Raw genomic sequence first — 111,880 nt, 5'->3', positions numbered from 1 at the left:
CTTTCGCGTGCGCGGCCTGCGCGATGCTGCCCGTGTCGGCCACGAGTTCCAGCAACGGCGCGACATCCGACAGGCTGGCCGCACGGCCTTCCGTGTCGCGTACGGTCAGATACGCGTCGCATTCGATCCGAATCAATTATGCACTCCGATTTCCTATTGCGACCGCCAAATCTTCCGCTTATCGTTGGTCAAAATCAATCAGAACGAAGTCGCGGTGCGCACTATATGAATCCCGAGCGCATATGAGACTTTGGAGGAGCACAACCGATGTCCCCGAATTCCCACGCGCCCGACGCGCTCGTCGAGCGCCATGCACGCGCCGGCCGGTCGCTCGTGGCGATCCTGCACGCGATCCAGGACGACGCAGGCTACGTGCCGCCGGGCTGCGTCGCGCCGCTCGCCAGGGCGCTCAACCTGTCGCGCGCGGAAGTGCACGGCGTACTGACTTACTACCACCACTTCCGCACCACACCGCCCGCCCGCGTGACGATCCAGATGTGCCGTGCCGAAGCGTGCCGCAGCATGGGCTGCGAAGCGCTGGCCGCGCATGCGGAAGCCCGCACGGGTTGCCGGTTCGACACGGCGCACGGCGATGTCGTGAACGCGCATGCGACCGGTGACGTCGCGCTCGAATCGGTGTACTGCCTCGGACTGTGTGCGCAATCGCCGTCGCTGACGGTCAACGGCGTGCTGCACGCAAAGGTCACGCCGGAGAAATTCGACGCGCTGCTTGCCGAGGCGGTCGCCCATACCCCGGAGGCCGCATGACGACCCGCATCTACGTTCCGCGCGACTCGTCCGCACTGGCACTCGGCGCCGACGCGCTCGCTGCCACCATCACGGCGGAAGCACAACGGCGCGGCGTCGCCGTCGAGCTGGTCCGCAACGGTTCGCGCGGGCTGCTGTGGCTCGAGCCGCTCGTCGAGGTCGGCACGGCCGCCGGCCGCGTCGGGTATGCAAACCTGTCGGCCGCCGACGTGCCGGCCCTGTTCGACGCAAACTGGCTCGACGGCGGCACGCATCCGAGCGGTGTCGGCCTCGTCGACGCATTGCCCTATCTCGCGCGCCAGCAACGCCTCACGTTCGCACGCATCGGCCTGACCGATCCGCTGTCGATCGACGACTACCTGCAATACGAGGGCCTCGCCGGCCTGAAGAACGCGCTCGCGCTCGACGGCGACGCCGCGTGCGAAACGCTGATCGAATCGGGGCTGCGCGGCCGCGGCGGTGCCGCGTTCCCGGCCGGCATCAAATGGCGCACGGTCCGGCAAGCCAGCGCCACGCAGAAATACATCGTCTGCAATGCAGACGAAGGGGATTCGGGCACCTTCTCCGACCGCCTGATCATGGAGTGCGACCCGTACTGCCTGATCGAGGGGATGATCATCGCGGGCGTCGCAACCGGCGCGACGGTCGGTTACATCTACGTGCGCAGCGAATACCCGCATGCAATCGCCACGCTCGAAGCCGCGATCGTCCGTGCACGCAAAGCCGGCTGGCTCGGCGAGCACGTGCTCGGCTCCGCGCATGCGTTCGAGCTGCACGTCGCCAAAGGCGCGGGCTCGTACGTGTGCGGCGAGGAAACGGCGCTGCTCGAATCGCTCGAAGGCAAGCGCGGCGTCGTGCGGGCGAAACCGCCGCTGCCCGCGCTCGCGGGCCTGTACGGCCAGCCGACCGTCATCAACAACGTGATCACGCTCGCGACGGCGCCCGTGATCTTCGCGCGCGGCGCCGCGTTCTATCGCGACTTCGGGATGGGCCGCTCACGCGGCACGCTGCCGTTCCAGCTCGCGGGCAACATCCGCCACGGCGGCCTCGTCGAGCTCGCGTTCGGCGTCACGCTGCGCGAGCTGCTGTTCGACTTCGGCGGCGGCACGGCAAGCGGCCGGCCCGCGCGCGCCGCCCAGGTCGGCGGCCCGCTCGGCACCTACCTGCCCGACCATCAGTGGGACGTGCCGCTCGACTACGAAGCGTACACGGCGATCGGCGCGGTCGTCGGGCACGGCGGCATCGTGCTCCACGACGATACGTCGAACCTCGCCGAGCTGGCCGAATACGCGATGAAGTTCTGCGCGATCGAGTCGTGCGGCAAGTGCACGCCGTGCCGGATCGGTTCGACACGTGGCGTCGAGACGATCGCGCGCATCCGCCACGGCGACACGTCGGAGCGGCAGGTCACGCTGCTGCGCGACCTGTGCGACACGATGCTGGCCGGTTCGCTGTGCGCAATGGGCGGCATGACACCCTATCCGGTGCTGTCCGCGCTCGACCATTTCCCCGAAGATTTCGGGCTCGCCGCCGGCAAGGATGCCGCGTCGGGTCCGGTCAAGGCTGCGGCCTGACCCAGAAGGAGCCCTGCATGTCCCTCGACACGAACAACGTCCGCCAAGGCGGCTGCGGCTCGGGCCAATGCGCGTGCAAGAGCGCCGCGCAAGCGCGTGCCCGCGACCCGTTCGACGATACCGACTACGGCACGCCGCAACGGCATGCCGATACCGACGTCACGCTCGAAATCGACGGCCAGCCGGTCACCGTGCCGGCCGGCACGTCGGTGATGCGCGCGGCGATCGAAGCCGGCGTCAACGTCCCGAAGCTCTGCGCAACCGATTCGCTCGAACCGTTCGGCTCGTGCCGGCTGTGCCTCGTCGAGATCGAAGGCCGGCGCGGTTATCCCGCCTCGTGCACGACGCCTGCCGAAGCGGGCATGAAGGTGCGCACGCAGTCGGACCGCCTGCAGTCGCTGCGTCGCAACGTGATGGAGCTGTACATCTCCGACCATCCGCTCGACTGCCTCACCTGCCCCGCCAACGGCGACTGCGAGTTGCAGGACATGGCGGGCGTCGTCGGGCTGCGCGAGGTGCGCTACGGCTTCGACGGCGCGAATCACCTGAAAGACCGCAAGGACGAGTCGAACCCGTACTTCACGTACGACCCGTCGAAGTGCATCGTCTGCAACCGCTGCGTGCGCGCCTGCGAGGAAACGCAAGGCACGTTCGCGCTGACGATCGCCGCACGCGGCTTCGAATCGCGCGTCGCCGCGGGCGAAAGCGAATCGTTCATGGCGTCGGAATGCGTATCGTGCGGCGCATGCGTCGCCGCCTGCCCGACCGCCACGCTGCAGGAAAAATCGGTCGTGCAACTCGGGCAGGCGGAACACTCCGTCGTCACGACCTGCGCGTACTGCGGCGTCGGCTGCTCGTTCAAGGCCGAAATGAAGGGCACGCAGGTCGTGCGCATGACGCCGTACAAGAACGGCCTCGCGAACGAAGGCCATGCGTGCGTGAAGGGACGCTTCGCGTGGGGCTACGCGACGCACAAGGACCGCATCACGAAGCCGATGATCCGCGAGAAGATCACCGACCCGTGGCGCGAAGTCAGCTGGGACGAAGCGCTCACCTACGCGGCAACGCAATTCCGCAAGCTGCAGCAGAAGTACGGCCGCGACTCGATCGGCGGCATCACGTCGTCGCGCTGCACGAACGAGGAAACCTACCTCGTGCAGAAACTGGTGCGCGCCGCATTCGGCAACAATAACGTCGACACCTGCGCACGCGTGTGCCACTCGCCGACGGGCTACGGCCTCAAGACGACGCTCGGCGAATCGGCCGGCACGCAGACGTTCGCGTCGGTCGGCCAGGCCGACGTGATCGTCGTGATGGGCGCGAACCCGACCGACGGGCACCCGGTGTTCGGCTCGCGGCTGAAGCGGCGCGTGCGCGAGGGTGCGAAGCTGATCGTGATCGACCCGCGCCGCATCGACGTCGTCGACGGCCCGCACGTGAAGGCCACCCACCACCTGCAGCTGCGCCCCGGCACCAACGTCGCGATCGTCAACGCACTCGCGCACGTGATCGTCACCGAGGGGCTCGTCGCCGACGCGTTCGTCGCCGAGCGCTGCGAGACACGCGCATTCGAGCAGTGGCGCGAATTCGTATCGCGTGCCGACAATTCGCCCGAGGCGACCGCCGACGTGACGGGCGTGCCGGCGGAACAGGTCCGTGAAGCCGCGCGCCTCTATGCGACGGGCGGCAATGCCGCGATCTACTACGGGCTGGGCGTGACCGAGCACGCGCAGGGCTCGACGACGGTGATGGGCATCGCGAACCTCGCGATGGCGACCGGCAACGTCGGCCGCGAAGGCGTCGGCGTCAATCCGCTGCGCGGCCAGAACAACGTGCAAGGCTCGTGCGACATGGGTTCGTTCCCGCACGAGCTGCCCGGCTACCGGCATATCAGCGACACGATCGTGCGCACGCAGTTCGAACAGGCGTGGTCGGCCACGCTGCAACCCGAACCGGGGCTGCGCATCCCGAACATGTTCGACGCGGCGCTCGACGGCAGCTTCAAGGGGCTCTACTGCCAGGGCGAGGACATCGTCCAGTCGGACCCGAATACGCAGCACGTCGCGGCCGCACTGTCGGCCATGGAATGCATCGTCGTGCAGGACATCTTCCTGAACGAGACCGCGAAGTACGCACACGTGCTGCTGCCCGGCTCGTCGTTCCTCGAGAAGGACGGCACGTTCACAAACGCGGAACGCCGCATCTCGCGCGTGCGCAAGGTAATGCCGCCGCTCGCGGGCTACGCGGACTGGGAAGTCACCCTGATGCTGTCGCGCGCGCTCGGCTACGAGATGGACTATGCGCATCCGTCGGAAATCATGGACGAGATCGCGCGACTCACGCCGACGTTCTCGGGCGTGTCGTACGCGAAGCTCGACGCGCTCGGCAGCATCCAGTGGCCGTGCAACGAGCACGCACCGGAAGGCACGCCGACGATGCACATCGACGCATTCGTGCGCGGCAAGGGCAAGTTCGTGATCACGCAGTTCATCGCGTCGCCGGAGAAGGTCACGCAGCGTTATCCGCTGATCCTGACGACGGGTCGCATCCTGTCGCAATACAACGTCGGCGCGCAGACGCGCCGCACCGAGAACGTCCGCTGGCACGAGGAGGATCGCCTCGAGATCCATCCGCACGACGCGCAGGATCGCGGGATCCGCAGCGGCGACTGGGTCGGCATCGAGTCGCGTGCGGGGCAGACGGTGCTGCGCGCGCTCGTGACCGAACGCATGCAGCCGGGTGTCGTCTATACGACGTTCCACTTCCCCGAATCGGGTGCGAACGTGATCACGACGGACAGCTCGGACTGGGCGACGAACTGCCCCGAGTACAAGGTGACGGCCGTCCAGGTGCTGCCCGTCGCGCAGCCGTCCGACTGGCAGCAGGCCTACGCGCGCTTCAACGCGGAGCAGCTCGATCTGCTCGAGCGCCGTGCGGCCGCGACCGCCGGCGTGACCACGGGCAAGTGAGGAAGCGATGGACAACGGACACCTGATCGACATGGCCAACCAGATCGGCGCATTCTTCGAATCGATGCCGGATCGCGACGAAGCGCTGGCCGGCATCGCCGACCATATCCGGCGCTTCTGGGAGCCGCGGATGCGCCGCGCGCTGCTCGCGGCGCTCGACGATCCGTCAAGCGAGGCCGCGCAACGCGCGGCGCCGATCGTGCGCGACGCGATCGCCGTACACCGCGCGTCCCTCGTGCCTGCCGCGGCAAAGGCCTGACCGCCCCGCTACGCGGGCCGCGACATGCCCGCGAACCAGCTTTCGCAGTGGCGCAGCAACGCATTCGCGTCGGTCGCCGTGCGCCCGCGCGCGGCCACGTAACCGTCGGGCCGGAGCAGGTAAAACGACGGCCGCGAGCGGCCGTATTCCTGCGCAAGCCCGGCATCCCCGCCTTCGGCATCGGTGACGCGCCAGACGCGCACCGCGTCCGGCATGATCCGTTCGAGCCCCTGCGCGAGCACCTGCGCATCGGCCTGTATCGGAGGCAACGCGCCGGCGTCGGCATCCGGCGGCTCTTCCAGCAGCAGCAACGTGAAACTCGCGGGATCGTGCAGGTCGTATAGCCGCGCCGTGCCGGGCGCCTGACCGAGCGGCCCGTCGACCACGCGCACGAACGCATCGGGTGCCCGCTCACCTGCGCGCGGCCCGCCGTCTAGCACGCGCTCCAGCGTGAGCGGGCTCTTCCGGTACTGCACGCCGAGCTCGCTGACCGTACGCCGCACGGCGTCGCGCATCGGCCCGAACGACGCCAGCAGCGGCACGACATGATCGCGCAGCAGCTTCATCGCGCCGCGCTCGGCTTCGACGACCTGCGTGACGAAACCGGTCTGTCGCAACACGTCGCGCTCGATCGGATGACGTTCCGCGTGATACGTGTCGAGAAGCCGCTCGGGTGTGCCCGCGCCGAGCACGCGCGCGAGCTTCCAGCCAAGATTGAACGCTTCCTGGATGCCGGTGTTCATGCCCTGCGCGCCGGCCGGACTGTGGACGTGCGCGGCGTCGCCCGCGAAGAACACGCGGCCGTGACGCAGCCGGTCGACCATCCGGCTGTGCAGATGAAAATAGGACGACCACACGAGATCGCTCGGCGATATCGACACACCGGCACGGGCACGCACGATCGCGTCGCATTCCGCGAGCGACGGGACCGGCGCATCGGACGACGCGTCGCTGCCGGGCGGCCGGTCGGCCACGAGCCGGTAACGGCCGCCGCCCATCGGAAACAGGCCGGCCATGCCCTCGGGCGTCGCGAACAGGTGGATCTCTTCGTCCGGCCAGTCGGGAATCGCCGCAAAATCGGCGAGCAGGAACGTCTGCTCGAACGCCTGCCCGGTGAAGCCCAGGCCGAGCAGATGCCTGACCGTGCTGTGCGCGCCGTCGGCGGCGATCAGGTACGACGGCGCGAACGATTCGTCGCGACCGTCGGCGCGACGGATCGACACGTCGAGCGACGCGCCGCCCGCATCGCATGCGGTCAGCGTCGCGCCGCGCTCGACCGTCACGCCGAGCCGGGCCAGATGCTCGGCGAGCAGGCGCTCGGTGACCGTCTGGTCGAGAAACAGCAGGTACGGATAGCGCGTGTGCAGCGGATCGAAATCGAGCCGCGCGATCACGCGGCCGTCGGCATGGAGCGCGGCCGCATGCGCACGATGGCCGAGCGCGAGAAACGGTTCGACCGCGCGATGCTGCTCCAGCAGTTCGAGCGTGCGCGCCTGGATGCCGATCGCGCGCGAATGCGGCGCGGGCGCGGTTAGCCGATCGATGATGCGCACCGGCACGCGGGCCCGCGCGAGGCTCATCGCCGCGGCAAGGCCGGTCGGCCCCGCGCCGACGATCAGCACGGGCCGGATATCGGGCAGTGTGTCAGCCATGAGAACCTCGATGACACGCGGATCCTGCAAGTCTACGCCGCTCCACGTGACGGGGCCATATGCCGATCGGCCGACGCGCGGCACCGCCGCGCGGTGTGGGAAAATACGCCCTTTCCGTCAGTTTTCGCGTCATGGATACCGCATTCGACCGGGCGTATGCCGCACACCGCGCGGGCCGCCTCGCCGAGGCCGAGCACGGCTATCGCAACGCGCTCGCCTCCAACCCCGCCAACGCCGACGCGCTGCATCTGTTCGGCGTGCTGCGGCACCAGCAGGGCCAGCACGCCGAGGCAGCCGACCTCGTCGGCCGCGCCGTCGCGCTGCGTCCGGACGATGCCGCGCTGCAGCTCAATCTCGGCAACGCGCTGAAGGCGCTCGGCCGGCTCGACGAAGCGGTCGACCGCTTTCGCAACGCGCTGACGCTCGCGCCCGAATTTCCGCTCGCGCACTACAACCTCGGCAACGCGTATGCGGCGCTGCAGCGCCACGACGATGCGATCGATGCATTCGGCCGCGCGCTGCGGCTCACGCCCGACGATGCATCGATCCACAACAATCTCGGCAACGCGCTGAACGCTCTGGGCCGCCACGACGACGCGCTCGCCGCGTTCCATCGCGCGCTCGAGTTGCGGCCGGGGCATGCGGGAGCGCACAACAACCTCGCGATGGCGCTGAACGCGATGGGCCGCGCCGACGACGCGATCGCGCACTTCCAGGCCGCGATCGCCGCGCAGCCGCGCTTCGTCGCCGCGCACTTCAATCTCGGCAACACGTTCGACGCGGTCGGCCGGCATGCCGAGGCCGCCGCCGCGTTCGAAGCCGCGCTCGCGCTGCATCCGCCGTTTCCGCTCGCGCTGTTCGGGCTCGCGAACGCACTCAGCGCGCAGGCGCGCCACCGCGACGCACTGCCCTTCTACGAGCGAGCGGTCGGTCTCGATCCGTCGTTCAGCCTGGCCTGGCTGAACCTCGGCAACGCGCATCACGCGCTCGGTGCGCACGAGATGGCGCTGCGCGCGTTCGACCAGGCGCTGCGCGTCGCCCCCGATCTCACGCTGGCAAAGCTGCACCGCGCGGTCACGCTGCTGACGCTCGGCGACTTCACGCGCGGCCTGCCCGCCTATGAAGCGCGCCACGACACGCCGGGCGCAACGCCGCTCGGCACGCTGCCGCGCTGGCAAGGCGAACCGATTGCGTCGCGCACGCTGCTGATCCGCGCGGAACAGGGCTTCGGCGACACGCTGCAGTTCGTCCGCTTCGTGCCGCTCGCTCGCGCGCGCTGCGCGCGCGTCGTGCTCGAAGTCCAGCCGGAACTCGTTACGCTGCTGGCGCCGGCGGCAGCGCGCTGGCGCGTGACCCTCGTCGCACAGGGCACCGCGAAACCGCCTGCCGCCGATGTCGCCTGTGCGCTGATGAGCTTGCCGTTCCTGCTCGGGCTTCAGGCGGAGGACATCGTCGCGGGCTCGCGCTACCTCGACGCCCCCGACGGCGCCGGCCGGCGCTTTCGCGGCTCGCTCGGCGGGCAGTCGAAGCGCAAGTTCGGCCTTGCATGGTCGGGGCGCCGGCAGGCGCAGGAAAACCGCTCGATGCCGTTCGACGCGCTCGCGCCGCTGCTCGCGCTGCCGGATATCGACTGGATCGTGCTGCAACCCGCGCTCGACGAGGACGAACGCGCGCGCGTCGACGCGCATCCGCGCGTGCATCGGCTCGACGGCCGGTTGAACGACTTTGCCGACACGGCCGCGCTGATCGGGCGGCTCGACGGCGTCGTCACGATCGATACCGCGGTCGCGCACCTCGCCGGCGCGCTCGGCAAGCCGCTGTGGGTCATGCTGCCGTTCGCGCCCGACTGGCGCTGGTTCACCGGCGACGACTGCCCGTGGTATCCGCAGGCCAGGCTCGCCCGCCAGCCCGCACCGGGGCAATGGCTCGACGTGGCGGCAGCAGTCGCCGGCATGCTGCGCGAAGCCTGAACGCGAACGAAAAAAGGGAGCGCCGTTCACCCGGGCTCCCTTTTTCCATGCGACGCGTGCGGCCGGCGCCGCGCGGCATGCGCTTGCCCGTCAGGCCGCCTTGTACTGGTTGCGAGCCTCGGGCGTGCGATACAGCACGAGTGTCGCGATCAGCCCGCAAATCGCGGCAACGCTCAGCCACAGCCCCGGTGCGGCCTTGTTGCCGGTCTGATGAATCAGCAGCGTCGAGATCGCGGGCGTGAAGCCGCCGATCGTCGTCGCCAGGCTGTATGCCAGCGAGAAACCGGCCGTGCGCACGTCGGCCGGCATCACTTCGGTCAGCGCGACGACCATTGCGCCGTTATACGACGCATACAGGAATGACAGCCACAGCTCGACCGCGAGCAGCCGCAGGAACGACGGATCGCCGACGAGCCACAGCACGGCCGGGTAAGCCGACAGCAGCGTCAGCACGGTGAACGCAATCAGCACCGGGCGGCGACCGATACGGTCGGACAACGCACCGGACAGCGGCAGCCACACGAGATTGGAAATCCCCACGCAGACGGTCACGACGAGCGCGTCGAGCGACGACAGGTGCAGCACTTCCTTGCCGAACGTCGGCGTATAGGCGGTGATCATGTAGAACGACACCGTCGTCATGATCACCATCCCCATGCCCGCCACCACGACGCCCCAGTTGTCGAGCATCGAACGCATGATCTCGCCCATCGTCGGACGATGACGCTTCGCGAGGAACTCGTCGGTCTCCTTCAGCGAACGCCGGATCAGGAACAGGAACGGCACGATCAGGCAGCCGATCAGGAACGGAATGCGCCAACCCCACGCGGTCATCTCCTCGGCCGGCAGCGCGCGGTTGAGCAGCACGCCGACGAGCGCGGCGAACACCACGGCCACCTGCTGGCTGCCCGACTGCCACGACGTATAGAACCCCTTGTGGCCCTTCGTCGCGATCTCCGACAGATAGACCGACACACCGCCGAGTTCGACGCCCGCCGAAAAGCCCTGCAGCAGCCGGCCGAGCAGCACGAGCACCGGCGCGAGCACGCCGATCGTCGCGTAGCCGGGTATCGCGGCCACCGTGAGCGTGCCGAGCGCCATCAGCCCGAGTGTCAGGATCAGCCCCTTGCGCCGGCCGTGGTGGTCGATGTACGCACCGAGCACGATCGCGCCGACCGGCCGCATCAGGAAGCCCGCGCCGAACACCGACAGCGACAGCATCAGCGACGCGAATGCGTTGCCGCTCGGGAAGTAGGTTTTCGCGATGGCCGACGCGTAATAGCCGTAGACCATGAAGTCGTACATTTCCAGGAAGTTGCCGCTGACGACCCGGAACACGGTGCGGAATTTCGATTCCTGCGTGATGGCGTGTGACGCTGTGGACATGTTTTTCTCGCTCAGCTCGGATGGCGCGAATCCGCGCCGCATGGATCCGACGACGCACGCGGCGCCGGGCCGGCGCGCACGGGCATCGCTGCCCGCCGGCGGCGCGCCGCGCGACGACGCGCGCACCGGCATGGTTCGCGCATCATGCCACGCCAACCCGACATTTGCCTTGTGCCGCCGCGACCGTCGCCATTGCCGTCGCGGCACGCTTCTCGTACGAATCGTCCCGAATCGGAAGCAAAAATCGGATTGATCTGATCGACCTGCTCTCGCCGCCTGACCACAATGTCACGATTAGCGACGACATTTCCGCGCCGCGGCCGGCACGGTTGCCCGTGTCGCACGGCGTACTGCCCTCATGACCCCATCGCCCCTCGTCCCCGTCGAAGGCGCACTCGCCCGCCCTCGCGTCACGCCGCTCGATATCGTTCCGTCGTTCGGCCGCGAATGGACCTTTCGCGGCGCCCCCGGTGCGCGGCCCGGCAGGCACTGTCTCGCCACGCTGACGACATCCTGCATCGACGTCGACCGGCCGCACAGCGCGTGCCGCTGGCAGCCACGGCCCGTGGCGATACCGACGCCGGTTTCGGCTGGCGCCCCGGTCGTGCCGGCTGCTGTTACCGGCACGCGCATCCGCCGCTCTCACGACCGGCGTGCGAGGTACGCGATCTGCTGGAGCATCGGCGCGCTCGGCATCATCGGCTGGTTGATCGCCGCATATGAACCGCCTGCGGGATTCGGGCCCACATACGCGATTCACGCGGCCGGTAGCGTGCCGGATCACGCTACGTCGTCGTCCGGCACCGTGCGGGTTGCGACGGTGCAGCCGGATACGTCGACGAGCGCGCCACCGCAGCGCACGATGGCCGCACCTGTCCCGACAACGGCCGAAGCGCCGCAGGTCATGCCCCCCGTCACGCTTCGTCCGGCATCGCTTCGTCCCGACGCAACGACCAACGTGCCGCCCACGGCATCGCCACTCCGTTCGAACGACAAACGCGGCGCAACGACGGCGGCACCGGCCCGGCCCGCGCCCCCGTCGCGGCTGGCCGCGCGCCCACCGGGCCGGAGCAGCACGGTTGCCTCACGCGCACATGATCAGTTCGCCCCCGCGTCGCCCGCAATCGCCGAACCACGCGACACGCTCGACGATCCGCTCACGCGGATCGCGATGGCAAGCGCGCTGCGCGCTACCCAGCCCACCCGCGCAACGCGCACGCCCGCCGTCGGTTTCGACTGGACGGCACAACTGTCCCACCGCCGCCTGACCGATACGCCGGACGCGTTCGCGCGCTGACGGCCGCGCCATGAAAAAACCCGGCGAAGCAAGCTTCGCCGGGTTTTGCCCGTCTCTCTCCGTCCGTCTGACGAATCGTTACTTGTGTGCCGGCAGCCCCGTCTCGGTCTGCTTCTCGAGTTGCCGCACCTGCTCCTGCAGATCACGCAACTGCATCTGCGCGGCCCGCTTCTCGACCTGCAGCGCCTGTGCCTGCTCCTGCGCCGAACGCTGCCGTTGCGCGACTTCGGCCTGCTGGCTACGCGCAACGCTCAGGTCGGCCTGCAACTGCTGCGCGCGGTTCGCCTGCAGCGCGATCACACGCTCGAGAAACGCTTTCTGCGCCTCCAGCTCGGTACGACGGATCTCGATATCGGCGAGTTGTATGGTCTGCTGAACGAAGTTCGCGTACACCATCTCCGCGCGGCTCTTCTCCTGCGACCGGATCACACGCCACAGGTGCTTGTCCTGGAACAGCGCGACGTAGTACGTCATCTCGCGCGGATCGAACATCAGGCTCGCACCGTAGCTGCCGTTGTACGTCGTGCGCATTTCGACGATCCGGCCATCGTGCAGCATCTGCGTCAGCTCGGCGACGTTGCCTTGCGCGGATGCATCCGTCGCCACCGCGGTGGACGCCACCGCGTCACCGCGCAGGCTCGTGACCGCCGGGCGCGTACCGGCGGCCGGCGCGGTCGCGTCGGCGGACCAGGCCGTGCCCGCTTGCGTGCAGGCAGCCAGCGCAACGATCCACGTTGCGCATCGTGCAGGGGAAAAATTTCGGAAAACCAACGTCGAACTCCGGCGAACGAATCGGAACTCGCGATTATCGTTCAAAACGAAACGGCCGCATCTCGAATTTATCGGGATGCGGCCGGCCTTCGTACGACGCGAAAAAAGTAGCTGGCTACAGGCGGGTTTCGCGCGCCGCGCGCAGGAATGCATCGAGCAGCGGCGTGCAGTCGAGCAGCTCCGAGCCGCCCGCGCGATGAAACTCGGGGTGCCACTGCACGCCGACGACGAACGGCGAACGCCGATGACGGATGCCTTCGATGATCCCGTCGCCCGCCGACACGGCCTCGATGTTCAGATCGCGGCCGAGATCGCGGATCGCCTGATGGTGAATCGAGTTGACGATCGCCTCGCTGCGCCCGGGAAACATGCTCGCGAGCGTCGACGAATCGGGAAAGCGGATCGCGTGTCGATGCTGGTCGTAATGCTCGCTCACGTGCGCATTCGCGGTCGGCACGTCGGTGGCGATGTCCTGGTACAGCGAGCCGCCGAACGCGACGTTGATCAGCTGGCAGCCGCGGCACACGCCGAGGACGGGTTTGCCGGATTCGACGAACTCGTGCAGCAGCTCGAGTTCGTACATGTCGCGCACGCGATCGCCCGGCCATTCGGGGCGGGCGTCGGACGCGGCGTAGGTTTGCGGCGACACGTCGGCGCCGCCCTGCAGCAGCAGCCCGTCGAGATGCTTCGCGTAGTCGCGCAGGCGGATGTTGCTCGGGTGAATCATGCCCTGGTGGCCGACGGTCGGAATCATGAACACGAGCACGTCGCGCGACATCACCCAGTGCGCGATCGATTCCTCGAGATACTGCAGCGTCTTGCCCCGCAGCCCCTTCGCACCCGGTTCCGGATGGAAGATCCGCGCCGACACGCCGATGCGCAGCGTGCGCTGCGTGATGCGCTGGCCGGCGCGATCGAACAGCCGGCGCGCGCGCGCGGCCACGATCCGGCCGAACACCGACCACGGCGTGTCGCTCTGCTTCAGGTAGGCCGGCGGCGCATTCTGCGCGCTCGCCGGCGGCGGCCGCGGCGTGTCGAAGTCGGGCTGCGCGCCGAACCCCGGCGGCGGCGCGCCATGCTTCGGCGGCGCGGCAACAGCGCCATCGACGGCGGCGCCCGTTGCACCGGGCGCACCCGGCTCGGACGCCGCCGTGACCGGCGACGTGCCGTCCGCGGCGACGTTCTGCGCGGCGGCCTGGGCTGCCGGCGCATCGGGCGCTTTCGCCGGATCGGTACGGGGGGAATCGGAAGAAACGGAGGAGGTGCCGGGCAGACCGGCCGGGGAAGGCGTGTTTTCGCTCATGACGATGGTCTGGTACGTCGCTCACGCGTATGGATAAACGAGGATTCATTATGCTTCAGCGCACGATCGCGCGGCAAACCTGCAACATCCTGTCGATATTGTTGCAAGTCGGCGGCAAACTGCGCCGGCAAGCGCCCCGTCCCTCGCGCCGGCAAGCCGGTGCACCGCCGCCGGTACTGGACACCAGTGATATATCACAATAATATCCAGGCATCGTCCACGCTTCCCGATCGCCCGCGCCATGATCGCGCCCCGTCCGGCCGCCGCGCCGCACCCCGCATGAATGCCCTGACCGACGTCACCCGCGACCGCCCCGCCGCACCGGTGGCCAGCCTCGCCGACCGCGCGTACGCACTCATCCAGCGCGACATCATCACGATGCGCCTGAAGCCCGGCGCCGCGCTCAACGAAGCCGACCTCGTCGCCCGCACCGGGATCGGCCGCACGCCGGTGCATCAGGCCGTGCATCGGCTCGTGCTCGAAGGGCTGCTGTCCGTGATGCCGCGCAAGGGATTGATGGTGCAGCCGCTGTCGCTCGACGACATCGTCGCGGTGATCGACGTGCGGCGCATCAACGAAGCGCACTGCGCGGAACTCGCCGCGCGCCACGCGACGCCCGACGATCTCGCGCGCCTGGCCGCGCTGCTCGACGAAGGACAGGCGTGCGTCGACACGCACGACGTCGAGGGCATGATGGAACTCGACCGCGCGTTCCACCAGTCGATTGCCGCAGCCGCGCGCAATGCGGTTCTCGCCGACATCCTGCGCGCGCTGCACGAACGTTCGCTGCGCTTCTGGTTCGTCACGCTGTCCGAACCCCACCATCTCGCCGACGTCCAGCACGAACATCGCGAACTGTTCGACCGGCTGTCCGCGCGCGACGCCGCCGGCGCACGCGCGGCCGTCGAAAACCATATCGACTCGTTCCGCTCCACGCTTCTTCAACATCTTCGCCCCTGAGCCGCCATGACCACTTTCACGCCCTTTCCCCCGCTCGCCCAGCTCGCCGCCGACCTCGCCGCCGGCCGGACCACGAGCCGCGCGCTCGTCGACACCGCGCTCGACCGGATCGCCGATCCGTCGGGCCAGGGTGCGGTCGTCTTCACCGAAGTCGATGCCGACAACGCGCGTGCGGCCGCCGACGCGCACGACCGGCTGCGCGCCGCGGGCACCGTGCTGTCGCCGCTCGCGGGCATTCCCGTGTCGGTCAAGGACCTGTTCGACGTCGCGGGCCAGGTGACGCGCGCGGGTTCGCGCGTGCTCGACGGCGCGCCGGCCGCGCGCACCGATGCGGTCGCCGTCGCTCGGCTCAAGCGGGCGGGCGCGGTGCTGGTCGGCCGCACCAACATGAGCGAGTTCGCGTTCTCGGGGCTCGGGCTGAATCCGCACTTCGGCCACCCGCGCTCGCCGTACCACCGCGACGTGCCGGGCGACGCACGGATTTCCGGCGGCTCGTCGTCCGGCGCGGCCGCGTCCGTCGCCGACGGGATGGCCGCCGTCGCGCTCGGCACCGACACGGGCGGCTCGATCCGCATTCCGGCCGCACTGTGCGGGCTGACGGGATTCAAGCCGACCGCGAGCCGGATCCCGACACAAGGCGGCGTACCGCTGTCGACGACGCTCGACTCGTTCGGCCCGATCGGCCTGACGGTCGCCTGCTGCGCGCTCGTCGACCGGATGCTCGCGGGCCTCGAACCGCACGTGCCGGCCGCCCGGCCTCTCGAGGGCGTACGGCTCGGCGTGCTGACGAACTACGTGACGGACGGTGTCGATGCCGACGTCGCGGCCGCGCTCGACGCCGCGCTCAAGCATCTCGAAGCCGCCGGCGCGATCGTCACGGAAGTGCGGTTCCCGGCGCTCGACCGGCTGCCGGACGTCAACCGCTTCGGCTTCTCGCCGATCGAGGCCTACGCATGGCATCGCCCGCTGCTCGCGCGGCACCGCGACCAGTACGATCCGCGCGTACTCACGCGCATCCTGAAGGGCGAACCCGCGAGCGCGGCCGACTATCTCGACCTGCTCGCCGCGCGCACGGCGATGCTCGACGAAGCCGCGCACACGGTCTGGGCGCGCTTCGATGCGCTCGTCGCGCCGACGGTGCCGGTCGTGCCGCCGCGCATCGCCGACCTCGAAACGGACGACGCCGCGTTCACGCGCACCAACGCGCTGATCCTGCGCAACCCGAGCGCGTTCAACTTCCTCGACGCGTGCGCGCTGTCGCTGCCCTGCCATCCGCGCGACGCGGCGCCGGTCGGCCTGATGCTCGCGGCCGCACCGCATCGCGACGACGCGCTGCTCGCGATCGGCCAGGCCGTCGAGGCCGTGCTCAATACGATCCGCTGAACGCAGCCAGCCGAGCGCCGGCGGACAGGACGCGCGGTGCGGCAGGTTGCCGCACGCGCGCTGTCAGTTTCGTGCCAGACCGTTCGCGCTAAAATCGCGCGATTGTTTTCCGGACCGACCCCACGAGGAACCCCGCCGACATGAACGACTACACGCTCGCAATCCGCCGCGAACGCCGCCTGCTGATGCTGCTCGGCTGGGTGTGCATCGCCCTGCTGGCCGGTGCGCTCTACCTGCAGTACGTGAAGAACGAAGACCCCTGCCCGCTGTGCATCATCCAGCGCTACTTCTTCTGCGCGATCGGGATCTTCGCGTTCCTGGCCGCCGGGATCCGCAACTGGCGCGGCATCTGGGTGCTCGAGCTGCTGATCGCGGTCGCCGCCGCCGGCGGCGTCGGCACGGCCGCCCGGCATCTGTCGATCCAGATGAATCCGGGCTTCAGCTGCGGCTTCGACACGTTGCAGCCGATCGTCGACAGCCTGCCGCCCGCGCAGTGGTTCCCCGGCATGTTCAAGGTCGCCGGGCTGTGCGAGACCGTCTACCCGCCGATCCTCGGCATCCTTCTGCCCGGCTGGGCCCTGATCGGCTTCGCCGCGATCCTGGTTGCCGTCGTCGCGAGCCTCTGGCGCCATCGCCGCAAGCTCGCGGCCTGACCGGCCGGTTTCGCACCGGCCCGCGCGCGGCCCGCTCACCCGGGCCGCACGCCGCCGGCCGGCAAGCCCGGCACCGGAGCACCCGCCGAACCGGCCCGGCCGGTCGCCCCTGACCGGCCGTACCTGGGCAGCCCCGCGTAAACACCTACTTCGCCGCCGCCCGGATAGCCGGGCGAACGCGCATCGCGCGACTTCCGCGCCCAGCCCCGCCACGCCTGCGTTTTGGCCCGATGTGCACGCATCGGCGCCCCGATCCCGAGCGGCGGGCCTATGATCGACATGATCGCCTCCTGATAGCCCGGATCAGCGCCCCGCGATGTTCCCGTCGCCGTGCGGTGCTATCTTCGGGACTGGATGGCGATCTACGTGCGCGAGGCCAGGCGGTCTCACCACCCCTGCGTAACGCGCGCCCGATCCGCAATGTCGACTGGATTCATCATGACAACGCAAACCATCCGCATCCGTCATCCTCATGGCGTCCGCGCATCCGGCGGTGCCGTCCGCGCGCACCGTCCCAGCACCGCCGCCGCACCGCATTCGCCGTGCGGCCGGCCCGCCCCGCTCCCGTCCGTCATCGTTGCCGCCACGCTCGCCAGCCCGCGCCGCGTGTCGTGCCGCGTTGTTTCGCGCGGGGTGTGCTGATGGAAGCCTGGCTCGGCGATCTGCAGCAACTGCTCGCGCACGGCGAAGCGGCCGTGCTCGTGACGGTCGCGCACACCGACGGTTCCGCCCCGCGCGAAGCCGGCACCAAGATGCTCGTCACGCGCGACACGGCCCGCCATACGATCGGCGGCGGTCATCTGGAATGGAAGGCGATCGAGATCGCGCGGCATCTGCTGAAGGACGGCGCGCATGTGCCGCACGCGCGCCGGCTCGAACGGCTCGCGCTCGGCCCGAGCCTCGGCCAGTGCTGCGGCGGCGCCGTGGTGCTCGCGTTCGAGCGGCTCGACGTCGGCGATCTCGGCTGGATCATGTCGATCGCGAAGCGTGTCGCGGCCGGCGCCGCGACCGTGCGTAGCGTATCATTCGGCCCCTCGCCGGGCGCGCCGCTGTTGAGCGAGCCCGAATCGGAAGCCGCGCGTGCCGACTGCCTGCTGTGGGAAACCGGCGGCGTGTCGCTGATGACCGAAACGATCGCGCCGTATGCGTTCCCCGTCGTGCTGTTCGGCGCCGGGCACATCGGCACCGCGCTCGTGAAGGTACTGGCGACGCTGCCGTGCCACGTGCGCTGGATCGACGGGCCCGACGCGGTGTTCCCGCCGGCCGACGCGCTCGCCGGCATCGGCAACCTCGCGATCGAGGCGGCCGCTGCCCCGGCCGACGCCGTCGACACGGCGCCGCCGCAGTCCTACTTCGTCGTGATGACGCACGACCACGCACTCGATTTCGTGCTGGCCGAGCGCATCCTGCGACGCGGCGACTATGCATACTTCGGGATGACCGGCTCGCACGCCAAGCGCGTGCAGTTCGATCATCGCCTCGCGGCGATCGGCATCGACCCGGCCCAGGTCGCGCGGATGCGCTGCCCGATCGGTGTCGAAGGCATCATCGACAAGGCACCCGAAGTGATCGCGATCTCGGTGGCTGCGCAATTGCTGCAGGCCGTCGAAGCGAACGCGGCCGCGCAGGCTTCCCCTACCTACTGACCGACCAAGAACGACGCCATGACCCCGACATTCAAGGACAAGATTGCCCGCGCGCCGAAAGCGGAGCTGCACATCCACATCGAAGGCTCGCTCGAGCCCGAGCTGATCTTCGCGCTCGCGCAGCGCAACGGCGTGAAGCTCGCATACGACTCGATCGACGCGTTGCGCGCCGCCTATGCGTTCACCGACCTGCAGTCGTTCCTCGACATCTATTACGCAGGCGCGAGCGTGCTGCTGACCGAGCAGGATTTCTACGACATGACGGCCGCGTACTGCGAACGCGCGCTCGCCGACAACGTCGTCCACACCGAACTGTTCTTCGATCCGCAAACGCACACCGAACGCGGCGTGCCGATCGAGACGGTAGTCGCGGGCATCGAGCGCGCACTCGCCGATTACGAGCAGCGCGGGCTGTCGAGCAAGCTGATTCTGTGCTTCCTGCGCCACCTGTCCGAAGAGGACGCGCTCGCGACGTTCGATTCCGCGCTGCCGCTGTTCGAGCGCTATCGTCATCGCCTGATCGGCGTGGGCCTCGATTCGTCCGAACTCGGCCATCCGCCGACGAAGTTCGCGCGCGTGTTCGACAAGGCACGCGCGCTCGGGCTGAAGCTCGTCGCACATGCCGGCGAGGAAGGCCCGCCCGCATACATCTACGAGGCGCTCGACGTGCTGAAGGTCGACCGGATCGACCACGGCGTGCGCAGCATCGAGGACGCGGCCCTGGTCGAGCGTCTCGCCAGGACGCGCACTGCACTGACCGTCTGCCCGCTGTCGAACCTCAAGCTGTGCGTGTTCGACGACATGGCGAAACACACGCTGAAGGCGCTGCTCGATCGCGGCGTCGCGGTGACGATCAACTCCGACGATCCGGCCTATTTCGGCGGCTACGTCAATGAAAACTACTTCGCGACGGCCGAAGGGCTGCAACTCACGGATGCCGAAGTCCATGCGGTGATCCGCAACGGCTTCGAAGCATCGTTCATCGAACCGGCGCAGCGCGACGCACTGTACGCGCGCCTCGACGCGTACTGGCAGGCCGCCTGACGGCCCGCATCGAGGAACGCCAGACAGATGAAACACGGCAACGGCATCCGCTTCGCAACCACCGGCCCGGCGTCGCGCCGGAACGGTCGCGTGCGTGCCCGCGCGGCGAGCGCGCCATTCGTCGTCGCCCGCCCGTGCTTGCCGTCGCGGTTTGCCGCTGCGGTCGCCGCTGCGGTCGCCGCCGCACCGGTCGCGAACGCAGCGGCTGCGAGGCCCGCCGGCAACCACTCGCCGGCGGCTTCGGCCGCCACGTCCGCCCGCGCAACCGCCTCCGGTCGTGCCGCATACAGCGTGCCGCTACCGCTCGCGAAGCGCCGTCCCGCCGCCCTCCGGCGTCGATCGCTTTCTTCTGTTCGCCTTACCTTGATGCAGGACCATTCGTCATGACGCAAACCGCTTTCCGTTCCCAGCTGCTGACTTTCAACGGCGACCCGGCGCAATCGAGCCAGGCCGCGAACTACGAGACCGACGGCCTCCTGATCGTCGACGACGGCAAAGTCGTCGCGGCCGGCCCGTACGCGCAGCTCGCCGCGACGCTCGCGCGCGACGCGATCGTCCATGACCTGCGCGACAAGCTGATCGTGCCCGGCTTCATCGACACGCACATCCACTATCCGCAGACGGACATGATCGCGTCGCCGGCACCGGGCCTGCTGCCGTGGCTGGACAAGTACACGTTCCCGACCGAGCGCCAGTTCGGCGATCCCGAGCATGCGCGCGAGGTGGCCGACTTCTTCGTCGACGAACTGCTCGCCTGCGGCACGACGAGCGCGCTCGTCTACTGCACGGTGCACAAGCAGTCGGCCGATGCGCTGTTCGCGGCGAGCGACGCACGCGACCTGCGGATGATCGCGGGCAAGGTGCTGATGGATCGCAACTGCCCCGAATTCCTGCGCGATACCGCGCAATCCGGTTACGACGACAGTGCCGAGCTGATCGGCCGCTGGCACGGCAAGGGCCGCCAGATGTACGCGCTCACGCCGCGTTTCGCGCCGACGTCGACCGAAGCGCAGCTCGAGGCGTGCGGCGAACTCGCGCGCCGCCATCCGGACGTGTTCGTACAGAGCCACGTCGCGGAGAACGTCGACGAGGTGAAATGGGTGGCCGAGCTGTTCCCCGGCCATCGCAGCTATCTCGACATCTACGACCGCTACGGGCTGCTGCGCCCGCGCGCGGTGTACGGCCACTGCATCCACCTCGACGACGAGGACCGCCGCCGGATGGCCGAGACGCGCACCGTCGTCGCGCACTGCCCGACGTCGAACTTCTTCCTCGGCAGCGGGCTGTTCGATTTCGACAAGGCCGGTGAATACGACGTGCCCGTCACGCTCGCGACCGACGTCGGCGGCGGCACGTCGTTCTCGATGCTGCAGACGATGAACGAAGCGCACAAGGTCGCGCGGCTGTCGGGCCACCACCTGACCGCGACCCGGATGTTCTGGCTCGCGACGGCCGGCGCCGCGCAGGCGCTCGACCTCGCCGACACGGTCGGCACGCTCAAGCCGCGCACCGAGGCCGACTTCGTCGTGCTCGATCCGCAGGCCACGCCGCTGCTCGCGCGCCGCACGAAGCGCGCGGATTCGCTCGAGGAACTGCTGTTCGCGTTCGCGCTGCTCGGCGACGACCGCGCGGTGTACCGCACCTATGCGGCCGGCAAACTCGTCCACGAGCGCGGGGCGGCGCGCCGCCCCGCCGCGTAACGGCGTTCCGGGGGGTGTCCCGGCAGGCGCGGGCGTCTGCCCTGCCCGCCTGCCCGCCTGCCGTACAGCCGTACAGCCGTACCGCCGTACAGCCGTACAGCCGTACAGCCGGAGCTTGCCGAGCGCCAGGCACCGCGCCGCTCGACCGCTTTCCCGCGCGCGACACGCCGTGCTAGAATTCGCCGCTCATTGGGGAGTAGCCGCTCCGCTCGATGTCCCGCGCCCCCGGCGCGCATCGTGACGGAGGCGTCCGTCAACAGACTTGGCCTTGCGGCCATGGCGGGCGCAGCCACCTAGGCCTGGCGAGACCGATGGTTCACAGTGCGCCGCATCAGGGCCCGGCGCGCCGTGGATCGTCGCTCGCACGCACAACACCGGCCCGTGGAACCCCATACGTGTCCCAAGCCTTCCTGATCTCCACCGGCGCCGTCGCCCTCGCTGAAATCGGCGACAAGACCCAATTGCTTTCCCTCGTCCTGGCCGCGCGCTATCGCAAGCCGGTGCCGATCATTCTCGGCGTGCTCGTCGCGACGCTCGTGAACCACGGTTTCGCCGGCGCGCTCGGCGAATGGCTCGGCGCGCTGGTCACGCCGTCGATCATGCGCTGGGCGCTCGCGTTCTCGTTCATCGCGATGGGGTTGTGGATCCTCGTGCCGGACAAGCTCGACGCCGACGAGGCCAATGCCAACCGTTCGCGGCTCGGCGTGTTCGGCGCGACCCTCGTCGCGTTCTTCCTCGCGGAAATGGGCGACAAGACGCAGATCGCGACCGTCGCGCTGGCCGCGCGCTTCCAGGACTACATCGGTGTCGTGGCCGGCACGACGTTCGGGATGATGCTCGCGAACGTGCCTGCGATCCTGCTCGGCGACCGCTTCGCGCACCGCCTCCCGACGAAGCTGGTGCACGGCATCGCGGCCGTGCTGTTCGTCGTGCTCGGCGCGCTGGCGCTGCTGGGCGTCGGGGTCTGACGGGGAAGAAAACGGCAGGCGCGGCCGGACGGCCGCGCCGAGGCTGATGCCGCGTTACTTGGCGGCGGCGCCCGAAGCGGGCGCAGCCGGCACCGCGCGCTCGTTGGCGGCCGGTGCCGCCGGGCCGCCGCGCTTGTCGACCGGCAGCCGGACCGAGCGGACCGCGCCGTTCGACAGCGGGAAATCGGCGAGCGCGCTGCGCGCGAGGAACGGCATCGCGTACAGCAGCGTGCCGTTGTCGCCGGTCGTGCGCGCGGACACGTTGTAGACCTCCTTGCCCGTCGCGCGCTCGGTGATGCGGATGCCGAGCGTGTAGTCGAACACCTGGTACGTCTGCGCGACATAACCGGCCGGCATCGGCCCCCAGGGCCCCCACGGGCCCCATGGCCCGCGCCGCCAGTACGGCCCCGGCCCGACGAACCACGGATCGTAATAGACGGGCTGCGGCACCGTCACGAGATCGCTGCCGACCGCATAGGTCAGCCCGACGAGATACCGCGCCTGCGCCTGCGGCACCTGCCGGAACGCATACGTGGACAGCTCGTTCGCGACGATCGGCTCGTAAGTCGACTGCTCGATGCTGTTCTTCTGCGCATCGGTGCGGGTGAACGCATAGGTGCGTGTCGCGTCGCTGCCGCTCCAGTCGGAGAAGGCCGTGACCTGGGTCGTCACGTAGCTGGTGCAGCCGGTCAGCAGCGCCACGCACAGCACCGCCGCCCAGCCCGCACCGCGTTGAATCCATTCGCGTTTCATGTTGATCCTCTTCGATCCGTCACCCGTTCGTCGCACCGCGCGAACCGTAACGGGATGCCGATAATACGCGGACTCCCGGAACCGGTAAAAAGTTCGCCCGGCACGCAGCCGCAAGCCTTTGTACAATGGCCCGGTTCGCCCGGCCCGTGCCACGGGCCCGTCCCCCACACCACCGATCTCGACGACCATGTCCGACAACGCTTCCTCCACCGTGATCCGCCGCGCCGACTACACGCCGCCGGCCTTTCTCATCGATACCGTTGCGCTCGAATTCGATCTCTCGCCGGCCCGTACGATCGTCAGGAATACGATGCGCGTGCGCCGCAACCCGGACGCCGCGCCCGCGCCGCACCTGGAGCTGATGGGCGAAGCGCTCGAATTCGTCGGCGCACGGCTGGACGGCGCGCCGCATGGCGCCGTGCGCGCGCACGAGCACGGGCTGACCGTCGAGAACGTCCCCGATGCATTCGAGCTGACGCTCGAAAGCGCATGCGCGCCCGACCAGAATACGACGCTGTCGGGTCTCTATGTATCGAGCGGCAACTTCTTCACGCAGTGCGAAGCCGAAGGCTTTCGCCGTATCACCTACTTCCTCGATCGCCCGGACGTCATGGCGTCGTACACGGTGACGCTGCGCGCCGACAAGGCCGCCTATCCGGTGCTGCTGTCGAACGGCAACCTCGTCGATTCCGGCGACCTGCCCGACGGCCGCCACTTCGCGAAGTGGGAAGACCCGTTCCGCAAGCCGAGCTACCTGTTCGCACTGGTCGCCGGCAAGCTCGTCGCGATCGAGGAGAAGATCACGACCGGCTCGGGCAAGGAAAAGCTGCTGCAGGTGTGGGTCGAGCCGGCCGATCTCGACAAGACGCGTCACGCGATGGATTCGCTGATCCATTCGATCCGCTGGGACGAAAAGCGCTTCGGCCTCGAGCTCGATCTCGACCGCTTCATGATCGTCGCGGTCGGCGACTTCAACATGGGCGCGATGGAAAACAAGGGGCTCAACATCTTCAACACGAAGTACGTGCTGGCGAACCCCGAGACCGCGACCGACACCGACTTCGCGAACATCGAGTCGGTGGTCGGCCACGAGTACTTCCACAACTGGACCGGCAACCGCGTGACCTGCCGCGACTGGTTCCAGCTGAGCCTGAAGGAAGGGCTGACGGTGTTCCGCGACCAGGAATTCTCGGCCGACATGGCCGCGGGCGATGCCATCGAATCGGCGGCCCGCGCGGTCAAGCGCATCGAGGACGTGCGGGTGCTGCGCCAGTTGCAGTTCGCCGAGGATGCCGGCCCGATGGCGCACCCGGTGCGCCCGGAGAGCTACGTCGAGATCAACAACTTCTACACGATGACCGTCTACGAGAAAGGCTCGGAAGTCGTGCGGATGTACCAGACGCTGTTCGGCCGCGACGGCTTCCGCAAGGGGATGGACCTGTATTTCAAGCGCCACGACGGGCACGCCGTGACCTGCGACGACTTCCGCCACGCGATGGCCGACGCGAACGGGCGTGACCTCGCGCAGTTCGAGCGCTGGTACAGCCAGGCCGGCACGCCGCGCGTGTCGGTGCGCACCGCGTACGACGCGGCCGCGCGTCGTTATACCGTCACGCTCGCGCAGGGCTACGGCGACGCGTCGCCGGCCGCGCGCGAAACGCAGCAAGGCCCGCTGCTGATCCCGTTCGCGATCGGCCTGATCGGCCGCGACGGCCGCGACCTGCCGCTGCGCCTCGACGGCGAAGCCGCCGCGGCGGGCACGACGCGCGTGCTCGACTTCACCGACACCGAACAGACCTTCACGTTCGTCGACGTGCCGGAACAACCGCTGCCGTCGCTGCTGCGCAACTTCTCGTCGCCGGTGATCGTCGAGTACGACTACAGCGACGACGACCTCGCGTTCCTGCTCGCGCACGACAGCGATCCGTTCAACCGCTGGGAAGCCGGCCAGCGCCTCGCGACGCGCGCGCTGCTGACGCTCGCCTCGCGTGCCGCCGCGAACGAGCCGCTCACGCTCGGCGAGAACTTCGTTGCCGCCTTCCGCCGCGTGCTGACCGACGCGACGCTGTCGCCCGCGTTCCGCGAACTCGCGCTGACGCTGCCGTCGGAAACCTACCTCGCCGACCAGATGGCTGAAGCCGATCCGGCCGCCGTGCATCGCGCGCGCCAGTTCGTGCGCCGCCAGCTCGCCACCGCACTGCGCGCCGACTGGCTCGCCGCATACGAGCAGCACCAGACGCCCGGCGCCTACGAACCGACGCCCGAGGCTTCCGGCCGCCGCGCGCTGAAGAATCTCTCGCTCGCGTATCTCGCCGAACTCGAGGATCCGGCCGATGCCGTGCGCCTCGCGACCGCGCAATACGACGCGGCGAACAACATGACCGATCGCGCGGCCGCACTCGGCGCGCTGCTGTCCGCCGCTGCCGCCGGCGCGAACGAACCGGCCGAGCACGCGCTCGACGATTTCTACCGCCGCTTCGAGAAGGAAGCGCTCGTGATCGACAAATGGTTCGCGATGCAGGCCGCCCAACGCGGTACGCCCGCGCAGCCGACGCTCGCGAAGGTTCGCAAGCTGCTCGCGCACCCCGCGTTCAACCTGAAGAATCCGAATCGCGCACGCTCGCTGATCTTCAGCTTCTGCGCGGCCAACCCCGCGCAATTCCACGCGGCGGACGGCTCGGGTTATGCATTCTGGGCCGAACAGGTGCTCGCGCTCGACGCGATCAACCCGCAGGTCGCGGCGCGCCTCGCCCGCTCGCTCGAACTGTGGCGCCGCTTCACGCCCGCGCTGCGCGACCGGATGCGCGAAGCGCTCGAGCAGGTCGCCGCCGGCGCGAAATCGCGCGACGTGCGCGAGATCGTCGAGAAGGCGCTCGCGTAACGCAATCCTCCGCATCGCTCACACGCGAAACAGCCGGTGCCGCCAGTGGCGGCACCGGCTTTTTATTGCGCGAATACTGCCGGCCCCGGACGCAGTCGCGGGGTCTGACCGCGCCCGCTGCATGGCGCGTCCCGCGCGTCGTCGCCGCCGGAAACCGGGCCGATCCGGCCGCCCGGCCATGTAACCGGACGAAAAAAGCCGGCGGCACGGGAGGCGCGACGGGTAAAATTGCGGCCATTCAAGGATTCTTTGGCCTTCTGGAGTCTGTCATGTCCATTGCCCGCCGCACCACGCTGTCGAAGTTCCTGATCGAACAGCAACGTGAGACCAACAACCTCCCTGCCGACCTGCGCCTGCTGATCGAAGTCGTCGCACGCGCGTGCAAGGCGATCAGCTACAACGTGTCGAAGGGCGCGCTCGGCGAGGCGCTCGGCACCGCCGGCAGCGAGAACGTCCAGGGCGAAGTGCAGAAGAAGCTCGACATCCTGTCGAACGAGATCCTGCTCGACGCGAACGAATGGGGCGGCAACCTCGCCGCGATGGCATCGGAAGAAATGGAAACCTTCTTCCCGATCCCGGCGAACTACCCGCGCGGCGAATACCTGCTCGTGTTCGACCCGCTCGACGGTTCGTCGAACATCGACGTGAACGTGTCGATCGGCACGATCTTCTCGGTGCTGCGCTGCCCGGACGGCAAGCAGGCAACCGAGGAATCGTTCCTTCAGCCGGGCACGCAGCAGGTCGCGGCCGGCTACGCCGTGTACGGCCCGCAGACGGTGTTCGTGCTGACGACCGGCAACGGCGTGAACTGCTTCACGCTCGACCGCGAAGTCGGCTCGTGGGTGCTCACGCAGAGCAACATGCAGATCCCGGCCGACACGCGCGAATACGCGATCAACGCATCGAACGCGCGCCACTGGTACGACCCGGTCAAGCGCTACGTCGACGAACTGAACGCCGGCAAGGACGGCCCGCGCGGCGACAACTTCAACATGCGCTGGATCGCCTCGATGGTCGCCGACGTGCACCGGATCCTGAACCGCGGCGGCATCTTCATGTACCCGGCCGACAAGCGCACGCCCGATCGTCCGGGCAAGCTGCGCCTGATGTACGAAGCGAACCCGATGTCCTTCATCGTCGAACAAGCGGGCGGCGCCGCGACGACGGGCACGCAGCGCATCATGGAAGTCCAGCCGACCGGCCTGCACCAGCGCGTGCCCGTGTTCCTTGGCTCGAAGAACGAAGTCGAGCGCGTGACCGGCTATCACGACGAAGCAAAATAATTGCACTGCAGCACTAGACGGAGGTGCGATGCGCAAGTACAATCGCGCCTCTTGATGTGGCCCTGACCGGTCGCATCACAGTGAAGTGAAAGCGGGAAGTCCGCCGGATCGAGGGTTTCGCGAAGCAGCGGCAGCAAGCTGAAAAAATTTCGCAAAACCTATTGCCAAGATCCCGGAAATCACCATATAATTTCATTTCTCTGCTGCCGGTGTAGCTCAGTTGGTAGAGCAGCGCATTCGTAATGCGAAGGTCGTAGGTTCGACTCCTATCTCCGGCACCAAGACACAAAGGCCTGACAAGCATCGCTTGTCAGGCCTTTTCTCTTTTCCGGCGCCGAAATCGTGCGCCCGCGGTCTCGCCTCACCCAGTCCGCTTGCGGGCATCCCCGGACTCCCGCATCACGCGCCGACGACTACAATCGCCGGACACTCCACCCTCGCCCCCTTCTTCATGCGCACCTGGCGTCTCGAGCGAGCGAATCTCGCCGCGCAGCTGGACGTGTCCCGCGCGACGCGCCTCGTCGCCGCGATCGGCGGCAACGAGCCGAACGCATTCGCGGCCGAAATCCTGAAGCTGTTCGACGACGCGCTGTCCATCACGCAGTGCACGATCTTCGCGTACGAGTTCGGCAATCGCCCGCGCACGATGTCGGTCGCCGATCATCGCGGAGGCCGCTACCTGCGCGACCTCGCCGACACCTACGCACGACATTTCTACGCACTCGACGGCAACCAGCAGATCGTGTCGACCGCCCATCGCGGCACACGCCGCCACGATCTGCTGCTGCACCAGCAGGCCGGCGACGAGATCGATCACGAAGCGTATCGTGCCGCGTGCTACCGCGGCCCCGACGTATCCGACCGGCTGGCGCTGCTGATGCAGCCCGGCGATGCAACGTGGCTGTCGATCAACCTGTACCGCGCGCATCGCAGCGGCGCATTCCAGCCGCGCGAGATCGCCGCGATCGAAGCGCTCGCGCCGCTGATCGCGCAGGCCGCAAGGCATCACTACGCGCTCGCCGGTGCGGCGCAGATCGGTATCCCGCAACGGATGCTCGCGCGACTGCGCCATGCATGCCCCGATTTGTCCAAGCGCGAGCTCGACGTGCTGCGTGGCGTACTCGACGGCCAGACCGCGCACGAGATCGGCGAGACGATCGGCGTGAAGGCATCGAGCGTCGTCACCTACCAGAAGCGCGCATACCGGCGCCTCGGCATCTCGAGCCAGCGCGAGCTGTTTGCGCTGTGCATGCAGCCGTGAAACGTCGCGGCCTGCGTTGAGCCCCTCGCTGTACCCGAATTGGGGACAACCGACGCACGACCGGCTTCCATACTGTCTCGACCTGTTGCGCGCATCTTTGCGTCGATGCGCGCACGTCGAACCGGACTCCCCTGGAAGCCAACGATGGATATCGACTTCAAGCCCTACCCGTTCGTCGCCGAGCGCCATCCCGCGCATCTGCCGGCCTGCGACGACGGTATCGATACGCACCGGCATCGCGTTGCGATCGTCGGTGGCGGCCCCGTCGGCCTGGCCGTCGCGCTCGGCCTCGCGAACCACGGCATCCGCAGCGTGCTGATCGAGGCCGACGACGCAGCCTGCCACGGCAGCCGCGCCATCTGCATCTCGCGGCGCAGCCTCGAGATCATCGAGCGGCTCGGTGCACTCGACGACTTCCTGCGCAAGGGGCTGCCGTGGACCGGCGGGCGCAGCTTCTACCGTCGCGACGAAGTGCTGCATTTCACGATGCCGCAGGACGAAAACCAGAAGCTGCCGCCGATGGTGAATCTCGCGCAGTATCACATCGAGCAGTTCCTGCTCGATGCCGCGCTGCGCCGCCGCGAACTCATCGAGATCCGCTGGCAGACGAGAGTCACCGGCGTGACCCCGCAACCGGACGGCGTGCGCCTCGACGTCGACACGCCGCTCGGCGGCTACGCACTCGACGCAGACCGGGTCGTCGCGTGCGACGGCGGGCGCAGCACGATGCGCGACGCGCTCGGCCTGTCGCTCCAGGGCACGAGCTACGAGGGCCGCTACGTGATCGTCGACATCGCGCTCGACAGCGACCGGCCGACCGAACGACTGGCGTACTTCGACCCGTCGTCGAATCCGGGCTCGACGGTGCTCGTTCACAAGCAGCCCGACAACGTGTGGCGGATCGACTATCAGTTGCGCGACGATGAGGATGCCGAAGCCGCCGTAAAACCGGAGAACGTGATCCCGCGCGTGCAGAACCTGCTCGACATGATGGGCGAGCGCGGCGACTGGTCGCCGATCTGGATCACGATCTACAAGGCGAACGCACTGACACTCGAACGCTATCGGCACGGGCGCGTGCTGTTCTGCGGCGACGCCGCGCACCTCGTGCCGATCTTCGGCGTGCGCGGCGCGAACTCGGGCATCGACGATGCCGACAACCTGGCATGGAAACTCGCGTACGTGACGCGCGGGCTCGCATCGGACACGTTGCTCGACAGCTACTCGGACGAACGCGTGTTCGCGACGCACGAGAACCTCCGCTACGGCACCAAGAGCACCGAGTTCATGGCGCCGCCGTCATTCGCGTTCGAACTGATGCGCAAGGCCGTGCTGTCGCTCGCGGTCCGCCATCCCGCACTGCGTTCGCTGATCAATCCGCGCCAGACGACGGCCATCGCGTATGCGACGTCGCCGCTCAACGCGGCCGAACGCGACACGTTTTCGGCCGGCCCCGCGCCCGGCACGGTGCTCGCCGAATGCCCGCTGATGCTGTACACGGCACACGGCAGCGACGTGCGCCGCGGCCATCTGACCGACCTCGTCGCTCCGCGCTTCACCGCGTTCTGCTTCACCGCGGACGGCGTGCCCGATGCGACGCTGGCCGATCTCGAACGCCGCCTGCAGGCTGCGCGGATGCCGTTCGCGCTCGTCACGCTCGCGCGGCATGCGGCACCACGGCAACCGGCCTGCGGCGGCCATGACGTCGACGGCCGGCTGTTCGACATGTACGGCGCGCGCGACGGTACCGTCTATCTCGTGCGTCCGGACGGTCACGTACTCGGCCGCTGGCACGACGCGCGCGCCGGCGACGTGGCCGCCGCACTCGAACGCGCACTCCATCCTTGCGCATCGACCGATCCTCAGGAGACCACATGATGACGGATACCGAACGCGACACCCTCTACACCGACCTGTGCCGCACGATGACGCGGATCGGTGAAGCCGATGCGTCGCTCTTTCTCGCCCGCTTCGCACTGCTGTCGATCGAGGCGATCGGCGACACCGCGACCGTCGCACGGCTGATTGCCGACGCAAGCGACGGCTTGCCCGCCGCGAACATGCAGGCTCCGACGCCCGGACGGTGACGCTCACGGCCGACCGGTTTCACCGGCGGCCATTCCTTACAGATTCATTTCGCCGCGCATCGCCCGTGCGCCAGCCTCGTCGTATGCAGACGAATTCCCTGGAAAATCCCGTTAAGGGTGCATAACATTACTTAACGATTCCGACCCGTCTATCGCGTTACATTGCGTGGGCGGCGCGGCGGGTCGCAATGCCGCCTTCATTCAGCTTGCGGCGACACAGCCGACGTCCGGTCATTCGATACAACACAAGGAGAGGATCACCATGACTCATGGCTTGATTATGTGGCTCATCATCGGCGCGATCGCCGGCTGGCTTGCCGGCTTGCTCGTCAAGGGCGGCGGCTTCGGGCTGATCGTCGACATCATCGTCGGGATCGTCGGCGCAGTGATCGGCGGCTGGCTCGCCGGGCTGCTCGGCATCAGCATCGGCAGCGGTTTCATCGGATCGGTGATCGTCGCGGTCGTCGGTGCGGTAATCCTGCTGTTCGTGATCCGGCTATTCAAGCGAGCGGCCTGACGCTTCTCTCCACGCGCCTTCGGGCGCGTTTTCGCATCAGGCCGGCGCGCGGCCCGTTCGCCGCGCGCCACTGGCCCGTTCAGCGCGTGACGCGCTGCAACCCGCCGTCGAGCACGTCGGCCGTCAGCAAACCGCTGCGCGCTTCGCGTGCGCCATCGCGCACGATCCAAACGGTGCGCGGCATCTCCCCTCTCCATCCCGCATCGAGCGCCGCGCGCAGCCGCTCGGGCATCGGCTCGGTGTTCGCGTACTACGCGACCTGCGGTGGCGGATTCATCTGCGCGAGTGCCCGGGAGATCGTCGGGCCGTTGTCGTCGTACACATCCATCGCGAGCTGCACGTCCCGACTCGTCGCGATCTTCGGGCGATTCTCGGCGCTCGTGCAGATCGGCTCCGGCATCGCGTCGACGGTGACAGGTGCGGACAACGTGCGGCCTGCGTCGTCGGAATGCGCGACGACGACATGCGCGCCTTCGACCCACGCGACCCACAGCCGGTGATGCGTGTCGAATGCCACCCCCGTCGCGAGCGGCTGCTTGTGCTGCGCGGGCGCGGCCTGCATGCTCATGTGCACGGCACGCGAATCGGCGGCCTTCGGCACGTCGTGGGTGTCGTGCGCACCGGCAGTCGACAGCAACGCGCACCACAACGCGCCGGCTGCCGCGAGCGACTTCACAGCGACCATTTCAGTTCTCCATAGAAAGTACGGCCCGGATATGGATGGAACACGTAGTAGCGGCGGTCCGTCAGGTTGTCGATGCCGACCGACGCGGTCCAGTGACGGTCGAAGCGGTAACGCGCCTTCAGGTCGACGATCGTGAACGAGCTCGTGCCGCCGTAGACGTCCGGGTTCACGTCGCTGTTGTCGAGCGTGTTGAACTGGCGGCCCGAATAGCGCACACCGACGCTCGCGAGCCAGTGTTCGTCGAAGCGATACGACGCGAGCAGGTTTGCACGCATGCGCGGAATACGCGGAAAGCGCGAGCCGACGTACGCGGGATTCGCGGCATCGGCGAGGATCTGCGCGTTGCTCGCCGACACGTTCGCGTCGAGACCGAGGCCGCGCAGCCCGACGTTCTCGCCGCTGAACGCGAGTTCGACACCGCGCACGCGCACGCGATCGACGTTCGAGATGTTGGTCACCGTCGTCGCACCCGACACAGTCGTCTGGGTGTAGATCGAATCGCGCAGATCGCTCTGGAACACGCTGGCACGCACGACGCCGACACCCACGTCGCGTTCGGCCGTGAAGTCCCAGTCGATCGCCTTTTCCGGCCGCAGGTTCGGGTTGTTGTTGACGATTGCGTTGTTCGAGATCGTGCCCTGGAACAGTTCGCCGACCGTCGGGTAACGCGTGCCCGTCGCGAACGACAGCCGGAAGCGCCAGACGTCGGTCGCATCCCATTGCAACGCGACTTTCGGCGACAGTGCATTCGCGCTGCGATCCGCGTAACCGAGCGTGCCGCTCGCGTTACCGAGCGCGCCGCCGTACGCATCCCAGCGTTCGTAGCGCAGCCCCAGCGTCGCGAGCCAGCCCGGTGCGAAGCGCCACGCATCCTGCCCGAACAGCGCCTGCGTGCGCGTGTCGCCCCGATAGGTGCTCGCGAGCGACGTGGTCGGCCCGGCCAGCCAGTCGGCCGTGTTGTACGTGACGTTGCGCAGGAAGTAGTTGTCGTAGTGATAGCCGAACGTGAACGTATGGCCCTTCACTTCCGGCGCCTCGGCCTTCAGGTCGAACGTGCGCCAGCCGGTACCGTCTCCCTGGAACAGCGTGCCTGCCCCGCCCTGCACGGTCGACGCCGAGCGCTGCACGTCGCGCGACACGTCGTACGCGGACACGACGCCCGACAGGCGCCAGCCTGAATCGAGCCGGCCGTTCAGCCCGAGCGCGTACAGCCAGTTCTCCTGGTCGCCGCGCTGCGGCGCGAACGCATTCGGCGCAACGGTCATGTTCCGGCCACCGATCGACACGTTGCCGCCGTAGACCGGATTGCCGGCCGCATCGCGCAGGAAGGTTTCGCCGTGCTGCCGGTAATGGTTCTCCCAATGCCCGAGCGTGAGCGTCGCGTCGACGTGGTCGGTGAACGCGTAGCCCATCCGGATCGTCTCGTTGAGCTGTTCGGTCCGCTCGATCGTCTGCGCGCCGACGATCGTCCGCGGCTTGCCGTTGGGCCCGATGTCGGTCGCGGCGCCGCTCACGGGCACGGCGGCGCCGAGCTTCGGGTTGTACACCGAATTGGGGCTCGCATATTGCATCGGCTGACCGTTGTTCTCGAGCCGGTCAAGCGACAGCGCGAACCAGAACCGCTCGACGCGGTTCGCGATCCGCGCGGTCTGGTGATTGCCGCCGAAGCTGTCCGCGAATCCGTAGCCGTCGTGGTAGCGCTGCGTAAAGAACTGGCTCGACAGCGACGCCTCGAGCTTTTCTGGCCGGCGCGTCGTGAGCAGCACGGTCGAGCCGATCGAGTTGCCCGGGTACAGCGCGGAAAACGGGCCATAGAGCACGTCGACGCGCGCGATATCGTCAGGCGGAATCAGCGACCAGCGCGGCGGGTACGCGTAGCTCGATCCGAGCAGGTTCGACAGCAGCACGCCGTCGGCGTAGACGAGCCCGCGCGCGCTCTGCAGTTCGTTGAAGTCGCGACCGGCGAACACGCTGTTGCGGTCGCCGATATAGCGCTTGCGGACCATCAGGTTCGGTGCGTACTTGAGCGCGTCCTCGGTGGTGACGTTGGTATGCGATTCGATCTGCTCGCGCGTGATCGATGTGACGACGGCCGGCGTATCCGGATCGAGCGGTTGCCGCTGCGCGGTCACGCTGACCGCGGTCAGCGTACTGCCGGCCGGCACCGGCGAAACGGTTGCGGCGGTGGATGCCGGCGCGACGGTATCGGCGGGACGCTCGACACCACGGCGGGCAGTGTCGACACGCGTATCGTCAGTTGAAGCCGCATGGGCGACAGGCCATGCGAACGCGGCCGCGCATGCGAGCGCGAGCCGCCCGCGCGACGGCCGCGCGGCGAAGGAGGAGGACATGAAGGGATTCCTGAAAACGTGATCGAACGCCGCCGGACACGAGCACGCGCACCGCGCACGGACGGCGCGGCACGCGGCCCGGCCGCGAGCGGCACGCGCGCCACCGGGGCGCGCGGACGACATCAATCAGATCGGAGCGTGTTCAGGCGGCGCGCGAGGCTGCGCGAGACGGATACCCTTGCCGGGGCAATCGGGAATGACGGGGGCTGCCGCGCGGTAGGCAAACGTCCGCACGAAACCCGGCAGCGCGGGCAGGCTCGTACCGAGCGCCACGTTCGCCGCGAAGCCGGGGCAGTACACGCAGTGCGGCACGCCGGCATGGTCGAACGACGGCGCATCGTGGTCGCCGCCGGCCTGCGCGAGCACGATCTGACGGGCACCCGCTGCACTGCACAACTCGAGGGTGAGCTCGCCGGAGCCGCTCGAGGCGAGACGCGCATAGCCGACGACGGGCGACAGTACGTTCAATACCAGCGCCAGCCATACGAGGCCGATCCATCGCGTCGTTCGTTTCATCGCGGTCCAGGAAAAAGTGCGCGCAAGTATAACAAGCGGCCCGATTGTTGCCGATTCCGCACGACTCGATAGTCGGCATCGCAGCGCGCGTCCGAGCGCATGTGCCGTTAATACAACAGAGACAAAATCTAACGATTCGCCACTGGCATAAATCCAAGCGCGAGGATGATAATCATCGAACCTGCTGGAGAAACGACCATGGACGAAAGACCAACTCGCATGCCACCGCCCGAGCAAGTGATGAGCCCGGATCCGGAACCCGTCGGCGTGGAATTCCTCGCCGAATTGCCCGACCACGTACGGGCATTCTTCGACGAGCAGCACAAGCTGTACTCGCCGAAGTGAACGCCTGTTCGGTTCTATAACCGCCACGTGTCGATCATCGCTATCGTGCGGTTCATCATTGCGCATCGCGCGCAACTCGCCTCGCACCCGGGCCGCAACAGCCTGACGGTGCCGGATCAGCTCGCCTGCTGATTCCTCTGTCGCGTCGCTACGCCGCGCGACTGTCTTCGTCTATCCTTCTGGTTTTCCACGTCCGGCCCGCCCGGCTCTCCCGATCGTTCCGATGAAGCAAGTCATTCGTGCCAGCGTCGCTGTCGCCGCGCTCGGCGTCGCCCTCTTTTCGTCCCCGCGCATCGCCGTTGCGGACGGCGACGACACCGCCCTCACCAATATCGTCGCGCTCGCGTCGCAGCGCCTCGCGCTCGCTGAGCCGGTGGCTCGATGGAAATGGGCAAATCACAAGGCAATCGAGGACCGGCCGCGCGAAGCGGCGCTGCTCGAATCGGTCGGGAAGCGCGCGGCACAGGCCGGCGTCGATCCCGCGTTCGCGCGGACGTTCTTCGAGGATCAGATCGCCGCGAGCAAGGATGTGCAGAACGCCCTGTTCGCAACCTGGCGCGCGACGCGGCCGCCGGAAGGCACGCCTCCCGATCTCGCGACCAGCACGCGCCCGGCGCTCGACCGGCTGACGCAGAAAATGCTCACGGGGCTCACGCAGGTCGCGCCGCTGCGCGATGCGCCTGATTGTCAGGCGCGGCTCGCGCGCAGCATCGCGAACTGGAAGACGCTCACGCGCTACGACTCCACGCAGACGCAGGCGCTCGACACCGCGCTGTCGCACGTCTGCTCGGCCGGCGGCGCAAGCGCGATCGGCTGATACGACGGTCGCGCCGGGTCAACCCGCCTGGCCCGCGGGCATGAACGCGGCGAGCGGAATCAGTTGCAGGCCGCGCGCGAGATGCGTCTGCAGCAGGCGGTGGGTGAAGGGTTCGAACGCGCCGGCCGCCCCGTCGGCCGCGAGCTGCGCGGCCGCGTCGAGCGATTCCGCGACGCCGAGATAGCGCCAGCCATCGATCACATGAAACAGGCGGCGCTCGCCGCTCGCCTCGAACGCCACGGCGCCTTCGAACGGCCAGGGTGCGTTGCCGACACGGGCCGTGTCGGCCGCAGGGCGCCGGTTGTACGACGGACGCAGCCCGGCGATCCATTGCGCTTCCGCGAGCATCGCCCCCAGTTCGTTACCCGTCTCGCGCCATTCAACGCGCCGCACCTGCTGCGCAAGCCGCATTTCCTTCGACGACCGACGCTCTCCCGTCAACAACGCGCGCAGCCGCTGCCGCACGCGTACGCTGCGGCCGACGTACAGTGGCGCGTCGCCCTCCCCGAACAGTGCGTACGCGCCGCACCCGGCCGGCGCGGTATCGAGCCAGGCTTCGGTCAGGTCGCCACCCAGACGGAAGTGGCGCGTCGTGCGCGCGATCTGATCGCGCAGCCGCTCGAGCGGCACGATGTCGTGCAACTGGCGCCAGAACTGCCACAGGAGATCGGCATCCGCCAGCGCCCGGTGGCGTGCTGCCGGCATGAGGCCGTGGCGCTCGATCAACGCGTCGAGCCCGTGCCGCGTTTCACGCGGGAACAGCGCACGCGACAGCCGCACCGTACACAGCACGTCGGGATTGAACGCGAACCCGGCGCGCTCGAATTCGGCCCGCAGGAAACCTCGGTCGAAGCTTGCGTTGTGCGCGACGAAAAGCTTGCCGTCGAGCCGCTCGAACAAGGCCGGCGCCAGCGATGCGAACGACGGCGCGTCGCGCACCATCTCGTCCGAAATACCCGTCAGTTGCTGGATGAACGGCGGAATCGACTGCCCTGGATTGACGAGCGTCGTCCACGTCGACACGCCGAGCGGGCCGATTTCGACCACGCCGATTTCGGTGATGCGATGTTCGGCGGGCGAGCCGCCCGTGGTTTCAAGGTCGACGAAAACGAGCGGCTGTTCGCTGGCCGGATCGGACGGACGGGGGAAATCGGACATGAAAAGACTGGGAAACGATGCTTCCGTGAGTATGCACCGGCATCCCTGTTCGCGGCCAGCCCGAACCGTATTGTTCCGTCCCCGGAAAATGAAAAGCCCCCGCCATGCGGGGGCCGGACGTGATCGGCAATGCGTGGCGCGTCAGACCGCCTGGATATTCGCTGCCTGCTTGCCTTTCGGCCCGACTTTCACGTCGAACGAAACACGCTGGTTTTCCTTCAGCGTCTTGAAGCCGTCCATCTTGATTTCGGAAAAGTGCGCAAACAAATCTTCACCACCATTGTCCGACGTAATAAAGCCGAAACCTTTAGCATCGTTAAACCATTTCACGATACCGGTATCCATGTCTTCGTTCCCCACTCGATTAGATCAAAAAAGCTATTTTTATAGCCGTTTCCCGAAATCCCGAAACATCGCGCCAGCAACTGCACCAGCACCAGCACGCCGCCCGAGGACGGAGTGCTCACTTTATAAATTGGACAATCCGGGTGCGTCAAGAAAATTTTTGATGATCGTTTTATCAAAATAGTGCTAATGCCATTGGAATCGGTACACCATCGCCCTTTATTAATTGATTCGAGTCAAAAACCTGTCAACATTACCGGGGCGAGAGTTCCAATAATCTCGACCCTGAAATTTCTACCGGGGACAAATCGCCTCGGTAAAATCCTCGGGTTTTTTCCGGGTTGCGGAAATGCGGGGACATTGCGATGCTCATCCAATGCCGGAAGGAAGGAGAAGGTCATGTGGCTGGACGGAATCAAGCGCTTCGCGAGCCGACTCGGGCGCGTACGCCGCAAGTCCCGCGCTCTGGCAGAGTCCGCGCGCGAAGCGCCGTGCGACACCGAGTTCGATACGACCTGGCACGGCGATCACTGGCAGAACCTGCTTGCATCGCCTCTCGATGCCCGTCACTACGTGATGGAAGACTGGACATACACGCCGCCCCCGAACGAAGCCGAGGAGGCCGCGCCTGCGGCCAAGCGCAAGCGGCGCTCGTACACGCAGTAGTGCGCTGCGGCGGGGCAAAAAAAAAGCGCGACTGGGAAGTCGCGCCGACAAAGGTTTGGAGATCTTTTCCGTCAACGAAAAAGTCTGCTTCGGAAAGCAGAGATCGCAGTATAGCGAGAGAACAACCTTTCATTATCCATGCTCCACACAAACCTCTATTGCCGATGTGTCAATAATCGCGCTATGACCGCCGTCGCCTGCCGCTGATTTCCTGTCGCGATCGCGCAACATCCGTTACGCAGTCCTGAGGGCCATTTTCTTTCGCTGCATCGCCGCAAACCCTTGCTGGACAACCGTTTGCACTAGCCCGACGATCTTTGCGGATTCCAAAATACATTATTGCTTAAAGCGCATCCCTCCCCCGCTGCGCGCACTCCTTACACTGCAGATGGCTTTTTGAAAACCGCACCGCCGCTCTGCCGGATCGGCCGCAGCGTCAAGCAAAACATGCCAGTCCGCGGCAGGTTCGATCGACATCATCCTGTTTGGAGACAGATCCATGAAAAAAACCCTGATCGTCACCGCGTTGTCGGGTGTATTCGTTACGGCAGCCCATGCCCAGAGCAGCGTCACGCTCTATGGCCTGATCGACGCCGGCATCACCTACACGAACAATCAGCACGGCCACAGCGCCTGGCAGGAAACGAGCGGTTCGGTCAACGGCAGCCGCTGGGGCCTGCGCGGCACCGAAGATCTCGGCGGCGGCATGAAAGCGATCTTCACGCTGGAAAATGGTTTCGGCATCAATAACGGCGCGCTGAAGCAGAACGGCCGCGAATTCGGCCGGCAAGCGTTTGTGGGCCTCGCACACGACAGCTACGGTTCGCTGACGCTGGGCCGGCAGTACGACAGCGTCGTCGACTATCTCGGGCCGCTGTCGCTGACCGGCACCCAGTACGGCGGCACGCAGTTCGCCCACCCGTTCGACAACGACAACCTGAACAACTCGTTCCGGATCAACAACTCGGTCAAATATCAGAGCGCGAACTACGGCGGCCTCAAGTTCGGTGCGTTGTACGGGTTCTCGAACTCGACGTCTTTCGCGAACAACCGCGCCTATAGCGGCGGCGTGTCGTACAGCTACCTGGGCTTCAACTTCGCCGCGGCCTACTTGCAGTTGAACAGCGACGTGAACGCGCTCGCGCAGGCAGCGACCGATCCGGGCGCGGTGACCGGCGACTGGACCTTCGCCTCGCGCGTGCAGCGCACCTGGGGCGCCGGCCTGAACTACGGGTTCGGCCCGGCCACGGTCGGCTTCGTGTTCACGCAGACGCGCCTCACCGGCATCCGTGCAATCAGCGCGGGGCAGTCCGGCGTGTCCGGTGGCATTACGGGCCTCGGCGGAACCGCGCGCTTCAGCAACTACGAACTCAACGGCCGCTACGCGCTGACTCCGGCGCTGTCGCTTGCCGGCTCCTACACGTACACGCAGGGCCGCCTGGCCGGCGACAAGCCGACCTGGCACCAGTTCAACCTGCAAGCCGACTATGCGCTGTCCAAGCGCACCGACGTCTACCTGCAGGGCGAGTTCCAGAAGGTCAACAACGACGGCCTCGACCTCGGCGCCAACATCAACGGGCTGGGCGCCGCGTCATCGACCAACAAGCAGATCGCGGTCACGGCCGGCATGCGCCATCGCTTCTGAGCGACCGGCACATCCGCTGCACGCCGGATGACGAAGCGCCCCGTCGGGGCGCTTTTTCTTTGCCGGACTGCGCCGGGTATCGCTCAGGCGTTGTCCCGCGGCGGGTAGCGAACGTCGAGCACGTCGATCGGCTGCGGGCCGGCCGGTGTCATCAGCATGACGGTATCGCCGATCTTCGCCTTGATCAGCGCACGCGCGACCGGGGAAATCCAGCTGACGCAGCCGCGATCCAGATCGACCTCGTCGATCCCGACGATCGTGATCGTATGATCCTCGCCGTCCGGCGTCTCGTAATCGACCGTTGCACCGAAAAACACCTGGTCGACATTCTCCTGCCGGCTCGCATCGACGACTTCGGCAAGATCGAGCCGCTTCGTCAGGAAGCGGATGCGGCGATCGATCTCGCGAAGCCGCCGCTTGCCGTAGATGTAATCGCCGTTTTCCGACCGGTCGCCGTTCGATGCGGCCCAGGACACGAGCCGCACGACCTCGGGACGCTCGACGTCGATCAGGTTCAGCAGTTCGTCCCTCAGCCGCTTGTGGCCGGCCGGCGTGATGTAGTTCTTCGCGCCCGCCGGAATCGCCGGCTGGGCCTGGTCGAGATCGTCGTCGTCGCCGTCCGACTCTTTGACAAACGCCTTGTTCATGATGCAGGTTCAACGTGGATGACTGATGCTCCAAGGGTACACGATGGGGGCCCCGGCAAGGCCGCGCAGAACAATTCGCGAATAAGGCTTCCCTTTTTATACAACCCTGCTATAATTTCGCTTCTGCGTGCGGCTGTAGCTCAGTTGGATAGAGTACTTGGCTACGAACCAAGGGGTCGTGGGTTCGAATCCTGCCAGCCGCGCCACTTTTTTCGAGGGCCTTCCGAACCGAAGGCCCTTTCAGTTCGAAGCAGTAGAAGTTTTGTTTTGCGTGCGGCTGTAGCTCAGTTGGATAGAGTACTTGGCTACGAACCAAGGGGTCGTGGGTTCGAATCCTGCCAGCCGCGCCACTTTTTTGGGGGCCTTCCCATCGCAGAAGGTTCCGACAGTCAAGCAGTACCGTTTTGCGTGCGGCTGTAGCTCAGTTGGATAGAGTACTTGGCTACGAACCAAGGGGTCGTGGGTTCGAATCCTGCCAGCCGCGCCACCTTAAAAGGGCTTTCCTCCGGGAAAGCCCTTTTTCTTTTCCGCCTCCCCTTCCCTTGCTTACGACACGGCCCGCTTACAGGCGCCCTTGTCCAGGCCACGCCGCACGTTCGCCCTTCGTGCCGCACTAATGAAAACGGCGGCCATATTGGCCGCCGTCGATCAATCGCCCGCTCGTGCTCCGGCAAGCGTCAATAATCCTGCCGCTCGCGCTCGATCCGCATGCCGCCGTCATGGCGCGCGTGCGCGCCGTCGTCGGTCGAACGCTCGCGCATGATCCGCATCACGTCCGGATTGGTCCGCACGCGCCGCATCACGTTCGCAAGATGCACGCGGTCGCTGACCTGGATCACGAAGCGCAGTACCGTCGATTCGTGCGTCAGATCCTCGTCCATCGCGATATGCACGATATTCGCGTCGGCCGACGTAATGTCCGCCGCCACGCGCGCAAAGATGCCCTTGGTGTTCTTCACGAGCGCCTTCACCGCGACATCGAACAGGCGGCCCGGCTGCGGCGCCCATTCGACGTCGATCCAGCGGCCCGGATCGCGGCGATGAATCCGCTGCGCCACGCGGCAATCGGTCGTATGAATCGCCATCCCCAGGCCGATGCCGATGTAGCCCATGATCGCGTCGCCCGGAATCGGCCGGCAGCACGCGGACAACTGCACGGACATCCCCTCGGTGCCGGTAATCACGACCGGCGGCGCATGGTGCGCGGGATGCCGCTCGGACTTCGGCAGATCGTCGTCCGCATCGCGGCCGCTCATCAACACCTCGATGCGCTTGGCCATCACTGCGGCAACGCGACGGCCGAGGCCGATGTCCGCGAAGATTTCCTGACGGCTCTTGTTGCCCGTCCACTGCACGAGCTTCTCCCACACCTCCGGCTCGACATCGGCCAGCGCGAGACCATAGCCCTTCAGGCTCTGGTCGACCAGCCGCTCGCCAAGCTGCACCGACTCGTTCAGGCGCATCGTCTTCAGGTAGTGACGGATCGCCGAGCGCGCCTTGCCGGTACGCACGAAGCCGAGCCATGCGGGGTTCGGCTTCGAATACGGCGCGGTGATCACCTCGACGATGTCGCCGCTCTTCAGCTCGGTGCGCAGTGGCAGCAGCTCGTTGTTGATCTTCACGGCCACGCACTGGTTGCCGAGATCGCTGTGGATCGAATACGCGAAATCGAGCGCCGTCGCGCCGCGCGGCAGCGCCATGATCTTCGACTTCGGCGTGAACACGTAGACCGCGTCGGGGAACAGGTCGATCTTCACGTGCTCGAGGAATTCGCTCGAATCGCCGGCTTCGCTCTGGATGTCGAGCAACGACTTCAGCCACTGGTGGGCACGCTTCTGCACGTCACTGAGATCGGCGCTGCCGTTCTTGTACAGCCAGTGCGCGGCGACCCCCGCCTCGGCAATCTCATGCATCTTGCGCGTGCGCACCTGGAACTCGATCGGCGCGCCGAACGGACCGACGAGCGTCGTGTGCAGCGACTGATAGCCGTTGATCTTCGGGATCGCGATGTAGTCCTTGAACTTGCCGGGCACGGGCTTGTACAGCGCGTGCAGCGCGCCGATGCACGTGTAGCAGTCGAGCGGGCTGTCGACGACGACGCGAAAACCGTACACGTCGAGCACCTGCGAGAACGACAGCTGCTTGTCGCGCATCTTGCGGTACACGCTGTAGATGGTCTTTTCGCGGCCGGTGATCTCGGCGTCGATCTTCGCGTCGGCCATCGCGCGCTGCGCGGCCTCGAGAATCTTGCTGATCACTTCGCGGCGGTTGCCGCGCGCAGCCTTGACGGCCTTCTCGAGTGTCGCGTAGCGATGCGGGTTGAAGTTCGCGAAGCTCATGTCCTGCAGCTCGCGATACGTGTTGTTCAACCCGAGGCGGTGCGCGATCGGCGCGTAGATATCGAGCGTCTCGCGCGCGACGCGGCGGCGCTTTTCCATCGGCACCGCGCCGAGCGTACGCATGTTGTGCAGGCGGTCGGCGAGCTTGACGAGGATGACGCGCACGTCGCGTGCCATCGCGAGCAGCATCTTGCGGAAGTTTTCCGCCTGCGCTTCCTCGCGACTGCGGAACTCCATCTTGTCGAGCTTCGACAGGCCGTCGACCAGTTCGGCGACCTTCGGGCCGAACCGTTCGGCCAGCTCGCTCTTGGTCACGCCCTGGTCTTCCATCACGTCGTGCAGGAGCGCTGCCATGACGGCCTGCGCGTCGAGCTTCCAGCCGGCACAGATTTCCGCGACGGCGACGGGATGGGTGATGTAGGGTTCGCCGCTCTGGCGATATTGACCGAGGTGGGCTTCGTCGCTGAAGTGGAACGCCGCCTTGACCTCTTTGATTTCTTCCGGGGCGAGATACTCGGCCAGCACGGCCGTCAGTTTCGCGATCGAAACGACGCCGTGCTTGCGCGGCTGCTCCGGTGTGGCGGTCGGCCCGAACAGATGCCGGAAGGACTGTTCGAGGACCGCGTCGATGTACTGGCGCGCAGGCGACTGGGCCGTGGCTTCGGTGGTCGAATCCGCGGAGGCGGACGATGGGGTGGTGCTCATATTCGCCTCCAGGTCGAGTCGTTGCGCGCGTGGATTACATGGCTGGAACGGGCCGGATGCGCGTTACACCGGCACCTTCTTCAGCATCTCGACGCCGACCTGGCCGGCAGCGATTTCGCGCAGCGCGACGACGGTCGGCTTGTCGCGGCTTTCGATCTTCGGCGTATGGCCTTGCGCGAGCTGCCGCGCGCGATAGGTGGCGGCGAGCGCCAGTTCGAAGCGATTCGGGATTTGCTTCAGGCAGTCTTCGACGGTAATGCGAGCCATGTTGGTAATTCCTTCTGAATATAGTCCTTATTCTACCTTATGTCCCTCGTCCCCCGCGTCATTCCGCGTGGGGCAGATGGATGCCGAGCTCGATGAACAGCTCCGTGTGTCGCGCGTACTGCGAAGCAAAGCGCAGACGCGTGGCCGCGACGATGCATTCGAGCTCCGCGAGCGCACGCTCGAAATTCTCGTTGATCACCACGTATTCCGCTTCCGACGCGTGCGCGATCTCGCTGCCGGCGGCGAGCAGGCGGCGCGTGATCACGTTCGGTTCGTCCTGGCCGCGCTTCTTCAGGCGGTCCTCGAGTGCGTCGAGCGACGGCGGCAGGATGAAGATGCCGACCGCGTTGCGGAACTGCTTCTTCACCTGCAGCGCGCCCTGCCAGTCGATCTCGAGCAGCACGTCGTGGCCGTTCTTCATCTGCTCTTCGATCCAGACGCGCGACGTGCCGTAGTAGTTGCCGTGCACTTCCGCGCTCTCGAGGAATTCATGCGCCGCGTGACGCGCGCGGAAATCCTCGACCGTCGTGAAGTGATAGTGCCGGCCGTCCTGCTCGCCCGGGCGCGGCTTGCGCGTCGTATACGAGATCGACAGGCAGATGTCGTTGTCCTTCGACAGCAGCGCATTCACGAGCGTCGACTTGCCGGCGCCCGACGGCGCGACGACCATGAACAGGTTGCCGGGATAGACGCCGCCGTGCAGCGAATGCGACGCGTGGACGTCGCGGGTGGATTCGGTCATGTTGCTGTTACTCCAGGTTTTGCACTTGCTCGCGCATCTGCTCGATCAACAGCTTGAGCGCCATCGATGCGTCGGCCAGTTCCTTCGCCGCCGCCTTCGAGCCGAGCGTGTTCGCTTCGCGATTCAGTTCCTGCATCATGAAGTCGAGACGCTTGCCGACGCGGCCGCCCTTCTCGATCACATGGCGCGTTTCGTTCAGGTGCGCGGTGAGACGCGACAGCTCTTCCGCGATGTCGATCCGGATCCCGTACATCGTCACTTCCTGACGAATGCGCTCCGCGGCTTCCTCGCGCGTGACGATCGTCGCGCCGCCTTCGGGCGCCGCGATGCCGAGCGCTTCCTGCAGCCGTTCGACGATCTTCTGCTGATGCTTCGCGATCAGCTCCGGCACGAGCGGCGTGATGCGCGCGACGATCGCTTCCATCTCGGTGACGTTCGACAGCAGCATCGTCGCCAGTTGCGCGCCTTCGCGCGAACGCACGACGACGAGCTCGCCGATCGCTTCCTTGCCGCACGCGAGCACCGCGTCGCGGATCGCTTCCGCCGACACGCCGCTTTCGGCGATCACGCCGGGCCAGCGCAGGATCTCGCCCGCACGCAGGCGGCCGACGCCCGGGAACGTGTCCAGCACCGAGCGCTCGAGCTCGGCGAGCTGGCCGAGCGCCGACTGGTTCAGCGCGCCGGCGCCGATGCTCTGCTCGCCGCGCTGCAGGTTGATGCGGATGTCGACCTTGCCGCGCGACAGCTTGTTCATCAGCATTTCGCGCAGCGCGGGTTCGCACGCGCGCACGTCGTCCGGCATCCGGAAATTCAGGTCGAGGAAGCGCGAGTTCACGGTGCGCAGTTCGACCGACACGCTGGTGCCGCCGTTACCGGTGGCCGTCGCGAGTTCGCGCGTCGCGCTCGCGTAGCCCGTCATGCTGTAGATCATGGTTCGTCTCGCCGTCTGGGTGCCCTCGCGGGCGGGGATATGTCGAGGCGCCCGGCGCATCGGAAAGCGCGGGGCGGGAAGCGCGCATTATCCCATTTTTGGGAACCACCCCGCCGGGCAAGCCCGCCGTTCGGCGCTAAAATCGGGGTTTCCTCTCGTTCCGCGATTCCCACATGACGTCCTCCGTTTCCCGCCCGAGCGGCCGCCGCGCCGACGAACTGCGCAAGGTCGCCCTCACGCGCCACTACACGAAACACGCCGAAGGCTCGGTGCTGGTCGAATTCGGCGACACCAAGGTGCTCTGCACCGCGAGCGTCTCCGAACGCGTGCCCGATTTCCTGCGCGACCGCGGGCAAGGCTGGCTGACCGCCGAATACGGCATGCTGCCGCGCGCGACGCACACGCGCAGCGACCGCGAAGCCGCACGCGGCAAGCAGACCGGCCGCACGCAGGAAATTCAGCGCCTGATCGGCCGCGCGCTGCGCGCCGTGTTCGACCTCGAGGCGCTCGGCCCGCGCACGATCCACATCGACTGCGACGTGATCCAGGCCGACGGCGGCACGCGCACGGCGAGCATCACCGGCGCGTTCGTCGCCGCACACGACGCCGTGTCGACGCTGATCGCGGCCGGCAAGCTCGCACGCTCGCCGATCACCGACCACGTCGCCGCGATCTCGGTCGGCGTGTACGAAGGCGCGCCCGTGCTCGACCTCGATTACGCGGAAGATTCGCGCTGCGACACCGACATGAACGTCGTGATGACCGGCGCCGGCGGCTTCGTAGAAGTCCAGGGCACGGCGGAAGGCGTGCCGTTCTCGCGCGCCGAGATGAACGCGCTGCTCGACCTCGCGCAAGGCGGAATCGCCGAACTTGTGCAGCTTCAGAAAGACGTGCTGGGCGCCTGACATGCCGGACGACCACACCATCGCGCCGCTGTCGCGCATCGTCCTCGCGTCGAACAACGCCGGCAAGCTGCGCGAATTCACCGCGCTGTTCTCGACGGTCGGCATCGAGATCGTCCCGCAGGGCGACCTCGCGGTGCCCGAGGCGGACGAGCCGTTCGGCACCTTCATCGAGAACGCGCTGACGAAGGCGCGTCACGCGTCGCGGCTCACCGGGCTGCCGGCGATCGCCGACGATTCGGGCCTGTGCGTGCGCGTGCTGCGCGGCGCGCCGGGCGTCTATTCGGCGCGCTATGCGCAGCGCGCGGGCCGCGACAAGGGCGATGCGGCGAACAACGCGTATCTCGTCGAGCAGCTGCGCGGCGTCGACGACCGGCGCGCATACTACTGCTGCGTGCTCGCGCTCGTGCGCCATGCGGACGACCCCGAGCCGCTGTTCGCCGAAGGGCGCTGGGCGGGCGAGATCGTCGATACCCCGCGCGGCGAGCACGGATTCGGCTATGACCCGTATTTCTATCTGCCGTCGCTCGGCGCGACGGCCGCCGAACTCGAACCAGCCGTGAAGAACACGCACAGCCACCGTGCGCTGGCGCTGAAGGCGCTGCTGGCGCGGCTCGCGGAGGAAGCATGAGCATGCCCGATACCCCTTCGCTGCGGGAGGTTGCATGAGCCAGGCCGCGGAAACCGGCGCACGCGTCGTCGCGACCTTCACGTCGCCCGGCCAGGTGCGGCTCACGTCGCTGCCGCCGCTCGCGCTGTACGTGCATTTCCCGTGGTGCGTGCGCAAGTGCCCGTACTGCGATTTCAACTCGCACGAGTGGAAAGGCGAACGGTTTCCGGAAACCGAATATCTCGACGCGCTGCGCGCCGATCTCGAGCAGGCGCTGCCGCTCGTGTGGGGCCGGCAGGTGCATACGGTGTTCATCGGCGGCGGCACGCCGAGCCTGCTGTCGGCCGCCGGCCTCGACCGGCTGCTGTCCGACGTGCGCGCGCTGCTGCCGCTCGACGCCGATGCCGAGATCACGCTCGAGGCGAATCCGGGCACGTTCGAGGCCGCGAAGTTCGCGCAGTTCCGCGCGAGCGGCGTGAACCGCCTGTCGGTCGGCATCCAGAGCTTCAACGAAACGCACCTGAAGGCGCTCGGCCGGATTCACGACACCGCGCAGGCGCGCGCGGCCGTCGAGATCGCCGCGAAGAACTTCGACAACTTCAACCTCGACCTGATGTTCGCGCTGCCGAACCAGACGCTCGACGAATGCCGTACCGACATCGAAACCGCACTGTCGTACGCGCCGCCGCATCTGTCGCTGTATCACCTGACGCTCGAGCCGAATACGCTGTTCGCGAAGTTCCCGCCGGTCGTCCCCGACGACGACGCGTCGGCCGACATGCAGGAATGGATTCACGCACGTACGGCCGAGGCCGGTTACGGGCGCTACGAAGTGTCTGCGTATGCGAAGCCGAATCATCAGTGCAAGCACAACCTGAACTACTGGCGTTTCGGCGACTATCTCGGGATCGGCGCGGGCGCGCACACGAAGCTGTCGTTCCCGAACCGGATCCTGCGGCAGGCACGCTACAAGCATCCGGCGACCTTCATCGAGCAGGCGATGGCCGGCACGGCCGTGCAGGAAGAGCGTGAAGTCGGCGCGCGCGACCTGCCGTTCGAGTTCATGCTGAACACGCTGCGGCTCGTCGAGGGCTTCCCCGTGCACAGCTTCGCCGAGCGCACCGGCCTGCCGATGAGCACGATCGAGCCGGCACTGCAGGAAGCGGAACGGCGCGGGCTGATCGCACGCGATTTCGCGCAGATCGCGCCGACGCCGCTCGGCCAGCGTTTCCTCAACGACCTGCAGGAATTGTTCCTGCGCGACGATTGAGGGCATGAAGATCGCGGCATTTCGGTTACAATGCCGCCTCGTGTGGAAGCGTGGCCGAGCGGTTTAAGGCACCGGTCTTGAAAACCGGCGACGGGAAACTGTCCGTGAGTTCGAATCTCACCGCTTCCGCCAGGAAGTTTGCCAAACCCCGTCCATTCAGCGAATGACGGGGTTTTTTGTTGGTTCCCGTACGGCTTTCCCCCACGTTCCGACGCATCCCGCCGGATGCCGTTACAATCCGGCGCTCCGATTCGCGAAACGGGAAACCCTCGTCATGAAGCCCCTCATCGTCTCGTCGCTCGTCGCCTTGCTCGCGGCCGTCAGCACGCACGCGGCAGCCGACACCGCGTCCGGCGGCGCCGCGCAAGCGTCGTGCGCGATCGCATACGTGTCCGGCGTCGGCGGCTCGCCGCGCGGCCTGAGCGAATACCTCGCGAGCCCGTCGCCGTACAACTACCTGAAAGACAACGACCTCCAGTGCAAGGTGGGTGACGACGGACGCACGTCGAACTGCACCGGCGTGACCTACCTGCGCAACGAACAGGTGAGCGTGTACGACGACTCCGATCCGGCGACGCTCACCGTCGTGGCACGCGTGGAGCTCGACCACGGCCAGAAATACCCGGTGATCATCGTCGTGCAGCGCAAGGACGCCCGCTGCAAACAATGATGCAGCGCCGCGCACGAACCCGTTCGTCGAAACGGCACGTGCGTTCGCGCCGGGCTCTCGCGCGGCATCCGAGCCACCGGCACGGGCAGCAGCCCGTCATCGCGCCGCAGCGCGCCGGAAGCCTCCCGGCCAGCCGCTCGATCACCTAGAATTCGATCAACACGGCGACACGACCGCCGCCGCGTACTCGATGCCGCGCGCGCCACCCCTGCGTGCGGTACACGGAGATCGCCATGACCGAACTGTCGATACCGACGGAACACGTCGATTACGAAGGCTTCGAGGTCCATGTCGTGCCGGCTGCCGTGCCCGGCAGCGACACGCGCTACACCTACACCGGCTACGTATGCCATCCCGGCGCGAATCCCGCGTTACCCGGCCACGCGGTACCGTTCCATGCGGACGGCGAGGAAAGCTTCGCAAGCCTCGATGAAGCCGTCCACGAAGCCGTGCATGTCGGCAAGAGCATCATCGACGGCACGCACCCCGACCTGTCGGTCCTGTCACTCGTCACGCACGGTTTCTGAACCGGGCGGCACGCGTCGCTGACGATTGCGCGGGCATCCGCCGCGGTGCAGCCCGCGGCAACCGATGCGCGCTGCCGAACCGTCGCCGAGCGCCTGCGCGCCGGTCGCGTTCCTCGCCTTGCTTTCAACCGTGCAACACGCGCACCGGGATACGCACGTGCAACAGCCGCGCGAGCGTGCCGTCACATGTCACGTCACATCGCGATACGCGGGCGCACGCTGCCTCGCCATCAGCGATCGCGACACCCGGCATCGCCCGTTATGTGTTTCTCCCGATGCCGGCTCGCGCCCGTGCGCCTATCATTTTTTTATAGTCACTTCTGGCTAGCCTCCCATGCGCCCCCTTTCCCGTTCGCGCGTCGACCGGCTGCGTGCAGTTGCACTGGCCGTCGTCGCCATGCTCGCGGCGTGCACGATCACGCCGCCTCCGTCGCTGCACTCGATCCTGACGATTCCGTCGATCACACGCAGTGGCAGCCTCGACCAATACCGCGTCGAAATCGCGCAGCGTGTCGCCGAACGCAATCCGTCCGACATGCTGCACGGCACGCCGCAGGCCATGCTCCGTTCGCTCGTCGTCGTGGCCTTCACCGTCGATGGCAGCGGCCGGCTCGTCAACGCGTCCGTCTATCGCAGCAACGGCGACAGCGAAGCGGAAGCGCTCGCGCTCGCGTCGCTGCGCCGCTCGGCACCGCTGCCGCCGCCACCGTCGCGGCTGCTCGACGGCAACGGCCGGCTCGAAATGATGGAAGGCTGGCTCTTCAACGACGACGGCCACTTCCAGCTGCAAAGCACCGCGTCGGCGCAGGCGCAATCGATCGACTGACCGGCCCGCCGCACCGCGATTGCCGGTGCGCGGCAGCGCTGGCTATAATTTTCCGCAATCGCGCGGCCATCACGCCGCGCGCGCGTTCGTGCGCCCCACCCGGCATGCGAGCCGACCACGCCGGCACCGGGCGGCGGCGACGTACCCGTCTCCATCGTCGACCGGCGGGTGACGTCCGCGCCACGGCGCGCGTCCACGCCGCTACCGCATCATCCGCTCGGCTGCCCCACGACAGGCGTCCGCCTGTCCGACCGCACGCCCAGCCGACCGCCCTAACGACAAAACGGAGACATCCATGTCCGCATCCCCACCGACCGTTGCACACGCAACCGGTTCGGCCGGCGCCGTCAGCCACCGGCGCATCGTGTTCGCGAGCTTCATCGGCACCGCGATCGAGTTCTACGATTTCTATGTGTACGCAACGGCTGCCGCGCTCGTCATCGGCCCCGTATTCTTTCCACACGGCTCCGCGACCGCACAGGCGCTGTCCGCATTCGTCACGTTCGGCATCGCATTCATCGCGCGCCCGATCGGCTCGTTCCTGTTCGGGCACTTCGGCGACCGCATCGGGCGCAAATCGACGCTCGTCGCGTCGCTGCTCGTGATGGGCGTATCCACCACCGCAATCGGCTTCGTGCCCGGCTACGACGCGATCGGCACGCTCGCGCCGGTGCTGCTGTGCGTGCTGCGCTTCGGCCAGGGGATCGGCCTCGGCGGCGAATGGGGCGGCGCCGCGCTGCTCGCGACCGAGCATGCGCCGCAGGGCAAGCGCGGCTGGTTCGGCATGTTCCCGCAGCTCGGGCCCTCGGTCGGCTTCCTGATGTCGAACGGCCTGTTCTTCGCGCTCGCGTTGTCGCTGTCGGACGAGCAGTTCCGCAGCTGGGGCTGGCGCATCCCGTTCCTGGTCAGCGCGGTGCTCGTCGCGCTCGGCCTGTACGTGCGACTCAAGATCACCGAAACGCCCGCGTTCCAGGCCGCGCTCGATCGCAACGAGCGCGTACGCGTGCCGGTCGCGACCCTCGTCACGCAACACTGGCAGCCGACGCTGCTCGGCGCGCTCGCGATGGTCGTCTGCTACACGCTGTTCTATATCTCGACGGTGTTTTCGCTGTCGTATGGCGTGTCGGCGCTGCATATTCCGCGCCAGAGCTTCCTCGGCCTGTTGTGTTTCGCGGTCGTGTTCATGGGACTCGCGACGCCGCTGTCCGCGTGGGCATCCGATCGCTTCGGCCGCAAACCGGTGCTGGTCGTGGGCGCGATCGCCGCGCTGCTGTCGGGTTTCGCGATGGAACCGCTGCTCGGCAGCGGCTCGATGCCGCTCGTCGCGCTGTTCCTGACGATCGAGCTGTTCCTGATGGGCGTGACGTTCGCGCCGATGGGCGCGCTGCTTCCGGAACTGTTCCCGACCAACGTCCGCTATACGGGCGCGGGGGTCGCGTACAACCTCGGCGGGATCCTCGGCGCGTCGATCGCGCCGTACATCGCGCAACTGCTGGCGGCGCGCGGCGGGCTGTCGTGGGTCGGCGGGTATGTATCGGTTGCGGCGGCCATCAGCCTGATCGGCGTGCTGCTGATGCGTGAAACGCGCGACGCGTCGCTCGTCTGAGTCTCCGGGGCGACCCGGGTTGTGCGGTGGCCGGCGCTGCCTATACTCGATCCTGGGTGCGCCGCCGCGCGCCCGGGATCCCGCCCCGATGGAGCCGCCGCCATGAACATCCGCCTCGGCAATGCCGATCTCGTCCTGATCCTCGCGCTTGCGCTCGGTGGCGCGCTCCTGCTCGCGCTGCGCTTCCGGCCGAAGACGTGGCGCGGCCTCGTGTTCGAGGCGCTGCTGGCGAACCTGGCGGCGATCGCCGCCGTCGTCACGGTCGAGGCGCTGCTCGCCTGAACCGGCCCGCCCCGCTTCGTCAGGCGGTCAGTCGCGCGCGCAGCGCGCCGTAGGCCGGGCAGACCGCACCGATCGCGTCCAGCGCCTCCCCGACCGACGGCACCGTGCCCGGCTCGCCGATGGACAGGGCATTCGGCGCGCCGCCGATCCCGCAATGGTGCCGCGACGTCGCAACGAAGATCATCACGGTCGGCCGCTGCAACGCGTGCGCCATGTGCACGAATCCCGTATCGACCCCCACCACGAGCGCAGCCCGGCCAAGCGCCGCGCCGAGTTCGCGCACCGTCATCGCGGGCAGCACGACCGCCCCCGGCGCGCGTGCGGCGATGTCCTGCGCGTCGTCGTGCTCGGCAGCCGATCCCCACGGCAGCAGCACGCGCACGCCGCGCGCCATCATCTGCGTGGCGAGCGCGGCCCAGTGATCGGCCGGCCATTTCTTGTCGGGGTTGGACGTCGCATGGAACAACAGCATGAACGGTGCGCCGTCGGTCACGGCCGTCGGCAGGTTCGCGTCCTGCGGCGGGACGATACCGTACGTGGCGATGCCCTCGGGCGCGTAACCGAGCGCCTCGCCCGCGCTCACGCGCATCCCGTGCCACGCATCGCAGTCCGGCCGCGGGCCGAAGCGATGCGAATACGCGAAGCGGGCGCCCGTTTCGCCGAGATCCTGCGTCTGGTAGCCGATGCGGCGCGCGGCGCGCGCCAGCACCGAAATGATCGCGCTCTTGTAGACGCCGTGCAGGTCGATCACCGCATCGTAGCGGTGCTCCCGCAGCGCGCCGATCGACGCCGAGATCGCCTTCAGGTCGCCGCGATTGCGCATCTTCTTGAAACGGCGCAGCGGCGCGCAAAGGACACGGCTGACGCCCGGATGCCAGCGCACGACCTCCGCGCACGATTCGTCCACCGCCCAGTCGACCGTTACGCCGGGAAAGGCGCGATGCAGATCCGCCACGACAGGCAGCGTCTGGACGACATCGCCGAGCGACGTCACTTTCACGATGAGGATGCGTTTCACGTTTGCGGGGAATAGCCAGCCATTTTGGGATGCTAACGACGGATACCCGCCGCGAACATTACTCTTGAATTACATTTGCAACGAAATGCTACAAGCTTGCGAAACCCTGTCGCCCACTGTGCGACCCCGGTTCCTTTTTATAATGTCTCCTTTGCCCGATGGCCCCGCCGATGCCACGCCCCGCTCTTGCCGCCCTTCCCGCCCTGTTTCCCGCCCTCACCCGTCGCTCGTTGAGAATCTGGCGCCAGTACGGCGTTTTCTGGCTCGGCGCGATTGTCGTCGGCCTCGCGGCCGTACTCTACGCGCGACTGATCGACTGGGGCTACGAAAGCTTCCGCACGATGCGCGATCACGCCGCGTGGCTGCCGCTGCTGCTGACGCCGGCAATCGCCGCCGTGTCGGTATGGATCACGCGCCGCTTCTTCCGCGGCGCCGAGGGCAGCGGCATCCCGCAGGTGATCGCGACGCTGCATGCGCGCCCGAGCGCGTTCGGCTCCCGGCTGCTGACGCTGCGCATCCTGTTCGGCAAGGTGCTGGTGTCGTTCCTCGGCATCCTGGGCGGCTTCACGATCGGCCGCGAAGGGCCGACCGTGCAGGTCGGCGCGGCGCTGATGTTCAACCTGCGGCGCTTCTACCCGCGCTCGAACGCGCAGATCGAACGCCAGTTGGTGCTCGCCGGCGCGGCGGCCGGGCTGTCGGCCGCGTTCAATACGCCGCTCGCCGGGATCGTATTCGCGATCGAGGAGCTGACGCGCAGCTTCTCCGCGCGCGCCAGCGGCGTGCTGATCACCGCGATCATACTCGCCGGCGTCGTCGCGCTCGGCCTGAACGGCAACTACACGTATTTCGGTACGATCGATGCCGGCCCCCATTTCCCGAAACTGCTGGCGCTCGCCGTGCTGGTCACCGCGATCGTGACCGGGATCGCGGGCGGGCTGTTCTGCTGGCTGCTGCTCAACACGGGGCGCTGGCTGCCCGCGCGATTGCTGGGCCTGTATCGCGAGCGGCCGATCGCGTTCGCCGCGCTGTGCGGCTTCGCGATCGCCGTCGTCGGCCTCGTATCGGGCGGCACGACCTTCGGCAGCGGCTATGCCGAAGCACGCGGCCTGCTCGACGGCAGCCAGCATCTGTCGGTGTTCTACCCGTTCCTGAAAATGGTGTCGATGGTCGCGTCGTACCTGCCGGGCATCCCCGGCGGGATCTTCGCCCCGTCGCTGTCGATCGGCGCAGGGTTCGGCAACCTGCTGCACGTCGTGTTCAGCAACATGAGCCTGCCGATGCTGATCGCGCTCGCGATGGTGGGCTACATGGCGGCCGTCACGCAGTCGCCGATCACGTCGTTCGTGATCGTGATGGAGATGATCAACGGTCACGCACTCGTGATTTCGCTGATGGCCACCGCGTTGGTGTCGAGCCGCGTATCGCGCTTCTTCGCGCCGCCGCTCTACGAGACGCTCGCGCTGCGCTATCTCGCGCCGCCCGTCGCGGCCGCGGAACCGGCCGCGGCAGCCGCAGCGAGCACGACGGTGGCAACCGGCGTCACCGAGCCGCAGGATGCGGCCGCCGCGCCCGCCGACCCGCTCGACACGCTGCGCGACGAAGGTGGTGAAGTGCCGCCCGCCACCGCACCGACCGAAGGCGCCACCGATGCGCCCGCGCCGCACGACGACGAGCCGGCCGCGGCCGGGACCAACGACGCGGCGCAGCCCGGCCCGCGCGACGCTCAGTAGATCACGACGGGTGCCGGCCGGTAGTACACGGGCCGCGCCGGCACGACGATGCACCCGGCCAGCGTGATCGCGACGAGCGCGATCGCGATTGCGGTTCTTTTCATCGCCCGCCTCCATCACGCCCAGTGGCCACGGGTCCAGAACCAGTTCGGACCGCGCTGGTCCCAATGGCCCGGCACCCATTGCATGCCGACGCGCTCGGCCTCCCAGTGGCCGCCGATCCACACGTAGCGGCCATGCTCCCAGTGCCAGTGCCCGCGATCCCACACATAGCCCACGCGCGCGGACGGCACGACCTCGTAGCGCACCGGCGGCGGCGCATTCGGCGCGACGATGACGACTTCCTCGGTGCGCACGGCGACCGGCTCGGCGACGACCACGCGGCCCTGCGGCGCGATCACGGGTGTGCCGACGAGAATCTCGTCCGCATGCGCGGCAAGCGGCGCGACGACGGCTGACAGGCTCGCGGCAAGCAGGGCGAGCGAAGCGATACGACGTTGAACAGTAGAGACAGCCATCACAACCTCCAGGTTGAACAAGTTACGCGAGCGTATTCGTTCAATGCGGGAGGAGCGATAACGGCCGACAGGCGCCGTGTTACGGCGTGCCCGAAAGTGCAACAGGGCGTAAGACGCGCGCGGCGGCGACTGCCGCCGTGCGGAGGGACACAGGAAGCACTCAGGCCTGCGGGATCTCGATCTTCACTTCGAGGACTTCGAGATCGTCCTGGCGCTCGAGGCTCACGCGGATGTCATCGTTCGAAATATGGACGTACTTCGAGATGACCGCGACCAGCTCCTTCTGCAGCGCCGGCAGGTAATCGGCCGGCGGGCGGCCGCCGACGCGCTCGTGCGCGATGATGAGCTGCAGGCGCTCCTTCGCGACCGATGCGGACTTCTTCTTCTCACCGAGGAGAAACGAAAGGATGGACATTGACGGCCTCCGTTACTTGCTGCCGAAGAGGCGCTGCAGCAGGCCCGGCTTCTGGTAATCGGTGAAGCGCAGCGGCTTGTCTTCACCGAGGAAGCGCGCGACGACGTCCTTGTACGCTTCCGCCACGTCGGTGCCGTCGATATGCACGGCCGGCAGGCCCTGGTTCGACGCATGCAGGACGGCTTCCGACTCGGGCACCACGCCGATCAGCTTGATGCGCAGGATCTCGCTGATGTCCTCGAGCGACAGCATCTCGCCTTCGCTGACGCGCTTCGGGCTGTAGCGCGTGATCAGCAGGTGCTCCTTGATCGGATCCTTGCCTTCGGTCGCACGCTTCGTCTTCGACGACAGGATGCCGAGAATGCGGTCGGAGTCGCGCACCGACGACACTTCCGGGTTCGTGACGATCAGCGCTTCATCCGCGAAGTACATCGCGTGCAGCGCGCCCGCCTCGATGCCGGCCGGCGAATCGCAGACGATGTATTCGAAGTCCATCGCGGCCAGGTCGTTCAGCACCTTCTCGACGCCTTCGCGCGTGAGCGCATCCTTGTCGCGCGTCTGCGACGCCGGCAGGATGAACAGGTTCTCGCACTTCTTGTCCTTGATCAGCGCCTGGTTCAGGTTCGCTTCGCCCTGGATCACGTTCACGAGGTCGTACACCACGCGGCGCTCGCAGCCCATGATGAGATCGAGGTTGCGCAGGCCGACGTCGAAGTCGATCACGGCCGTCTTGTGGCCGCGCAGCGCGAGACCGGACGCAAAGCTCGCGCTCGTCGTCGTCTTGCCCACGCCGCCCTTGCCCGAGGTCACCACGATGATTTTTGCCATTTACCCAATACCCTGTGTTCGTCAATGAGAGCCGATCGATCCGGAGCGCACCGCGTGTATTACGTCAGGCGCAGCGGTTCGATCATCAGTTTTTCCTCTTCGAGCCGGATCTGCACCGCTTTCCCCAGTACATCGGCGGGCAACGGGTTCTCGGTTGTCCGATAGATACCCGCGATCGAAATCAGTTCCGGCTCGAGACACGTGCAGAAAATGCGCGCGTCGTGATTGCCGTGCACGCCCGCGAGTGCGCGGCCGCGCAACGGCGCGTAGATGTGGATATTGCCTTCCGCGATGATCTCCGCGCCGTGACTGACCGGCGCGAGCACCACGAGGTCTCCTTTCGCGTAAATCTGCTGCCCCGAACGCAACGGCCGGTCGATCACGAGCGTCTGGCCGCCCGGCTGGTTCGACACCGGCACCGGCTCGGACGCCTGCTCGGGCGCCACCGCGGCTGCCGCAGCGACGACGGCCTCGGCGACCGGCGACGCTTCCGCGCCCTCGGCCGGTTTCGCGGCCGGCACGCGGCGATCGCGCGCCTCGAGCAACGGCAGGCCGGCTTCCCCCGCCCAGCCCTGCGTGGCCAGCGCCACGACACCCACCGGGCGCATCCGCACGTCGTTCAGCATCTGGCGGATGTCCGCCAGCGCGACGCGTTCGCCGTCCGCCAGGCGGCGGACGTCGATCGCGACGACATCGTCGGCGAAAAACTCGGGAGTCGCTTCGAAGCGCTTGACCAGTTCGGTACGCAACGCATCGAGATCGGTCGTCTTCACGGTGAACAGCAACGTATCGACCGATCCGCTGCGCAGCTCGAAGAATGGCGATTTTTTAAGCGACATGGACACTCTGCAAAAATTTTTTGCGTATTTTACAGGCGTCCACGCGCGCGGCCATTATTTTTGGGGAACCGGGTTGCGGCGCACCGGGCGGGCGCGCAACCGGAAAGCGGGCTGGCAAGCGGGCGACCGGACCTTCATCGCGCCGCGCGGCCCGCGTTCTGACGTCGCGTCAGTGTTTCACCTGCGAAACGTACAGCGATTTCATCGCGCCGGGCATCCGCGCGATCGGCGCGTGTTCGCCGGTGTTGCCGAAGCCCGCGCGCTCGTAGAAGCGGATCGCGTTGCGGTTCGCATCGGCAATCCACGCGTAGACGTCCTGGGCGCCGCGCTCGGCGAGCCAGGCGGTGGCCGTCTCCAGCAGCAGCACGCCGCCGCGCAGATGGCGCACCGCGTGCGCGACCCACAGCTCGCTGACGAACGCACGCCGATCGGGCGTATTGTCGAAATACGCGCCGATCATGCCGGCCGGATGGCCTTCGGTATACAGCAGGAAAGTCGTCGACTCGTCGGACACGGCGCGCAGCGCGGCGATCGCCGACGCTGCGTCCGTTTCGACGTTCAGCAATTCGGCCTCAGGCGCTTCGCCGGGCGCGTAGGGCTCGCGCAGCGATGCAGCGCGGAGTTCGCGATACACGCCGCCCTGGTCGGCAACGATACGACGAACGGTCAAGGTCGAACTCATGCAGGCACACCCTTCGGACAGCAAGCTACTAGCTTCAACCGAAAGCGGGGCATGAGTCAAATCGTAATTTTCAAATGGCAGCGCGAATCGAAAGGCGGCAGGCACTGCGGGCGGCCATGCGGCGCCCCCGTGTGCAGGTGCAGCATCGGCGCATCGATGCGGCAACCGGACGACCTCCGCGACGACTTCATTCGACACCTGGCGCCAGTCGCCTTGCGGCACGAGGCAGCCGCAGGTCGGGACCCTTGCATTTCATCATGAAAGGCGTAATGAACCGTAATATTGGTAACGTCGAAGCAAGCGACATGGGTCACCATCCCGCTCCGCATATTGCGACGCAACATTTGTTGCGAACCCGCAGCGTCGATGCCCGTCCTCGTCACGGCACGCCATCCGTCTGACAAACCTGCCGCCCGCGCGGGCCGATCCGGCCATTCCCGCATGTTTCAATCGGCGTGCGCGGGCCCTTCCCTGCCTGCGCCGCACGCGCGCCGCCGTTTGGAGCCGCACGCCTAGTGCCGGAGTTTGGCAAGCGTGCACATGGGTCGTATAACAGGCAGAACCGGACGACGATCCGGTTCAACCGCGCGTGCGTCGCGGGCCAACGAGAATTCGAACAACCATACAGGCGGCCGCCTTCGGGCCGGCCGGCAGGAGGGAGACAATGGCAATGACCGACGGATCGGCTTCGGGCTGGTCGGATGGCAAGCGTTACCTGTGGCTGCTCGGCGCGCTGACGATCACGCTGCCGATTCTCGCCGCCCAGCTCGCGCTGTCGACGGGCCTGCACGTGTTCTGGTGGTTCGGCCCGCTGTTCGCGTTCGGCGTGATCCCGATCCTCGACACACTGATCGGCGACGATCGCGACAATCCGCCCGAGGCCGTGGTGCCGCACCTCGAACGGGAGCGCTACTACCGGCTGATCGTCTATCTCGCGACCCTCGTCGAATACGTCGCGTTCTTCGCGTGCGTATGGATCGTCGGCACGCACGCGCTCGCCTGGTACGACTATGTCGGCTTCGCGCTGTCGCTCGGCGCCGCGACGGGCATCTCGATCAATACCGCGCATGAACTCGGGCACAAGACCGACCGCTTCGAGCGCTGGCTCGCGAAGATCACGCTCGCGCCGGTCGCATACGGCCATTTCTACGTCGAGCACAATCGCGGCCACCATGTACGTGTCGCGACGGCCGAGGATCCGGCGAGCGCGCGCTATGGCGAATCGTTCTGGGCCTTCCTGCCGCGCACCGTGACCGGCAGCATCCGCTCCGCGTGGCGGCTCGAGAAGGCCCGCCTCGAACGCCTCGGGCATTCGCCGTGGACCTGGCGCAACGAGGTGCTGCACGCATGGGCGATGACCGTCGTCGTGTGGGGCATCGCGATCGCGATGGCCGGCAAGGTCGTGATCCCGTTCCTCGTGATCCAGGCCGTCTACGGTGCGTCGCTGCTCGAAGTCGTGAACTACGTCGAGCACTACGGGCTCGGCCGCCGCAAGCTGCCGAACGGCCGCTACGAACGCTGCACGCCGCAGCATTCGTGGAACAGCAACCACGTCGTCACCAACCTGTTCCTGTACCAGTTGCAGCGGCACGCCGACCATCACGCGAATCCGACGCGCTCGTACCAGGCGCTGCGCCACTTCGACGATTCGCCGCAACTGCCGGCCGGCTACGCGACGATGATCCTGTTCGCGTACGTGCCGCCGCTCTGGTATCGCGTGATGAATCCGCGGGTGGTCGCGCACTACGGCGGCAACATGGCGCAATCGAACATCAAGCCGTCGATCCGCGCCCGGGTGCTCGCGCAATATCCGGCCACGGCTTGATCGCGTGGGCCGGGCCGCTGGTGGCTTGGCGCCGGCGCGTACCGCCGACAGCCGATGCCGCGCCGGCCCCCGGATTCGTTCGAGCCGGGCACGACGGCGCCCCCGTCACGCCATTTCCGGCAACCTGAACACGGCAACCGCATGCCGCAGCGCGCTCGCCTGCTCGGCGAGTGCCTGCGTCGCGGCCGATGCCTGCTCGACGAGCGCCGCGTTGCGCTGCGTCGCTTCGTCCATCTGCGTGACCGCGATGTTCACCTGCTGGATGCCGCCGCTCTGCTCCTGCGACGCGGACGAGATCTCGCCGACGATCGTCGTGACGCGCTGCACCGCGCCGACGATCTCGTGAATCGACTCGCCCGCCCGGCCGATCAGCACGGCGCCTTCGTCGACCCGCCGCGTCGACTGCTCGATGAGCCCCTTGATCTCCTTCGCGGCGGCGGCGCTGCGCTGCGCGAGCGTACGCACTTCCGCCGCGACGACCGCGAAGCCGCGCCCCTGCTCGCCCGCACGCGCCGCCTCGACCGCTGCGTTCAGCGCGAGGATGTTGGTCTGGAACGCAATGCCGTCGATCACCGCGATGATCTCGCCGACCTTCGCCGAGCTGTCGGCGATGCCGTTCATCGTGCCGACGGCATCCGACATCACGCCGCCGCCGGCCGCCGCGATCGTCGATGCGTCGCGCGCCAGCTGCGCCGCGTGCTGCGCGTGCTCGGCCGACTGACGGACGATGCCCGTGAGTTCGGTCATGCTGGCGGCCGTCTCCTCGAGCGACGCGGCCTGTGCCTCGGTACGCGCCGACAGATCATGATTGCCCGACGCGATCTGTGCGCTCGCCGTCGCGACGGCTTCGGCGTGCGTACGCACTTCGAGCACGACGCCCGACAGGCTCGCCTGCATCGTCCGCAACGCGCGCAGCAGGTCGGCGATCTCGTCGCGGCCGGCCGCGTCGACGTCGCGCGTCAGGTCGCCCTCGGCGACGGCCTGCGCGCATGCGACCGCGCGGTCGAGCGGACGCAGGATCGCGCGGCTGAACAGGAACGCACCGACCATCGCGACACCGAGCACGACCAGCATCAGCACGAGGCTCGCGACAGTGGCGTGCTGCGCATCGCGGCTCGCCTGCGCCGACACGGCGGCACTCTCGTCGGCAATCGACTTCGCGGCCCGCTCCAGCAGCACCGCGGGTTCGCGGTCGACGCCCGCCACGGCGGCATCGCCGGCCGACGGTTCGAAGCCGGCCGCCTTGAACGCGTCGAACCCGCGCCGGTAACCCTCGCCCATCGCCGTGTGCGCACGCATGAACTGCTCGACGAGCGAGCGGCTCTCGCCGGGCGGCAACTGATGAACGAGCTGCGCGGCGAGCGTATCGACCGTGTGCTCGCGCGTCTGGAACGCCTGCCAGTACTGGTCGAGCTTCGCGGGCTGCTTGCCGCGCAACAGCGTGTCTTTCCATTCCTGCACTTGCAGCTTGAACTGCACGAGCGTGGCCGACACGAGCCGTTCGTCGCCGACGTTCGTCTGCACGTCGTCGGCAAACGTATCGATCGATCGATTGAGAATATGGATGCCGTACAGCGCGCCGCCGAACATCAGCAGCAGCGCAACGGCAAATGCGAGGGGAATCTTGTAGCTCAGCTTCATGGGACCTTGGATCGACGGGAACGGTGCAGTCCGGCATGAGCGCCGGCCGCCCCGTGTTAACGGCGCAGCAAGCGCGGGCTTAAAGCTGAAGAAAGCGGCAAGGACAGGACGTGCACGCGCCGCCCCGATCCGGACAGGCTGGACTGCCGACGCTGCCCACTGCGCAGCAAGACGTATGGGACACGGTCGCTATCGCATCGGCACATTCCGATGCATCGACGGTCGATGCTGTTGCCGCCGCCACGCCTTGAGACACACGATTGGGCAAGCCCAAAACGAAAAACCCCTTGATCCTTCCGGATCAAGGGGCTTCGTATTTTGGCGGAGAGGGTGGGATTCGAACCCACGGTACGGGGAAACCGTACGCCTGATTTCGAGTCAGGTACATTCGACCACTCTGCCACCTCTCCTTCCTTGCTGCTTTACTGCATTTCGCGTTTGGTCGTTTCCGCGAAAGAAAAGATTATAGAACGATCTCTTCGAATCTCACAAGCCCTTTTTGCAAATTTTTTTGCGAGGGATTGAAGCGATCGCCGGAGCGCGACGTTACGACGCCTGTGCCGGCGCGTCGATACGCTCGATGCCGCCCATGTACGGACGCAGCACTTCCGGCACCGTGACCGAGCCGTCCGCGTTCTGGTAGTTCTCCAGCACAGCGACGAGCGTGCGGCCGACCGCAAGGCCCGAACCGTTGAGCGTATGCACGAGTTCCGGCTTGCCCTGCGCGTTGCGGAAACGCGCCTGCATCCGGCGCGCCTGGAACGCCTCGGTATTCGAGCAACTCGAGATCTCGCGATAGGTGTTCTGCGCAGGCAGCCACACTTCGAGGTCGAACGTCTTCGCGGCCGAGAAGCCCATGTCGCCCGTGCACAGCGTGATCACGCGGTACGGCAGGCCGAGCTTCTGCAGGATCGCTTCCGCATGGCCGACCATCTCGTCGAGCGCCGCGTATGACGCATCCGGCGCGACGACCTGCACCATCTCGACCTTGTCGAACTGGTGCTGGCGGATCATCCCGCGTGTGTCGCGGCCATACGAACCGGCTTCCGAGCGGAAGCACGGCGAATGCGCGGTCAGCTTGATCGGCAGCGCGGAGCCTTCGACGATCGACTCGCGCACGGTGTTCGTCAGCGAGATTTCCGACGTGGAGATCAGGTATTGCGTGACCTTGTTCTCCTCTCCGCCCTTCTCGACGCGGAACATGTCGTCCGCGAACTTCGGCAGCTGGCCCGTACCGTACAGGATCTCGGGGTTCACGATGTACGGCGTATAGGCTTCGGTGTAGCCGTGCTGCTGCGTGTGCGTGTCGATCATGAACTGCGCGAGCGCGCGGTGCAGGCGCGCGATCGAGCCGCGCAGCATCGTGAAGCGCGCGCCGGCGAGCTTTGCGCCGGTCTCGAAATCGAGGCCGAGCGGCGTGCCGACGTCGACGTGATCCTTCACCTCGAAGTCGAACTGGCGCGGCGTGCCCCAGCGGCGCACCTCGACGTTGTCGGCTTCGTCCTTGCCGACCGGCACGCTTTCATGCGCGACGTTCGGCATACCGAGCATCAGGTCGGACAGGCGCGCCTGGATGTCGCCGAGCTTGGCTTCCCCCGCCTTCATTTCGTCGCCGATCCCGCCGACCTCGGCCATCACGGCCGACGTGTCCTCGCCCTTCCCCTTCATCGCACCGATCTGCTTCGACAGGCTGTTGCGGCGCGCCTGGAGCTCTTCGGTGCGGGTCTGGATCGCGCGGCGTTCCGCTTCGAGGGCGGAGAACGCGGCGATGTCGAGGGTGTAGCCGCGATCGGCGAGGCGCTTCGCGACGCCGTCGAGGTCTTTGCGCAGCAACTGGATGTCGAGCATGGGAGGACTTGGAAAATCGTTGTGTAAGACGGGAATTCTAACGCACCGCAGGGCCGCCAAGGCACTGGACGGACGGACTATGCTGCAAACGGGCGATGACCGTGGCGCGACGGCCATGGCAGTATCGCGTTGCCGGCCCGCCCGTCGGCACCCGCGAAATCGCACGGCATCGAAGCGCCGCGGATCGCGAAACGCCCGCGCGGGCCCGCGGCGGCGCATCGAGCGAGGCGCCCGCCCCACGTCACAGCACCCAAGGAATCCGATGGCCATCGAACTGGACAAGGAAATACGCGACCGTGCGATCGCGTCACTGCAACGCTATTTCACAGAAAACATGGACGAGCCGATCGGCAATATCCAGGCCGGCGCGCTGCTGCACTTCTTCGTCGAGGAGATCGGCCCGGTGATCTACAACCTCGCGATCGCCGACGCGCAGTCGAGCCTGCACACGCGCATCGCCGAACTCGACATCGAATGCCATCAGGAACCGTTCGACTACTGGAAGAAGCAGCCGGCACGCAAGCGCTGACGCGAGCCACGACCACGCCGGCCGCCCCGGGCCGCGCCGTCAGTCCTTCTTGCCGGCTTCGCGATCGAGTTCGCGCAGCCACGCGAGCTTGTCGGCGATCTTCGATTCGAGCCCGCGCGGCACCGGCTTGTACCAGCGCGGTTCGCGCATCCCGTCCGGCAGGTACGTCTCGCCGGCCGCATACGCATTCGGCTCGTCGTGCGCGTAGCGATACGCGTGACCGTAGCCGAGTTCCTTCATCAGCCTGGTCGGCGCGTTACGCAGGTGCACGGGCACCTCGCGCGACTTGTCCTGCTTCACGAACGCCATCGCCTGGTTGAACGCGTTGTAACCCGCGTTGCTCTTCGCCGCGCACGCGAGATAGATCACCGCCTGCCCGAGCGCGAGCTCGCCTTCCGGCGAGCCGAGCCGCTCGTAGGTTTCGGCCGCGTCGTTCGCCACCTGCAGCGCGCGCGGGTCGGCCAGGCCGATGTCTTCCCACGCCATCCGCACGATCCGCCGCGCGAGGTACTTCGGATCCGCGCCGCCGTCGATCATCCGGCAGAACCAGTACAGCGCACCGTCCGGGCTCGAACCGCGCACCGACTTGTGCAGCGCCGAGATCTGGTCGTAGAAGTTGTCGCCGCCCTTGTCGAAGCGCCGCGCGTTCAGCGTCATCGCGCTGCTGACGAAATCGGCGTCGATCGTCGCGACGCCGGCCGACGTGGCCGCCGTCTGCGCCTGCTCGAGCAGGTTCAGGAAGCGCCGCGCGTCGCCGTCCGCATAACCGACCAGCGTATCGATCGCCTTGTCGTCGAACGCGAGGCCGTCGAGCGCGATTTCCTGAGCGCGCTTGAGCAACTGGCGCATTTCGTCGTCGTCCAGCGACTTCAGCACGTACACCTGCGCACGCGACAGCAACGCCGAATTGACCTCGAAGCTCGGGTTCTCGGTCGTGGCGCCGATGAAGGTCACGAGCCCCGACTCGACGAACGGCAGCAACGCGTCCTGCTGCCCCTTGTTGAAGCGGTGGATCTCGTCGACGAACAGGATCGTGTGGCGGCCGGTGCGGTTCAGCGTGTCCTTCGCCTGCTCCATCGACTCGCGGATGTCCTTCACGCCGCCGAGCACCGCGGACAGCGCGATGAACTCGCAGTCGAACGCGAGCGCGGTGAGCCGCGCGAGCGTCGTCTTGCCGACGCCGGGCGGCCCCCACAGGATCATCGAATGCGGCTTGCCCGATTCGAACGCGAGCCGCAGCGGCTTGCCTTCGCCCAGCAAATGCGTCTGGCCGATCACCTCGGCGAGCGTCTTCGGCCGCAGCGCCTCGGCGAGCGGGCGGCGCGGCTCGACTTGAAACAGATCGGACATGAACCCTCGCTCCACATCAAACGGTCGCGGCCGAACCGGCCGCCGGACCCGACATTATGACAGCCGCGCGACGGCACCGCCGTGCCTGCTGTGCGTGCCCGGTGCCCGCGCCCGGTGCCCGCGCCCGGTGCCCGCGCCCGAAAACAACACGGGCCTGCCGTCGCCGGCAGGCCCGTTGCGAAAAAGCGGCGCGCGGCGCCGGTCAGCCCGTAATCACGTCGGCGCCCTTCGGCACGACGAACTTGAACGTATCGCCCTTCAGCGGCGGATTCGTCTGGATGTTCGTAAACGTCAGCAGCGTGACGTTGCCGAACACGTCGTGCAGCTCCATCGCGGCGAGCGTGCCGTTGCGAAAGCCGATGCCGATCCGCTGGAACTGCGTATCCTGCGCCTTCGGCAGCATCTCGAGCCACTCGATGCCGCCCTTCTCGCCGGCATCGCGCAACGTGTAGCTCTTGTCGAGATCGTTGCTGCCGAACAGGATCGCGGCCGGGCTCGCGCCCAGCGCGCCGTTCAGCTTGCGCTCGGTCACCTGGTTCAGGTCGCGGTCATACACGTAGAGCTTCTCGCCGTCGGCCTGCAGCACCTGCTGGTACGGCTTCTGGTACGTCCAGATGAACTTGCCCGGGCGCGCGAACACGAACGTGCCGCTCGAATTGTCGGTGGGCTTCGGCACGGCCTGTGCGGCGCTCGCGCCCTTCGCCGGTGCCTTGACGATCTGCTGCGTGAAGTCGCCCTTCGCCGAACGCACCTGCGACACGAACGCCTTCAGTTGCTCGGTGCCGCCCGCGAACGCGTGCGTCGCCGCGAGCATCAGCGATGCGCCGGCGAGCGCCGCGCCGAGCCAGCGCCGCGTCGAACGAAGGGACATTGCGAACGAATGTTGCTGCATATTGCGGTTTTCTCCCTGGGTGGCCGGCGCCGCGAACGCCGCGGACTCATTCCGCGTCGCGCGCCGGCACAAGAATTTCGCGGTTGCCGCTCGACGACATCGCCGACACGAGCCCCGACTGCTCCATCTGCTCGAGCAGCCGCGCCGCGCGGTTATAGCCGATCCGCAGGTGCCGCTGCACGAGCGAGATCGACGCACGGCGGTTCTTGATGACGATCTCGACCGCCTGGTCGTACAGCGGATCAGACTCGCCGCCGCCTTCGCCGGTTCCCGCGCCGGCCGAGCCCTCGTCGCCGTCGGCGGTGCCGCCCTCGAGCAGCCCTTCGACGTAGTTCGGCTCGCCCTGCTCCTTGAGCTTCTCGACGACGCGGTGCACTTCGTCGTCGGCGACGAACGCGCCGTGCACGCGCACCGGCAGCCCGCTGCCCGGCGGCAGGTACAGCATGTCGCCCATCCCGAGCAGCGATTCGGCGCCCATCTGGTCGAGAATCGTGCGCGAGTCGATCTTCGACGACACCTGGAATGCGATCCGGGTCGGCACGTTCGCCTTGATGAGGCCCGTGATCACGTCGACCGACGGACGCTGCGTCGCGAGGATCAGGTGGATGCCGGCCGCGCGCGCCTTCTGCGCAATCCGTGCAATCAGTTCCTCGACCTTCTTGCCGACGACCATCATCAGGTCGGCCAGCTCGTCGATCACCACGACGATATTCGGCAGGCGGCCGAGCGGCTCGGGATCTTCCGGCGTCAGGCTGAACGGGTTCGGCAGCTTCTCCTCGCGCTTCGCGGCCTCGTCGATCTTGTTGTTGTAGCCCGCGAGGTTGCGCACGCCGAGCTTGCTCATCAGCTTGTAGCGGCGCTCCATCTCCGCGACCGTCCAGTTCAGCGCGTGGCCGGCCTGGCGCATGTCGGTGACGACCGGGCACAGCAGGTGCGGAATGCCTTCGTAGACGCTCATTTCGAGCATCTTCGGATCGATCAGGATCAGGCGCACCTGCTCGGCGGTCGCTTTATACAGCAGCGACAGGATCATCGCGTTGATCCCGACCGACTTGCCCGAGCCGGTCGTACCGGCGACCAGCAGGTGCGGCATCTTCGCGAGATCCGCGCACACCGGCTTGCCGCCGATGTCCTTGCCGAGGCTGAGCGTGAGCGCCGACGATGCGGCCGCGTACACCTCGGAACCGATGATCTCGGACAGGTGCACCGTCTGGCGGCGCTGGTTCGGCAGTTCGAGCGCCATGTAGTTCTTGCCGGGAATCGTCTCGACGACGCGGATCGACACGAGCGACAGCGAGCGCGCGAGATCCTTCGCGAGATTGACGATCTGGCTGCCCTTCACGCCGGTGGCCGGCTCGATCTCGTAGCGCGTGACGACCGGGCCCGGATACGCGGCCACGACGCTCGCCTCGACGCCGAAATCCTTCAGCTTCTTCTCGATCAGGCGCGACGTGAATTCGAGGGTATCGGCCGAAATCGCCTCCTGCGCCTTCGGCGCGGGGTCGAGCAGCGATACCGGCGGCAGCGTCGAATCGCCCGGCAGGTCGGTGAAGAGCGGCACCTGGCGCTCGCGCTCGACGCGCTCGGACTTCGCCGGCGTGACGACCGGCGGCACGATCGTCACGGGCTCGTGATCCTCGATGCGCACGCGTTCCTCTTCGACCTTGCCTTCGCGGCGCACGGCCGCGGCCTCGCCGAGCTTGCGGTCGCGCTCGGCCTCGCGGCGCAGCTTCGCGACATTGACGGCGGACAGGATCGCACCTCCGACGCGCTCGGCGACCGACAGCCACGAGAAGCGGAAATACAACGACAGGCCGATCGCGAGCAGGATCAGCAGCAGCAGCGTGCCGCCGGTGAAACCGAACGCGTGCGACATCGCGCCCGCCACGGCCTCGCCGATCACGCCGCCCGGCGCGCGCGGCAACTGCACCTTCAGCGACCACATGCGCAGCGCCTCGATGCCGTCGCACGCCAGCACGACGAGCACGAACGCGAAGATTTCGGTGAGCCAGCCGATCGGCCGCTCGGGTTCGTCCACGACCGCCTCGTGACGCGTGATGCGGCGGTAATTGACGGCGATGCGCCGCGCGAGCGGCACGATCAGCCAGTAGGCCGACAGGCCGAACAGCAGCAGGATGATGTCGGCCGTCCAGGCGCCGACGCGGCCGGCCCAGTTCGAGATGTGGTCCACCTGGGCGGCGTGCGTCCAGCTCGGATCGCGCCGGCTGTAGCTCAGCAGGGCCATCACCAGAAATGCGCAGAGCGCGACCTGGAGAATCCAGCGGATCTCCGTGAGGAGCTTCGACATCCGGTGCGGCAACGCCTGTGCCTGGGCGGAATAAGGAGCTTTTGCCATGAATCCGTATAAAGAGGACGGGCTGCGCGCCCGCCTGTCGTTCGATCCCGCATATTGTAAGCGCTGCACCGGGCCGCCAAGTGTAAATGACGGTTACATAACAGGGCCGGGGTACGGCCGGCGCGGCGCATGCTCTCCGCGGCAGCCCTTTCTGCCCTTTCATCCGGTGCACGGTCCGGCCGGCCGGCCGCAGCCGAGCCGCCCCGGGCGGGTGCCACGCCCCGCCCGCCCCGGATGCGCGACCGTTGCGCCGCGAGACACTATCGCCGCGATTGAAACTCTCGTTCGGCAACGCAGCAACGGGGCCTTTATAATGCGCGTCTGATACCCATCTATGACGGCATCCCGGTCAACCCGGATCGTACGGCGAGCCCTACCCCGCCCGCCGCAGCCGACTTTTACGGATTCGCACATGTCCACGCCCAAACACGCCAAAGTCCTGATTCTCGGTTCCGGCCCCGCCGGCTACACGGCTGCCGTCTACGCGGCACGTGCCAACCTGTCCCCGGTGCTGATCACCGGCATCGCGCAGGGCGGCCAGCTGATGACCACGACCGACGTCGAAAACTGGCCGGCAGACGCGAAAGGCGTGCAGGGTCCGGAGCTGATGGCGCGCTTCCTCGAGCACGCCGAGCGCTTCAACACCGAAATCGTGTTCGACCACATCCACACCGCGAAGCTGCACGAGCAGCCGATCCGCCTGATCGGCGACTCGGGCGAATACACGTGCGACTCGCTGATCATCGCGACCGGCGCGTCCGCGCAGTATCTCGGCCTGCCGTCCGAAGAACACTTCATGGGCAAGGGCGTGTCGGCCTGCGCGACCTGCGACGGCTTCTTCTATCGCGGCCAGGAAGTCGCGGTGATCGGCGGCGGCAACACGGCCGTCGAGGAAGCGCTCTACCTGACGGGCATCGCGAAGAAGGTCACGGTGATCCATCGCCGCGACAAGTTCCGCGCGGAGCCGATCCTGATCGACCGCCTGCTGGAAAAGGAAAAGGAAGGCGCCGTCGTGATCAAGTGGGATCACGTGCTCGATGAAGTGACCGGCGAGGATTCGGGCGTCACGGGCCTGCGCATCAAGAACGTGAAGACCGGTGCGACGGAAGACCTCAGCGTGCAGGGCGTGTTCGTCGCGATCGGCCACAAGCCGAACACCGACCTGTTCCAGGGCCAGCTCGAGATGAAGGACGGCTACATCCTGACGAAGAGCGGCCTGCACGGCAACGCGACGTCGACGAGCGTGCCGGGCGTGTTCGCCGCCGGCGACGTGCAGGACAACGTGTACCGCCAGGCAATCACCAGCGCGGGCACGGGCTGCATGGCCGCGCTCGACGCGCAGCGCTACCTCGAAAGCCTGCACGACAAGAAGTAAGCCGCGAGACCGCTCGCGCCGGGCGCTACAATGGCGTCCGCTGCCGCGAAGCGGGCTCGACCGGAAAGCCGCTGCCGCCGTGCAGCGGCTTTTTTTTGCCCGCGCGCCCGAACGCGCCTGCCCTGCGTACCGAATCATGGCGAAGAACCAGCCCCATCCGAGCGATCCCGCGAAGCGGCAGATCGCCGCCCGTCCCGCGAACCCCGCGTCCGTCGCGCCGGCGCCCGCGCCCGATCCCGCCGCATTGCGCGGCCAGGGGCTCGCGGGCCTCGGCGCGTTGCGCAAGTCGCTGCAAGGCGAAGCCGATCGCCGCGAACGCCAACGCGTCGAAACGGCCAAGGCCGAGCGCAAGGCGGAAGCCGACGCGAACCTGTTCCGCAACGAAATCGGCGCGATCCAGCCGCTCAATGCCCCACCGCGCGCGGCAGCCGGCCGCACGCCGCCCGATCCGGTGCCGAAGCAGACGCAGCGCGACGAGGAAGCCGTGCTGAACGCGACGCTGTCCGACGAATTCGATCCCGAGACGCTGCTCGACAGCGACGACTCGCTGTATTACCACCGCCCCGGCATCAGCCGCGACGTCGTGCGCAAGCTGAGGAGCGGCGCGTGGATCGTACAGGCGCAGATCGACCTGCACGGGATGCGGCGCGACGAGGCGCGCGACGCGCTCGCCGAATTCATCCGCGAAGCCGGCAAGAAGGGGCTGCGCTGCCTGCGCGTGATCCACGGCAAGGGGCTCGGCTCGATCGGCAAGGAACCCGTGCTGAAGGGCAAGGTGCGCGCGTGGCTCGTGCAGAAGGAGGAAGTGATCGCGTTCTGCGAGGCGCGCGGCCACGACGGCGGCGCCGGCGCGGTGCTGGTCCTGCTGCAGCCGTTCGCGGCACCCGCCGACCGGGGGCCGCGTGCCGCATCCTAGGCTGACGCTCGCGATCGCGATACTGGAGGCGATCGCCACGCTGGCCTTTGCGATCTCGGGCTTCATCGAGGCGCGCAAGAACCGTCTCGATTCGGTCGGCACGTTCGTCGTGGCGCTCGCCACCGCGTTCGGCGGCGGCACGCTGCGCGACATCCTGCTCGAGCGTCGGCCGTTCTACTGGGTCGTGCACGACGACTACGTGATCGCGATCTTCGTGCTCGCGCTGTTCGCGCCGTTCGTGCTGCGCATGCTGTCGCGGCTGTCGGCCGAGCGGCTACTGCTCGTCGCCGATGCGATCGGGCTCGGGATCTTCAGCATCTCGGGCACGGCGATCGCGCTCGATGCCGAGATGCCGCGCTTCATCGCGGTGATGATGGGCGTGATTACCGGCGTGGTCGGCGGGATCATCCGCGACGTGCTGTGCAACGACATCCCGCTGATCCTGCGCGATTCGCGGCCGTACGCGACCTGCGCGTTCGTCGGCTGCTGGTTCTACCTGCTGCTCGTGTGGCTGCAGTTCGATTCCGTGTACAGCGTGCTGCTCGCGACCGGATTCATCCTCGTCGCTCGGCTCGCGACCTTCAAGTTCGACGTGCGGCTGCCGCACTGAGCGCCGCCGCAACGCCGGACGCATCGCCAGAAACAAAAGGGGCCGCTCACGTCGAGACGGCCCCCTTCTTCATTCAGCGCGAACGCTGCGTCACGCGATCCGCTCTTCCGAAGCCGGATCGAACAGCACGGCCTTCGACACGTCGAACAGCAGCGACTGCGTCTGCCCCGGCTGCGGGTTCGCGGCCGGATGCACGCGGCTCACGATCCGCTTGCCGTTCACCTGCGCGAACACGTGCGTGTCCGGCCCGGTCGGCTCGGTCACGTCGACGCGCACGTCGATCGGCTGCAGCTTCGACGCCTCGCCGTGGTGCGCGTTGCGCGCATCGGTGATGCGCTCCGGACGCAGCCCGAGGATCACCTCGCGGCCGACGTGGCCGTTCATCCGCTTCGCGTCGAACGGCAGGTTCAGTGCGCTACGCGCGAGGCCCGTATCGATCTCGAGCGCGATCCCGCTGCCCTGCTCGACCAGCTTGCCGTTGATGAAGTTCATCGGCGGCGCGCCGATGAAGCCCGCGACGAACAGGTTCGACGGCGAATCGTAGATCTCCTGCGGCGCGCCGAACTGCTGGACCACGCCGTCCTTCATCACCGCGATCCGGTCGCCGAGCGTCATCGCCTCGATCTGGTCGTGCGTCACGTAGACGATCGTCGTGCCGAGGCGCTGGTGCAGCAGCTTGATTTCCGCGCGCATCTCGATGCGCAGCTTCGCGTCGAGGTTCGACAGCGGCTCGTCGAACAGGAACAGCGACGGATCGCGCGCGAGCGCGCGGCCCATCGCGACACGCTGGCGCTGGCCGCCGGACAGCTGGCCCGGCTTGCGGTCGAGCAGGTGCTGGATCTGCAGCATCTGCGACACGCGGTCGACGATCTGCTGCTGTTCGCTCTTCGGCACCTTGCGGATGTTCAGGCCGAACGAGATGTTCTCGCGCACCGTCATCGACGGGTACAGCGCGTAAGACTGGAACACCATCGCGATGTCGCGATCCTTCGGCGACAGGTCGTTGACGACCTTGCCGTCGATGCAGATCTCGCCGCTCGTGACCGTCTCGAGCCCGGCGATCATGTTGAGCAGCGTCGATTTCCCGCAGCCCGAACCGCCGACCAGGATCAGGAACTGTCCGTCCTCGATCTCGATGTCGACACCCTTCAGGACCGGCACCCCGTTCGGGTAGGTCTTGTACACGTCACGGATGGAAAGGCTTGCCATGCTGTGAATCCTCTGTCTCGTCTCGCGCGGCGCACTCCGGCGCCGCGTCGGGTTCGTTTCGATGCGCCGCGCGCGAGGCGCGGCCGGTTCGTCGTATCGGATGAAGCCGCGCTTACCCCTTCACCGCGCCCGCCGTCAGCCCGCGCACGAAATAGCGGCCGGCGACGATGTAGACGAGCAGCGTCGGCAGCGCGGCGATGATCGCGCCGGCCATGTCGACGTTGTATTCCTTCACGCCCGTCGACGTGTTGACGAGGTTGTTCAGCGCAACCGTGATCGGCATCGAATCGACGCCGGAGAACACGATCCCGAACAGGAAGTCGTTCCAGATCTGCGTGAACTGCCAGATCAGGCACACCATGAAGATCGGCAGCGACACCGGCAGCAGGATCTTCGTGAAGATCGTGAAGAAGCCGGCGCCGTCGATGCGCGCGGCCTTCACGAGTTCGGCCGGCACGCTCACGTAGAAGTTGCGGAAGAACATCGTCGTGAACGCGATCCCGTACACGACGTGCACGAACACGAGGCCCGGAATCGTGTTCGCGAGGCCCAGCATCCCCTGCAGGCGCGCCATCGGCAGCAGGATCACCTGGAACGGAATGAAGCAGCCGACCAGCATCATCGTGAACAGCGCGTCCGCGCCGCGAAAGCGCCAGTGCGTGAGCACGTAGCCGTTGAACGCGCCGATCAGCGACGAGATCAGCACGGCCGGGATCACCATCTCCAGCGAGTTCAGGAAGAACGGCTTCATCCCGTCGCAACGCACGCCGGTACACGCACCGCTCCACGCCTTCACCCACGGGTCGACGGTCCAGCTGGTGGGCGGCGTCAGCAGGTTGCCGGTGCGCAGCTGGTCGAGATCCTTGAACGACGTCGACAGCATCACGTAGATCGGGAACAGGAAATACAGCGCGAACAGGATCAGTGCCGCGTAGATCACTGCCCGGCTGATCGTCATCTTAGGCTGCATTGCGGGTGCTCCTCGATTCCATATACATCAGCGGCACCAGCACCGCGACCACGGTCGCGAGCATCATCACCGAGGATGCCGCGCCGAGCCCGAGCTGGCCGCGGTTGAACGAAAACGTGTACATGAACATGGCCGGCAGCGACGACGACGTGCCCGGCCCGCCCGCCGTCAGCGCGACGACGAGGTCGAAGGTCTTGATCGTGATGTGGCAGAGGATCAGCAGCACCGAGAAGAACACCGGGCGCATGCTCGGGATCACGATCTTGCGGTAGATGGTCGGCAGCGTCGCACCGTCCACCTGCGCGGCCTTGAAGATCTCGGCGTCGACGCCGCGCAGCCCCGCGAGGAACAGCGCCATCACGAAGCCGGTCGACTGCCACACGGCCGCGATCACCACGCAGAAGATCGCCTTGTCCGGATCGTCGAGCCAGCCGAACGAGAAGCTCGTCCAGCCCCAGTCGTGCATCACCTTCTCGAGGCCGAGGCCCGGGTTCAGGATCCACTGCCATGCGGTGCCCGTGACGATGAACGACAACGCCATCGGGTACAGGAAGATCGCGCGCAGCGCGCCTTCGTTGCGGATTCGCTGGTCGAGCAGGATCGCGAGGAACAGGCCGAGCCCCACGCAGATCGCGATGAACGGAATCCCGAACCAGCCGAGGTTCGCGGCGGAGGTCCACCACACGTCGTTCTGGAACAGGTCCGTGTAACGGCCGAAGCCGTCGAATTCGTAGTTGGGCAACAGCCGCGAGCGGGTCAGCGACAGATAGCCGGTAATCAGGATGAAGCCGTAGATGAACACCACGGCGATCGCGACGCTCGGCGCGAGCACGAGCTTCGGTATCCAGCGATCGGCGAAGGCCGACATCGGCGACGTACGCCGTGCGGCGGCAGCGCCGGATCCGTTTCCGCTAAGAGGGGCAGCCACTTGATTCGACTCCTGGAACGAGGGCGGCGCAGGCCGGGCCGGCGCCGGTACGGCACGGGCCCGCGGGCGAGCCCGTTTGCTGCACATGCAAAAACGCCCGGCCGATGAAGCGTTTCCGGCCGGGCGCCTGGCGCGCGTTACTTGACCTTCGCGGCCTTCGCGAGCGCGGCGACCGCGCTCTTCGAATCCTGCTGCGAGTTCATGAACTTCGTCACGACGTCGGTGATCGCGCCGGCGGTCGCGTCGCTTTGCGCCATGCCGTGCGCGAGCGACGGCACGAAGCCGCCCGACTTGATCGCGGTCTGCTCGTCGGCGTACGACTTCTTCGCGCAATCGTCGAACTTGTCCATCTTCACGCCGAGACGCACGGGCACCGAGCCCTTCAGCAGGCTGAACTGCTCCTGGAAGTCCGGCGTCATGATCGTCTTCGCGAGTGCGAGCTGGCCCGGCGTCGCGTTCTTCTCGCCCTTCTGCTGGAAGAACACGAACGAGTCGACGTTGAACGTGTACGAATTCGCGGTGCCCGGCACCGGCGCGCAGACGTAGTCCTTGCCCGCCTTCTTGCCGGCGTTCTCGAACTCGCCCTTCGCCCAGTCGCCCATGAACTGCATGCCGGCCTTGCCGTTGATGACCATCGCGGTCGCGAGGTTCCAGTCGCGGCCGTTACGGCCGGTATCGAAGTAACCCTGGATCTTGCGCACCGTGTCGAACACGGACAGCATCTGCGGCGACGTCAGCGTCGCCTGGTCGAGGTCGACCAGCGCCTTCTTGTAGAACGCCGGGCCCTGCGACAGCACGACGTCTTCCCACAGCGTCAGGTCCTGCCACGGCTGGCCGCCCATCGCGACCGGCTGGATACCCGCGGCCTTCAGCTTGTCGGCCACCGCGAAGAATTCAGGCCAGGTGGTCGGCACCTTCGCGCCGACCTTGTCGAGCGCGGCCTTGTTGATGTACAGCCAGTTCACGCGGTGCACCGAGAACGGCGCCGCGACGGTATGGCCCTTGTACTTGATGATCTTGTCGATTTCCGGCGGCAGGTTCTGCTTCCAGTCGCCGGCAGCGGAATCGATGTTGACGAGCACGCCCTGGTCGGCCCAGTCCTGGATCAGCGGGCCCTTGATCTGCGCGGCCGACGGTGCGTCGCCGCTGATCACCTTGGTCTTCAGCGCGGTCATCGCCGCTGCGCCCGCGCCGCCCGCGACCGCGAAGTCCTTCCACACGTAGCCCTGCTTTTGCAGGTCGTCCTTCAACACGCCGACGGCCTTCGACTCGCCGCCCGAGGTCCACCAGTGCAGCACCGTTACATTCTCGGCTGCCTGCGCCGCCACGGCGCCAGCCATCAGGCCTGCGGCGCAGAGCGCGCCCATGATCGAGCGAACTTTCATTACTTATCTCCTCCAGACTGAATCAACTCGTGAGGTTCCCTGACCGGGAACCGGCTTCTTGATAAACGACGGGGAAATCGAGCCGCGGGACGCATGCAGCGTACGGGGCCGATGACCGGCCGGGCTCTTACAGAAAGCGTGAATCGAGATTCAACGGCGTGTCTCCTCTTTGTGTTTCTGGCCCGCCGCGATGCTGCGGCGCGAGCCCGGGGCTAACGGCGCGCGGACGATGCGCGCCGTCAATGTCCGATAACATTCGGCACAAGGCGTTCCCGAAGGCGAAGCTCGCGCGGTTCATCGACCGCACTTCTTTTTTTCTTCACCCAGGTGCTACCCCTTGCGGCGGATTGTAGTTAAACTACAATTCAGTGTCAAAAATATTTTTATCGCACTACGGATCGCTTCCCAGCACCCCCAACACGGCGGAGACACATGCATACCGATTCCAGCTTTACCTTCGTACTTTTCGGCGGCACCGGCGATCTGTCGATGCGCAAGATCCTGCCCGCGCTGTTCGAAGCGCACCGTGCGAACATGCTGGCGGAGAGCGGCCGGATCGTCGCCGTGGCGCGTCACGAATCGGATCGTGCGGGTTATCTCGAGTGGGTCGACACGCACGTGAAACCGCACGCGGAGAAAGCCGCCGGCAAGGCGCTCGACGAAACCGCGTGGAAGTCCTTCCTCGATCGCATCGAGTACGTGAAGCTCGACCTCGGCCGTGCGGAAGACTACGTCGTGCTGCGCGACGCGATCGCATCGCTGCCCGGCATCCGCGTGTTCTATCTCGCGACGGGCCCGTCGCTGTTCGTGCCGATCTGCAAGGCGCTCGCGTCGGTCGGCCTGAACGAAGGCTCGCGCATCGTGCTCGAGAAGCCGCTCGGCTACGACCTGAAGTCGTCGAATGCGATCAACGACGCGGTCGGCGAGATCTTCGCGGAAGGCCAGATCTACCGGATCGACCACTACCTCGGCAAGGAGCCGGTACAGAACCTGCTCGCGCTACGCTTCGGCAATGCGCTGTTCGAGCCGCTGTGGCGCCGCGAATGGGTCGAGAGCATCCAGATCACGATCGCCGAGGAACTCGGCGTCGAGGCACGCGGCGATTTCTACGACAATACGGGCGCGCTGCGCGACATGGTGCAGAACCACCTGCTGCAGCTGCTGTCGATCGTCGCGATGGAGCCGCCGCATTCGATGGATTCGGATTCGGTGCGCGACGAGAAGCTGCGCGTGCTGCGCGCGCTGAAGCCGATCGATCCGCGCGACATCGGCAAGGTGGCCGTGCGCGGCCAGTATCATGCGGGCGTGATCAAGGGCGCGCAGGTGCCCGCCTACGCGACCGAGCCGGGCGTGAAACCCGACAGCCAGACCGAAACCTTCGTCGCGCTGAAGGTCGAGATCGAGAACTGGCGCTGGGCCGGCGTGCCGTTCTTCCTGCGCACCGGCAAGCGTCTGGCCGACCGCGTCGCGGAGATCGTCGTCAACTTCCGCCCGGTGCCGCACTCGGCGCTGGGGCCGACCGCGCTGCGCCCCGGTGCGAACCGTCTCGTGATCCGGCTGCAGCCGAACGAGACGATTCGCCTGTACTGCCTCGCGAAGCAGCCGGGCGAAGGGATGAACCTCGCGAGCGTGCACCTCGACCTCGCGTTCGACCAGTTCTTCAAGGAAGGGCAGATGGAGGCGTACCAGCGCCTGCTGCTCGACGTGATCAACGGCCGGCTCGCGCTGTTCGTGCGTCGCGACGAACAGGAAGCCGCCTGGCAGTGGGTCGAGCCGATCCTGAACGAATGGGCACGCACGCTGAAACCGCCGAAGCCGTATGCGGCGGGTACATGGGGGCCGGCCGCGTCGAGCGCGATGCTCGCGCAGCACGACACCTGCTGGCTCGAAGAAGAGAACTGATGTAAACGTCACCGCGCACGTCTTCGTACGCGGTGACGTGCCCCAAGATTCGTACGATTTGAACAGACAAAGCAGTCCGGAGGAGATGTGATCGAGATCCACGCTTTCGACACCCAGGAAGCGCAAAGCGAAGCGCTCGCGCGCGCCGTCGGCGATGCGCTGCGCGCCGCGCTCGCCGGCCCCGCGCGCCCGACGCTCGCCGTGTCCGGCGGCACCAGCCCGCGCCCGTTCCTGCACACGCTGTCGCACGCGGCGCTCGACTGGGCCGGCGTCGACGTGACGCTGGTCGACGACCGCTGGGTGCCGGAGGACGACGCGGCCAGCAACGCGCGCCTGGTGCGCGACACGCTGCTGCAGCACGCGGCGGCCCCTGCCCGCTTCCTGCCGCTCGTCGACACGCGCAGCACGCTCGATGCGCACGTCGCCGCGCTCAACGCGAACGCCGACTACCGCGTGCCGACCGTCGCGGTGCTCGGCATGGGCGAGGACGGCCATACCGCGTCGATCTTCGCCGACGCGCCCGAATGGGATCACGCGATCACGACGCCCGAGCGGTTCGTCGCCGTGCATCCCGGCGCCGCGCCGCATGCGCGCGTGAGCTTCTCGCTCGATGCGCTCAAGCGCGTCGACCGGCTGTTCCTGCTGATCGCGGGCGAACGCAAGCGCGCGGTGCTCGACGCCGCGGCCGCATCGCTGCAGAAGAACGCGATTTCCCAACTGGCCAACGACAAGGGGACCCAGCTCGATGTCTACTGGTGCGCAAAGTAAGGCCGTTGTCGCGGGCCAGCATGCCGACGGCCCGCGCCTGCTCGCGGACGTCGGCGGCACCAACGCGCGTTTCGCGCTGGAAACCGGCCCGGGCGAGATCACGCAGATCCGCGTCTATCCCGGCGCCGACTATCCGACGATCACCGACGCGATCCGCAAGTATCTGAAGGACGTGAAGATCAGCCGCGTGAACCATGCGGCGATTGCGATCGCGAACCCGGTCGACGGCGACCAGGTCACGATGACCAACCACGACTGGAGCTTCTCGATCGAGGCGACGCGCCGCGCGCTCGGCTTCGACACGCTGCTCGTCGTCAACGATTTCACCGCGCTCGCGATGGCGCTGCCGGGCCTGACCGATGCGCAGCGCGTGCAGGTCGGCGGCGGCGCGCGCCGCCAGAACAGCGTGATCGGGCTGCTCGGGCCCGGCACCGGGCTCGGCGTGTCGGGGCTGATTCCGGCCGACGACCGCTGGATCGCGCTCGGCAGCGAGGGCGGCCACGCGTCGTTCGCGCCGCAGGACGAGCGCGAGGATCTGGTGCTGCAGTACGCGCGCAAGAAGTTTCCGCACGTGTCGTTCGAACGCGTGTGTGCGGGCCCCGGCATGGAGATCATCTATCGCGCGCTCGCCGCTCGCGACAAGAAGCGCGTCGCCGCGACCGTCGACACGGTCGAGATCGTCGAGCGCGCGCATGCGGGCGACGCGCTCGCGCTCGAGACGGTCGAATGCTTCTGCGGGATTCTCGGCGCGTTCGCGGGCAGCGTCGCGCTGACGCTCGGCGCGCTCGGCGGCGTGTACATCGGCGGCGGCGTCGCGCTGAAGCTCGGCGAGCTGTTCACGCGCTCGTCGTTCCGCGCGCGCTTCGAGGCGAAGGGCCGCTTCACGCACTACCTCGAGAACATCCCGACCTACCTGATCACCGCCGAATACCCGGCGTTCCTCGGCGTATCCGCGATCCTCGCGGAGCAGCTGTCGAACCGCTCGGGCGGCGCGTCGTCGGCCGTGTTCGAACGGATCCGCCAGATGCGCGACGCACTGACGCCGGCCGAGCGCCGCGTCGCCGATCTCGCGCTGAACCATCCGCGCTCGATCATCAACGACCCGATCGTCGACATCGCGCGCAAGGCCGACGTGAGCCAGCCGACCGTGATCCGCTTCTGCCGCTCGCTCGGCTGCCAGGGCTTGTCGGACTTCAAGCTGAAGCTCGCCACCGGCCTCACCGGCACGATCCCGATGAGCCACAGCCAGGTGCATCTCGGCGACACGGCCACCGACTTCGGCGCGAAGGTGCTCGACAACACGGTGTCGGCGATCCTGCAGCTGCGCGAGCACCTGAACTTCGAGCACGTCGAGAACGCGATCGAGATCCTGAACGGCGCGCGGCGCATCGAGTTCTACGGGCTCGGCAACTCGAACATCGTCGCGCAGGACGCGCACTACAAGTTCTTCCGCTTCGGAATCCCGACGATCGCGTACGGCGACCTGTACATGCAGGCCGCATCGGCCGCGCTGCTCGGCAAGGGCGACGTGATCGTCGCGGTGTCGAAGTCGGGACGCGCGCCCGAGCTGCTGCGCGTGCTCGACGTCGCGATGCAGGCCGGCGCGAAGGTGATCGCGATCACGTCGAGCAACACGCCGCTCGCGAAGCGCGCGACCGTCGCGCTCGAAACCGACCACATCGAGATGCGCGAATCGCAGCTGTCGATGATCTCGCGGATCCTGCATCTGCTGATGATCGACATCCTCGCGGTCGGCGTCGCGATCCGCCGGGCGTCGACCAACGGTGAGTTGCCGGAGGCCGTCGCGCAGGCGCGCGCGCGGGCGAGCGACGACGAAACGGCCGACGTGCTCGACTGGCTGAGCCACGGCGCATCGCCGGCGGCGAAGGACGTCGCGCGGGACTGACGCTGCGGCGAAACGCCGTCGATCCACGACACCCCGAACGCTGGATTCAAGCCCGGCGTTCGGGGTGTTTTGCATGAGCGGCACCAGCGCAAACAACAGCGGCGCGACAGGCATCGACGATGCCTTCTGCCGAGGGCGCGCGTGACGTCATACGTTCGTACATCCCCACATTTTCGAACAAGTCCAATTGTCAGCGGTTGTCCCGGCTCGGTCACTTCCTTCACTCCGCGTGATGCCGCCATCCCGGTCCGACGCGAGAAATGACGCGTTTCTCACAGAACCCCGATTGGCATCGACAGCATCACGTTCATCCAGTTTGCGGAGAGCGATATGCCTGGACCACGTTTTTCAGCTGCATGGCTGGGTCGTTGCTGCCAAGGATGTCACGATGATCAGCATTCGTTCCGTGTCGCGCTATTACGCGCTTGTTAAGCCTGAAGACAAGGTATTCTGATGAACCAGTTTACATGGAACGAGTTGGAGGGTTTTGTGAGAAGGGAGGCCTGCGTTAGTGCCAAGAAAATTCTCACAAAAGGTCATGCCATCGAGGGTGATTTGGATATCACTGGCGACGATGCGGTCGAGTTTATGGAGCGCTTCTTCGATAAATTTCCAGTGCAAGTTGGAGATTTTGAGTTCAATCGCTACTTCTCAGGAGAGGGCTTTAGCTTGATTGAAGTGGCGCGGATGGCTTTCTCCAGAAAACGCCGAGAAAAATATGACAAAGTGCCACTGACTCTAGGCATGCTCTATCAGGCTATTTTGGATGGAGAGTGGAACAATCAACGCTTGGAAAGCCTGCCGCGCTGATTGCACCTCGCCAAATAGACCGGTTCATCTTTTAGGCGATGTGTTGGATCTGTGCATACTTCTGGAGTCTGCCATGAGACAAAATCCGCTGCTCCGGTGTGTGATGTTCTGGGCATTGATGTTCGCGGTACAACCCAGCCATGCCACGGATACGTCGTCGCCACAGGCCGGCGCCCGAACCTACGCGCAGAACTACAAGGACATGATGCTCGCCGAATGCATCGCGACCGCTTATCGGAATGAACCGTCCGCTGCGATGGACGCGGGAAGCAGCGCCAGTGCGCTAATGGATTGGACCGACTTCGATCTGGAACGGAACCCCGACGCGGGCAAATCGCTGGTCAATCGTTTTCTTGCTCGCGACTATCGCAATCCGGTCGTCGAATCCGAAATCAAGGGCGTGCGGTTTGATTTTCTGAAATGCCTGGATCTGTATCACAGTCGGGAACTCGATGCGCAGGTCAAACGGTTCGTGATCAACCCGAAGCGCAGCTATCGACTCGACAATCGCTCGTCAGACCGTTCAAAGTGATGCAGAGGTGGGAAGTTCAAACCCGTCCACCGCCCTCCTCCGCCAGTTCCGCCCCGCCGCTCAAGCGCCCGCCTTCACCGGCCGTCCGTGCCAGCGCAGCACCAGATAGCGCCCGACGAAACACAGCACGCCGGTGACACCGATCGTCACGCCCATCGCGAACGGCGTGCCGTCCGCGAGTGCGCCGATCGCGACGCTCGCCAGCGCGCCGAGCGCAAGCTGCATCGCGCCGAACACCGCCGCCGACGCGCCCGCATTGTGCGGATAACGATGCATGAGGTCGGTCGTGCAGTTCGCGGACAGGATCCCGACCACGCCGACGACGAAGAACAGGCACACGACGATCGACCACAGCCCGCCCACCCCCGTCAGCGCGACGAACGCGACCGCGAGCGACGCGATGCAGCTCACGAGCGACGCGGCCGCGATGATGCGCAGCGAACCGACGCGGCCGACCAGCCGCGTGTTCGTGAAGTTGCCGATCATGATGCCGACCACGTTCAGGCCGAACAGCAGCCCGTAGTGCTGCGGCGACACGTGGAAATACTCGATGTAGACGAACGGTGTCGCGGTGATGTACGAGAACATCGACGCGAACGCCATCCCGCCGCACAGCATGTGCCCCCATGCGACGGGATCGGACAGGATGCGCCCGTACGACGCGAACGACGCGAGCACGGCCGCGCTCTTGCGCCGCTCCTTCGGCCAGGTTTCGGGTACGCGCAGGTACGCGGTCGCCGCGCACACCGCGCCGAACACGGCCAGCACGACGAACACGCCGCGCCAGCCCGAGAAACGCAGGATCTGCCCGCCGATCAGCGGCGCCAGCAGCGGCCCGACCGCGGTGACGATCGCGACCATCGACAGCACCTTCGCCGCGTCGGTCGGCTCGTGCGCGTCGCGCGCGATCGCACGCGACAGCACCGACGCCGCGCCGGCGCCGAGCGCCTGCAGGAAGCGCACGAGGATCAGCATGTCGATCGAGTTCGACAGGAAGCAGCCGATGCTCGCGAGCGTAAATAGCGCGATGCCGCCGAGCAGCACGGGACGGCGACCCCACGTGTCGGACAGCGGGCCGTACAGCAGCATGCCGACCGAAAAGCCGGCCATGAAGCTCGTCAGCGTGCGCTGCGCGGCGCCGGGGCTGACGGAGAAGCCGTCGGCGATCGACGGCAGGCTCGGCAGGTACATGTCGGTAGCGATCGGCCCGCAGGCGGCGAGCGCGCCGAGCAACAGGATCAGCCGGGCATCGGGCCGGCGCCGGACGACGTGAGACATGGGTATCCGGAATGAAGCGCCGCGCGCATCGGGGCACGCGTGGTGGTGAAGACGGGAGACCGCGCCGCGAACGGCGCGCTCGGGCCCATGATTGTACGCGCAACTTTTTTTCGTGCCGCCGGCCCGGCGCGCGACCGGCGGAAAAACACCGGCGCGGCGCCCGCCGCGCGGGATCGCGAGCAGGGATTCGATTAAGCTTGCAGCGCCTCACTCACCTATTGTCTGATCCATCCAATTCGACGCACGACCGAACCGATGACCGCTTTCCTGTTGATCTGGAGCCCCAAGAAATGGCCGTGGCCCGAACTGCCCGACGTCGCCGCGCGCGTGAAGGCCGGCGAGGCCGTGCATGACGTGTGGGGCTGCGGCTTCGCGCGCGGCATCCTGCCGGGCGACCGCGTGTTCCTGCACCGCGTCGCGAAGGAGCCCAAGGGCGTGTTCGGCTCCGGCTACGTGACGCGCGCGCCGTACGAGGTACCCGATCCGGCGGCGAAGCGCGGCTACCGGCTGTGCATCGACTTCGTCTACGACTGGCTGGTCGACGCGCACCAGGACGTCGTGATCCCGCGCGACGCGCTGCGCGTGCATCCGTACTCGGTACAGACCTGGGATGCGCAAAGCTCCGGCACCGTGATCAAGCCGATGGTCGAAGGCCCGCTCGAGAAGCGCTGGGCCGAGCTGACCGGCAAGCGCAAACCGCCGCGATAACCGAAGCGGCCGCCGCGCCGCATCTGCCCCTCCTTTCCGGCCCCGGCCCGCGCAACCCCGCACGCGCCGAAAGGCCGCGGACCGCGCCGCGGGCCCGCCGCGCGCGTCTCCGGTACAATCGGACGATCGTTCCGCCCAGGCGCCGCGGCCCGTGCACAGGCCCCCGCGCCCTTCTCTCGCAGGTTTCGCTCATGTCCAACAATCAGATCCTCTTCGAACGCGCCCAGAAGACCATTCCCGGCGGCGTCAACTCGCCGGTGCGCGCATTCCGTTCGGTCGGCGGCACGCCGCGCTTCGTCGCGCGCGCGCAAGGCCCGTATTTCTGGGATGCCGACGGCAAGCAGTACATCGACTACATCGGCTCGTGGGGCCCGATGATCGTCGGCCACGTCCATCCGGAAGTGCTGTCGGCCGTGCAGAACGTGCTCGCCGACGGCTTCTCGTTCGGCGCGCCGACCGAAGCCGAGATCGAGATCGCCGAGGAAATCTGCAAGCTCGTGCCGTCGATCGAGCAAGTGCGGATGGTGTCGAGCGGCACCGAGGCCACGATGAGCGCGCTGCGCCTCGCGCGCGGCTTCACGGGCCGCAGCCGGATCGTCAAGTTCGAGGGCTGCTACCACGGCCACGCGGACAGCCTGCTCGTGAAGGCCGGCTCGGGCCTGCTGACGTTCGGCAACCCGACGTCGGCCGGCGTGCCCGCCGACATCGCGAAGCACACGACCGTCCTCGAATACAACAACGTCGCCGCGCTCGAGGAAGCGTTCGGCGCGTTCGGCGACGAGATCGCCGCCGTGATCGTCGAGCCGGTCGCGGGCAACATGAACCTCGTGCGCGGCACGCCGGAATTCCTCAACGCGCTGCGCGCACTGTGCACGAAGCACGGCGCCGTGCTGATCTTCGACGAGGTGATGTGCGGGTTCCGCGTCGCGCTCGGCGGCGCGCAGGCGTACTACGGGATCACGGCCGACCTCACCTGCCTCGGCAAGGTGATCGGCGGCGGGATGCCGGCTGCTGCCTTCGGCGGCCGCCGCGACATCATGGCCCACCTCGCGCCGCTCGGCGGCGTCTACCAGGCCGGCACGCTGTCGGGCAACCCGATCGCGGTCGCAGCAGGGCTGAAGACGCTGCAGCTGATCCAGGCGCCGGGCTTCTACGACGCGCTCACCGCGCAGACGAAGCGTCTCGCCGACGGCCTCGCGGCCGAAGCGCGCGCGGCCGGCGTGCCGTTCGCGGCCGACTCGATCGGCGCGATGTTCGGCCTCTACTTCGCCGAACGCGTGCCGACCAGCTTCGCCGAAGTCACGAAGAGCGACACCGAGCGCTTCAACCGCTTCTTCCACCTGATGCTCGACGAAGGCGTGTATTTCGCGCCGTCCGCGTACGAGGCCGGCTTCGTGTCGAGCACGCACGACGACGCGGTGATCGACGCGACGCTCGCGGCCGCGCGCCGCGCCTTCGCGGCACTCGCTGCCTGACCCGGGGCCGCGCGCATGTTCTCGGATATCGATTTCGCCCACATGCAGCGTGCGCTCGCGCTCGCCGCGCGCGGCATGTATACGACGGCACCGAACCCGCGTGTCGGCTGCGTGATCGTCAAGGACGGCGACGTGATCGGCGAAGGCTTCACGCAACCGGCCGGCCAGGATCACGCGGAGGTCCAGGCACTGAAGGACGCGCGCGCACGCGGCCACGACGTCGCGGGCTCGACCGTCTACGTCACGCTCGAACCGTGCAGCCATTTCGGCCGCACGCCGCCGTGCGCGAACGCGCTGATCGACGCGCGCGTCGCGAAGGTCGTCGCCGCGATGGAAGACCCGAACCCGCAGGTATCGGGGCGCGGCCTCGGGATGCTGCGCGACGCCGGCATCGACGTACGCTGCGGGCTGCTCGCGCATGAAGCGGGCGAACTGAACATCGGCTTCGTGTCGCGGATGACACGCGGCCGCCCGTGGGTGCGGATGAAGACCGCCGCGTCGCTCGACGGCCGCACCGCGCTGCCGTCCGGCGAAAGCCAGTGGATCACCGGCGAGGCCGCGCGCCTCGACGGGCATGCGTGGCGCGCGCGCGCCTGCGCGATCCTGACCGGCATCGGCACCGTGCGCGAGGACAACCCGCTGCTGACCGTGCGCGGGATCGACACGCCGCGCCAGCCGCAGCGCATCCTGGTCGACAGCCGCCTCGACCTGCCGCTCGACGCGCGGCTGCTCGAAGGCGCGCCGCTGCTGATCTTCTGCGGCCGGCTCGACGCCGCCGGCGAAGTGCGGGCGAAGGTGCTGAAGGCACGCGGCGCGGAAATCGTGCCGCTCGCGAATGCGCACGGCAAGGTCGACCTGCCCGCGATGCTGGCGGCGCTCGGCGCACGCGGCGTCAACGAGCTGCACGTCGAGGCCGGCCACAAGCTGAACGGCTCGCTGCTGCGCGAACAGTGCGTCGACGAGTTGCTCGTCTATCTCGCACCGAGCCTGCTGGGCGCCGATGCGGCCGGCATGTTCGACCTCGCCGCGCCGGCGAGCCTCGATGCGCGCACGCGGCTGTCGTTCCACGGGGTCGAGCGGGTCGGCGACGATCTGCGGATCCTCGCGCGCTTCACGCCGACGGACGCCGCGCACTGAACGGGATCGTCGCGATGTTCACCGGAATTGTCGCGGCCGCATCGAATCGATCCGGCCGCTCGGCGCGTCGGCCGACGCCGGCGTGCGCCTGAACGTGCCGGCCGGCGGGCTCGACCTCGCCGATGTCGCGCTGGGCGGCAGCATTGCGATCCAGGGCGCGTGCATGACGGTGATCGACAGGAGCGACACCGCGTTCGACGTCGACGTGTCGCGCGAAAGCCTGAACCGTACGGTCGGCCTCGCCCACCCCGGCGAAGTGAGCCTCGAGAAGGCGCTGCGCGCGCACCGGCCCGCCCGCCGGCGCCATCGGCCGAACGGCCAACGACGCGCACGGGTCATGCGGTCGCGCTAAGATGCGTCGACAGCGGTTTCGATACCGCAATGCACGACGCGCCGCGTAGCGGCCGCCCTCTTCCTCAAGGAGTCGTCCCCATGTCCATCTCGATGTACCAGGCTTCGCTGCCCGTGCTGATCCGCGGCCTGACCAATCTTCAGCACATTCTCGGCAAGGCGCAGGCGCATGCGGCCGAAAAGCAGATCGATCCGTCGGTGTTCGTCGGCGCCCGCCTGTACCCGGACATGCTGCCGCTCGTCCGCCAGGTCTATATTGCGACCGACACGGCCAAGGGCTGCGCCGCGCGCCTCGCCGGCGCCGAGATCCCGAGCTATCCGGACGTCGAGCAGACCTTCGACGAACTGCACGCACGCATCCAGAAGACGATCGACTACCTGAAAAGCTTCGACGCCGCGCAGATCGACGGCAGCGAGACGCGCCAGATCGTGCTGAAGATGCGCGTCGGTCCGATCGAGTTCACCGGCGAGTCGTACCTGCTGAATTTCGTGCTGCCCAATTTCTTCTTCCACGTGACGACCGCGTACGACATCCTGCGCCACAGCGGCGTCGAGCTCGGCAAGCTCGACTACCTGGGCGGGCGCGACCAGCAAGCCTGACGCGCGGCCGGGCAAGGCCCGGCCCGCCACCGTCCGCACCGCGCGTGCAGGCAACGCGCGGCGGGCCGGCCGGGCCTGCCGCGCAGGCCGGCCGCGGCGCTTTCCGGAGCGCTTGCCGGCGGCGCGCGGCCCCTGCCAGCCGAAACGCCGTCCGGCTGGCGTAAAATACGCACTTTCCTCTTTCTCGCCCCCTTATGACGCTCGCCTCCACGCTCGACATCATCGCCGAGCTGAAAGCCGGCCGGATGGTGATCCTGGTCGACGAAGAAGATCGCGAAAACGAGGGCGACCTCGTGATCGCCGCCGAATTCGTCACACCGGAAGCGATCAACTTCATGGCCAAGTACGGCCGCGGCCTGGTTTGCCTGACGTTGACGCAGGAACGCTGCAAGCAGCTGCACCTGCCGCTGATGACCTACCGCAACGGCACGCAGTACGGCACCGCGTTCACGGTCAGCATCGAAGCGGCCGAAGGCGTGACGACCGGCATCTCGGCCGCCGACCGTGCGCACACGATCGCCACGGCGGTCGCGCACGACGTGCGCCCCGAGCACATCGTGCAGCCGGGCCACGTGTTCCCGATCATGGCGCAGCCGGGCGGCGTGCTCGTGCGCGCGGGCCACACCGAGGCCGGTTGCGACTTCACCGCGCTCGCCGGCCTCACGCCGGCCGCGGTGATCTGCGAGATCATCAAGGACGACGGCACGATGGCGCGCCTGCCCGACCTGATCGAATTCGCGCAGGAGCACAACCTGAAGATCGGCACGATCGCCGACCTGATCCAGTACCGCAGCCGCACCGAATCGATCATCGAGCGGATCGCCGAGCGTACGATGCAGACCGCGCACGGCACGTTCCGCGCGGTGCTGTACCGCGACCAGCCGAGCGGCTCGCCGCACATCGCGCTGGTGCGCGGCGCGCCCGCGCCCGACGCCGATACGCCGGTGCGCGTGCACGAGCCGCTGTCGGTGCTCGACCTGCTCGAAACGGGCGTGTCGACGCACTCGTGGACGCTCGACGCCGCGATGCGCGAGATCGCGGAGCGCGACCTCGGCGTGATCGTGCTGCTCAACTGCGGCGACACGAAGGAACACCTGATCGACGTCTTCAAGGCGTTCGACGAGGAAGAAAAGGCCGCTGTGCTGAAGCGCCGGCCGGTCGATTTCAAGACGTTCGGCATCGGCGCGCAGATCCTGCGCGATGTCGGCGTCGGCAAGATGCAGGTGCTGTCGAATCCGCGCAAGCTGGGCAGCATGTCCGGCTACGGCCTGGAAGTCACGGGCTTCATTCCGATGCCCGGCGGCGAAGCCAAGTCCTGCCCGGCGTCCAACGCGTAACCCGCCACGGCGCTTTCGCCCTATAACCGTTCATCCACACCACGGACAAGATCATGGAAATCGGACAATACCAACCGAATCTCGAAGGCGACGGCCTGCGGATCGGCATCGTGCAATCGCGCTTCAACGAGCCGGTGTGCAACGGCCTCGCCGACGCGTGCGTCGAGGAACTGGAACGCCTCGGCGTCACCGGTGAAGACGTGCTGCTCGTGTCGGTGCCCGGCGCGCTGGAAATCCCGCTCGCGCTGCAGAAGCTCGCGGAAAGCGGCCAGTTCGACGCGCTGATCGCGCTCGGTGCGGTGATTCGCGGCGAGACCTACCACTTCGAACTCGTGTCGAACGAGAGCGGCGCGGGCATCACCCGCATCGGCCTCGACTTCAACCTGCCGATCGCCAACGCGGTCCTGACGACCGAAAACGACGAGCAGGCCGTCGCGCGCATGACCGAAAAGGGTCGTGATGCCGCACGCGTCGCCGTCGAGATGGCCAACCTGACGATGGCGCTCGACCAGCTCGGCGATGACGACGAGGACGAAGAGGAAGACGAAGACGACGAAGAGGAGCGCGCATGAAGAAGAGCGCCCGCCGACAATCGCGCGAGCTGGCGACGCAGGGGCTGTACCAGTGGCTGCTGTCGAACGCGTCCTCCGGCGAGATCGACGCGCAACTGCGCGGCGCGCTCGGTTACGACAAGGCTGACAAGGAGCTGCTCGACGCGATCCTGCACGGCGTGATCCGCGAGCACACCACGCTCGTCGAAGCGCTGACGCCGTCGCTCGACCGCCCGATCGACCAGTTGTCCCCGGTCGAACGCGCCGTGCTGCTCATCGCGACGTTCGAGCTCACGCACCACGTCGAAACGCCGTACCGTGTGATCATCAACGAAGCAGTCGAACTCGCGAAGACGTTCGGCGGCTCCGACGGCTACAAGTACGTGAACGGCGTGCTCGACAAGCTCGCCGCGAAGCTGCGCCCCGCCGAAACGCAGGCGCGCCGCAACGGCTGATACCGTTTGGTCCGGAACGGGCGCGCATGCGCCCGTTTTTTCTTTCGTCACGCCCCCTCCCCCTGCCCGCCCGATGAATACCGCCACCGATTCGCTCGTCAAGCTCGCCGCACGCGTCGACGCGATCCAGCCCTTCTACGTGATGGAACTGATGAAGGAGGCACAGCGTCTCGAGTCCTCCGGGCGCGATGTTATCCACATGGGCATCGGCGAGCCGGATTTCACCGCGCCGGAGCCGGTTGTCGAAGCAGCTGCGGCCGCGCTGCGCCGCGGCGTCACGCAATATACGAGCGCGCTCGGCATTGCACCGCTGCGCGAAGCGATCGCCGCGCATTACGCGCGTGCCTACGGCCTCACGATCAGCCCGGAGCGGATCGTCGTGACGGCCGGCGCGTCGGCTGCGCTGCTGCTCGCGTGCCTCGCGCTCGTCGGGCGTGACGACGAGGTGCTGATGCCCGACCCGTCGTATCCGTGCAACCGGCACTTCGTCGCGGCGGCCGAAGGCCGCGCGGTGCTCGTGCCGAGCGGCCCGGACGCACGCTTCCAGCTCACCGAGGACGACGTCCGCACGCGCTGGGGCGGCCGCACTCGCGGTGTGCTGCTCGCATCGCCGTCGAACCCGACCGGCACGTCGCTCGAACCGGACGAGCTGAAGCGGATCGTCGAAGCCGTGCGCGCACGCGGCGGTTTCACGATCGTCGACGAGATCTACCAGGGACTCAGCTACGACGCGGCGCCCGTGTCGGCGCTTTCATTCGGCGACGACGTCGTCACCGTGAACAGCTTCTCCAAGTATTTCAGCATGACGGGCTGGCGGCTCGGCTGGCTGGTCGTGCCGCCCGCGCTGGTCGGCACGTTCGAGAAGCTGGCGCAGAACCTGTTCATCTGCCCGTCCGCGCTCGCGCAGCACGCGGCGCTCGCCTGCTTCGAGCCGGCGGCGCTCGACATCTACGAAGCGCGCCGGCTCGAATTCAAGCGCCGCCGCGATTTCATCGCACCGGCGCTGGAACGGCTCGGCTTCACAGTGCCCGTGATGCCGGATGGCGCGTTTTATGTGTATGCGCACTGCGGCGGCGTCGCCCACCCGGCGGCCGGCGACAGCGCCGCGCTCACGACGGCGATGCTGCACGACGCGGGCGTCGTGCTGGTGCCCGGCATGGACTTCGGTGTCCATGCGCCGCGCGACTATATCCGCCTGTCCTATGCGACGGCCTACTCGCGGCTCGAGGAAGCAGTCGAACGGCTCGCGGCGTTGTTCGGGCAGCACTGAGCCTCGACTGAGCCTCGGCCGGCACGCCGGCGGCTTCTCGCGCCGCAAAAAGCAAAAGGCACCCTGATCGGGTGCCTTTTTCATGTCCTGCCGGCGGAACCGAGCAGTGCGCTAGCGCCGGGCGTTACGCGCCGAGCTCCGAACGGTCGCCGTGCGACTTCGCGGTATCGACGCTCGCGTCGTCCTGCGGCGCGGCTTCCTTCGATGCCGCCGACTTCGCCGACGTCGTGGTTTCGAGCGTCGCATGCACGCGCTTCGCGCCGCCCGCTGCCGCCGTCACGGCGGCGGCCGTGACGATCGGCTTCGCCGGCGCCTGCGGCGCGTTGACCGGCACGCTGCGGCCGTGCGACACGTCGCGCAGGCGACCGCGCTCGGCCATCACCTTCGCGCCGTATGCGGTGTCGTCCGGGTTCGTCGAGCCGTTGTACAGGCGCAGGCCGTTCGCGAGCGAACCGCCACGTGCAATGCAGTCCTTCAGCACGAGCGCACCGACCTGGAGGTTCGCGAGCGGCTGCAGTGCGGTATCGGTGCCGCCGAAATACTCGAACTTGTCGGAATGGACCTTCGACATGACCTGCATCAGGCCCTTCGCGCCGACGCCGCTTTCGGCGTACGGGTTGAAGCCCGATTCGATCGCCATCACGGACAGCAGCAGCAGCGGATCGAGGCCGACGTCACGGCCGGTCTGGAACGCAGCCTTGACGAGCTGGCCGAGCGGCTCCTGCGCGACGCGGTAACGGCGCGACAGGTAGGTCGCGACCAGCGCCTGCTCGCGATTCGACGCGAGCGCACGGTCGTCACGCGCATCGGCCGCCACGCGCTGGGTCGGGATCAGCTTCGCCAGCGCAACGGGCGACGGGCCGTTGCGGGCGGGATCGGATGCATCGCCCTGCGCGTTGGCTTCCGGTGCGACGTCGAGGCCGACCGCAAGCGCGTCCGTTTCTGGGCTGTCTTCCTGCTGCGGCTGCGCGCCGGCGGGCGCGAAGTTCGGCAGCGGATGGCCGGTCAGCAGACGGGCCGGGCCGGCTTGCACGGCCGCGGATACGACCGGCATCAGCTTCGCGGCAAGCGTGCCGCGCACGGTTGGCAGCAGCCACAGTGCGAGTGCAACCGCGACCGCGAGACAGCCGACAACGCTGAATAGATGGTGACTGACACGCGTCCCGCGACGCAGCATGCTGCGCACGAATTGCGCATGCTGCTCACTAGGACGCCACGATAACCAAGCGTTCATTCAGATCATCTCCCATGAACATGACTCGTGCGGCTCGCTCAGCTCGATGGCGAGACAGGTAACGCGCCGCGGAATCACGACGCCGCACGCCTTGGTCGGGGCGTGCAGACATCGGGGAAACGGTATAAGTACCGTTCGAGGCCACGGTGTAAGAGGGCCGGCACCTTCGCACACTGGGCGAGGCGGGCATACGCGGTGGCACCCACGCAAAAAACCAGCGTCTGGTGGCGCTGGCTGAGACTACGACTAAGGCCGTCGGATACGCCGTGCAGGTATCGGCGGACGGTGACGCGCTGCGTCAAAGATCGGTGATTGGCGGCTCGAAGCCTTTTACCCTGCAGCCAATGTGAGCGGATTCTAGCAGGGTTTTATAGATCGTCAACACTATAAAACCTTGAAATTATAACAAAAAGTAATTTAAGGACACTCTTCAGATCGCGAGCCCCGTGCCGTAGGGGGTTTGCGCGCGGTCGACTTTTTTCTCCGCCGGGCGGGCATGCGGCGGCGCGGGTAAAATCGTCGGTCGATTCGGGGCCGCAGCCGGCCGCTGCGCCCGCCCATCGCTGCCCGCCACGCGGGTGGCCCGGACCATCTTCATGAAATACAAAGACTTACGCGATTTCATCCAGCGCCTCGAGGCGCTCGGCGAACTGCGGCGCGTCACGCAGCCCGTGTCGCCCGTGCTGGAAATGACCGAGCTGTGCGACCGCGTGCTGCGCGCCGGCGGCCCTGCGCTGCTGTTCAACGCACCGACCGGCTACGATTTCCCGGTGCTCGGCAACCTGTTCGGCACGCCGCGCCGCGTCGCGCTCGGGATGGGCGTCGATGCGGGCGACGACGCCGCGCTCGATTCGCTGCGCGATCTCGGGCGCCTGCTGTCCGCGCTGAAGGAACCCGATCCACCGAAGAGCCTGAAGGACGCCGGCAAGCTGCTGTCGCTCGCGAAGGCCGTGTGGGACATGGCGCCGAAGTCGGTGTCGTCGCCGCCCTGCCAGGAGATCGTCTGGGAAGGCGCCGACGTCGACCTGAACAGGCTGCCGATCCAGACCTGCTGGCCCGGCGACGCGGGGCCGCTCGTCACGTGGGGCCTGACGGTCACGCGCGGGCCGAACAAGTCGCGGCAGAACCTCGGGATCTACCGGCAGCAGCTGATCGGCCGCAACAAGCTGATCATGCGCTGGCTCGCGCATCGCGGCGGCGCGCTCGACTTCCGCGAATTCGCGCTGCGCAACCCCGGCAAGCCGTATCCGGTCGCGGTCGTGCTCGGCGCCGATCCGGCCACGACGCTCGGCGCGGTGACGCCCGTGCCCGATTCGCTGTCCGAGTACCAGTTCGCCGGCCTGCTGCGCGGCAGCCGCACGGAGCTCGCGAAGTGCCTGACGCCCGGCGTCGACACGCTGCAGGTGCCCGCGCGCGCGGAGATCGTGCTCGAAGGCTTCATTTATCCGCAGGAAGGCACCCCCGCCCCCGCTCCGGCAGGCGCACCGCCGCGCCCGGCCGGCAACGCGTCGGCCGCGTACGAGCACGCGCTCGAGGGTCCCTACGGCGATCACACCGGCTATTACAACGAGCAGGAGTGGTTCCCCGTGTTCACCGTCGAGCGCATCACGATGCGCCGCGACGCGATCTACCACTCGACCTACACGGGCAAGCCGCCCGACGAACCCGCGGTGCTCGGCGTCGCGCTCAACGAGGTGTTCGTGCCGCTGCTGCAGAAGCAGTTCACGGAGATCACCGACTTCTACCTGCCGCCCGAAGGCTGCAGCTACCGGATGGCCATCGTCCAGATGAAGAAGAGCTACGCGGGCCACGCGAAGCGCGTGATGTTCGGCGTGTGGAGCTTCCTGCGGCAGTTCATGTATACGAAGTTCATCGTGGTCGTCGACGAGGACGTGAACATCCGCGACTGGAAGGAGGTGATCTGGGCGATCACGACGCGTGTCGACCCCGTGCGCGACACCGTGATGGTCGACAGCACGCCGATCGACTACCTCGACTTCGCATCGCCGGTGGCCGGCCTCGGTTCGAAGATGGGGCTCGACGCGACCAACAAGTGGCCGGGCGAGACCAGCCGCGAATGGGGCCGCCCGATCGAGATGGATGCCGCCGTGAAAGCGCGCGTCGACCGGCTCTGGCAGGAGATCGGACTCTGACGCCACGCGGCCGGCGCCCGCCGGCCCGTGGATTGCCATTGCAACAAGAACAACGAAGATGACCTTTCCGCCTGCCTCCATGCTGTCCGACGGCTTCTTTCTGTCGCTGTCGCTCTGTCTCGACATCGGCCTCGTGAACGTCGCGATGTTGTCGCTGACGCTGTCGCACGGCTTCCGGCCGGGCTTCTGGCTCGGCATCGGATCGTGCGTCGGCGATCTCGTCTATGCGGCGCTCGCGCTCGCGGGAATGGCCGTGCTGCTGCAGTTCGAGCCGGTGCGCTGGATCGTGTGGATCGGCGGCGGCGCGGTGCTGCTGTTCCTCACGTGGAAGATGGCGCGGGAAGCGCTGGCGCCGGCCAAGGCGGCGGGCGACGACGGCGAGGATACGCCGCAGCCGCGTGCGAGCGCGCGGCGCAGCTTCCTGCGCGGCATGCTGCTCGCGATGTCGTCGCCGAGCGCGATCCTGTGGTTCGCGGCGGTCGGCGGCGCGCTGATCGCGAAAGCCGGCGCGACCACGCCGGCCACCGCGTCGGTGTTCCTGTCGGGCTTTTTCCTCGGCGGCCTCGCATGGACGCTCTTCATGTGCACGCTCGCGAGCCAGGGCCGCAAGCGCGCGGGCGCGGGGCTGATGCGCGCGTGCCACATCGCGTCGGCGCTGCTGTTCGCGTATTTCTCGTATAGCGTGATCGTCGGCGGCTACCGCGACCTGATCGTGAACGCGGTGTAATCGCAGCCGGCCTGCACGGGCCGCTCACCGAGCCCGGGCGGCAGCCCGAAAAGAAAAACGGCGCAGCGCCCCGCTCGGGACGCTGCGCCGTTTTGCCACGCGCGGTCAGGCCGCGCGGGACGAATCAGCGACGCCAGCCGTGATGGCCCCAGCCGCCGTAACCATGGCGCCAGTACGGGCGACCGTAGTAGCCACCATAGCCGCCGACGACCACGGCGGGCGGCGGCGCGTAGTAGGCCGGCGCCGGCGCGTAATAGACGGGCGGAGGCGGCGGCGCGTAGTACACGGGCGGCGGCGGTGCATAGACGGGATACGCGGGTGCGACCGGGATACCGATGCCGACCCCGATCGACACGTGAGCCTGCGCAGCGCTTGCGGCACCCAGGCCCAGCGCGGCGGCGGCGATGAACGGAATGAGCTTTTTCACTTCGATTCTCCTGCTGGAGCGGTATTTTATGCGCCCCTGTCGGCAACGGCGGGCATGCACGTCGCATGGAAGCAATGTAGCGAAAACGCGCTCCTCACGTATCGGGCATTTGTTGCAAATTGCAATCGCACGCGGCCGGAACCGCCGTGCGGCGCGGCTCGCCGCACCTTCGGCGGGCCTTGCGGGCCGCGCGGTTCCGTCCGACGAGTCGGGTCGCGACATGATGACCGGTCAGTCTTACCGGATACGGCGCGTGCGGCGGGCACGCGATCGTAATGAACGATTACAAATTCGAGACAAGATGCCGACGTTTCAAGCCGGACACCGGTTCGGTATATTTCGGGGTCGGATTCCAGGATCTTGAATCGACCGTGGTGCCCGGGCGTCGATAGATATGTCGTTCGCGCCGCGTAACTGTCAGCCACGCACGTGTCCGCACGTAAGCTGCCCTTTCGCGGCCCCGCCGTCATTCCTGCGATACTGGCGGTTGCTTCGTTTTCGCTTACGTTCGCTGCCATGTCCGTCCCCGACACACCCCGCCTCGGCTTCATCGGCGCCGGCCGTCTCGCACGCTGCGTCGCGCAGCGTTTCGCGCAGGCCGGCTTTCCGGTCGTCGCGATCGCGAGCCGCACGCCCGCATCGGCCGCGGCCCTCGCCGCGCGCATCGACGGCTGCCAGGCGGTCGACACGCCGCAGCAGGTCGCCGACGCCGCCGACCTGATCTTCCTGACGGTGCCCGACGACCATCTCGCGTCCGCCGCCGCGGCGCTGCGCTTCGACGCATCGCGCGCCGCGCGGCAGGCCGTCGTTCACTGCAGCGGCGCGTCGGCCGTCGCACTGCTCGATCCGGCGAAGCAGCAAGGCACGGCCACCGGCGGCTTCCATCCGCTCTACCTGTTCGGCGGCACCGACGCCGATCTCGCCCGCATCGACGGCTGCTCGGTCACGATCGAAGCCGACGGCGCATTGCATGCGACGCTGATGCGACTTGCCGCCGCACTCGGCTGCCATCCGCTGTCGATTCCGGCCGGCGGCCGGATGCTTTATCACGCGGCCGCGCACTACGCGGCGAGCTTCGCGCTGTGCGGGCTGGCGGAAGCGGTCGAGCTGTGGCGCGGGCTCGGTTTCGACGAGGAAGCCGCGTTGCGCGCGCTGCTGCCGATGCTGGCCGGTACGATCGAGACCGCACGCGACAAGGGGCTCGCGAACGCGCTCTCGGGCCCCGTGTCGCGCGGCGATACGGGCATCGTCGAACGCCAGTTGGCACTGCTTGAAACGCTCGGCGGCGATCACGCGACGCTGTACGCGTTGCTGACGCGCCGCGCGGTCGCGCTCGCGGCGCAGCGCGCGACGCCGCCGGCGTCGCTGCCGGCGCTCGCCGAAGCCGTCGAAACGTCGCTCGCGCGCACGGCCGCGCACCCCTCCCCGTCGCGAGACGAGGCGTGATAAGGTGTCGGCCGATGCGCCGCCATCCGGCGTTGGCGGCCGCACGCTACTGACCGTATAAAAAGGATGCCAACGATGTTCGGCGAGATCGCCCGTTTTCTGCTCAATACCATCTTCACGCTGTTCGGCGCCGCGCTGATCCTGCGCGTCTGGATGCAGGCCGTCCGCGTGCCGCCGTACAACCCTGTCACGCAGGCCGTGCTGCAGGCGACCAACTGGCTCGTGCTGCCGCTGCGCCGCGTCATCGCGGGCGTACGCGGCATCGACTGGGCCAGCGTCGTCGCCGCCCTCCTCACCGCGCTCGTCTATGTCGTGCTGATGGTCGTGATGGCCGGCTTCGACCCGGCCGCGGTGATCGCGACGCTCGTCGTGGTCGCGCTGCTCACCGTCGTGAAGTGGGCGCTCAATCTCGTGATCTGGATGACGATCCTGATGGCGCTGCTGTCGTGGCTCAACCCGCGCTCGCCGGCCATGCCGATCCTCTACCAGCTCACCGCGCCGTTCCTGAACCCGCTGCGCCGCGTGATCCCGAATCTCGGCGGCATCGACCTGTCGCCGATCCTGCTGTTCGTGATCGTGCAGGTGCTGCTGATGATCGTCACGCGCGCCGCCGTGTCGCTGACGATGTTCGGCATCTGACGCCGTCGCCCCCTACACCGCCGGCCCCTGCGCCGGCGGTGCGCCGAGCGTGTCGATCACGCCGAATTGCGCCGGCATCATCGCGTAGCACACGCGCACCTTTTCCTGCGACAGCCTCGCGAGCAAGCGCTGCGCCTCGTCCTCGGTGACGATGAATTCGACCTCGATCGCGGCCGCCCCCTGCAGCTCGAAGAAGCGATCCTCGTGCAGCACGCGATGCTGGCCGAAGCCGGCCATCGCGCGAAACGCGGAACCGCCCGCGACGCCCATCCGGTTCGCCTCCTCCAGCAGCCATTCCCACAGCGGCTTCCAGTGCAGCCGGCGCTGCTCGTGCACGTAGAAACGCAAGAAGATCCTGTCCATCGCTCCCTCCGATGGCGGCACGCTCAGGCCGCCGCGAGCCATGCGCGCGCGGTCCACATGCCGAGCGCCGTCAGCGCGAACGATCCAGTCAAGTGTAGGGCAGCCACCGCAAACGCCCATCCGAATTCGCCCTGCAACGCATGCGTCATCACTTCGACCGAATAGGTCGAGAACGTCGTGAGACCGCCGAGAAAGCCCGTGATCACGAACAGCCGCCACTCGGGCGGCAACCCGACGCGGGTCGTGAACACGACGGCGGCGATGCCGATCACGTAGCCGCCGATCAGGTTCGCGGCGAGCGTGCCGAGCGGCACGGCGGGAAAGAATTCGTTGAGCGCGAGGCTCAGGAACCAGCGCAGCAATGCGCCGAGCCCGGCGCCGACGAAGATCGCGACGATCGAATAGAACAAGGGCGCTCCCGTTCGATGAAGCGGCTGGATTCAGCCGCCGGCCCCGGTCGCCCGGGGTGATGTCCGGGCCGCACGCATGCGGCGCGCGTGCGGGCGGCACTGGCTGAACTGTATGCGGATTCGCGTCGCGCCTGCAACGGCCGCCACCGGCGGGATGCCCGCCCGTTCGCGTGGCGGGTACCCGCACGTTCACACACGGTCACGCGCGTTGCCAGGCTGCGTCGAGCGCGCCCAGCGTCGCCAGCGCGCCGCCCTTCAGGCCGATCACGTCCGCACGGCGCGCATGCGCTTCACGCGCGTTGATGCGGATCACGTCGGCGCCGAGCCGTTCGCTCAGCAGGCGCACGGTCGGGATCGCGGTGCCCGCGCCGATCTCGACCACGGCGACACGCCCGGCCCGCGCGATCCAGTCTTCCAGCGCGCGTTCCTGCGCGTCGTAGCGCGCACCGAGCCAGCCGGTGTCGCCGAACATCAGGATGTTCGGCCGCGCGAGGCCGCCGCAGCGCGGGCAACGCGGCATTTCGCCGACGAGGCGGCAGGTGGTTTCATCGACGTCCGGCACGAACGGCGCCGCATCCCACGTGTCGTCCGAGCAGGGGCGCAGGCACTGCATCGCGTGGATCGAACCGTGGATCTCGACGATCCGCGCCGGATCGAAGCCGGCTTTCTGGAACTGGCCGTCGACGTTGCTCGTCAGGACGAAGCCGCCGTTCGGCATCGCGTCGATCCAGCGGCGCAGGATCGCGAAGCCCGCATGCGGCACCGTCGCACGGTAGAGCGCGAGGCGGTGCCCGTAGAAGCCCCATGCGAGCGGCGCACGCGCGCGGAACGCGTGCGGCGATGCGATCTCGTGGAATTCGAAGCGCTCGCGGCGCAGCGCCGGATACGCGCGCCAGAACCCGTCCGTGCCGCGGAAATCGGGCAGCCCGGAATCGACGCCGATACCGGCGCCGGCCGTCACGAGCAATGCATCGGCGCGTGCGAGCGCGGCAACGGCGGAAGCGACGAGATCGGCGGGCAGTTGCGCGGCGGCAGCAGCAGCAGCAGCAGTGAAATCAGCGGAATCGGAGAGCGGCATGACGGGGGCGTCGGTGGCGTCGGACAGTGCGCGGGTGGCGTCGCGATCATACGCCGGTTCGCGCGCGGCGCGGCATGCATGAGATGCACGATGCAACGGCATGACGCGACGCCCGCCCGGCCGCGGGCGGTGCGGGCGAGCGTCGCGCGGAGCCGCCTGCACCGCCTTGGCCGGGCACCTCCTGTTCAGCGATCCGAGTCGTCCTGCGCGACCGGAATGTCGTCGACCGAGAAATAGACGGCCTTGCCGAGCTGCCGCGCGAGGGCGACATCCGCGTCGGCTCCGCGCGACGCGCCGTCGATCCGCCATACCGCATCGCAGCGGCGCAGCAGCCGGTGCGCGGCCGGATACAGGAACGCCTCGCTGACTGCATCGCCGACCTGTCGCGACCCGGCCGCGACGGCGAGCGGCAGCGACACCCACTCGCCGATCATCGGCACATGCCCGCGGCGATACACGGCGAGCGCGGCCTCCTCCAGCCGGTGCAGGTTCGCGGCGATGCGCGCGGGGTCGCCGTCCGTGCCGCTGCGGTAAGGGCCGGCGACCAGCACGAGCAGCGGCGTCATGCCGTGCGCGCGCCGGCGGTTTCCCGCAGCGCGACGTACTGGAGCAGCATGATCGTCTTCGCGTCGACGATCTCGCCGCGCTCGACCGCATCCAGCGCCGCCTGCAGCGGCATCTCGACGACCTCGAGATCCTCGCCCTCTTCCGCGACGCCGCCGCCGTCGCCGGTGCGCAGCGACGCATCGTATTCACCGACGAAGAAATGCAGCTTCTCCGTCACCGAGCCCGGGCTCATGAACGCCTCGAACACCTTGCGCACGCCGCGCACGCGGTAACCGGTCTCCTCCTCGGCCTCCGCACGGATGCGCGCCTCGGGCGTCGCGTCGTCGAGAAGGCCGGCGGCGGCCTCGAGCAGCATGCCGTCGTGTCCGCCGACGAACGCCGGCATCCGGAACTGTCGCGTCAGCAGCACGTCGCCGGTATCGGCATTGCGCAACAGGATGGTCGCGCCATTGCCGCGATCGTAGGTCTCGCGGCTCAGGCGCTGCCACGTTCCGTCGCGGCGCAGGAAATCGAACGTCACCTTCTTCAGCACATACCAGTCATCGGACAGCACCGTCGTATCGACGATGCGGACACGGTCCCGCGTTGCAGCCATCCCAGCCTCCGGTTCGACAAAAGACGGCGCCCATGGTAACGTGCAGATTCGTGCAATTTCAAGAAAATTCGTGCAACCCCGATGCTGACGACACAACGCAAGAAAGCGATCCTCGACGCACTCGCGCGCGACGGCCAGGTGCTGGCGGTCGAGCTGAGCGCGCAATTCGGCGTATCCGAAGACACCGTCCGCCGCGACCTGCGCGAGCTCGCGGCCGAGGGCCTGCTGCAGCGCGTGCATGGCGGTGCGCTCCCGGCGTCGCCGGCCGTTGCGCCGTTCGCGCAGCGCGAAACGCTCGAGACGGCGGAAAAGCGGCGCATCGCGCGCCGCGCCGCGGAAATGATCGCGCCCGGGCAGGTGGCGATCGTCGATGGCGGCACCACCTCGGCGCTGCTCGTCAGCCAGTTGCCGGCCGACCTGCGCGCGACGATCGTCACGCACAGCCCGAGTGTCGCGGTGGCGCTCGCCGCGCATCCGTCGATCGACGTGATCCTGATCGGCGGGCGGCTCTACAAGCATTCGATCGTCGCCGTCGGCGCGGCGGCCATGGAAGGCATTGCGCGCATCCACGCGGATCTTTACTTCATGGGCGTGACGGGCGTGCACCCGGTTGCGGGGCTCAGCACCGGCGATTTCGAGGAAGCGGCGATCAAGCGCGCACTGGCCGAACGCGCGGCCGAGACCGTCGTGCTCGCGTCGCAGTCGAAGCTGCGCGCGGCATCGCAGTTCGTGATCGGCGAGCTGACGCTGGCGCACACCGTGGTGGTCGAAAAGGAAACCGACGCCGCGTTGACGAAGCCGATCGAAGCGGCGGGCGTGACGGTCGTGCGCGCGTAGCGTCGGTCGTGGCCGTGGCGGATGGGCCGGATGGGCCCATCGAATCACCTGCGTGCTTTCATCACGCCAACACCTCGCCGATGTCAGCGTGCTGACAGCGTCCGCTTGCTAACATGGGCGCCCACCCAATCGCCACGCACCGCACGCCCGATGCCCCCGCCCTCCGCCACCTCCCCGTCGGCGCCGCCCGCAGACGACGCGCCGACGCCCGGCGTCCTCGCACTGTTCATTGCGTTCTCGCAGATCGGCCTGACCAGCTTCGGCGGCGGGCTCAGTGGCCGGATGATGCGCGACTTCGTGTACGAGCGCCGCTGGCTCGACGAGGAGGCGTTCCTCAACGGCCTCGCGCTGTCGCAGGCGCTGCCGGGCGTCAACGTGAAGAACCTCGCGATCTGGATCGGCTACCGGCTCGCCGGATGGCGCGGCGCTGTGGCCGGCTTCACCGGCATCATCGCGCCGCCGGCCGTGCTGATCGTGTTGTTCGGCATCGCGTTCTCGACCCTCACGCGCTTTCCGCTCACGCATGTCGCGCTCGCCGGCGCGGCGGCCGCGGCGATCGGGCTGTCGATCTCGATGGCGATCACCGCCGTGCGTCGGTTGCCGCGCCGCGCGCTGCCGTTCGCGGTGACGGCGCTCACCTTCGTGTCGGTTGCGGTGCTGCACTGGCCGCTGGTGTGGACCGTGCTGGTCGGCGGCACGCTGAGCGTCGCGCTCGAATACCGCCGCGCAGCCGCCACACCGGCCGGGCGCGACACACGATGACCGCATCGCAACGCTACGCCGCGCTGTTCGGCGTATTCGCGCCGCTGTCGATCGCGACGATCGGCGGCGGGCAGGCGATCATCGCCGACATCCAGCGGCAGGTGGTCGACGTGCATCACTGGATGACCGCCACGCAATTCGTGAACGATTTCGCGATCGCGCGAATGGCGCCGGGCCCCGGCTCGCTGCTGGCGACGCTGATCGGCTGGCAGGTGGCCGGTTTCTGGGGCGCGGTGATCGCGACGCTCGCGCTGTTCGGCCCGACGGCGTTCCTGATCTACGGCGTCGCGCATCTGTGGCGGCGGCACCAGGGCGCGCGCTGGCAGATCGCGCTCGAGGGCGGCCTGCGCCCGGTCGCGGCCGGCATGATCCTCGCGTCGGTGTGGGTGCTGCTGCAGGCGCTCGACGGCGGCTGGGCCGCGCGCGCGATCGCGGTCGCGTCGACGCTGTGCGTGATGTATACGCGCGTCCATGCGCTGTTGTTGATCGCCATCGGCGCGCTGCTGCTCGTCGGCGTGCACGCGATCGGCGGCGCGTAACGCAGGCCGCCTCGCACCGCGGAACCGCTCGGGCACGTGAACGCGGCGGGCCTGTTCACGCCAATGGCGGGCTTGCGCCGGCCCTACACGCCGCGAAACACCGGCGCGCGCCGCTCCGCAAACGCGCGCAGCCCTTCGTCGAAGTCCTCGCCTTCGCATGCGTGCCGGCGCAACTCGGCGATCCGTTCGAACGCGTCGGCCGGCAACGGCCGCGCATCCTGCAGCACGCGCAACTGCTCCTTCACCGCGTGCACCGCGAGCGGCGCCTTCGCGGCGATCGTGCGCGCGACGTCGAGCGCCGCCTCGTCGACACCGCCTGCTTCCGCCAGCCGGTTCACGAGCCCGTGATGCGCGGCGCGTTCCGCATCGAGCGGCTGCGCGCAGAAGAACATCTCCTTCAGCACGTGGATCGGCAGGTTGTCGTGGAAGCGCAGCAGGCCGCTCGTCGAATACGGCAGGCCGATGTTCGCGGGCGTCATCGCAAAACGCGCATCGCGCGCCGCGACCACCAGGTCGCAGCTCATCACGAGATCGACCGCCCCGCCCCACGCCGAACCCGACACCGCCGCGATCACCGCGCCCGGATAAGTCCGCACGCGCCGCAGCGCCCGTTCGAGCGGCTTGCCGTACGCGAGCGGATCGCGATCGTCGGCCAGCTCGCGCAGATCGTGCCCCGCGCTCCACACGTCGCCGCTGCCGTCGTTCGACAGGATCACGACGGGCGGAGGACGGTGTTCGGCCAGCGCATCGAGGCGCGCGACGAGCGCATCGAGCAACGGCGCGTCGAGCGCATGCCGGCGCGCCGGATTCGCGAACCGTACGCGCGCGATCCGTTCGCCGACCATGTCGACCGTCACGCGCGACGCGCCATCGTGTTTCGTCGTGTCGCTCATTGCACGGCCTCCGCCACCGCTTCCGCCTGGAAGATCGCGCGCCCGGCCAGCAGCGTGTCGATCGCGTCGTCGTCGTAGCCCGCTTCGCGCAGCACGTCGACCGTATGCTCGCCGAGCAGCGGCGGCGCATGGCGCGTGCGCGGCGCCGGCACCGCGTCCCCCATCCCGCCGAGCGGCGTGACGACCTGGCGCAGCGTGCCGAGCGTCGGATGCGCGACCGGTTCGACCAGCCCGCAATGCGCGAGCTGCGGATCGTCGAACACTTCGTCGAGCGTGTTGATCGGCCCCGCCGGCAGCCCGGCGTCGACGAATCGTTGCGTCCATTCGCGCTTGCCGCGCGTGCGCAACCGGCCTTCGAGCAGCGCTTTCAGTTCGTCACGGTGCGCGACACGCGCATCGTTGGTCGCGAAGCGCGGATCGTCCGGCAGTTCGGGCAGATCCAGCAACTGGCACAGCCGCAGCCACATGTCGGTCGTGATCGGCGCAAGGTTGAGCGGCCCGTCGGCCGTCTCGAACACGCCGTACGGCGCGATCACCGCATGCGCATTGCCGGTGCGGCGCGGCACGTCGCCGAGGCTCAGGTAGCGTTGCCCGTGCACGCTCAGCAGCGACACGAGGCTTTCGAGCAGCGACGTGCCGACATGCTGCCCGCGCCCCGTGCGCTCGCGCTCGAACAGCGCCGCCATCACGCCGGTTGCGACCCACATCCCCGAGCTGAGATCGCCGATCGCGGTGCCCGTGCGGGTCGGCTCACCGTCGGGAAAACCGGTGAGGCTCATCAGCCCCGCGTAGCCCTGCGCGATCTGGTCGAAGCCCGGCCAGTCGCGCAACGGGCCGCGCGGGCCGAACGCGGTGACGCTGCCCATCACGAGCCGCGGATCGCGCGCGCTCAGCGCGGCGTAACCGAGCCCCATCGCGTCCATCGTGCCGGCCTTGAAATTCTCGATCACGACGTCGGCCTGCCCGATCAGCCGGCGCACGACGTCGAGGCCGGCCGGCTGCCGGAAATCCACGCAGATGCCGCGCTTGTTGCGGTTGCAGGACAGGTAGTACGTGCTCACGCCGCGATCGAACGGCCCCCACGCGCGGCTCATGTCGCCGTGCGGCCCCGACTCGACCTTGATCACGTCGGCGCCGAGATCGGCGAGCACCATCGAGCAGAACGGCCCCGACAGCGCGCGGCTCAGATCGACGACCCTGATTCCTTGTAATGCCTGCATTCCGGACTCCTGATATTGATGACTGGGTGTGGCTTGTTTCCGAACGATCGCGGCGCACCGCTCATTCGGGCAGCGTCTGATGGCGCGTTTCGACCGCGAACGGCAGGATCAGGATGCCGAGCCCGAACGCGGCCGCGGTCCATGCGACCGGCACGCCGAGCGATCCGTAACCGTGAATCGCGGCGCCGAGCAGGAAGTTCACGCCTGCGCCGATGAAGCGGCCGACCGACGCGTTGAACGCGAACGCGGTGGCACGCACGCGTGTCGGGTACTGCTCGGGCAGCCACAACGAGAAGATCGCGAAATTGCCGCCGAAGAAACCGAGGAACGCGAGCGACACCATGAATGCCGCGAGCCCGTTCGGCTGATAGAACGCCCAGCCGAACGCGAACACGATCGAACCGGCCATGCCCGCGAAATACACACCGAGCGCCGTGCGCCGGCCAAGCCGTTCGGAGAGCCACGGCGCAACCAGGCAGCCGGCGATCGTCGCGCACGACAGGATCGCCGCGCCGATCGACGCGAGCCGCAGCGCGCCGATGTGATCGATGCCCGCACGCGCCGCCAGCGTCGTGACCGCGCTCGCCTCGTACACGGAGCCGGCCCACAGCCCGACGATCGCGACGCCGACCAGGCTCGCGCTCGTCAACGTGCGGCGCAGGAAGGCCGGCGCGAAGATCTCGCGCAGCGGATGCGCGCGCCGCGCGTCGGCCACGTCGCCGTCGCGTGCGTCGTGCCGGCGCCACTGGCCGGGCTCCTTCACGCGCATCACGGTGAACACCGCGAGCAGCGCGGGCGCGAGCCCGCACAGGAACATCGCTCGCCACCCGTAGGTCGCGCCGATCGTGTAGTTCAGGCACGCCGCGATGAAGAAGCCGAAGTAGTAGCCCGTCTGCAGGTAACCGGCGCCCATCTTGCGGCGGTCTTCCGGCCAGCTCTCGGCCACGTAGGTGCCCGCGAGCGCCCATTCGCCGCCGACGCCGATCCCGGCGATCAAACGGCACGCGGCCAGTGCCCACACGTCGTGCACGAACGCGGCCGCGCCGGTGAACACCGAATAGATCAGGATGCTCGCGGCGAGCGTGCGCACGCGGCCGAAGCGGTCGGCGAGCGGCCCCCAGATGAACGACAGCCCCCAGCCGATCAGGAACAGCGCGAACAGGATCGAGCCGTACATCCCGAGATTCGCGGGCGTCGCCGCGATGCCGGACGCCGGCAGCAGTTCGGTCAGCGCGGGTATCAGCACGAGCGCGTAGATCACCGAATCCACGCCGTCGAGCACCCAGCCCGCATACACGGCCCAGAAGCCCTTGACCTGCTCGCGCGTGAGCGGCGTGCGCCGCGGCTTCGCGCCGGCCGCCGGCGCGTCGATCGCCTTGAACATCTTCGTCTCCTTGCCGGCGGGGCCGGCGCTTTTGCCGCGTCCGGTCCGGGATGGCCGGCAGGCTGGCTCTTGTGTGAGACGAGTATAGAAACCCCATCGATCGGGGAAAAATATGATATTCATCTTGCTCGATCGGATTGGCTTATGGCTTGAATCGGGAGGCGGCGGCGATGGACTTGAGGCAGTTGCGCTATTTCGTGAAGGTCGTCGAATGCGGCAACGTCACGCATGCGAGCGAGGCGCTGCATGTCGCGCAGCCGGCGGTGAGCCAGCAGATGCGCAATCTCGAACAGGATCTCGGGATGCAGCTGCTCGAACGCAGCGTACGCGGCGTCGCGCCGACCGCCGCCGGCCGCACGCTGTACCGGCATGCGCTCGAACTGCTGCGCCAGGCCGACGGCACGCGCGAGCTGCTGCGCCGCGACGCCGACACGCCGCAGGGCCGCGTGACGGTCGGGATGCCGTCGAGCACCGCGCGCGTGCTGGCCATTCCGCTCGCCCGCGCGGTGCGCGACCGCTACCCGGGCATCATGCTGGAACTGATCGAGGCGCCGAGTGCCGATCTCGACACGTTGCTCGAACGCGCACGGCTCGATCTCGCGATCGTCGTCGACGCGGTCGAGACGCGCGGCATCGCGATCCACCGGCTGCTGACGGAAACGCTGTACCTGATCACGTGGCCCGAATTCCCGGTGCCGGACGATCCCGTGCCGCTCGAAGCGATCGCACGGATGCCGCTCGTCCTGCCGAGCGCGCCGAACACGATCCGCAACCGTGTCGAATGGGCAATGCGCGAGGCCGGGCTGTCGTACGAGATCGGCTTCGAGGCGAGTTCGACCGGGCTGCTGTTCGCGGCCGTGATGGCGCAGCTCGGCGTGACGATCCTGCCGTGGACGGCCGCGCACGTCGAGATCGAGGAACGCAAGCTCAAGCTGTCGACGGTCGCGCACCGGCTGTTCGCGCGCGACCTGTCGCTGTGCTGGCACGATACGGCGCTCGTCAGCAACGCGGTGCAGAAGGTGAAAGCCGAGATCGTCCGGCTGTTCGACACGCTCGGGCAGCGAACGGAGTGGGCGGCCGGCAACACCGACCGCGCATGACTGGCGCGGCGCATGCCTTGTATTGCCCTTCCGCGCGTACTAAGCTGCTTTCGTTCTGGGTACCGCTGACACCTCCACTTCTCCTCGCCGCTCGGTATAAGCGTCGAGGGAAGGAGGCCGTTCGTGTCCCCGCTCCAGTCTGCCTGGCTTCTGCTGGGCGTAGGTGTCCTCGCCGAAGTGCTCGGCTCCGTCGGCCTCAAATACTCGGCCGGCTTTTCCCGCCCGCTCCCGTCCGCGCTCACCGTCGTCTGTTATGCCTGCGCCGTCTGGCTGATGGCGCTCGCGACGAAGCGGCTCGAAATGGGGCTCGCGTACGCGAGCTGGGCTGCCGCCAGCACCGCGGCCACGGCCGTGATCGGCATCGTCTGCTTCGACGAATCGGTGTCGTCGCTGAAGCTCGCCGGCATCGCGCTGACCGTTTGTGCGCTCGTCGCGCTCAACCTCGGCGAGGCGGCGACGCACTGACCGGTGGCGGGCCGGTCGTCGACGCATGGGCGCCAGGGGCATTGACAGCGCCCCCGCGCGCCCCTTAACGTTTCGTTCATCGTAACCATCACCGGTTCAGCTTAAGAGGTTGTCGGCTCGCTCGTGCTCGACACCTCTGCCTTCATCGAAGGCCTGCTGCTTGGCGCCGGCCTGTTCACGTCGGTCGGCCCCAAGGACGCCTTCGTCATCAAGCGCTCGATCTCGAGCCCCCATCTCTTCTCCATCGCCCTCGTCTGCGCAGGCAGCGACGCGCTGCTGATCGCGCTCGGCGCGCAGGGGGTGTCTGCACTGCTGTCACGGCATCCCGGTGTGGTATCGGCCGCGCTGTGGGCCGGTATCGCCTATCTCGCCGGTTATGGCCTGCTCGCGCTGCGCTCGGCGATCCGGCGGCGGCAGCCGGAGCACGTCGACGATCCACACGCGCGCCACGCCCCCGCACTGTCGCGCACGCTGCTCGCGACGGCCGCGGTGTCGCTGCTCAATCCGTATGCGTGGATCGATACCGTGCTGCTGCTCGGCACCGTGATCGTGAGTCACGCGCCCGCCGAACGCGCGCCGTTCGCGTTCGGCGCGATGGCGGCTTCGCTCGCGTGGTTCCTGATACTCGCCTATGGCGCACGCGCGTGCCGCGCGTGGTTTGCCCGTACGCTGGCGTGGCGCGTGCTCGATTTGTTCGTTGCGGCGATGATGCTCGGCTTCGCGATGCGTTTCGCAATCGACGCGCTTTAGCGCTTTGGGTGTCAGCGGCCCGATACCGCGCGAAACGCGCGATGCGCGCCGGCATGCCGCTCGAAACCGATGCCCGGTGCCTGCGGCGTGCGCGCGAAACCTGCGTCGACGGTTGCGCCATCGGCGAGCCCGCTGAACGGATCGAACGCGAACGGATTGACTTCCGCACCGCCGAGCCCGAGCGCAGCGACGACGTGCAGCGAGAACAGGTGGCCGCCATGTGGCCAGAAGGCGTCGCGCCGCCAGCCGCGCGATGCGAAGTGCTCGACGATCTGCAGGTATCCCGGCAGCCCGTAGCAATGCACGGGGTCGAACACCAGCACGTCGCGGTCGGGACGCAGGCCGCCGTAGCGGTCGAGCAGCTTCGCTTCCGCGAGCGAGAACAGCGCTTCGCCGGCCGCGATCGGCGGCGCGTAGCGCGTGGCGACGTCCGCCTGGAGCGGCAGGTCGAGCGGATCGCAGATGTCCTCGAACCACCAGAGGCCGAACGGCTCGAGCATCGCGACGGCAATATCGACGGTCGTCGCGTCGTACGTGTTCATCGCGTCGACCGCGAGATGCGAACTGTCCGCCAACTGCGTGGCGGCCGCCTCGATGCGCCTGCTGTCCTGAGCGACGTCCGCGCCACCGATCTTGATCTTCGCGTGCGTGTAGCCAAGGTCGGCAATGCGGCGCATCTCGTCCGACAGGCGCGCGAGATCGTCGTGCGGATAACGATAGCCACCGCCCGCGTACACACGCACGCGCGGTGCCGCCGTGCGTCCAAGCCGGTCGGCCAGAAAGCGATTGAGCGGCAGGTCGGCGATTTTTGCGGCGGCGTCCCAGATCGCCATGTCGAGCGCGCCGATCGCCACGCAGCGTTCGCCGTGTCCGCCGGGCTTTTCGCCGGCCATCATCGCGCGCCACGCGCGGAACGGGTCGAGGTTCGTGCCGGCTTCGTCGGCGAGCGCGTCGGCAGCGGCCAGCAGGCGCGGCGCGAACCGTTCGCGGATCAGGCCGCCCTGCGCGAAGCGGCCGACCGATGCGTAGCCGTAGCCCGTCACGGGGCGGTCGTCACGCACGACGTCGGTGGTGAGCGCGACGACACTCGTCGTCAGGCCGCCGGATGGAATGGCCGGGTCGGCATAGCGGGAGACGGGAATCGTGCGTTCGCGGATGTCGGTGATACGCATGGTCGGGATTCAGGGAGTGGCGACCGGCGCAAGCGAACGAGGTACGCGATGCGACCGGAACGGTGGGCGGATCGCTGCATCATAGGGGTTTGAGCGATGACGCGCAGGCCGGCGCGGCGATCGCCTTTTCGAATCGGCCGGCAGGTCGCCTGGACGGAATGCGCCGGTGTGTGCCGGCTTGAACGAGCACGCGGTCGACCGTGTCGCCGGGGCCGGCGATTTGACCGCGCCCCGCGATACGAATGCCCCGGCCCACCGCGCACACCGCATCGACCACGCTGTCGCGCGAAAACGTGCGGTCGCCCGGAGGGCGCGAACCTCGAAGGTATCCGGACGACGACGTTACGCGTGGCTCGAATCTACCGGCGCGCTCAGGCGAAGACGAAGTACTTGCGCACCGTCTCCACCACTTCCCAGGTTCCTTTCATGCCGGGTTCGATCACGAACACGTCGCCGGCTTTCAGGTGCACCGACTCCTCGCCTTCCGGTGTGATGATGCAGTAGCCATCGAGGAAGTGGCAGTACTCCCATTTCTCGTAGTTCACCTCGAACTTGCCCGGCGTGCAGATCCAGGTACCCATGATCTTGCTGCCGTCCTTGGAGAGGTACGCGTTGAGGTTCACGGTGTGCGGATCGCCGCCGATACGCTTCCACTTGGTCGCGTCAAGGACCGGCGTCGGGCAGGTTTCGCGCAAAACGGTGATGAAATCGGACATGTCAGCTCCAGACTAACGTTCGTGTAAGAGGCTTGTCACGTTAGTGCGAAAGCGTGGTCGGGACTTGCATGCTTCCGACACCGACTCGTCTATTTTCGACACCGGCCCGCGGGTCAAATTCTGGTTCAGGGTCAGTCGTACGAGATCCACTGGTCAAAGCTTGGGTACTCGAGCGAGCAAATGGGCCATGCGAGGCTTGCGACCAACCGGCTCCATTCATCGGGGCAGACAGCTTCACATTTTTGGAGGTCCATCATCTCCGCCGACTTGCGGACAATGGATCGGATAGGCCAGAGAACGCCGTCGCCGTTTGCCCGAACTGCCATCGGCGACTTCACTTCTCAGAAAATACTCACACGTACCGAGAAACGCTCTACGGAAAAGTGTCGGAGTTGGTGTGCGAGTAGATAACTCAGGAATAGGGTGTGCGACCGCTGTATGTTGTCCATGCCAATTCGAAGAACCCCTCGTCCACCTTGCCTGCCTCGAATCCTGGAACGTCTTCGAGAAGCAACCGCAGTTTCTCCATGAAAGCTGCTCGCGGGAGGTCGCCGCCGAAATCGGCACACACTGTCGCAGCCAGCTCGCAAATGTGCTCGTTGGTCAACGTCGGGAAATCGTTGAGGTATTGGGATTCGTCCGTGCGAGGACTGCGAGGACTATCCGCTCAAACAACACCCAATACAACGAGGCGCCGCAGCGAACTTGACGATCGAAGTCAAATGAGATCAATCGCCATTTTCCGCACCCTATTACATCACTTTCATTCATATAAATATCAGAGTTTTCAAAGCCCCCCCAAAAAAAGATCATCAACCCTTGATATTTCGACACATTAATCTAGGCCGCATCCCTCTCGAAGCGGCGAAGAATTGATGAATTCTCCACCTCATTACGAAAGGTGTCGATGAGGGCAATAACATCGTCACGCAACGACAAGTACTCGTCAACAGTCAATTCCAATGCCTCACCATGAGCAATATGATTCCGCGGATTCACAAGATTTGCATCTATGAAATTAAGACGAGTTTCAAACTGATTTGCACCAAGCCCCAATGCCGCAAGAATATCCAAAAGAACCTTGGACGAAAGATTTGATTTCGTATCAATGACATTCTTGTATGGAATGCGCGACTGAGCGTCGAGGGACGTACAAAAGAAATCAGCAAGCGCATTTGCGCTTGAAACCTTCTCACTTACCCGCATCTCAGCGAACTTGGATCGAAGAGTCAGCGCCACGAAGTTAGGTGCAAGCTTGCGGTACGGTATGCGGTGCGAAGCCACGAACTCGAGATAGTGAGAAGCGGTTGCTTTAACGAAACCCTCCCAGTGCGCATACAGAAGCGCGACGCCAGCACGGATCACTACTCTGCATCGAAGTTGACCGGAGGACTCCTTAGACTCTAGCTTCAAGTGCAACACCTTTGATGAGATAGGGTGTTGCGATGACGAAATACAAGCATCTGAGCGCCGAAGAGCGCGCGGTGATCATGATCGAGAAGGCCCGGAACACGAGCGTCAG

At 67.3% G+C, this 111,880-nt stretch carries 108 protein-coding genes, 6 tRNA genes, 3 pseudogenes and 1 riboswitch (1 of these 118 cut by a window edge); of the genes and pseudogenes, 68 read left to right on the top strand and 49 right to left on the bottom strand.

Translation table 11 applies throughout. From position 1 onward, the window contains the following. Positions 1–136: the start of a substrate-binding domain-containing protein gene (locus tag DPV79_RS24960; RefSeq protein ID WP_113046722.1), read on the bottom strand. The gene continues 971 nt to the left of window position 1, outside the view; only the first 136 of its 1,107 coding nucleotides appear in the window; its start codon is at positions 134–136; the stop codon falls past the left edge of the window. Between the two features lie 131 nt (positions 137–267). Here DPV79_RS24960 and DPV79_RS24955 point away from each other — a divergent pair, with 131 nt between their 5' ends. Genes DPV79_RS24955 through DPV79_RS24940 form a run of 4 tightly spaced genes read left to right on the top strand, consistent with a single transcriptional unit; the run spans position 268 to position 5,570 of the window. Further along, positions 268–768, top strand: a complete 501-nt coding sequence (locus DPV79_RS24955; protein WP_059707002.1) for an NAD(P)H-dependent oxidoreductase subunit E — start codon at positions 268–270, stop codon at positions 766–768. Next, positions 765–2,342: a formate dehydrogenase beta subunit gene (locus tag DPV79_RS24950; protein WP_113046721.1), complete on the top strand. Its 1,578-nt coding sequence runs from the start codon at positions 765–767 to the stop codon at positions 2,340–2,342. Before DPV79_RS24955 ends, DPV79_RS24950 begins: the two co-directional genes overlap by 4 nt. A 17-nt stretch (positions 2,343–2,359) precedes the next feature. Further along, positions 2,360–5,311: a formate dehydrogenase subunit alpha gene (gene fdhF, locus DPV79_RS24945; protein ID WP_113046720.1), complete on the top strand. Its 2,952-nt coding sequence runs from the start codon at positions 2,360–2,362 to the stop codon at positions 5,309–5,311. A gap of 7 nt (positions 5,312–5,318) precedes the next feature. After that, positions 5,319–5,570, top strand: a complete 252-nt coding sequence (locus DPV79_RS24940; protein ID WP_021157475.1) for a formate dehydrogenase subunit delta — start codon at positions 5,319–5,321, stop codon at positions 5,568–5,570. A gap of 8 nt (positions 5,571–5,578) precedes the next feature. Here DPV79_RS24940 and DPV79_RS24935 read toward each other — a convergent pair whose 3' ends face one another. Further along, positions 5,579–7,222 carry an FAD-dependent monooxygenase gene (locus DPV79_RS24935; RefSeq protein WP_113046719.1) on the bottom strand — a complete coding sequence of 548 codons (1,644 nt, stop codon included), beginning with the start codon at positions 7,220–7,222 and terminating at the stop codon, positions 5,579–5,581. Between the two features lie 131 nt (positions 7,223–7,353). On the opposite strand from DPV79_RS24935, the gene DPV79_RS24930 reads away from it, so the two are divergent. After that, positions 7,354–9,192 carry a tetratricopeptide repeat protein gene (locus tag DPV79_RS24930; protein WP_425267363.1) on the top strand — a complete coding sequence of 613 codons (1,839 nt, stop codon included), beginning with the start codon at positions 7,354–7,356 and terminating at the stop codon, positions 9,190–9,192. A 90-nt stretch (positions 9,193–9,282) separates the two neighbouring features. Here DPV79_RS24930 and tcuC read toward each other — a convergent pair whose 3' ends face one another. Beyond that, complete coding sequence (tcuC, locus tag DPV79_RS24925; protein ID WP_042973445.1) at positions 9,283–10,578, bottom strand: MFS transporter; 1,296 nt, start codon at positions 10,576–10,578, stop codon at positions 9,283–9,285. A 358-nt stretch (positions 10,579–10,936) separates the two neighbouring features. On the opposite strand from tcuC, the gene DPV79_RS24915 reads away from it, so the two are divergent. Next, positions 10,937–11,875 carry a hypothetical protein gene (locus tag DPV79_RS24915; RefSeq protein ID WP_113046717.1) on the top strand — a complete coding sequence of 313 codons (939 nt, stop codon included), beginning with the start codon at positions 10,937–10,939 and terminating at the stop codon, positions 11,873–11,875. Between the two features lie 78 nt (positions 11,876–11,953). Here the strand turns inward: DPV79_RS24915 and DPV79_RS24910 are convergent, their stop codons facing one another. Continuing rightward, a complete protein-coding gene (locus tag DPV79_RS24910; protein ID WP_113046716.1) occupies positions 11,954–12,646 on the bottom strand; it encodes a DUF2968 domain-containing protein in 693 nt (230 codons plus the stop codon). A 115-nt stretch (positions 12,647–12,761) separates the two neighbouring features. Further along, positions 12,762–13,949: a gamma-glutamyl-gamma-aminobutyrate hydrolase family protein gene (locus DPV79_RS24905; protein ID WP_113046715.1), complete on the bottom strand. Its 1,188-nt coding sequence runs from the start codon at positions 13,947–13,949 to the stop codon at positions 12,762–12,764. 279 nt (positions 13,950–14,228) lie between these two features. Between DPV79_RS24905 and DPV79_RS24895 the strand changes: the two genes are divergently transcribed. The 8 genes from DPV79_RS24895 to DPV79_RS24850 all read left to right on the top strand — a co-directional run bounded on the left by DPV79_RS24895 (position 14,229) and on the right by DPV79_RS24850 (position 22,303). Beyond that, entirely contained in the window at positions 14,229–14,909 is a 681-nt protein-coding gene (locus DPV79_RS24895; RefSeq protein ID WP_113046714.1) for a GntR family transcriptional regulator, read from the top strand. A 6-nt stretch (positions 14,910–14,915) separates the two neighbouring features. Further along, complete coding sequence (locus DPV79_RS24890; RefSeq protein WP_027788083.1) at positions 14,916–16,292, top strand: amidase; 1,377 nt, start codon at positions 14,916–14,918, stop codon at positions 16,290–16,292. A gap of 140 nt (positions 16,293–16,432) precedes the next feature. Beyond that, complete coding sequence (locus tag DPV79_RS24885) at positions 16,433–16,945, top strand: disulfide bond formation protein B (protein ID WP_059590207.1); 513 nt, start codon at positions 16,433–16,435, stop codon at positions 16,943–16,945. 641 nt (positions 16,946–17,586) lie between these two features. Continuing rightward, positions 17,587–18,591 (top strand): xanthine dehydrogenase accessory protein XdhC, encoded by a 1,005-nt coding sequence (xdhC, locus tag DPV79_RS24875; RefSeq protein ID WP_113046712.1) that lies wholly within the window; start codon positions 17,587–17,589, stop codon positions 18,589–18,591. Positions 18,592–18,609: 18 nt separating this feature from the next. Next, positions 18,610–19,635, top strand: coding sequence for an adenosine deaminase (locus DPV79_RS24870; RefSeq protein WP_113046711.1), 1,026 nt, complete (start codon positions 18,610–18,612; stop codon positions 19,633–19,635). Between the two features lie 27 nt (positions 19,636–19,662). Further along, positions 19,663–20,022, top strand: coding sequence for a hypothetical protein (locus DPV79_RS24865; RefSeq protein WP_113046710.1), 360 nt, complete (start codon positions 19,663–19,665; stop codon positions 20,020–20,022). Next, positions 20,019–21,335 carry a guanine deaminase gene (guaD, locus tag DPV79_RS24860; protein ID WP_059685573.1) on the top strand — a complete coding sequence of 439 codons (1,317 nt, stop codon included), beginning with the start codon at positions 20,019–20,021 and terminating at the stop codon, positions 21,333–21,335. The genes DPV79_RS24865 and guaD overlap by 4 nt, the downstream gene beginning before the upstream one ends. Positions 21,336–21,514: 179 nt before the next feature. Next, positions 21,515–21,652, top strand: a riboswitch (yybP-ykoY riboswitch). Between the two features lie 78 nt (positions 21,653–21,730). Continuing rightward, positions 21,731–22,303, top strand: coding sequence for a TMEM165/GDT1 family protein (locus tag DPV79_RS24850; RefSeq protein WP_021163944.1), 573 nt, complete (start codon positions 21,731–21,733; stop codon positions 22,301–22,303). A 54-nt stretch (positions 22,304–22,357) separates the two neighbouring features. Here DPV79_RS24850 and DPV79_RS24845 read toward each other — a convergent pair whose 3' ends face one another. Next, positions 22,358–23,056: a DUF4136 domain-containing protein gene (locus tag DPV79_RS24845; RefSeq protein WP_059685575.1), complete on the bottom strand. Its 699-nt coding sequence runs from the start codon at positions 23,054–23,056 to the stop codon at positions 22,358–22,360. A gap of 187 nt (positions 23,057–23,243) precedes the next feature. On the opposite strand from DPV79_RS24845, the gene pepN reads away from it, so the two are divergent. From pepN to DPV79_RS24810, 7 genes are all read left to right on the top strand, one after another. Then, positions 23,244–25,937, top strand: coding sequence for an aminopeptidase N (pepN, locus tag DPV79_RS24840; protein WP_113046709.1), 2,694 nt, complete (start codon positions 23,244–23,246; stop codon positions 25,935–25,937). Between the two features lie 269 nt (positions 25,938–26,206). Beyond that, the gene (locus tag DPV79_RS24835; protein WP_006485729.1) at positions 26,207–27,220 is read left to right on the top strand and encodes a class 1 fructose-bisphosphatase; all 1,014 of its coding nucleotides are present in this window, start codon (positions 26,207–26,209) and stop codon (positions 27,218–27,220) included. Between the two features lie 205 nt (positions 27,221–27,425). Then, positions 27,426–27,501 (top strand) — tRNA-Thr (locus DPV79_RS24830). Between the two features lie 170 nt (positions 27,502–27,671). Beyond that, complete coding sequence (locus tag DPV79_RS24825) at positions 27,672–28,481, top strand: helix-turn-helix transcriptional regulator (RefSeq protein ID WP_060372282.1); 810 nt, start codon at positions 27,672–27,674, stop codon at positions 28,479–28,481. A gap of 144 nt (positions 28,482–28,625) precedes the next feature. Further along, positions 28,626–30,359 (top strand): FAD-dependent oxidoreductase, encoded by a 1,734-nt coding sequence (locus DPV79_RS24820; RefSeq protein WP_113046708.1) that lies wholly within the window; start codon positions 28,626–28,628, stop codon positions 30,357–30,359. Continuing rightward, a complete protein-coding gene (locus DPV79_RS24815) occupies positions 30,356–30,568 on the top strand; it encodes a hypothetical protein (protein ID WP_021163939.1) in 213 nt (70 codons plus the stop codon). The genes DPV79_RS24820 and DPV79_RS24815 overlap by 4 nt, the downstream gene beginning before the upstream one ends. Positions 30,569–30,830: 262 nt before the next feature. After that, positions 30,831–31,085 carry a GlsB/YeaQ/YmgE family stress response membrane protein gene (locus DPV79_RS24810; RefSeq protein ID WP_027788093.1) on the top strand — a complete coding sequence of 85 codons (255 nt, stop codon included), beginning with the start codon at positions 30,831–30,833 and terminating at the stop codon, positions 31,083–31,085. Between the two features lie 79 nt (positions 31,086–31,164). On the opposite strand, the pseudogene DPV79_RS24805 reads toward DPV79_RS24810, so the two are convergent. From DPV79_RS24805 to DPV79_RS24790, 4 genes and pseudogenes are all read right to left on the bottom strand, one after another. After that, positions 31,165–31,428: pseudogene (locus DPV79_RS24805) on the bottom strand (TlpA family protein disulfide reductase); the annotation flags it as partial. Beyond that, positions 31,426–31,770 (bottom strand): annotated as a pseudogene (locus tag DPV79_RS24800) (exo-alpha-sialidase); the annotation flags it as partial. The pseudogenes DPV79_RS24805 and DPV79_RS24800, both read right to left, overlap by 3 nt. Beyond that, positions 31,758–34,121 carry a TonB-dependent receptor gene (locus tag DPV79_RS24795; protein ID WP_113046707.1) on the bottom strand — a complete coding sequence of 788 codons (2,364 nt, stop codon included), beginning with the start codon at positions 34,119–34,121 and terminating at the stop codon, positions 31,758–31,760. The pseudogene DPV79_RS24800 and the gene DPV79_RS24795, both read right to left, overlap by 13 nt. Positions 34,122–34,247: 126 nt before the next feature. Next, a complete protein-coding gene (locus DPV79_RS24790; RefSeq protein WP_060073658.1) occupies positions 34,248–34,637 on the bottom strand; it encodes a DUF2946 domain-containing protein in 390 nt (129 codons plus the stop codon). A 198-nt stretch (positions 34,638–34,835) separates the two neighbouring features. Here DPV79_RS24790 and DPV79_RS42755 point away from each other — a divergent pair, with 198 nt between their 5' ends. Both DPV79_RS42755 and DPV79_RS24780 read left to right on the top strand, forming a co-directional pair. Then, positions 34,836–34,982, top strand: a complete 147-nt coding sequence (locus DPV79_RS42755; RefSeq protein WP_006756195.1) for a hypothetical protein — start codon at positions 34,836–34,838, stop codon at positions 34,980–34,982. A gap of 223 nt (positions 34,983–35,205) precedes the next feature. Further along, positions 35,206–35,799 (top strand): chorismate mutase, encoded by a 594-nt coding sequence (locus DPV79_RS24780; RefSeq protein ID WP_060219496.1) that lies wholly within the window; start codon positions 35,206–35,208, stop codon positions 35,797–35,799. Positions 35,800–35,817: 18 nt separating this feature from the next. Here DPV79_RS24780 and DPV79_RS24775 read toward each other — a convergent pair whose 3' ends face one another. Continuing rightward, positions 35,818–36,957: an exonuclease domain-containing protein gene (locus DPV79_RS24775; protein ID WP_113046705.1), complete on the bottom strand. Its 1,140-nt coding sequence runs from the start codon at positions 36,955–36,957 to the stop codon at positions 35,818–35,820. A gap of 141 nt (positions 36,958–37,098) precedes the next feature. Then, the gene (locus DPV79_RS24770; protein ID WP_011351289.1) at positions 37,099–37,302 is read right to left on the bottom strand and encodes a cold-shock protein; all 204 of its coding nucleotides are present in this window, start codon (positions 37,300–37,302) and stop codon (positions 37,099–37,101) included. 399 nt (positions 37,303–37,701) lie between these two features. Here DPV79_RS24770 and DPV79_RS24765 point away from each other — a divergent pair, with 399 nt between their 5' ends. Together DPV79_RS24765 and DPV79_RS24760 are read left to right on the top strand one after the other, a co-directional pair. Next, entirely contained in the window at positions 37,702–37,968 is a 267-nt protein-coding gene (locus DPV79_RS24765) for a hypothetical protein (protein WP_048024307.1), read from the top strand. 499 nt (positions 37,969–38,467) lie between these two features. After that, a complete protein-coding gene (locus DPV79_RS24760) occupies positions 38,468–39,613 on the top strand; it encodes a porin (RefSeq protein WP_021163930.1) in 1,146 nt (381 codons plus the stop codon). An 83-nt stretch (positions 39,614–39,696) separates the two neighbouring features. Here the strand turns inward: DPV79_RS24760 and greB are convergent, their stop codons facing one another. Then, entirely contained in the window at positions 39,697–40,260 is a 564-nt protein-coding gene (gene greB / locus DPV79_RS24755) for a transcription elongation factor GreB (RefSeq protein WP_021163929.1), read from the bottom strand. Between the two features lie 129 nt (positions 40,261–40,389). Between greB and DPV79_RS24750 the strand changes: the two genes are divergently transcribed. The 3 genes from DPV79_RS24750 to DPV79_RS24740 all read left to right on the top strand — a co-directional run bounded on the left by DPV79_RS24750 (position 40,390) and on the right by DPV79_RS24740 (position 40,747). Then, positions 40,390–40,466: transfer RNA gene (locus tag DPV79_RS24750), tRNA-Arg, on the top strand. Positions 40,467–40,533: 67 nt separating this feature from the next. Next, positions 40,534–40,610 (top strand) — tRNA-Arg (locus DPV79_RS24745). A gap of 60 nt (positions 40,611–40,670) precedes the next feature. Next, positions 40,671–40,747, top strand: a tRNA-Arg gene (locus DPV79_RS24740). A 190-nt stretch (positions 40,748–40,937) separates the two neighbouring features. Here DPV79_RS24740 and DPV79_RS24735 read toward each other — a convergent pair. From DPV79_RS24735 to DPV79_RS24720, 4 genes are all read right to left on the bottom strand, one after another. Next, on the bottom strand, positions 40,938–43,304 hold the full coding sequence (locus DPV79_RS24735) for a RelA/SpoT family protein (protein WP_021164124.1): 2,367 nt from the start codon (positions 43,302–43,304) through the stop codon (positions 40,938–40,940). Between the two features lie 63 nt (positions 43,305–43,367). Then, positions 43,368–43,571 carry a DNA-directed RNA polymerase subunit omega gene (rpoZ, locus tag DPV79_RS24730; protein ID WP_006025620.1) on the bottom strand — a complete coding sequence of 68 codons (204 nt, stop codon included), beginning with the start codon at positions 43,569–43,571 and terminating at the stop codon, positions 43,368–43,370. A gap of 58 nt (positions 43,572–43,629) precedes the next feature. Continuing rightward, positions 43,630–44,313, bottom strand: coding sequence for a guanylate kinase (gene gmk / locus DPV79_RS24725; protein WP_113046704.1), 684 nt, complete (start codon positions 44,311–44,313; stop codon positions 43,630–43,632). A 7-nt stretch (positions 44,314–44,320) separates the two neighbouring features. After that, positions 44,321–45,244 carry a YicC/YloC family endoribonuclease gene (locus DPV79_RS24720; protein WP_021164126.1) on the bottom strand — a complete coding sequence of 308 codons (924 nt, stop codon included), beginning with the start codon at positions 45,242–45,244 and terminating at the stop codon, positions 44,321–44,323. Between the two features lie 173 nt (positions 45,245–45,417). Between DPV79_RS24720 and rph the strand changes: the two genes are divergently transcribed. The 9 genes from rph (at position 45,418) to DPV79_RS24670 (ending at position 51,937) form a co-directional block, all read left to right on the top strand. Then, positions 45,418–46,149 (top strand): ribonuclease PH, encoded by a 732-nt coding sequence (gene rph / locus DPV79_RS24715; protein ID WP_021164127.1) that lies wholly within the window; start codon positions 45,418–45,420, stop codon positions 46,147–46,149. A gap of 1 nt (position 46,150) precedes the next feature. Further along, positions 46,151–46,777, top strand: coding sequence for an RdgB/HAM1 family non-canonical purine NTP pyrophosphatase (gene rdgB, locus DPV79_RS24710; RefSeq protein WP_021164128.1), 627 nt, complete (start codon positions 46,151–46,153; stop codon positions 46,775–46,777). A gap of 34 nt (positions 46,778–46,811) precedes the next feature. After that, positions 46,812–48,026 (top strand): radical SAM family heme chaperone HemW, encoded by a 1,215-nt coding sequence (gene hemW, locus DPV79_RS24705; protein ID WP_059498438.1) that lies wholly within the window; start codon positions 46,812–46,814, stop codon positions 48,024–48,026. Positions 48,027–48,070: 44 nt separating this feature from the next. Further along, positions 48,071–48,158 (top strand) — tRNA-Ser (locus DPV79_RS24700). A gap of 142 nt (positions 48,159–48,300) precedes the next feature. Beyond that, positions 48,301–48,696 carry a hypothetical protein gene (locus DPV79_RS24695; RefSeq protein ID WP_113046703.1) on the top strand — a complete coding sequence of 132 codons (396 nt, stop codon included), beginning with the start codon at positions 48,301–48,303 and terminating at the stop codon, positions 48,694–48,696. Positions 48,697–48,929: 233 nt separating this feature from the next. Then, the gene (locus DPV79_RS24690; RefSeq protein ID WP_027788108.1) at positions 48,930–49,223 is read left to right on the top strand and encodes a hypothetical protein; all 294 of its coding nucleotides are present in this window, start codon (positions 48,930–48,932) and stop codon (positions 49,221–49,223) included. Between the two features lie 334 nt (positions 49,224–49,557). Next, a complete protein-coding gene (locus tag DPV79_RS24685) occupies positions 49,558–50,049 on the top strand; it encodes an energy transducer TonB family protein (protein ID WP_113046702.1) in 492 nt (163 codons plus the stop codon). 295 nt (positions 50,050–50,344) lie between these two features. Next, positions 50,345–51,655 carry an MFS transporter gene (locus DPV79_RS24675; protein ID WP_021164135.1) on the top strand — a complete coding sequence of 437 codons (1,311 nt, stop codon included), beginning with the start codon at positions 50,345–50,347 and terminating at the stop codon, positions 51,653–51,655. A gap of 102 nt (positions 51,656–51,757) precedes the next feature. Next, positions 51,758–51,937, top strand: coding sequence for a hypothetical protein (locus tag DPV79_RS24670; protein WP_021164136.1), 180 nt, complete (start codon positions 51,758–51,760; stop codon positions 51,935–51,937). Between the two features lie 19 nt (positions 51,938–51,956). Here the strand turns inward: DPV79_RS24670 and waaC are convergent, their stop codons facing one another. Beyond that, positions 51,957–52,955, bottom strand: coding sequence for a lipopolysaccharide heptosyltransferase I (waaC, locus tag DPV79_RS24665; RefSeq protein WP_113046701.1), 999 nt, complete (start codon positions 52,953–52,955; stop codon positions 51,957–51,959). A gap of 170 nt (positions 52,956–53,125) precedes the next feature. On the opposite strand from waaC, the gene DPV79_RS24660 reads away from it, so the two are divergent. Next, entirely contained in the window at positions 53,126–54,685 is a 1,560-nt protein-coding gene (locus DPV79_RS24660; RefSeq protein ID WP_059590404.1) for a chloride channel protein, read from the top strand. A gap of 116 nt (positions 54,686–54,801) precedes the next feature. On the opposite strand, the gene DPV79_RS24655 is transcribed toward DPV79_RS24660, so the two are convergent. From DPV79_RS24655 to DPV79_RS24635, 5 genes are all read right to left on the bottom strand, one after another. Then, positions 54,802–55,203: a YXWGXW repeat-containing protein gene (locus DPV79_RS24655; protein WP_113046700.1), complete on the bottom strand. Its 402-nt coding sequence runs from the start codon at positions 55,201–55,203 to the stop codon at positions 54,802–54,804. Positions 55,204–55,363: 160 nt separating this feature from the next. Further along, positions 55,364–55,618 (bottom strand): cell division topological specificity factor MinE, encoded by a 255-nt coding sequence (minE, locus tag DPV79_RS24650; protein ID WP_006486661.1) that lies wholly within the window; start codon positions 55,616–55,618, stop codon positions 55,364–55,366. Positions 55,619–55,630: 12 nt separating this feature from the next. Continuing rightward, entirely contained in the window at positions 55,631–56,446 is an 816-nt protein-coding gene (gene minD, locus DPV79_RS24645; RefSeq protein WP_042978309.1) for a septum site-determining protein MinD, read from the bottom strand. A 59-nt stretch (positions 56,447–56,505) separates the two neighbouring features. Beyond that, positions 56,506–57,285 carry a septum site-determining protein MinC gene (minC, locus tag DPV79_RS24640; protein ID WP_048024177.1) on the bottom strand — a complete coding sequence of 260 codons (780 nt, stop codon included), beginning with the start codon at positions 57,283–57,285 and terminating at the stop codon, positions 56,506–56,508. Between the two features lie 169 nt (positions 57,286–57,454). Continuing rightward, complete coding sequence (locus DPV79_RS24635) at positions 57,455–57,967, bottom strand: GNAT family N-acetyltransferase (RefSeq protein WP_165843559.1); 513 nt, start codon at positions 57,965–57,967, stop codon at positions 57,455–57,457. A gap of 664 nt (positions 57,968–58,631) precedes the next feature. On the opposite strand from DPV79_RS24635, the gene DPV79_RS24630 reads away from it, so the two are divergent. Next, on the top strand, positions 58,632–59,792 hold the full coding sequence (locus DPV79_RS24630) for an alkane 1-monooxygenase (RefSeq protein ID WP_048024179.1): 1,161 nt from the start codon (positions 58,632–58,634) through the stop codon (positions 59,790–59,792). Between the two features lie 105 nt (positions 59,793–59,897). On the opposite strand, the gene DPV79_RS24625 is transcribed toward DPV79_RS24630, so the two are convergent. The 3 genes from DPV79_RS24625 to serS all read right to left on the bottom strand — a co-directional run bounded on the left by DPV79_RS24625 (position 59,898) and on the right by serS (position 63,281). Beyond that, complete coding sequence (locus DPV79_RS24625) at positions 59,898–61,433, bottom strand: methyl-accepting chemotaxis protein (RefSeq protein WP_021163429.1); 1,536 nt, start codon at positions 61,431–61,433, stop codon at positions 59,898–59,900. A 319-nt stretch (positions 61,434–61,752) separates the two neighbouring features. Further along, a tRNA-Ser gene (locus DPV79_RS24620) sits at positions 61,753–61,843 on the bottom strand. 136 nt (positions 61,844–61,979) lie between these two features. Beyond that, entirely contained in the window at positions 61,980–63,281 is a 1,302-nt protein-coding gene (gene serS, locus DPV79_RS24615; RefSeq protein WP_021163430.1) for a serine--tRNA ligase, read from the bottom strand. Between the two features lie 262 nt (positions 63,282–63,543). Between serS and DPV79_RS24610 the strand changes: the two genes are divergently transcribed. Continuing rightward, a complete protein-coding gene (locus DPV79_RS24610; protein ID WP_021163431.1) occupies positions 63,544–63,810 on the top strand; it encodes a DUF2164 domain-containing protein in 267 nt (88 codons plus the stop codon). A 39-nt stretch (positions 63,811–63,849) separates the two neighbouring features. Here DPV79_RS24610 and DPV79_RS24605 read toward each other — a convergent pair whose 3' ends face one another. From DPV79_RS24605 to DPV79_RS24595, 3 genes are all read right to left on the bottom strand, one after another. Then, the gene (locus tag DPV79_RS24605; protein WP_021163432.1) at positions 63,850–65,160 is read right to left on the bottom strand and encodes a replication-associated recombination protein A; all 1,311 of its coding nucleotides are present in this window, start codon (positions 65,158–65,160) and stop codon (positions 63,850–63,852) included. Positions 65,161–65,362: 202 nt separating this feature from the next. After that, on the bottom strand, positions 65,363–66,052 hold the full coding sequence (gene lolA, locus DPV79_RS24600; protein ID WP_021163433.1) for an outer membrane lipoprotein chaperone LolA: 690 nt from the start codon (positions 66,050–66,052) through the stop codon (positions 65,363–65,365). A gap of 46 nt (positions 66,053–66,098) precedes the next feature. Then, the gene (locus DPV79_RS24595; RefSeq protein WP_021163434.1) at positions 66,099–68,408 is read right to left on the bottom strand and encodes a DNA translocase FtsK; all 2,310 of its coding nucleotides are present in this window, start codon (positions 68,406–68,408) and stop codon (positions 66,099–66,101) included. Positions 68,409–68,820: 412 nt separating this feature from the next. On the opposite strand from DPV79_RS24595, the gene trxB reads away from it, so the two are divergent. The 3 genes from trxB (at position 68,821) to DPV79_RS24580 (ending at position 71,309) form a co-directional block, all read left to right on the top strand. Beyond that, positions 68,821–69,783 (top strand): thioredoxin-disulfide reductase, encoded by a 963-nt coding sequence (trxB, locus tag DPV79_RS24590; protein ID WP_021163435.1) that lies wholly within the window; start codon positions 68,821–68,823, stop codon positions 69,781–69,783. A 136-nt stretch (positions 69,784–69,919) separates the two neighbouring features. After that, positions 69,920–70,699 (top strand): Smr/MutS family protein, encoded by a 780-nt coding sequence (locus DPV79_RS24585; RefSeq protein ID WP_113046698.1) that lies wholly within the window; start codon positions 69,920–69,922, stop codon positions 70,697–70,699. Continuing rightward, positions 70,686–71,309: a trimeric intracellular cation channel family protein gene (locus DPV79_RS24580; protein ID WP_011351253.1), complete on the top strand. Its 624-nt coding sequence runs from the start codon at positions 70,686–70,688 to the stop codon at positions 71,307–71,309. Before DPV79_RS24585 ends, DPV79_RS24580 begins: the two co-directional genes overlap by 14 nt. A gap of 90 nt (positions 71,310–71,399) precedes the next feature. On the opposite strand, the gene DPV79_RS24575 is transcribed toward DPV79_RS24580, so the two are convergent. The 4 genes from DPV79_RS24575 to DPV79_RS24560 all read right to left on the bottom strand — a co-directional run bounded on the left by DPV79_RS24575 (position 71,400) and on the right by DPV79_RS24560 (position 75,801). Then, a complete protein-coding gene (locus DPV79_RS24575) occupies positions 71,400–72,518 on the bottom strand; it encodes an ABC transporter ATP-binding protein (protein ID WP_021163438.1) in 1,119 nt (372 codons plus the stop codon). A 112-nt stretch (positions 72,519–72,630) separates the two neighbouring features. Then, entirely contained in the window at positions 72,631–73,488 is an 858-nt protein-coding gene (locus DPV79_RS24570) for a carbohydrate ABC transporter permease (RefSeq protein ID WP_163012829.1), read from the bottom strand. Further along, entirely contained in the window at positions 73,478–74,416 is a 939-nt protein-coding gene (locus tag DPV79_RS24565; RefSeq protein WP_042977917.1) for a carbohydrate ABC transporter permease, read from the bottom strand. The genes DPV79_RS24570 and DPV79_RS24565 overlap by 11 nt, the downstream gene beginning before the upstream one ends. Positions 74,417–74,553: 137 nt before the next feature. Beyond that, the gene (locus tag DPV79_RS24560) at positions 74,554–75,801 is read right to left on the bottom strand and encodes an ABC transporter substrate-binding protein (protein WP_059590252.1); all 1,248 of its coding nucleotides are present in this window, start codon (positions 75,799–75,801) and stop codon (positions 74,554–74,556) included. A 432-nt stretch (positions 75,802–76,233) separates the two neighbouring features. Between DPV79_RS24560 and zwf the strand changes: the two genes are divergently transcribed. The 5 genes from zwf to DPV79_RS24535 all read left to right on the top strand — a co-directional run bounded on the left by zwf (position 76,234) and on the right by DPV79_RS24535 (position 81,719). Then, on the top strand, positions 76,234–77,703 hold the full coding sequence (gene zwf, locus DPV79_RS24555) for a glucose-6-phosphate dehydrogenase (RefSeq protein ID WP_021163442.1): 1,470 nt from the start codon (positions 76,234–76,236) through the stop codon (positions 77,701–77,703). An 87-nt stretch (positions 77,704–77,790) separates the two neighbouring features. Further along, entirely contained in the window at positions 77,791–78,471 is a 681-nt protein-coding gene (pgl, locus tag DPV79_RS24550; protein WP_113046696.1) for a 6-phosphogluconolactonase, read from the top strand. Next, positions 78,449–80,377, top strand: coding sequence for a bifunctional transcriptional regulator/glucokinase (locus DPV79_RS24545; RefSeq protein WP_089439434.1), 1,929 nt, complete (start codon positions 78,449–78,451; stop codon positions 80,375–80,377). The genes pgl and DPV79_RS24545 overlap by 23 nt, the downstream gene beginning before the upstream one ends. Positions 80,378–80,830: 453 nt before the next feature. Continuing rightward, positions 80,831–81,187, top strand: a complete 357-nt coding sequence (locus DPV79_RS24540; RefSeq protein WP_113046695.1) for a DUF1493 family protein — start codon at positions 80,831–80,833, stop codon at positions 81,185–81,187. Positions 81,188–81,260: 73 nt separating this feature from the next. Further along, positions 81,261–81,719: a type VI secretion system amidase immunity protein Tai4 gene (locus DPV79_RS24535; protein WP_113046694.1), complete on the top strand. Its 459-nt coding sequence runs from the start codon at positions 81,261–81,263 to the stop codon at positions 81,717–81,719. A gap of 60 nt (positions 81,720–81,779) precedes the next feature. Here the strand turns inward: DPV79_RS24535 and DPV79_RS24530 are convergent, their stop codons facing one another. Next, entirely contained in the window at positions 81,780–82,997 is a 1,218-nt protein-coding gene (locus DPV79_RS24530) for a Bcr/CflA family multidrug efflux MFS transporter (protein ID WP_113046693.1), read from the bottom strand. Between the two features lie 255 nt (positions 82,998–83,252). Between DPV79_RS24530 and DPV79_RS24525 the strand changes: the two genes are divergently transcribed. From DPV79_RS24525 to DPV79_RS24485, 9 genes and pseudogenes are all read left to right on the top strand, one after another. After that, positions 83,253–83,705 (top strand): hypothetical protein, encoded by a 453-nt coding sequence (locus tag DPV79_RS24525; protein WP_113046692.1) that lies wholly within the window; start codon positions 83,253–83,255, stop codon positions 83,703–83,705. 191 nt (positions 83,706–83,896) lie between these two features. After that, entirely contained in the window at positions 83,897–85,180 is a 1,284-nt protein-coding gene (hemL, locus tag DPV79_RS24520; RefSeq protein WP_014897811.1) for a glutamate-1-semialdehyde 2,1-aminomutase, read from the top strand. 15 nt (positions 85,181–85,195) lie between these two features. Further along, positions 85,196–86,317, top strand: a complete 1,122-nt coding sequence (gene ribD / locus DPV79_RS24515; RefSeq protein WP_021163449.1) for a bifunctional diaminohydroxyphosphoribosylaminopyrimidine deaminase/5-amino-6-(5-phosphoribosylamino)uracil reductase RibD — start codon at positions 85,196–85,198, stop codon at positions 86,315–86,317. 40 nt (positions 86,318–86,357) lie between these two features. Continuing rightward, positions 86,358–86,603: pseudogene (locus DPV79_RS24510) on the top strand (riboflavin synthase family protein); the annotation flags it as partial. A gap of 146 nt (positions 86,604–86,749) precedes the next feature. Continuing rightward, positions 86,750–87,268 carry a DUF1993 domain-containing protein gene (locus DPV79_RS24505; RefSeq protein ID WP_048024197.1) on the top strand — a complete coding sequence of 173 codons (519 nt, stop codon included), beginning with the start codon at positions 86,750–86,752 and terminating at the stop codon, positions 87,266–87,268. A gap of 194 nt (positions 87,269–87,462) precedes the next feature. Beyond that, on the top strand, positions 87,463–88,605 hold the full coding sequence (gene ribBA / locus DPV79_RS24500; protein ID WP_059485266.1) for a bifunctional 3,4-dihydroxy-2-butanone-4-phosphate synthase/GTP cyclohydrolase II: 1,143 nt from the start codon (positions 87,463–87,465) through the stop codon (positions 88,603–88,605). 53 nt (positions 88,606–88,658) lie between these two features. Beyond that, the gene (gene ribH / locus DPV79_RS24495; protein WP_011351235.1) at positions 88,659–89,177 is read left to right on the top strand and encodes a 6,7-dimethyl-8-ribityllumazine synthase; all 519 of its coding nucleotides are present in this window, start codon (positions 88,659–88,661) and stop codon (positions 89,175–89,177) included. Next, complete coding sequence (nusB, locus tag DPV79_RS24490; RefSeq protein ID WP_027788132.1) at positions 89,174–89,611, top strand: transcription antitermination factor NusB; 438 nt, start codon at positions 89,174–89,176, stop codon at positions 89,609–89,611. Before ribH ends, nusB begins: the two co-directional genes overlap by 4 nt. Before the next feature lie 73 nt (positions 89,612–89,684). Then, complete coding sequence (locus DPV79_RS24485; RefSeq protein WP_113046691.1) at positions 89,685–90,881, top strand: pyridoxal phosphate-dependent aminotransferase; 1,197 nt, start codon at positions 89,685–89,687, stop codon at positions 90,879–90,881. Between the two features lie 124 nt (positions 90,882–91,005). On the opposite strand, the gene DPV79_RS24480 is transcribed toward DPV79_RS24485, so the two are convergent. Both DPV79_RS24480 and DPV79_RS42225 read right to left on the bottom strand, forming a co-directional pair. After that, positions 91,006–92,115 carry a lytic transglycosylase domain-containing protein gene (locus tag DPV79_RS24480; protein ID WP_059685614.1) on the bottom strand — a complete coding sequence of 370 codons (1,110 nt, stop codon included), beginning with the start codon at positions 92,113–92,115 and terminating at the stop codon, positions 91,006–91,008. Between the two features lie 430 nt (positions 92,116–92,545). After that, the gene (locus DPV79_RS42225) at positions 92,546–92,740 is read right to left on the bottom strand and encodes a hypothetical protein (RefSeq protein WP_124535574.1); all 195 of its coding nucleotides are present in this window, start codon (positions 92,738–92,740) and stop codon (positions 92,546–92,548) included. Here DPV79_RS42225 and DPV79_RS24475 point away from each other — a divergent pair. After that, the gene (locus DPV79_RS24475; RefSeq protein ID WP_042973112.1) at positions 92,712–94,268 is read left to right on the top strand and encodes a UbiD family decarboxylase; all 1,557 of its coding nucleotides are present in this window, start codon (positions 92,712–92,714) and stop codon (positions 94,266–94,268) included. The genes DPV79_RS42225 and DPV79_RS24475 overlap by 29 nt on opposite strands. A 58-nt stretch (positions 94,269–94,326) precedes the next feature. Continuing rightward, positions 94,327–94,995, top strand: a complete 669-nt coding sequence (locus DPV79_RS24470; RefSeq protein WP_059685617.1) for a LysE family translocator — start codon at positions 94,327–94,329, stop codon at positions 94,993–94,995. 124 nt (positions 94,996–95,119) lie between these two features. Here the strand turns inward: DPV79_RS24470 and DPV79_RS24465 are convergent, their stop codons facing one another. Further along, positions 95,120–95,422 (bottom strand): hypothetical protein, encoded by a 303-nt coding sequence (locus DPV79_RS24465; protein WP_021157078.1) that lies wholly within the window; start codon positions 95,420–95,422, stop codon positions 95,120–95,122. Positions 95,423–95,938: 516 nt separating this feature from the next. On the opposite strand from DPV79_RS24465, the gene DPV79_RS24455 reads away from it, so the two are divergent. Continuing rightward, the gene (locus DPV79_RS24455; RefSeq protein ID WP_048024201.1) at positions 95,939–96,868 is read left to right on the top strand and encodes a Rossmann-like and DUF2520 domain-containing protein; all 930 of its coding nucleotides are present in this window, start codon (positions 95,939–95,941) and stop codon (positions 96,866–96,868) included. 75 nt (positions 96,869–96,943) lie between these two features. After that, on the top strand, positions 96,944–97,507 hold the full coding sequence (locus DPV79_RS24450) for a YggT family protein (protein ID WP_027788138.1): 564 nt from the start codon (positions 96,944–96,946) through the stop codon (positions 97,505–97,507). A 12-nt stretch (positions 97,508–97,519) separates the two neighbouring features. Here the strand turns inward: DPV79_RS24450 and DPV79_RS24445 are convergent, their stop codons facing one another. From DPV79_RS24445 to DPV79_RS24425, 5 genes are all read right to left on the bottom strand, one after another. Then, positions 97,520–97,870: a DUF190 domain-containing protein gene (locus DPV79_RS24445; protein WP_113046726.1), complete on the bottom strand. Its 351-nt coding sequence runs from the start codon at positions 97,868–97,870 to the stop codon at positions 97,520–97,522. A 23-nt stretch (positions 97,871–97,893) separates the two neighbouring features. Continuing rightward, complete coding sequence (crcB, locus tag DPV79_RS24440; protein ID WP_027788140.1) at positions 97,894–98,280, bottom strand: fluoride efflux transporter CrcB; 387 nt, start codon at positions 98,278–98,280, stop codon at positions 97,894–97,896. Between the two features lie 199 nt (positions 98,281–98,479). After that, positions 98,480–99,358, bottom strand: a complete 879-nt coding sequence (locus tag DPV79_RS24435) for an SIR2 family NAD-dependent protein deacylase (RefSeq protein WP_113046725.1) — start codon at positions 99,356–99,358, stop codon at positions 98,480–98,482. A gap of 185 nt (positions 99,359–99,543) precedes the next feature. Continuing rightward, positions 99,544–99,924 (bottom strand): TIR domain-containing protein, encoded by a 381-nt coding sequence (locus tag DPV79_RS24430; protein ID WP_113046689.1) that lies wholly within the window; start codon positions 99,922–99,924, stop codon positions 99,544–99,546. Beyond that, positions 99,921–100,520 carry an NUDIX domain-containing protein gene (locus tag DPV79_RS24425; protein ID WP_021157072.1) on the bottom strand — a complete coding sequence of 200 codons (600 nt, stop codon included), beginning with the start codon at positions 100,518–100,520 and terminating at the stop codon, positions 99,921–99,923. The genes DPV79_RS24430 and DPV79_RS24425 overlap by 4 nt, the downstream gene beginning before the upstream one ends. A gap of 81 nt (positions 100,521–100,601) precedes the next feature. Between DPV79_RS24425 and DPV79_RS24420 the strand changes: the two genes are divergently transcribed. The 3 genes from DPV79_RS24420 to DPV79_RS24410 all read left to right on the top strand — a co-directional run bounded on the left by DPV79_RS24420 (position 100,602) and on the right by DPV79_RS24410 (position 102,658). Continuing rightward, positions 100,602–101,357, top strand: coding sequence for a DeoR/GlpR family DNA-binding transcription regulator (locus DPV79_RS24420; protein WP_021157071.1), 756 nt, complete (start codon positions 100,602–100,604; stop codon positions 101,355–101,357). Positions 101,358–101,507: 150 nt separating this feature from the next. Next, positions 101,508–102,119 carry a chromate transporter gene (locus tag DPV79_RS24415; RefSeq protein WP_111940374.1) on the top strand — a complete coding sequence of 204 codons (612 nt, stop codon included), beginning with the start codon at positions 101,508–101,510 and terminating at the stop codon, positions 102,117–102,119. Then, positions 102,116–102,658 carry a chromate transporter gene (locus tag DPV79_RS24410; RefSeq protein ID WP_048024209.1) on the top strand — a complete coding sequence of 181 codons (543 nt, stop codon included), beginning with the start codon at positions 102,116–102,118 and terminating at the stop codon, positions 102,656–102,658. Before DPV79_RS24415 ends, DPV79_RS24410 begins: the two co-directional genes overlap by 4 nt. An 83-nt stretch (positions 102,659–102,741) precedes the next feature. Here the strand turns inward: DPV79_RS24410 and scpB are convergent, their stop codons facing one another. The 3 genes from scpB to DPV79_RS24395 all read right to left on the bottom strand — a co-directional run bounded on the left by scpB (position 102,742) and on the right by DPV79_RS24395 (position 106,155). Further along, positions 102,742–103,551, bottom strand: a complete 810-nt coding sequence (gene scpB, locus DPV79_RS24405; RefSeq protein ID WP_059685630.1) for a methylmalonyl-CoA decarboxylase — start codon at positions 103,549–103,551, stop codon at positions 102,742–102,744. Next, positions 103,548–104,771 carry a CaiB/BaiF CoA transferase family protein gene (locus DPV79_RS24400; RefSeq protein ID WP_060309550.1) on the bottom strand — a complete coding sequence of 408 codons (1,224 nt, stop codon included), beginning with the start codon at positions 104,769–104,771 and terminating at the stop codon, positions 103,548–103,550. The genes scpB and DPV79_RS24400 overlap by 4 nt, the downstream gene beginning before the upstream one ends. A gap of 61 nt (positions 104,772–104,832) precedes the next feature. After that, entirely contained in the window at positions 104,833–106,155 is a 1,323-nt protein-coding gene (locus DPV79_RS24395; RefSeq protein WP_021157066.1) for an MFS transporter, read from the bottom strand. Between the two features lie 170 nt (positions 106,156–106,325). On the opposite strand from DPV79_RS24395, the gene DPV79_RS24390 reads away from it, so the two are divergent. The 3 genes from DPV79_RS24390 (at position 106,326) to DPV79_RS24380 (ending at position 108,470) form a co-directional block, all read left to right on the top strand. Next, positions 106,326–107,255, top strand: a complete 930-nt coding sequence (locus tag DPV79_RS24390) for a LysR substrate-binding domain-containing protein (protein WP_113046688.1) — start codon at positions 106,326–106,328, stop codon at positions 107,253–107,255. Positions 107,256–107,378: 123 nt separating this feature from the next. Beyond that, positions 107,379–107,720: a DMT family transporter gene (locus DPV79_RS24385; protein ID WP_113046687.1), complete on the top strand. Its 342-nt coding sequence runs from the start codon at positions 107,379–107,381 to the stop codon at positions 107,718–107,720. Between the two features lie 123 nt (positions 107,721–107,843). Next, positions 107,844–108,470, top strand: coding sequence for a LysE/ArgO family amino acid transporter (locus DPV79_RS24380; protein ID WP_113046686.1), 627 nt, complete (start codon positions 107,844–107,846; stop codon positions 108,468–108,470). A gap of 11 nt (positions 108,471–108,481) precedes the next feature. Here the strand turns inward: DPV79_RS24380 and DPV79_RS24375 are convergent, their stop codons facing one another. Beyond that, the gene (locus DPV79_RS24375) at positions 108,482–109,642 is read right to left on the bottom strand and encodes an enolase C-terminal domain-like protein (protein WP_113046685.1); all 1,161 of its coding nucleotides are present in this window, start codon (positions 109,640–109,642) and stop codon (positions 108,482–108,484) included. Between the two features lie 371 nt (positions 109,643–110,013). Continuing rightward, entirely contained in the window at positions 110,014–110,358 is a 345-nt protein-coding gene (locus tag DPV79_RS24370) for a cupin domain-containing protein (RefSeq protein WP_027788152.1), read from the bottom strand. A gap of 68 nt (positions 110,359–110,426) precedes the next feature. Here DPV79_RS24370 and DPV79_RS24365 point away from each other — a divergent pair, with 68 nt between their 5' ends. Beyond that, complete coding sequence (locus tag DPV79_RS24365) at positions 110,427–110,765, top strand: HNH endonuclease (protein ID WP_113046724.1); 339 nt, start codon at positions 110,427–110,429, stop codon at positions 110,763–110,765. Between the two features lie 5 nt (positions 110,766–110,770). Here the strand turns inward: DPV79_RS24365 and DPV79_RS24360 are convergent, their stop codons facing one another. Next, positions 110,771–110,965, bottom strand: a complete 195-nt coding sequence (locus DPV79_RS24360; RefSeq protein ID WP_113046684.1) for a hypothetical protein — start codon at positions 110,963–110,965, stop codon at positions 110,771–110,773. Positions 110,966–111,198: 233 nt separating this feature from the next. Further along, complete coding sequence (locus tag DPV79_RS42220) at positions 111,199–111,780, bottom strand: MAE_28990/MAE_18760 family HEPN-like nuclease (RefSeq protein WP_279636583.1); 582 nt, start codon at positions 111,778–111,780, stop codon at positions 111,199–111,201. Between the last annotated feature and the right edge of the window lie 100 nt (positions 111,781–111,880).

The sequence above is a fragment of the Burkholderia reimsis genome (genome assembly GCF_003294055.1).
Lineage (GTDB): Bacteria > Pseudomonadota > Gammaproteobacteria > Burkholderiales > Burkholderiaceae > Burkholderia > Burkholderia cepacia.
The sequence above is the reverse complement of the archived record's forward strand: the minus strand, read 5'-3'. Positions and strand labels throughout refer to the sequence as shown.

Bases quoted from the DNA above. Each gene is read 5' to 3' on its own strand.
- DPV79_RS24955 (WP_059707002.1), top strand. From the start codon at position 268: ATGTCCCCGAATTCCCACGCGCCCGACGCGCTCGTCGAGCGCCATGCA.
- DPV79_RS24950 (WP_113046721.1), top strand. From the start codon at position 765: ATGACGACCCGCATCTACGTTCCGCGCGACTCGTCCGCACTGGCACTC.
- fdhF (WP_113046720.1), top strand. From the start codon at position 2,360: ATGTCCCTCGACACGAACAACGTCCGCCAAGGCGGCTGCGGCTCGGGC.
- DPV79_RS24940 (WP_021157475.1), top strand. From the start codon at position 5,319: ATGGACAACGGACACCTGATCGACATGGCCAACCAGATCGGCGCATTC.
- DPV79_RS24935 (WP_113046719.1), bottom strand. From the start codon at position 7,222: ATGGCTGACACACTGCCCGATATCCGGCCCGTGCTGATCGTCGGCGCG.
- DPV79_RS24930 (WP_425267363.1), top strand. From the start codon at position 7,354: ATGGATACCGCATTCGACCGGGCGTATGCCGCACACCGCGCGGGCCGC.
- tcuC (WP_042973445.1), bottom strand. From the start codon at position 10,578: ATGTCCACAGCGTCACACGCCATCACGCAGGAATCGAAATTCCGCACC.
- DPV79_RS24915 (WP_113046717.1), top strand. From the start codon at position 10,937: ATGACCCCATCGCCCCTCGTCCCCGTCGAAGGCGCACTCGCCCGCCCT.
- DPV79_RS24905 (WP_113046715.1), bottom strand. From the start codon at position 13,949: ATGAGCGAAAACACGCCTTCCCCGGCCGGTCTGCCCGGCACCTCCTCC.
- DPV79_RS24895 (WP_113046714.1), top strand. From the start codon at position 14,229: ATGAATGCCCTGACCGACGTCACCCGCGACCGCCCCGCCGCACCGGTG.
- DPV79_RS24890 (WP_027788083.1), top strand. From the start codon at position 14,916: ATGACCACTTTCACGCCCTTTCCCCCGCTCGCCCAGCTCGCCGCCGAC.
- DPV79_RS24885 (WP_059590207.1), top strand. From the start codon at position 16,433: ATGAACGACTACACGCTCGCAATCCGCCGCGAACGCCGCCTGCTGATG.
- xdhC (WP_113046712.1), top strand. From the start codon at position 17,587: ATGGAAGCCTGGCTCGGCGATCTGCAGCAACTGCTCGCGCACGGCGAA.
- DPV79_RS24870 (WP_113046711.1), top strand. From the start codon at position 18,610: ATGACCCCGACATTCAAGGACAAGATTGCCCGCGCGCCGAAAGCGGAG.
- DPV79_RS24865 (WP_113046710.1), top strand. From the start codon at position 19,663: ATGAAACACGGCAACGGCATCCGCTTCGCAACCACCGGCCCGGCGTCG.
- guaD (WP_059685573.1), top strand. From the start codon at position 20,019: ATGACGCAAACCGCTTTCCGTTCCCAGCTGCTGACTTTCAACGGCGAC.
- DPV79_RS24845 (WP_059685575.1), bottom strand. From the start codon at position 23,056: ATGAAACGCGAATGGATTCAACGCGGTGCGGGCTGGGCGGCGGTGCTG.
- pepN (WP_113046709.1), top strand. From the start codon at position 23,244: ATGTCCGACAACGCTTCCTCCACCGTGATCCGCCGCGCCGACTACACG.
- DPV79_RS24835 (WP_006485729.1), top strand. From the start codon at position 26,207: ATGTCCATTGCCCGCCGCACCACGCTGTCGAAGTTCCTGATCGAACAG.
- DPV79_RS24825 (WP_060372282.1), top strand. From the start codon at position 27,672: ATGCGCACCTGGCGTCTCGAGCGAGCGAATCTCGCCGCGCAGCTGGAC.
- DPV79_RS24820 (WP_113046708.1), top strand. From the start codon at position 28,626: ATGGATATCGACTTCAAGCCCTACCCGTTCGTCGCCGAGCGCCATCCC.
- DPV79_RS24815 (WP_021163939.1), top strand. From the start codon at position 30,356: ATGATGACGGATACCGAACGCGACACCCTCTACACCGACCTGTGCCGC.
- DPV79_RS24810 (WP_027788093.1), top strand. From the start codon at position 30,831: ATGACTCATGGCTTGATTATGTGGCTCATCATCGGCGCGATCGCCGGC.
- DPV79_RS24795 (WP_113046707.1), bottom strand. From the start codon at position 34,121: ATGTCCTCCTCCTTCGCCGCGCGGCCGTCGCGCGGGCGGCTCGCGCTC.
- DPV79_RS24790 (WP_060073658.1), bottom strand. From the start codon at position 34,637: ATGAAACGAACGACGCGATGGATCGGCCTCGTATGGCTGGCGCTGGTA.
- DPV79_RS42755 (WP_006756195.1), top strand. From the start codon at position 34,836: ATGGACGAAAGACCAACTCGCATGCCACCGCCCGAGCAAGTGATGAGC.
- DPV79_RS24780 (WP_060219496.1), top strand. From the start codon at position 35,206: ATGAAGCAAGTCATTCGTGCCAGCGTCGCTGTCGCCGCGCTCGGCGTC.
- DPV79_RS24775 (WP_113046705.1), bottom strand. From the start codon at position 36,957: ATGTCCGATTTCCCCCGTCCGTCCGATCCGGCCAGCGAACAGCCGCTC.
- DPV79_RS24770 (WP_011351289.1), bottom strand. From the start codon at position 37,302: ATGGATACCGGTATCGTGAAATGGTTTAACGATGCTAAAGGTTTCGGC.
- DPV79_RS24765 (WP_048024307.1), top strand. From the start codon at position 37,702: ATGTGGCTGGACGGAATCAAGCGCTTCGCGAGCCGACTCGGGCGCGTA.
- DPV79_RS24760 (WP_021163930.1), top strand. From the start codon at position 38,468: ATGAAAAAAACCCTGATCGTCACCGCGTTGTCGGGTGTATTCGTTACG.
- greB (WP_021163929.1), bottom strand. From the start codon at position 40,260: ATGAACAAGGCGTTTGTCAAAGAGTCGGACGGCGACGACGACGATCTC.
- DPV79_RS24735 (WP_021164124.1), bottom strand. From the start codon at position 43,304: ATGAGCACCACCCCATCGTCCGCCTCCGCGGATTCGACCACCGAAGCC.
- rpoZ (WP_006025620.1), bottom strand. From the start codon at position 43,571: ATGGCTCGCATTACCGTCGAAGACTGCCTGAAGCAAATCCCGAATCGC.
- gmk (WP_113046704.1), bottom strand. From the start codon at position 44,313: ATGACCGAATCCACCCGCGACGTCCACGCGTCGCATTCGCTGCACGGC.
- DPV79_RS24720 (WP_021164126.1), bottom strand. From the start codon at position 45,244: ATGATCTACAGCATGACGGGCTACGCGAGCGCGACGCGCGAACTCGCG.
- rph (WP_021164127.1), top strand. From the start codon at position 45,418: ATGACGTCCTCCGTTTCCCGCCCGAGCGGCCGCCGCGCCGACGAACTG.
- rdgB (WP_021164128.1), top strand. From the start codon at position 46,151: ATGCCGGACGACCACACCATCGCGCCGCTGTCGCGCATCGTCCTCGCG.
- hemW (WP_059498438.1), top strand. From the start codon at position 46,812: ATGAGCCAGGCCGCGGAAACCGGCGCACGCGTCGTCGCGACCTTCACG.
- DPV79_RS24695 (WP_113046703.1), top strand. From the start codon at position 48,301: ATGAAGCCCCTCATCGTCTCGTCGCTCGTCGCCTTGCTCGCGGCCGTC.
- DPV79_RS24690 (WP_027788108.1), top strand. From the start codon at position 48,930: ATGACCGAACTGTCGATACCGACGGAACACGTCGATTACGAAGGCTTC.
- DPV79_RS24685 (WP_113046702.1), top strand. From the start codon at position 49,558: ATGCGCCCCCTTTCCCGTTCGCGCGTCGACCGGCTGCGTGCAGTTGCA.
- DPV79_RS24675 (WP_021164135.1), top strand. From the start codon at position 50,345: ATGTCCGCATCCCCACCGACCGTTGCACACGCAACCGGTTCGGCCGGC.
- DPV79_RS24670 (WP_021164136.1), top strand. From the start codon at position 51,758: ATGAACATCCGCCTCGGCAATGCCGATCTCGTCCTGATCCTCGCGCTT.
- DPV79_RS24660 (WP_059590404.1), top strand. From the start codon at position 53,126: ATGCCACGCCCCGCTCTTGCCGCCCTTCCCGCCCTGTTTCCCGCCCTC.
- DPV79_RS24655 (WP_113046700.1), bottom strand. From the start codon at position 55,203: ATGGCTGTCTCTACTGTTCAACGTCGTATCGCTTCGCTCGCCCTGCTT.
- minE (WP_006486661.1), bottom strand. From the start codon at position 55,618: ATGTCCATCCTTTCGTTTCTCCTCGGTGAGAAGAAGAAGTCCGCATCG.
- minD (WP_042978309.1), bottom strand. From the start codon at position 56,446: ATGGCAAAAATCATCGTGGTGACCTCGGGCAAGGGCGGCGTGGGCAAG.
- minC (WP_048024177.1), bottom strand. From the start codon at position 57,285: ATGTCGCTTAAAAAATCGCCATTCTTCGAGCTGCGCAGCGGATCGGTC.
- DPV79_RS24635 (WP_165843559.1), bottom strand. From the start codon at position 57,967: ATGAGTTCGACCTTGACCGTTCGTCGTATCGTTGCCGACCAGGGCGGC.
- DPV79_RS24630 (WP_048024179.1), top strand. From the start codon at position 58,632: ATGGCAATGACCGACGGATCGGCTTCGGGCTGGTCGGATGGCAAGCGT.
- DPV79_RS24625 (WP_021163429.1), bottom strand. From the start codon at position 61,433: ATGAAGCTGAGCTACAAGATTCCCCTCGCATTTGCCGTTGCGCTGCTG.
- serS (WP_021163430.1), bottom strand. From the start codon at position 63,281: ATGCTCGACATCCAGTTGCTGCGCAAAGACCTCGACGGCGTCGCGAAG.
- DPV79_RS24610 (WP_021163431.1), top strand. From the start codon at position 63,544: ATGGCCATCGAACTGGACAAGGAAATACGCGACCGTGCGATCGCGTCA.
- DPV79_RS24605 (WP_021163432.1), bottom strand. From the start codon at position 65,160: ATGTCCGATCTGTTTCAAGTCGAGCCGCGCCGCCCGCTCGCCGAGGCG.
- lolA (WP_021163433.1), bottom strand. From the start codon at position 66,052: ATGCAGCAACATTCGTTCGCAATGTCCCTTCGTTCGACGCGGCGCTGG.
- DPV79_RS24595 (WP_021163434.1), bottom strand. From the start codon at position 68,408: ATGGCAAAAGCTCCTTATTCCGCCCAGGCACAGGCGTTGCCGCACCGG.
- trxB (WP_021163435.1), top strand. From the start codon at position 68,821: ATGTCCACGCCCAAACACGCCAAAGTCCTGATTCTCGGTTCCGGCCCC.
- DPV79_RS24585 (WP_113046698.1), top strand. From the start codon at position 69,920: ATGGCGAAGAACCAGCCCCATCCGAGCGATCCCGCGAAGCGGCAGATC.
- DPV79_RS24575 (WP_021163438.1), bottom strand. From the start codon at position 72,518: ATGGCAAGCCTTTCCATCCGTGACGTGTACAAGACCTACCCGAACGGG.
- DPV79_RS24570 (WP_163012829.1), bottom strand. From the start codon at position 73,488: ATGCAGCCTAAGATGACGATCAGCCGGGCAGTGATCTACGCGGCACTG.
- DPV79_RS24560 (WP_059590252.1), bottom strand. From the start codon at position 75,801: ATGAAAGTTCGCTCGATCATGGGCGCGCTCTGCGCCGCAGGCCTGATG.
- zwf (WP_021163442.1), top strand. From the start codon at position 76,234: ATGCATACCGATTCCAGCTTTACCTTCGTACTTTTCGGCGGCACCGGC.
- DPV79_RS24545 (WP_089439434.1), top strand. From the start codon at position 78,449: ATGTCTACTGGTGCGCAAAGTAAGGCCGTTGTCGCGGGCCAGCATGCC.
- DPV79_RS24540 (WP_113046695.1), top strand. From the start codon at position 80,831: ATGAACCAGTTTACATGGAACGAGTTGGAGGGTTTTGTGAGAAGGGAG.
- DPV79_RS24535 (WP_113046694.1), top strand. From the start codon at position 81,261: ATGAGACAAAATCCGCTGCTCCGGTGTGTGATGTTCTGGGCATTGATG.
- DPV79_RS24530 (WP_113046693.1), bottom strand. From the start codon at position 82,997: ATGTCTCACGTCGTCCGGCGCCGGCCCGATGCCCGGCTGATCCTGTTG.
- DPV79_RS24525 (WP_113046692.1), top strand. From the start codon at position 83,253: ATGACCGCTTTCCTGTTGATCTGGAGCCCCAAGAAATGGCCGTGGCCC.
- hemL (WP_014897811.1), top strand. From the start codon at position 83,897: ATGTCCAACAATCAGATCCTCTTCGAACGCGCCCAGAAGACCATTCCC.
- ribD (WP_021163449.1), top strand. From the start codon at position 85,196: ATGTTCTCGGATATCGATTTCGCCCACATGCAGCGTGCGCTCGCGCTC.
- DPV79_RS24505 (WP_048024197.1), top strand. From the start codon at position 86,750: ATGTCCATCTCGATGTACCAGGCTTCGCTGCCCGTGCTGATCCGCGGC.
- ribBA (WP_059485266.1), top strand. From the start codon at position 87,463: ATGACGCTCGCCTCCACGCTCGACATCATCGCCGAGCTGAAAGCCGGC.
- ribH (WP_011351235.1), top strand. From the start codon at position 88,659: ATGGAAATCGGACAATACCAACCGAATCTCGAAGGCGACGGCCTGCGG.
- nusB (WP_027788132.1), top strand. From the start codon at position 89,174: ATGAAGAAGAGCGCCCGCCGACAATCGCGCGAGCTGGCGACGCAGGGG.
- DPV79_RS24485 (WP_113046691.1), top strand. From the start codon at position 89,685: ATGAATACCGCCACCGATTCGCTCGTCAAGCTCGCCGCACGCGTCGAC.
- DPV79_RS24480 (WP_059685614.1), bottom strand. From the start codon at position 92,115: ATGAACGCTTGGTTATCGTGGCGTCCTAGTGAGCAGCATGCGCAATTC.
- DPV79_RS24475 (WP_042973112.1), top strand. From the start codon at position 92,712: ATGAAATACAAAGACTTACGCGATTTCATCCAGCGCCTCGAGGCGCTC.
- DPV79_RS42225 (WP_124535574.1), bottom strand. From the start codon at position 92,740: ATGAAATCGCGTAAGTCTTTGTATTTCATGAAGATGGTCCGGGCCACC.
- DPV79_RS24470 (WP_059685617.1), top strand. From the start codon at position 94,327: ATGACCTTTCCGCCTGCCTCCATGCTGTCCGACGGCTTCTTTCTGTCG.
- DPV79_RS24455 (WP_048024201.1), top strand. From the start codon at position 95,939: ATGTCCGTCCCCGACACACCCCGCCTCGGCTTCATCGGCGCCGGCCGT.
- DPV79_RS24450 (WP_027788138.1), top strand. From the start codon at position 96,944: ATGTTCGGCGAGATCGCCCGTTTTCTGCTCAATACCATCTTCACGCTG.
- DPV79_RS24445 (WP_113046726.1), bottom strand. From the start codon at position 97,870: ATGGACAGGATCTTCTTGCGTTTCTACGTGCACGAGCAGCGCCGGCTG.
- DPV79_RS24435 (WP_113046725.1), bottom strand. From the start codon at position 99,358: ATGCCGCTCTCCGATTCCGCTGATTTCACTGCTGCTGCTGCTGCTGCC.
- DPV79_RS24430 (WP_113046689.1), bottom strand. From the start codon at position 99,924: ATGACGCCGCTGCTCGTGCTGGTCGCCGGCCCTTACCGCAGCGGCACG.
- DPV79_RS24425 (WP_021157072.1), bottom strand. From the start codon at position 100,520: ATGGCTGCAACGCGGGACCGTGTCCGCATCGTCGATACGACGGTGCTG.
- DPV79_RS24420 (WP_021157071.1), top strand. From the start codon at position 100,602: ATGCTGACGACACAACGCAAGAAAGCGATCCTCGACGCACTCGCGCGC.
- DPV79_RS24415 (WP_111940374.1), top strand. From the start codon at position 101,508: ATGCCCCCGCCCTCCGCCACCTCCCCGTCGGCGCCGCCCGCAGACGAC.
- DPV79_RS24410 (WP_048024209.1), top strand. From the start codon at position 102,116: ATGACCGCATCGCAACGCTACGCCGCGCTGTTCGGCGTATTCGCGCCG.
- scpB (WP_059685630.1), bottom strand. From the start codon at position 103,551: ATGAGCGACACGACGAAACACGATGGCGCGTCGCGCGTGACGGTCGAC.
- DPV79_RS24400 (WP_060309550.1), bottom strand. From the start codon at position 104,771: ATGCAGGCATTACAAGGAATCAGGGTCGTCGATCTGAGCCGCGCGCTG.
- DPV79_RS24395 (WP_021157066.1), bottom strand. From the start codon at position 106,155: ATGTTCAAGGCGATCGACGCGCCGGCGGCCGGCGCGAAGCCGCGGCGC.
- DPV79_RS24390 (WP_113046688.1), top strand. From the start codon at position 106,326: ATGGACTTGAGGCAGTTGCGCTATTTCGTGAAGGTCGTCGAATGCGGC.
- DPV79_RS24375 (WP_113046685.1), bottom strand. From the start codon at position 109,642: ATGCGTATCACCGACATCCGCGAACGCACGATTCCCGTCTCCCGCTAT.
- DPV79_RS24370 (WP_027788152.1), bottom strand. From the start codon at position 110,358: ATGTCCGATTTCATCACCGTTTTGCGCGAAACCTGCCCGACGCCGGTC.
- DPV79_RS24365 (WP_113046724.1), top strand. From the start codon at position 110,427: ATGCTTCCGACACCGACTCGTCTATTTTCGACACCGGCCCGCGGGTCA.